Source organism: Litchfieldella rifensis, from assembly GCF_042646605.1.
Classification (GTDB): domain Bacteria; phylum Pseudomonadota; class Gammaproteobacteria; order Pseudomonadales; family Halomonadaceae; genus Litchfieldella; species Litchfieldella rifensis.
The window spans coordinates 339685-437695 of record NZ_JBHRUG010000048.1; the positions used below are offsets into that span (position 1 = coordinate 339685).

Sequence of the window (98011 nt, forward strand, 5' to 3'; positions counted from 1 at the left end):
ATCTCTCACATGATTTTCGCACTCCCCTGACCTCGCTGCGCGGTTATACCGAGCAATTACTGACCACGACCACTGCCATGGATGTTGACCGTCGGCGGATGCTGACGGCGATTCTCGACAATGCCGATCGGCTGACCCGTCTGGCACAGCAGCTTTCGACGCTGGCGCGGCTGGATGCCTACGACAAGCCGCTGCAGCGCGAACCGTTCTCGCTGGCCGAGTTGGCTCACGACATCGTCGGCAAGTTTCAACATCAGGCCCGTCAAGCAGGGATCTCGTTGACGGTGACCTGTGATCCCTCACTGCCTCGGGTCGAGGCCGATCTCGGCTTGATCGACCGGGTGCTGTCCAATCTGCTCGACAATGCCCTGCGTGCCACCGCCGCCGGGGGCTGGGTGCGCCTCGAGGCCGAAGCGCTGGATGAGGGGGTGCGGCTGGCGATCGTCGATAATGGTGTCGGCATCGCGGCGGAGGAACTGCCGGTGGTGACGCAACGCTTCTATCGCACGCGGACCAGTATCGCCAAGGGAGACGGCTCGGGGTTGGGGCTGTCGATCGTGCGCGAGATCTGCGAGCGCCACGAAGCGCCGCTGAAAATCGATAGCCGGGTCGGCGAGGGAACCCGAGTAAGTATGGTGTTGCCCTATGCTTGATTCATTAATGCGTCACACAAGATCGTTGAACTGTGCTGGCGACACAATGGTGTGGCGGTGAGTGCCATGCCGCATGTTGCAGCGCAATAAAAGCTTTGCTATGTTGCATTGCAACGCAAGGCAAAAGCCCTCGCCCCTTGAAAACCCACGGAGGTGTTCCAATGAGCAACGAGACTCTCGACCAAGCCACTCAGCAGTTCGAATCCCTGTTCTTTGCCCCGGCTCGTGCCTACGCGGCACTGACCCTGGACTATACCGAGAAACTGGTGGCTGCCCAGTTCGACGCCGCCAAGGCCTATTCCGACGCCAGCCTGAGCCAGGCCCGTGCCATCCTCGACGTCAAGGACGCCGAAGGTCTGCGCTCCTATGCCGAAGGGCAGCAGAAAACCGCCAAGGAACTGACCGAACGTCTCAAGGACGACGTCGAGAAGGTCGTCGCCATGAACCAGGAGTTCGTCCAGCAGAGCCAGAAGCTGGCCGAGGACAACCTCAAGGCAGCGTCCAAGAGCACGACCAAGGCGGCTAAATAAGCAGTACGCCCGCCTAACAGGCAATTAACACCGAGCCGTCGCCCATTGGGCGACGGCTCGTTTTTTATCCCGCTCTTTTTCATCCGATTCTATTCAGTGAAGGTAGCCAAAGGTGGCTCAGGCCGTCTCGTCCACCGGTTCCGTTGTGTCCACGGGCTCGGCGGAGGGCACGGGGGGCTGCCAATGCGAAGGACCAGAGGCGTCGTCGAGGCGCATGTGCTTCGCCACCATATCGACGAAGGTACGCACCTTGGGCGAGATGAGGCGTCCGCCGGGGAATACCGCGTTGAGCTCGACTTCCGGTCCCGACCATCCTTCCAGGACGCGGCGCAGCTTTCCTTCCTGCGGTCCCCAGCAGGCCACGATTTCGCTGGCCAGCATCAGGCCATGGCCTTCGACGAGCAGTCGTCTCAACACGAAGGGGTCATTGGCCACGGCGATGGGGTCGATCGCGACCTCTTCCCGGCGCGAGCCGTTCTGCAGTTGCCAGAAGTAGCGCTGGCTGCGCTGATCGGAGCTCTTGGCCAGCGTCGGATGGAAGGCCAGATCCGCCGGCTTGCGCGGCTCTCCATGGCGGGCGATGTAGCTATCGCTGGCATAGACGAACGAGCGGTAGCGTGCCAGGGGGCGGGCCACCAGGCTGGAGTCCGGCAGGGGACCGACCCGCAGCGCGACATCGATCTGGTTGGCGACCAGGTCGAGGCGTTCGTTCGACAGTACCATGTCGATTTTGACCTCGGGATACAGCTCCCGGAAATCCCGGATCAGGATCGAGGTGAACTCGGTGCACATCGTGAACGGCGCGGTGACCCGTAACCAGCCCCGTGGGCTGCCTTCGAGATGGTGGACGGCGCTCTCCGCCTCTCCCAGGTCCTGGGCGATGCGATTGCAATAGTCGAAGTAGACGGCGCCGGCCTCGGTCAGGCTCAGCTTGCGGGTCGTACGATTCAGCAATCGGGCGCCCAGGCGCTGTTCCAATTCCTGGACCTTGCGGCTCACCGTGGTCTTGGGGATACGCAGCAACTTCGATGCGGCGGTAAAACTTCCCTGTTCCACGACCTTGGCAAAGATCAAGACGTCGTTGAGATCCTGCTGCATGTTGTTGTCCCTTTCTCCGTGCATGCGTGTCCGGGGAGGAATATCACATTAAGGCGGGCTGCACGGTGACTATCCCGTCAATGAGATAGTATTTCCCTCAAAACCCGACTAATCAAGTCAGCTTAATCGCTTTATCTTCTTGCACTTCACCAGCGCCGATGATGTCGATTTCATGCTCTGCCCGACGACTAAAGGCATGAAGGCATTTATATACCCGCCACAAGCTGGTTGACGTTGGCGCCGATAAGCGACTGGTTAGAGGGACTCCCATGAACGTCCACAAGATGTTCCATTATTCGGACTCCAGGCGAACAGGCCTGGCTATTGCCGTATTCCTGGGGTTCGTTCTCCTGACGGGGTGCGATACCCAGGCGGACGGTGCGCAGCAACAGCCGCCCCCTCCCGAGGTCAGTGTGGCCGAGGTGGTGGTGAAGGATGTGCGTTTCTGGGACGAATACACCGGCCATATCGAGGCGGTGGAAACGGTGGAACTACGTCCGCGAGTGTCCGGCTACATCGAACGCATCAATTACACCGAGGGCCAGGTCGTCGACAAGGGCGATGTGCTGTTCGTGATCGATCAGCGTCCCTATCGTGCCGAGCTGGCTCGTGCCGAGGCCGATCTCCAGCGTGCCCAGGCGCGCGCCGAGCTGGCTCGTGCCGAGGCCGCCAGGGCGGAAACGTTGGCACAGACCCGCGCCATCTCTCGTGAGGAGCTGGATCAGCGCCGCGCGGCGGCGGCCGAGGCCGAAGCCGATGTGCTGGCGGCGCGCGCCGTGGTCGAGACGGCAAGCCTGAACATGGAGTACACCGAGGTGCGCGCACCGATCGCCGGCCGCACCGGGCGGGCTCTGGTCACTGCCGGCAACCTGGTCTCCGACACCACACCGCTGACCAGCATCGTCTCCCTCGATCAGGTTCATGTGCATTTCTTCGCCGACGAGCAAAGCTATCTGCGCTATGGCGCCATGGAGCGGTCCGGGGAGCGTCCCAGCTCACGGGAGGAACGCACGCCGGTACGGGTCGGCCTGGCTTCCGATATCGGCTATCCGTATGAAGGCGAGGTGGACTTCGTCGACAACCAGCTCGATTCTTCGGCGGGCACCATCCTGATGCGTGCCGTACTCGACAATCGCGATGGACGCTTTGCGCCGGGCATGTTCGCGCGCGTGCAACTGCGTGGCCAAGGGTCCGACGATGCCATGCTGGTCGATGACAAGGCGGTGTTGACCGACCAGGACCGCAAGTATGTCTATGTCGTCGATGATCAGGGCGTCGCGGTGCGCAAGGATATCGAGCTCGGGCGCATAACCGATGGCTTGCGAGTGATCGAATCGGGGCTCGAGCCTGGTGACCGCGTGGTGGTTCGCGGTGCCCAGCGCATCTTCTTCCCGGGGATGCCGGTGGCCGCGCAAAGCGTCGACATGAGTGTTCCCCAGCCGACGGTCGACCTCTCGGCCGCTCACTGACGGCTGTTGCCGTTGATGTGTTCTCCGGGGGCGAGCACCAAAGTGCTCGCCCCGATGATGGAGTCTTGCCATGAACTTCGCGAAATTTTTCGTCGATCGTCCGATCTTCGCTGCGGTGCTGTCGATTCTCCTCTTCGTCGGCGGTGCGATCACCATACCGTTGCTGCCGGTCAGCGAATACCCGGACGTGGTGCCGCCGTCGGTGGTGGTGCGCACGGTCTATCCCGGCGCCAATCCCAAGGTCATCGCCGAAACCGTCGCCACGCCGCTGGAGGAAGAGATCAACGGCGTCGAGGACATGATGTACCTCAAGTCGGTGGCCGGCTCCGATGGTGTGCTGCAGATGACCGTGACCTTCCGCCCCGGTACCGATCCGGACGATGCGGCGGTCAAGGTGCAGAATCGGGTCAACCAGGCGCTGGCGCGGCTGCCAGAGGACGTGCGCCGTCAGGGCGTGACGACGCAGAAGCAATCGCCGACGTTCCTGATGGTGGTGCACCTGACATCAGAGGACGGCCGTTACGACACCCTGTACCTGCGCAACTACGCCCGTCTGCATGTCAAGGACGCGTTGGCGCGCATTCAGGGTGTCGGTGACGCGCAGATCTTCGGCGGCGGCGATTACGCCATGCGTGCCTGGCTCGACCCGAACAAGATTGCGGCGCGGGGACTCACGGCCGGCGACGTGGTGCAGGCGATGCGCGAGCAGAACGTGCAGGTTTCGGCTGGCCAGCTCGGCGCCGAGCCCATGCCCAACAGCGACTTCCTGACCCTGATCAACGCTCAGGGCCGTCTGACCACCGAGCAGGAGTTCGGCGACATCGTGGTCAAGAGCGGCGCCGATGGAGAGCTCGTGCGTCTGGCCGACGTCGCCCGTCTGGAGCTGGGCGCTGGCGACTATACCCTGCGCTCGAAGCTGGACGGCAGTGACGCGGTCGCCATCGGCGTCTTCCAGGCGCCGGGGGCGAATGCGCTGGAGATTCAGGAAAATGTCATCGCCACCATGGACGAGCTGGCCCAGTGGTTCCCCGAGGGCGTCGAGTACGAGGCGGTTTACGATACCACCATCTTCGTGCGCGACTCGATCGAGGCAGTGGTCAAGACCCTGCTGGAGGCGGTGCTACTGGTGGTGCTGGTGGTCACGCTGTTCCTGCAGACCTGGCGCGCGTCGATCATTCCGCTGATCGCGGTGCCGGTGTCGGTAGTGGGTACCTTCGCCGCGCTCTATCTGCTGGGCTTCTCGATCAACACCCTGACCCTGTTCGGTCTGGTGCTGGCGATCGGTATCGTGGTCGACGACGCGATCGTGGTGGTGGAGAACGTCGAGCGCAACATCGAAGAGGGATTGACACCACTTGCCGCCGCGCACCAGGCAATGAAGGAAGTGAGCGGGCCGATCATCGCCATCGGCCTGGTGCTGTGTGCGGTGTTCGTGCCGATGGCGTTCCTGTCCGGTGTCACCGGGCAGTTCTACCGCCAGTTCGCGGCGACTATCGCCATCTCCACGGTGATCTCCACGATCAACTCGTTGACCTTGTCTCCGGCGTTGGCGGCGATGCTGCTCAAGCCCCACGATGCGCCGAAGGATCGTATGACACGCTTGATCGACCTGCTGTTCGGTTGGGTGTTCCGTCCCTTCAACCGCTTCTTCGGCAGCAGCTCGGCGAAGTATCAGGGGGCGATCTCGCGCATCCTGGGCCGGCGCGGGGCGGTATTCGTGGTGTATGCGCTGCTGCTGGCCGCGACCGGAGTGATGTTCAATGCGGTGCCGCCGGGCTTCATCCCGACCCAGGACAAACAGTACCTGATCGCCGGCGTCATGCTGCCGGAAGGGGCCTCGCTGTCGCGCACCGATGCGATGCTGAGCCAGGTTGGCGAGATCGCCATGGAGACGGAGGGTGTGACCCACTCGATTGCCTTTCCGGGACTCAATGCCCTGCAGTTCACCAATACACCCAACAACGGGGTGGTGTTCCTGACCTTGGCGCCCTTCGCCGAGCGCAGCCGCACGGCGGCCGAGATCAACGCCGAGATCAACCAGAAAATCGCTGGTCTGCAGGAGGGCCTCGCGTTCGCGTTCATGCCGCCGCCGATTCTTGGCCTCGGCAACGGCAACGGCTGGCAGATGTTCATCGAGGACCGGGCGGGGCTTGGCTACGGCGAGCTACAGAATGCGGTGCAGGCGTTCCAGGGGGCTATCGCGCAGACGCCAGGCATGGGCTTCCCGATAACCAGCTACCAGGCCAACGTGCCGCAGCTCGACGCCGAAGTCGACCGAATCAAGGCCAAGGCCCAAGGGGTCCCGCTGACGGAGCTGTTCGACACCCTGCAGACCTATCTCGGTTCGACCTACGTCAACGACTTCAACCAGTTCGGCCGCACCTGGCAAGTGATCGCCCAAGCCGATGCTTCCTACCGTGACAGCGTCGAGGATATCGCCAACCTGCGTACCCGCAACGAGCGCGGCGAGATGGTGCCGATCGGTTCGATGGTGCAGATCAGTCAGACCTTCGGGCCGGACCCGGTGCTGCGCTACAACGGCTATCCCGCCGCCGACCTGGCCGGCGAGGCGGATCCACGTGTGCTGTCCTCGGCGCAGGCGATGGACACGCTGAGCGAGCTCGCCGCCAGGGTTCTGCCCGGTGGCATGACCTTCGAGTGGACCGATCTGAGCTTTCAGCAGGCGACCCAGGGCAATGCCGCGCTGGTGGTGTTCCCGCTGTCGGTGTTGCTGGTGTTCCTGGCCCTGGCTGCTCTCTACGAGAGCTGGACCCTGCCGCTGGCGGTGATCCTGATCGTGCCGATGTGCATGCTCTCGGCGCTGCTCGGGGTACGGTTCATGGGGGGTGACAACAACATCTTCGTTCAGGTCGGGTTGGTGGTATTGATCGGCTTGGCGTGCAAGAACGCCATCCTGATCGTCGAGTTCGCCCGAGAGCTGGAGATGCAAGGGCGAGGCATCATCGAAGCGGCGTTGGAGGCCTGCCGTCTGCGTCTGCGGCCGATCATCATGACCTCGATCACCTTCACCGCGGCGGTGGTGCCGCTGATGCTGGGTAGTGGCGCCGGTTCGGAAGTGCGCCAGGCGCTCGGCGTGGCGGTGTTCGCCGGCATGCTTGGCGTCACGCTGTTCGGTCTGTTCCTGACGCCAGTGTTCTACGTGGCGTTGCGCAAGCTGGCCGAGCGCTTCCGTCGGGCGCCGCAGGAAACCCTGCCAGCGGAGGGCGAATACCGTGCGTAAGCTACTGCCGATTTCCTTGTCGTTGCTGCTCACGGCTTGTGCCGTGGGCCCCGACTACCAGTCGCCCGAGCTGCCGGAACCTCAATCGCTGGTACGCGCCGATACCTCGCTGTATGCCACCGAGCCGGTGGAAGCCGAGTTCTGGCAGCGTTTCGATGATCCATTGCTGACGCAGCTGGTGGACGACACTCTGGCCACCAATCATGATCTGCGTGTCGCCCTGGCCCGCTACGATCGCAGCCGTGCCTTGCTGCGTGAATCGCGGCAGAACCTGACACCCGACATCACGGCGGAGGCCGGGATCGAGAATCAGCGTCTGAGTGCCGACCAGATGCCGGGTGTCTCTCGTGGCGAGCGTGACGCCGATAGCTTCGACGCCGGGATCTCGGCCTTCTGGGAGCTGGACGTCTTCGGTCGCGTGCGACGTAGCGTCGAAGCCCAGCGCGCCGAGAGCGAAGCCACGGCGGCCGACCTGCGCGCGCTCCAGGTGGTGGTGGTAGCCGAGTTGGTCGATAGCTACTTCCAATTGCGCGGCTTGCAGGAGCAACTGCGGGTCGCACGGGCCAACGCCGACAACCAACGCGAGTCTCTGGAACTGGTGAATGCGCGCCTCGCGGCGGGGCGCGGCATCGAGTTCGACAGCGTTCGCGCCCGGGCGCAACTCGAGACCACGCTGTCACGGATCCCGGCGCTCGAAGGCGAGATCGCCGCGCTGACGCATCGTATCGCCGTGCTGTCCGGCAAGCAGCCGGGAGCGCTGGTCGCCGAGCTCGAAGCGCCGGCACCCTTGCCGGCGTTGCCCGACCGGGTCGCCACCGGCTTGCCCGGCGAGCTGCTGCGCCGGCGTCCCGATATCGCCGCCGCCGAGCGTCGTCTGGAGGTTGCCAGTGCGCGAATCGGGGTTACTACCGCGGATCTCTATCCGCGTTTCACCCTGAGCGGATTACTGGGGACCCAGGCGGCGAATACCGATGATCTGTTCAGCCGTGATAGCGAGACGCGACTGATCGCACTGGGCATCGACTGGTCGTTCCTCGACATCGGCCGTGTGCGGGCACGCATGGCGGCTGCCGATGCCGACGCCGAGGCCAACCTTGCTCGCTACGAGCAGGCGATCTTGTTGGCCCTGGAGGAAACCGAAACCGCCATGGCACGCTACGCCCAAGCGCGGCGTGAACGCGAGCACCTGCAGGATGCCGCCGAAGCCAGCGCTGAAGCAGCACGTCAGGCACGCCAACGCTTCGAGGTCGGCGTCGTCGATTTCCTGCAGGTCATCGATGCCGAGCGTTCACGGCTCGAGATCGAGGATAGCCTGGCGCGCAGCCACACCCGTACCGCCACGGCGTTGGTCGGGCTCTACAAGGCCCTGGCCGGTGGTTGGGCCGAGGAGGTGAGGGAGAGCTGAGCCGTCAAGGACTTCGACCCCGCGTCGCAACGAGGTTCGAGTCGGGGAACCAGAAAAAAAGAAGCCGAATCAGGGAACCTGATTCGGCTTCTGTCATGAGGTCACTTCATGCTGACGTCATGAGGGGAAGGAGAACTGGGCGCCCTCGCGTACCCCGGCCGACGGCCAGCGTTGGGTGACGGTCTTGCGCTTGGTGTAGAAGCGCACGGCATCCGGCCCGTAGGCGCTCAGGTCGCCGAACAGCGAGCGCTTCCAGCCGCCGAAGCTGTGGTAGGACACCGGCACCGGCAGCGGTACATTGATGCCGACCATGCCCACCTGGATGTGGTCGCTGAAGTAGCGGGCCGCCTCGCCATCGCGGGTGTAGATGCAGGTGCCGTTGCCGTACTCGTGAGCGTCGATCAGCCGCATGGCCTCTTCCATGGAGCCGGCGCGAACCACCAGCAGCACCGGGCCGAAGATCTCTTCGAGGTAACAGGTCATGTCGGGGGTCACGCGGTCGATCAGGGTGCCGCCGACATAGAAGCCGTTTTCAAAGCCCGGCACCTGGACGCCGCGGCCGTCGACCACGATCTCGGCGCCCTGTTGCTCGGCGCTGTCGATATAGCCGCAAACCTTCTCCTGGTGGGCCTTGGTGATTACCGGGCCGAAGTCGTTCTCGGCGTCGGAGAAGGGGCCGACCTTGAGGGTCTTCAGTTGCTCTTGCATCTTGCCGATCAGGGCGTCGGCGGCTTCGTCACCCACGGTCACCGCCACGGACAGTGCCATGCAGCGCTCACCGGAGGAACCGAAGGCGGCCCCGGTCAGGGAGTTGACCACGTTGTCCATGTCGGCGTCGGGCATCACGATGGCGTGGTTCTTGGCGCCGCCCAAGGCCTGGCAGCGCTTGCCGTTGGCGCTGGCGCGGCTATAGATATACTCCGCGATCGGTGTGGAGCCGACGAAGCTGACAGCCTGGACGCGGGGATCGTCGAGCAGGGTATCGACGGCTTCCTTGTCACCGTTGACGACGTTCAGCACGCCGGCCGGGAGGCCCGCTTCCAATGCCAGCTCGGCGATATAGAGCGTCGAGGTCGGGTCGCGCTCGGAGGGCTTGAGCACGAAGGTGTTGCCGCAGGCGATGGCCATCGGGTACATCCACAGCGGAACCATGGCCGGGAAGTTGAACGGGGTGATGCCGGCGACCACGCCCAGCGGCTGGAACTCGCTCCAGGAGTCGATGCCGGGGCCGGTGTTCTTGCTGTACTCGCCCTTGAGCAGTTCCGGCACGCCGCAGGCGTACTCCACGTTCTCGATGCCGCGCTGCAGCTCGCCCATTGCATCATGGCTAATCTTGCCGTGTTCCTGACCGATCAGCCGGGCGATCTCGTCGGCATGCTCTTCCAGCAACTGCTTGAAGCGGTACATGACACGGGCCCGCTTCGCGGGCGGGGTATTGCGCCAAGCCGGATAGGCGGCCTGGGCGGCGGCGATGGCGTCCTCGACGGTGGCCTTGCTCGCCAGGCTCACCTGGCCGCCGACCTCGCCGGTGGAGGGGTTGTAGATGTCCTGGGTGCGCCCTTCGCTGTCGACACGAGCGCCGTTGATCAGGTGGCCAAGAGTGGTCATGTACTACCTCGTAGTGAAATGTTGTAAGTTGAGGCCTTCAGGAAGCATTAAACAAATCGGCGAGCGGGCTAGGCGCCCCCGAATGAACCGCAGAGGCGCCCGCAGCGCAGCAACCAGAGCCTATGGGGTATAGGTGAGGATTGCGAGCAGCGCGTAACGCAGCGATTCACCCGCGCAGACATTTGTTCAGTCCAGTTCGCCAATGGCATCGCCAATAACATTGACAAGGCGGTCAATCTCGTCGCGCTCGACGATGAAAGGCAGACCGAGTTGGATGGTGTCGCCGCCGTAGCGTACGTAGAATCCCTTCTCCCAGCACTTCATGGCGATTTCAAAGGGGCGGCGGGCCGGTTCGCCGGGGTAGGGCTCGATCTGCAGGGCGCCGGCGAGTCCGTAGTTGCGGATGTCACTGATATAGCGAGTGCCCTTGAGGCCGTGCAGTGCTTCCTCGAAGACCGGACCCATCTCCCGCACGCGATCGATCAGGCGATCGTTCTCGAGCACATCCAGGGCGGCTAGCGCTGCGGCACAGGCCACTGGGTGCCCCGAGTAGGTGTAACCATGGGGCAGCTCCAGCATATAGTCGGCGCCACCTTGCTCCATGAAGGTGTGATAGATATCGCTCTGGACGATGACCCCGCCCATGGGCATCGCACCATTGGTCAGCTGCTTGGCGACGTTGAGGATGTCCGGCACCACGCCGAATTCCTCGGCGCCGGTCATGGAACCCATGCGCCCGAAACCGGTGATCACCTCGTCGAAGATCAGCAGGATCTCGTGCTGGTCGCAGATCTCGCGTAGCCGTTGCAGATAGCCCTTGGGCGGCGGGATCACCCCGGCCGATCCAGCCAGGGGCTCGACGATCACCGCGGCGATGTTGGAGGCGTCGTGCAGCGCGATCAGTTCCAGCAGCTCCTCGGCCCGCTCGGCGCCACGCTCGGGCATGCCCTTGGTGAAGGCGTTTTCCTTCAGCAGGGTATGGGGCAGGTGGTCGGCATCGACACCCTGGCCGAAGATGGTGCGGTTGGCCCCGATACCGCCCAGGCTGAAGCCACCGAAGTTGACGCCGTGATAGCCCTTGGAGCGGCCAATCAGCTTGGTCTTGGTTGGCTTGCCCTTCTTGCGCCAGTAGGCGCGGGCGATCTTCAGCGAGGTGTCGGCACTCTCTGAGCCGGAGCCGGTGAAGAACACGTAGTCCAGTCCCTGCGGCGTTAGCCCACGGATACGGTGAGCCAGCTCGAAGGCCTTAGGGTGGCCGTACTGGAACGCCGGTGCGTAGTCCAGCTCGGCGAGTTGACGGCTAACCGCCTCAGTGATTTCCGGGCGGCAATGACCTGCACCACAGGTCCACAGGCCGGAGAGGCCGTCGTAGATGCGGCGGCCATCGGCGTCGGTGAAGTAGCTACCCTCTGCGCCGACGATGATCCGTGGGTCGCGCTTGAACTGGCGGTTACCGGTATAGGGCATCCAGTAGGCATCGAGCTGCTCCGGGCTCAGACCAGCAGTCCGTGGGAATTCTTGATCTGACATGGCAGCACACCCTCTGTAGACATTGCTTTTACTATTGTTGGTGGTTCTGTAGAGGCATGCTAGACCCGGCTACCAGTAAGTTAAATCTAGAATTATTTAATCTCATGCAAGCCAGCGCTTAACTTACTTCATCTTCGAGGCTATCCTCGGAGCAGAGCTGCATCCAGGAGGAGGAAAGACCGATGCCACTCCGCAAGGAGGCTTTGACGGGCCAACTGGGCGATGCCGACCTACGTTTGCTGAGGATCTATAAAAAGGTGGTGGAGTGCGGTGGCTTCTCTGCCGCCGAGGTGGAGCTGAATATCAGCCGGGCCGCTATCAGTATGGCGATGAACGACCTGGAGACGCGGCTCGGTCTTCGGTTATGTCAGCGAGGGCGAAGTGGCTTTGCCTTGACCGATGAAGGCTCCGAGGTCTATGAGGCCACACAACAGCTGCTGGCCTCGGTGGAAGGTTTCCGCACCCGGGTCAACAGCCTACATGCCTGGCTCAAGGGCGAGCTCAATATCGGCATCACCGACAACCTGGTGACCATGCCCCAAATGCATATCACCAATGCGCTCAGCGCGCTCAAGGAGCGCGGTCCGGATGTGCGCATCAACATCCGCATGATACCGCCCAGTGACATCGAGCTGGCTGTGCTCGATGGGCGCCTGCATACCGGTGTGGTACCAGCCCTCAAGACCTTGTCCGGGCTGAATTACCTCTCGCTATACGAGGAAACGTCGCAGCTGTATTGCGCCTCCGGTCATCCCCTGTTCGACGCCGAGGGAGTGACGGAGGAACAGTTGGCGAACTGCGACGCCGTGATACCCGCCTATGCTCAGACGCCAGAGATCAAGGCACAGCATGAGTCCCTCAAGTCTGCCGCCACAGCCACCGATCGGGAAGGTATCGCCTTCCTGATCCTGTCCGACCGTTATATCGGTTACCTGCCGACTCACTATGCCGATAGGTGGGTGCGCGACGGCCGGATGCGCGCCCTGAACCCTGTCAGGTGGCACTATCTCACCCATTACAGCGCCATCACCCGCAAGGGAGCCCCGCCCAACCTGGTGCTGGAAAGCTATCTCGAGGAACTCGAGCGTCTAGTGAAGGGATAAGTTCTACCCACTGTTAGACGCCCCGCCCGGCAAGACTGAGCGGGGCGAAAATAGGCCGAACTGGGCATAGAGCAGGCCAATCACCGGGGATACCCAGCAGGCGATGGCCAGCGGGATGTACAGCAGTTTCTTGATATCCCCCTCGGCGACGCCGAGTGCCAGGGTGCTGACCACGAAGGCACCCCCCCGGCGTTCCACAGAATCAACGGTGCGATGAGAGTCCCTTCCGTCAGTGTGTGGGAATCCGCATACCCGACCCGCCGAAATGTGCAAGTATCCAGCCAATCCCGATCGCGACCATTGCGACTAAAGTTGCAGGGTTCTCGCATAAGTTATTGGTAATAAATAATATTTTTCATTTCGGCGCGGTGATTGCTGAATGCTGAGGGTCGATGCGTCCCACGAGACGCGCGACGTTCACCATCACAACCGCATTCAGGAGAACCACCATGCGAAACGTCACCTCAACGCCTGGGGCGTCGACGACAAGGCCGTGGCAGCCAATCGCCGCTGACCGTCCGTCTATCGTCAATGTCTCCTATATTGCCTAATAGGCTTATTGAGCCGAGTGCGGCGTAAAGGGAATTGTGGCTCGGCCAGTGAACCGGTCTGGCAGCAGTTCGAGAAGGCGATCGGTAAAGCGGTCATCGATGCCTCTGTCGCCGCGAGTGAAAGCGAGAAGAGGCAAAGCACATGGCTGACGATTTGCGCGACAGCGCCTTGCAGTACCATCGGTTCCCCCGCCCCGGCAAGCTGGCGATCCAGGCCATCAAGCCCATGGCCAGCCAGCGGGATCTGTCCCTGGCCTATTCGCCCGGCGTGGCCGCGGCCTGCGAAGAGATCGAACGCGACCCCCTGCAGGCGGCCGAGTACACCGCCCGCGGTAATCTGGTGGCTGTGGTCAGCAACGGCACGGCGGTGCTGGGGCTGGGTAGCATCGGCGCCCTGGCCTCCAAGCCGGTCATGGAAGGCAAGGCCGTGCTGTTCAAGAAGTTCGCCGACGTGGACGTGTTCGACATCGAGATCGAGGAGCGCGACCCGGATAAGCTGATCGAGATCGTCGCCGGTCTGGAGGCCACCTTCGGCGGCATCAATCTGGAAGACATCAAGGCACCGGAATGCTTCGAGATCGAGCGGCGCCTGCGCGAGCGGATGAAGATCCCGGTCTTCCACGACGACCAGCACGGCACCGCCATCGTCTCGGGGGCCGCCCTGCTCAACGGCCTGCGGGTGGTGGGCAAGGCGCTCGGCGACATCCGCCTGGTCTGCAACGGCGCGGGCGCGGCGGCCCTGGCCTGTCTGGACCTGGCGGTGGCCCTGGGGGTTCGCCAGGACAACATTCTGGTCTGCGACCGCAGTGGCGTGATCCACACCGACCGTATCGAGGACATGGATCCCTACAAGGCGCGCTACGCGGCCCGGACCGAGGCCCGCACCCTGGCCGATGCCGTCAACGGAGCCGACGTGTTCTTGGGTCTCTCGGCCGGGGGCGCCCTCAAGCCGGAGATGGTGGCGACCATGGCCGATCGCCCACTGATCCTGGCCATGGCCAACCCCACCCCGGAAATCATGCCGGAGGACGCCAAGGCGGTACGCCCGGATGCGGTGATCGCCACCGGACGCTCGGACTACCCCAACCAGGTCAACAACGTCCTGTGCTTTCCGTTCATCTTCCGGGGCGCCCTGGACTGCGGCGCCACCACCATCAACGAGGAGATGAAACTGGCCACGGTCAAGGCCATCGCCGACATGGCGACCACTACGGTGCCGGAAACGGTGGCGGTGGCCTATGGCGGACAGGCGCTGACCTTCGGCCCGGAGTACATTCTGCCCAAACCCTTCGACCCGCGCCTGATCGACACCATCCCGCCGGCGGTGGCCAAGGCCGCCATGGACAGCGGTGTGGCCGCTCGTCCCATCGCGGACCTGGACGCCTATACCCGCTCGCTGTCACGACTGGTATACCGCTCCGGCAATGTGATGGAACCGGTGTTCGAGCGGGCTGGACAGAATCCACTCCGCTTGCTGTACGCCGAAGGCGAGGACGAGCGCGTCCTCCGCGCCATGGAGGTCTGCGTCAGTCAGCACTATGCCAAACCCGTACTGATCGGCCGCCGTGCGATCATCGAGGCCCGTATCGAGGAATTGGGCCTGCCGGTGAGGCCCGGCGTCGATTTCGAGCTGATCGACTCGCAGGACTATCCCGGCTATGCCGAACTGGCCAGCGAGTACCACAAGCTGATGGGGCGGCGTGGTGTCCATCCGGAGGCTGCCGAGAAGCGAGTACGGAGCCGGACCACCATCCTGGCCTCGCTGCTGCTGCGCCGGGGCGAGGTTGACGCCATGATCGCCGGTCCGGTGGGCACCTACCACGAGCACCTGGACTCGGTGCTGGACGTCATCGGCCTGCGCGAGGGCGTCAGCACGCCTGCCGCCCTGCAACTGCTGATCCTCGAACGGGCCACCCTGTTCATTGCCGATCCCTTCGTCAATTACGATCCCGATGCCGGTCAGATCGCCGAGATCACCCTGCTGGCCGCGGAGCAGATTCGCCGCTTCGGCATCACTCCTCGCGCCGCCCTGGTCTCCCACTCCAATTTCGGCAGTTCCGACTTCGACAGTGCCGGGAAGATGCGCCAGGCATTGGCGCTGATCCGGGAACGCGCACCGGATCTGGTGGTGGATGGCGAAATGCAAGCCGACTCGGCGCTGTCCACGGGCGTGCGCGGGCGCATCCTGCCCGACTCGCTCCTCGACGGCGAGGCCAATCTGTTGATCATGCCCAATCTGGACGCGGCGAACATCGCCTTTACCGCCCTGAAGGTACTGGGCAACGGCGTGTCCGTGGGGCCCATTCTCCTGGGGGCCGCCAAGCCGGTTCATGTGCTCAACCGCACGGTCACCGCACGGGGTATCGCCAACATGAGCGCCTTCGCCGTGGTCGAGGCACAGACCGATCGATAACGAAAACAACTCCGACCCAACCAAGGGAGACGATCCATGGCCTTCGAAAACTACAACGACTTCGATCCACAGGAAACCCGGGAGTGGCAGGAAGCCGTCGACGTGGTGGTGGAGCGGGTGGGGCCCGAGCGAGCCACCTACCTGCTGCACAAGGCGGTGGAAGAAGCCTACGGGGCCGGCGCCGAGCCGCCGGACACGACCCGCACGCCGTATCTGAACACCATACCGCCCCACAAGGAGGCCAAGCTGCCCGGCGACGCGGCCTTGCTGCAGCGGCTGACCGCCTACCTGCGCTGGAACGCCATGGCCATGGTGGTGCGCGCCAACAAGAAACCCGCCGAACCCGGGGGGCATATCGCCAGCTACCAGTCCTCGGCAGTGATGTACGAGGTGGGCTTCAATTACTTCTGGCAAGCCCCCACCGACAATCATGGCGGAGACATCATCTACGTGCAGGGCCATTGCGCTCCGGGTATCTACGCACGGGCGTTTCTGGAGGGACGGCTCACCGAGGAGCAGATGGAGAACTTCCGTCTGGAAGTGGACGGCAAGGGGCTCTCCTCCTATCCCCACCCCTATCTGATGCCCGACTTCTGGCAGGTCTCCACCGTGTCCATGGGTCTGGCGCCGATCATGGCCATCTATCAGGCCCGGTTCATGAAGTACCTCCACCACCGGGGGCTGGCCGACACTGAAGGGCGCAAGGTCTGGGCGTTTCTGGGTGACGGCGAGATGGACGAGCCCCAGTCCCAGGGTGCCATCGCCCTGGCCAACCGGGAGAAGCTGGACAATCTGATCTTCGTGATCAACTGCAATCTGCAGCGTCTGGACGGTCCTGTGCGTGGCAACAGCAAGATCATCCAGGAACTGGAAGGCAACTTCCGGGGCGCGGGGTGGAACGTCATCAAGTGCCTGTGGGGGTCGGGCTGGGACGAGCTGCTGGCCAAGGACACCAAGGGGCTATTGCGCCAGCGCATGGAGGAATGCATCGACGGCGAGTACCAGAACTTCAAGGTCAAGGGCGGCGGCTACATCCGCGAGCACTTCTTCGGCAAGTATCCGGAACTCAAGGAAATGGTCGCGCACCTGTCGGACGACGACATCTACTACAAGCTGGTCCGCGGTGGCCACGACCCGCAGAAGGTCTACGCGGCCTATCACGCGGCGGTCAACACCAGCGACAAGCCCTCGGTGCTGCTGATGAAGACCGTCAAGGGCTACGGCATGGGCGAGGGCGGCGAGGGTCAGAACATCACCCACCAGAAGAAGAAACTGGGCGAGGATCATCTCAGGTACTTTCACAAGCGCTTCGACCTGCCCTTCAGTGACGAACAGGTCACCAAGGCGGCGTTCTTCAAGCCCCCCGAGGACAGCGCCGAGATGCAGTTCCTGCACGAGCAGCGCAAGGCGCTCGGGGGCTACCTGCCCCAGCGACGGCGCAACGGTGATGTGCTCGAGGCGCCCCCCCTGGACATGTTCAAGCAGGTGCTGGCGGATACCGGCGAGCGCACCATGTCCACCACCATGGCCATGGTGCGCATCATGGTCTCCCTGGCCCGGGACAAGACCCTGGGGCCGCGGCTGACCCCGATCGTCGCCGACGAGTCGCGCACCTTCGGCATGGAGGGCATGTTCCGGCAGATCGGGATCTACGCTCCCGAAGGGCAGAAGTACGTGCCCATGGACGCCGAGGAGATCATGCCCTACCGGGAGGACCAGAAAGGCCAGATCCTGCAGGAAGGCATCAACGAGGACGGGGCCATGTCGTCGTGGATCGCCGTGGCCACGTCGTACAGCAACCACGGGGTCACCATGATCCCGTTCTACGTCTACTACTCCATGTTCGGCTTCCAGCGCATCGGCGACCTGGCCTGGGCGGCCGGTGACATGCTGGCGCGGGGTTTCCTGATCGGTGGCACCTCGGGGCGCACCACCCTGAACGGCGAAGGGCTGCAACACCAGGACGGGCACAGCCAGCTATTCGCCCAGTTCATCCCCAACTGCATGGCCTATGACCCCACCTTCCACTACGAGGTGGCGGTGATCGTGCGCGACGGCCTCAAACGCATGTACGAGGACCAGGAGAACGTCTTCTACTACATCACCACCCTGAACGAGAACTACCACCACCCGGCACTGCCCGACGGGGTCGAAGAGGACATCATCAAGGGCATGTATCGGTTCAGCAAGGCCGAGGGCAAGGGCAAGGGGCCTCGGGTGCAGCTGCTGGGCTGTGGCAGCATCCTCAACGAGGTCATCGCCGCGGTGGACCTGCTGCGCGACGACTGGGGCGTGGCGGCCGACGTCTGGAGTTGCCCGAGCTTCAACGAACTGGCCCGCGACGGCCACGCTGTCAAGCGCTGGAACCGGCTGCATCCCGGGGAGAGTCCGCGCAAGAGCCATGTCGAAGAGTGCCTGGAAGGTACCGAAGGACCGGTCATCGCCTCCACCGACTACATCCGGCTGTTCGCCGAACAGATTCGGCCCTTCGTGCCGCGGCGTTACGAGGTGCTGGGCACCGACGGCTTCGGCCGCTCCGACAGCCGCCGGGCCCTGCGCCGCCACTTCGAGGTGGATCGTCATTACGTCACCCTGGCCGCGCTGCAGGCCCTGGTCGACGAGGGCAAGCTCAAGAGCGGCAAGGTGCGGGACGCCATCGCCAAATACGGCATCGACCCCGAAAAGCCCAACCCCCTGTACGCCTGAGCCGGAGGAGAAGAACAGTGGCCATCCAAGAAATCAAGGTACCGGACATCGGCGACTTCACCGATGTCCCGATCATCGAAATCCACGTCCAGGCCGGCGACAGCGTGCAGGTCGAGGACCCGCTGATCACCGTGGAGTCCGACAAGGCCTCGATGGACGTGCCCGCCCCCCAGGCCGGCACCATCCAGGAGGTCAAGGTCAAGGTCGGTGACACGGTCTCCGAGGGCAGCCCGATACTGCTGCTGGAGAGCGGAGAGGGAGAAAAGACCGCGGCTCCCGCCAGGGAAGAAGCGAAGACACCGCAACCGGCGGCTGCCCCCTCCAGCGCACCGTCGACCGGCCAGATTGCGGATTTCAGCCGGGTTCACGCCAGTCCCTCGGCTCGCCGCGTGGCCCGCGAACTGGAGGTGGATTTGACCCGAGTGCCGCCGACCGGCCTCAAGGGCCGGGTCACCAAGGAGGACATCCAGGCCTTCGCCAAGGGTGGCACCCCGACGGCGGCCACGGCCGGCGCTCCGACCGCCGGGGAGGGCATGGATCTGCTGCCCTGGCCCAAGGTCGACTTCAGCAAGTTCGGTCCGGTGGAGACCCAGCCGCTGTCGCGCATCAAGAAGATCTCCGGCGCCAACCTGCATCGCAACTGGGTGAGGATTCCCCACGTCACCAACCACGACGAGGCCGACATCACCGACCTGGAGGCCTTCCGGGTGCAGTTCAACAAGGCCAACGAGAAGGCGGGTATCAAGGTCAGCATGCTGGCGTTCATGATCAAGGCCGCGGTCGCCTCCTTGAAGCAGTTCCCCGAGTTCAACGCCTCGCTGGACGGCGACCAACTGATCCTCAAGCAGTACTACCACATCGGCTTCGCCGCCGACACGCCCAACGGCCTGGTGGTACCGGTGATCCGCGATGCGGACCAGAAAGGCGTGGTCGAGATCGCCCAGGAAATGGGGGCGCTGGCCAAGCTGGCCCGCGACGGCAAGCTCAAGCCCGACCAGATGCAGGGCGGCTGTTTCACCATCTCCTCGCTCGGCGGGATCGGCGGGCTGTATTTCACGCCCATCATCAATGCCCCCGAAGTGGCCATCATGGGCGTGTGTCGCTCCTTCTGGAAGCAGGTCTCGCCGGACGGCAAGCAGTCGGACTGGCGGTTCATGCTGCCCCTGTCGTTGTCCTGGGATCACCGGGTGATCGACGGCGCCGCCGCGGCCCGTTTCAACGTCCATTTCGCCAACCTGCTCGCCGACATGCGGCGCATCATCATGTGAGGAATCGACGACATGGCCAATGCAATCGAAGTCAAGGTGCCCGATATCGGCGATTTCAAGGACGTCGAGATCATCGAGGTGCTGGTCAAGCCGGGCCAAGCGATCGACATCGAAACCCCGCTGATCACCCTGGAGACCGACAAGGCCTCCATGGACGTGCCGTCCCCGGTGTCGGGCACGGTCGGAGAGCTCAAGGTCAAGGAAGGGGACAAGGTCTCCGAAGGCTCGACCATTCTGCTGCTGGAACCGGCCGAGACCGGCTCCCGGGTGGCCGGCCGCGACCCGCATCCCGCGGTGCATGAAAAAGGGGTTGGCTCAGCGGCGCCCGGTGATGCCGGCGGGGGTTATGGCGGTGGCAGCCTGGAAGAGGTTCGGGTGCCGGACATCGGCGATTTCAAGGACGTCCCGGTGATCGAAGTGCTGGTGCGACCCGGCGATACGATCCGTGCCGAGGACCCGCTGATCACCGTGGAGTCCGACAAGGCCTCCATGGACGTGCCCGCGCCCAAGGCGGGCAAGGTCGCCGAAGTGCTGCTGTCAGTTGGCGACAGGGTCTCGGAAGGCTCGGCGATTCTGGTGCTGGAAGCGGAAGGGGCGGCCCATGCAGCCCCACCCGCTCCCGCCCAGGGTGCGCAGGAGCGGGCAGCTGCCCCTGCGCCTACGGCGGCTAGCTATACCGGCGGCGCCGATCTCGAGTGCGAGATGCTGGTGCTCGGCGCCGGGCCGGGCGGCTACTCGGCCGCCTTCCGGGCCGCCGACCTGGGGATGAAGACCGTGCTGGTGGAGCGCTATGCCAGCCTCGGCGGGGTGTGCCTGAACGTCGGCTGCATCCCCTCCAAGGCGCTGCTGCATGTCGCGGCGGTCACCGACGCGGCCACTGCCATGGCCGATCACGGCATTGCCTTCGGCAAGCCGAAAATCGACCTCGACAAGCTGCGCGGCTGGAAGGAACAGGTCGTCGGCAAGCTCACCGGGGGGCTGGCCGGCATGGCCAAGGCACGCAAGGTCGACGTTGTCCGCGGGGTCGGGACCTTCCTCGACCCGCATCACCTGGAAGTTGCCCTGACCCGCGGCGACGGCCAGGAGCAGACCGGCGACAAGCAGGTGGTGAGGTTCGGCAAGTGCATCATCGCCGCCGGTTCGCAGTCGGTGACACTGCCCTTCATTCCCGACGATCCGCGGGTGGTCGACTCCACCGGCGCCCTGGAACTGACCTCCCTCCCCAAGCGCATGCTGGTCATCGGCGGCGGCATCATCGGCCTGGAGATGGCCACGGTCTACTCCACCCTGGGCACGCGCATCGACGTGGTCGAGATGCTCGACGGGCTGATGACCGGTGCCGACCGCGATCTGGTCAAGGTCTGGGAGAAGGTCAACACGCCGCGCTTCGACAGGGTGATGCTCAAGACCCGGACCACCGCCGTGAAAGCCCAGAAGAACGGCCTCAAGGTCAGCTTCGAGGGCGACAACGCCCCCGCCGAGCCGCAGCTGTATGACATGATCCTGCAATCGGTCGGGCGCAGCCCCAACGGCCACAAGATCGGTGCCGAGAACGCCGGCGTGGCGGTCGACGAACGCGGCTTCATCGCCACCGACAAGCAGATGCGCACCAACGTCGGGCACATCTTCGCCATCGGCGACATCATCGGCCAGCCGATGCTGGCCCACAAGGCGGTCCACGAGGCGCATGTCGCCGCCGAGGCCGCCGCCGGGCACAAGAGCTTCCTCGATGCCCGCCAGATCCCCTCGGTGGCCTACACCGATCCGGAAGTCGCCTGGGCCGGCAAGACCGAGACCGAATGCAAGGCCGAGGGCATCAACTACGGCAAGGCGGTATTCCCCTGGGCAGCCTCCGGTCGGGCCATCGCCAACGGCCGCGACGAAGGTTTCACCAAGTTGATCTTCGACGAGGAGACCCATCGCATCATCGGTGGCGCCATCGTTGGCACCCAGGCGGGGGATCTGATCAGCGAACTGTGCCTGGCCATCGAGATGGGTTGCGACCCGGTCGACATCGGCAAGACCATCCATCCTCACCCGACCCTGGGCGAATCGGTCGGCATGGCCGCCGAGCTGTTCGAAGGGGTGTGCACCGATCTGCCGCCGCAGAAGAAGCGATAGGGAGGATACCAGCGGGCTGCTGATGCCGCCGTGCTCAGGCTACTGCCCGACATCAGCCGTCAACCTGGAACTGCTGACCATCAATGAAGGCAAACAACGGGGGAGGACATAAAAATGGCCGAACAACCTCGCCAGCAAGAAGGGCACGATGATTCATCCGGCGGGCGATCCGCGAAAATGACGTGGGGCCTGCGCGCCTTCGGGTTGATCGTGGCGTTGGTGGTGTGGATCGCCATGGGGTTCTCCGAGGGACTGTCGTCGGACGCGCGCTGGGTCGCGACGATCGCCACCCTGATGGCAATCTGGTGGATGACCGAGGCGATCCCGCTTTCGGCTACGGCTCTTTTGCCGATCGTGTTGATCCCGATGTTGACGGCGCGCACCGTGGGTGAGGCCACGGCGCCCTACGCCAGCTCCATCGTGTTTCTTTTCCTCGGCGGCTTCTTGATTGCCATCGCGATGGAGAAGTGGAACCTTCACCGCCGGATCGCGCTGTTGACGCTCGCTCGGGTCGGGGTCGAGCCCAAGCGGATCGTGCTCGGCATGATGCTCGCCACGGGCTTCCTGTCGATGTGGGTCTCGAACACCGCGACGACGCTGATGATGCTGCCGATCGGGCTGTCCGTGCTCCGTCTGGTGGCGGAGCGTAGCGGCGAGTCCGCGGAAACGGTCGCCCCCGGCCACGACCCCGCAGGCCACGCGCACGACCACCACCGGGCCGGCCACGTGGACTTCATCTTCGACGACAACATCCAGCGGTTCGGTGTTTGCCTGCTCCTCGCGATCGCCTGGTCGGCGAGCATGGGCGGCCTCGGTACCCTACTCGGTAGCCCGCCGAATGCCATTGTCGCCGGCTACGCCGCTGATGAGCTGGGCCGTACCATCGGCTTCCTCGAGTGGATGCTGCTCGGCGTGCCGCTGGGCCTTACCTTCATTCTGGTGGGCTGGGTGCTGATGACCCGTGTGCTCTACCGGTTCAAGGTCGCGGAAATTCCCGGTGGCAAGGAGATGATCGACGGCGAGATCCACAAGCTCGGCCCGTTCAGTCAGGGCGAGAAGATGGTGACAATCGTCTTCTGCTCGGCGGCGTTCCTGTGGGTCGTGCCCGGGCTGCTGGCCAATATCCCGGGGGTGGGTGAGCGGCTGGGGCCGCTCGGTGAGCTCAACGACACCGCCATCGCCGTCGCCGCCGGCATCGCGATGTTCATCCTGCCCGGGAGAGGCCGGAACGAGGCGGTTCTGAACTGGCAGGATGCCGAGGACGGGCTGCCCTGGGGCGTATTGCTGCTGTTCGGCGGTGGTCTGAGCCTCGCCGGCGCGGTGGCAGCGACCGGCCTGGACGGCTGGTTCGGCGAGCAAATTACCGGGTTGCAGGTGTTGCCGATCGTGCTGCTGGTCGCCGCCGTGACCACGATCGTGCTTTTCCTCACGGAGGTGACCAGCAACACGGCGACGGCCGCGACCTTCATCCCCGTCCTAGGGGGCGTCGCGGTCGGCATCGGCGCCGACGCGATGACGCTGCTCATCCCGGCGGCCTTCGCCGCGACCTGCGCCTTCATGCTGCCGGTCGGCACGCCGCCGAACGCTATCGTCTTCGGCACCGGCGCGGTCACCATCGGCCAGATGGCGCGTGGTGGGGTCATTCTCAACGTCATCGGGATCGTCTTGATCACCGCCTTCTGCTATATGCTCGGCGGCTTCGCCCTCGGACTGCAATTCTGATCCCCCGGCGGTGGGCGGTGCCGCGCCGCCATGAACACCGCCTGGCAACGCTCGCACAGTCGCCGATCCACCGACTTTGCCCTAGCCGAAGTGAGGTGTGATAAGCCCTACTCCTCGGTATCCAGTGAAATGGATTGCATATAACGCCAAAGCTGCCGGGCCTGCGGGTTGTTGCTGTCGCACAGCCCAGCGGCAACGCCGGCCTGGTCTTCCTGCGATCGATGCTGGCCGAGTTTGGCCTTGCCGTGGATCTCGTGGATACGAATCCTGAAGCCGACGATGGCGGGAAGCAGTTTGTCCCGCAAGGCATCGCTCAACGTCTCGGGATCGTCGAGTAGTGCGGGTTCGTACTTGGCCAGCGTCTTATCGAGGATCTCGTGCGTGACAGACGAATCGAGCAGTTCGAGCGTGCCCTCGATGTGTACGACCGCGTAGTTCCAGGTCGGCACCGCCGGTTTCTGGGCATACCAGGTGGGAGAGATATAGGCATGGGGGCCGTTGAAGATCGTCAGCACTCTCTGACCGTCCAGGCCTCTCCAATGAGGATTGGCCCGGGCGAGGTGGCCGTACAGAGTGCCATGCTCCCCTTCATTGCGATTCAGCAGGAAGGGCAGATGGGTGGCCTGTAGTCCCTCACTGACGAGGACACCAAAGCTGAATTCTTCGATGAGAGCGAGAGCTTGTTCCTGGCGCATCGCCATGGAGGGTGGAATGTGCGTCATGTCAAAACCTCATGGGTCAAGGTGGAGAGCGCCGTGCGCTGGCGGCCGCGGTCATCGAAGTTGTCCGGTGACAGCCAGCGAGTGAAGGCGTTCTCCCGCGCGGGCCATTCGCGGTCGAGTATCGAGAACCAGGCGGTATCGCGATTGCGCCCAGCCACCACACGATGCTGGCGGAAGATCCCTTCGAAGCGGAAACCCAGTCGCTCGGCGGCGCGCCGCGAGGGAGCATTGAGCGCGTCGCACTTCCATTCGTAGCGCCGGTAGCCGAGCGCGAAGGCATGACGCATCATCAGCATCATCGCCTCGGTGGCGGCTGGGGTGCGCTTGAGGCGCGGCGTGAAGTGCAGGTGGCCGACCTCGATCGAGCCCTGTTCGGGGTCGATACGTAGGTAGGCGGCCACGCCCAGCGCCTGTCCGCTACCATTCTCGACGATGGCATAGAAGCTTGGATCGCGACTGGCCGCACGTCCGACCAGCCAGTCGCGGTATTGGGCGGTATTCTCGAAAGGGCGACCGCCCAGGTAGGTCCAACGTTCCTCCAGGCCCTCGCCGGGCGTAGCGCTCGGTTCGAGAAAGGCCGCATGCAGGTCGTTGGCGTGGCGGTCGACGTCGAGCGGCTCGACCCGTACCAGACGTCCCGACAGGGGCTCGGGTTCGGGGAAGACGGCGCCTCGCCAGTCCGCTACCTGCTTGCCAACGGGTTGGCCGTAGGCGTTCGTTTCCGTCATGGGGAACACTCCTCGAGGACCTTGCCGTCCACCGTCAGCGCATAGTGATGGAACACCGTATCTCGCCGCCAGCCCAGCGACTCGTACAACCGTTGGGCGGCATGATTCTCGATCTGGGTGGCCAGCTTCAGCTGCCTGACCCCGTTGTCCAGAGCCAGGTCGCGGGCGGCGGTCATCAGTGCCCGGCCAATGCCACGTTGGCGCGCGTGGGACGCAACGAAAAGGTCGTTGAGCAGCCATAACGGGGCCAGGCGTACGGTGGAGAAAAGCGGATAGAGCTGCACGAAACCCAGCAGATCACTCCCTTCGTCCTCGTAGACCAGCAGATGGGAGTCGCCCAACCCCAGGCGACGTGCCAGGAAATGGCGCGCGCCGGCGGGGTCCGAAGGTTGGCCGTAGAACACTCGGTAGCCGTCGAGCAGTTCACCGAGGGCTTCGATATCGCTCAGCTTGGCATGACGCACTGACATGGGAAGGTCCTCCTGGGGGGGGTGACACCCGCCCAGTTTGGCGGCATATTGGTTCCTGGATAAGAGCCAATTCCTGGAGAAATCATGGAACCGGTTATGAGCGTCGAGGTGGACTGGACGATCGAAGCGCTGGGGCTCGAGCTGGCCAAGCCGTCGTCGGCGCCACTTGCGCAACGTGTTTACCGAACCCTGCGCAACTGGATACAGGAGGGACGCCTGGTCAGTGGTCAGCGGCTGCCGTCCTCGCGCCGCCTGGCTCGCGAACTGGGCCTGGGTCGCAATACCGTGTTGGCCGCCGTCGACCAATTGATCGCTGAAGGGTTCCTGGAGAGCCGCCCCGGTGCCGGCACCTTCATCGCGGATGTGGCGTTCGAGGCCGTGGCGAGTCAGTGTCGCGAGACGAGTCCAGCAGCCGGCCAGGCTGAAGTGGGTGAGGCCGAGCTATCAACGCGCGGTATACAGCTGCTTGAATTCTGCGCCACCCTCGACGATCGCTTCGGCGCCTTCGCGCCCGGTGTGCCGGCGCTGGACCGCTTTCCCCACGAGCTCTGGCAACGCCTGTTGCGCCGCCATCTGCACACGGCTCCCACCCAATGGCTGGATTACCAGGCCCAGGGTGGGGTGCCGGCGCTGCGCGAGGCGCTGTGCGATTATCTGCGGCTATCGCGTTCGGTGCTTTGTCGGCCCGAGCAAGTCCTGATCGTTCAGGGTGCCCAGCATGGGTTCGAGCTGCTGGCGCGGATGCTCGGCGATGTCGGTGACCGGGTCTGGGTCGAGGAACCTGGCTACAGCGGTGCCCAGGCCTGTTTCAGTGCGGCAGGCTTCGAAGTGGAACCGGTTCCGGTGGATGCCGAGGGCATGAGCGTCGAGAGCGTCCCCGCCGGAGGGGCGTCGCCCAGGTTGATCCATGTCACGCCCTCTCACCAGTATCCCAGCGGTGTTACGATGAGTCTGGAACGGCGTCTGGCGTTGATAGAAGCTGCCGAGCGACACCGCGCCTGGATCGTCGAGGATGACTACGACAGTGAATTCCGCTATGGCCAACGCCCCATCGCCGCCTTGCAAGGGCTGGTCGACGGGGCTCGTGTCATCTATGTCGGCACCTTCAGCAAGGTGCTCTATCCGGGGCTGCGGTTAGGCTATCTGGTGCTGCCCGAGCCTTTGGTAGCGCCTTTCCGACGCGCCAATGCTCGCCTGCATCGCGAAGGGCAGTATCCGGTACAGGCGGCACTGGCCGAGTTCATCGCCCAAGGGCATTTCTCGCGCCATGTGCGGCGCATGCGGGATTGCTATCGCCAGCGACAGTCTCGATTGCGCGAGGCTCTGGCGCCGGCAGTAGCACGTGGCCTGACGCTTTCCGAGGGTCAGGCTGGCATGCATCTGGTAGCTTGGCTCGACGACCTGAAAACCGAGAGGACATTGGTGGCCCACGCCGCCGAGCAGGACGTCACGCTCTCACCGCTCTCGCGTTATTACCTGCGTCAACCGGGCCGCCCCGGCTTGGTACTGGGCTATGCCGGAGCGCGTGAAGACGAGATCGAGCGTGCCGGACGCTGGTTGGCGCGCGAATGGCTGGCACTGGAAGGGGAGCCCTGACTCGTTCAGCCGCGAATCAACACGGCATCGGGCGGGACTCGATACTCCTATTCCATGGAGGAGGTTAAGCCCGACCCATAAGGCCTCGCCGACAAGACGACGTCAATCGTTCCGAGGGGTGGGCCGCCGCGCCATCAGCGTGATCTCGACCCGGCTGTCGCCGAACAGCTTGGGGGATTCGGTGCAGGTGCGGGCGGGGTAGCGATCCTCCTCGAAGAATTCGACATAGGCTGCATTCATGATATCGATCTCGTCCAGGTCGGCCAGGTGCACGTCGACACGTACCACGTCATCGAGGCGGCAGTCCGCTGCCTCCAGTAGGCGTTGGAGTTGGCGCATTATCCAACGGGTTTCCTCGCCGACATCGCCGATCACGGTCTCGCCGCCCTGGATATCGGCTGCCGCCAGCCCGGAAGCGAACACATAGTCGTCATCCAGCACCAAGTGGCTACCGGGGAAGGCCGGGGCGGGCAGGGTGGGGTCGTTGCGATAATCTGGCATACAGACGTTCTCCTGCTTGTGCGATACCCGTTAGTGTAGTCGCTGCCGATCGCGCTCATTGCATGCCAGGAGCTTACGTGGAGAGCGGAAAGAGATATCGCGGTACCCACCATAGGAATACGGCCATGCCCAACAGCTCCACCAGCGATTGCATCACGATGACCACCGCGGTCAGTTCGAAGGCGGTGGGGAGGGCCAGGGCGATGGGCAGTACCACGAACGAGTTGCGGGTGCCGAAGCTGAAGGCCAGCACCCGTGCCTGTGTCGTCGGTAATCGAAACGCCCCCGCGAGCACACGGGCCAGCAGAGCGGCAAGCAGCAGGAAAGCGATGAACAGCGGCGCCACCCAGGCCAGCCAGTGAGCGGAGTCGACCACGGTATTGACCTGCGACACGGCAATCAGCAGGACTACCACGGCCAACAGCGGCACGGGAAACCAGCCAAGGGCATCCAGCAGGCGCATTGCCGGCGTGTGCCGTGCGCTCCAGGCCTGGGTCAGGCCGGCGGCCAGCAACGGCAACAGGATCAGGCTGACGAAGGCCAGCAGTAGCTCACGGCTGGCGAGGCCAATGGTCAGGTCGCGCTCGAAGAACAGCCACAGATAGAAGGGCAGCAGCAGGAGCTGCAACAGCAGGCTCAGCGGCGCAAAGGCGATGGCATGACGGCCATCGCCACCACCGAGTTGCGTGAAGGCGATGAACCAGTCGGTGCAGGGTACCAGCAACACCAGCAGGATACCCAGGCGGATAGCGGGATCCTGCGGGGCCAATTGCACCAGCCCCCACACCACGACGGGCAGGATCACGAAGTTGCCGAGCACCGCGGCGATGAGGAAGCGGCGATCGCCCAGCGCCTCGGGGAGCCTGGCCAAGGGGATCTGCGTGAAAGTGGCATACAGCAGCAGGCCCAGGATCGGCCACAGTAGCGGCTCGCTGAAGGGGCGTGCCTCGGGCAGCAGGGCGCCGCCGACGAGGCCGAAGAGTATCGCCAGCAGGTAGATCGCTACCTGGTAACGCTCCAGCGACTGGCGGGTCATGTGCCCCTGCCCTGCGGAAGGCTCAGGCGGTCGAGGCGCAACCGCTCGCGCTCGTCGAACATCCGTCGGCTGCCTGCGGCGACGGCGGCCAGGGTGCCGAAGCCGGTGCCCACGGTGATAGTGAACATCACCAGGATCTGGTATTTCACCGCCACGGAGGGTGGGCTACCGGCGAGGATCTGGCCGGTCATCATGCCCGGCAGGCTGACCACCCCGGCTGCCGCCATGGCGTTGATGGTCGGGATCATGCCGCTGCGCATGGCCTCGCGGCGGATGTCGCCGACCGCCTCGCGCCAGCTCTGCCCCAGCATCAGGCGGTTGTCGATCACTGCGCGTTGCTGCCAGACGGTGTCGGTGAGACGGTCCAGGGACAGCGCCACGCCGTTCATGGTGTTGCCGAGCATCATGCCCAGCAGCGGGATGGCATATTGCGGGGTGTACCAGGGGTCGGGACCGATGATCGCGGTCAGCGTCAGCACCGTGACGGTGAAGGACGACAGGAACATCGACAGGGTGCCGATGCCGAAGGCCCAGCCGCCGAGCAGGCGACGCTTCTGGCGGGCCATCACCTCGCGGCCGGCGATCAACAGCATGGCCAGTGCCATCAGCGCTACCCAGTGAAGGCGGGAGGCCGCAAACAGTGCCTCCAGTACCAGGCCGATCAACGCCAGTTGGAGCACGGTGCGGGTGGCGGCGATCAACAGGCTTCGGCCGACTTCCAGGCGGGCCAGATGAGTACAGCCGGCCAGCGCCACCACCATCAGTGCGGTGAGACCCAGTTGCCACCAGGCCAGATCGATCACTTTCATGTGATGGCCTCCAGATGCGTGTCACGGATACGGTAGTGGCGGTCGCCGACGCGGTCGATCTGTCGGGTATCGTGGGCGACCCACAGCACCGGCAAGTCATGGCGTTTGGCTTGCTTGCACAGCCAGGCCTCGCAGCGCTGGGTCGCGGCATCATCGAGATTGGCGGTGGGCTCGTCCAGCAGCAGCGCGTGGGGCGAGCGGGACAGCGCACGCAGCAAGGCAAGTCGTTGCTTCTCGCCTGACGATAGTCGTCCCACTTGCCAGTCGAGCGTCGTTTCCTCGAACCCCAGCGCGGCCAAGTCGTCGTATGCAGGCTCACCAAAGTGTTCACCGACGCGCTCCGACCACCACTGGCTCTCCGACGGCACCAGCATGACCAGGCCTCGCCACTGGTGGCCCTTGATCCGCGACTGCCGACGATCGCCCAGCCAGACTTCGCCGCCATGCGGCTCCAGGTCGGCGATGGCGCGCAGCAAGCGACTCTTGCCGGAACCGCTGGGGCCCGACAGGCACACGATCTCGCCCGGAGCGATGGTGAGGGAGACGCTATCGAGGGCGCCGATGGAAACCTGGTCGAGTCGCAGGGTGGTGTTCAAGTCGCCACCTCATGTGCGGGGCGTGGTTGGTCGTCCAGCATATATCGGATGATCATGATCTATAAACGCTCCACCTCCTGTGGCACCGGTCGGCAGACTCCTGGTGGTCTAGCATAAGGGAGAGCAGGAGGGAGGATGGATATGCCCCAGGCCGTTTTGCTCGATATCAGTGGCGTCCTTCACGAGGATGCCGTCCCGCTGCCCGGCGCCGTGGAGGCGGTGCAGCGATTGCAGGCTTCCGATATGGCCCTGCGTTTCGTGACCAATACGTCGCGCAAGACCGCAGCCACCGTCTATGCGGAATTGCTGGAGATGGGGTTTGCCGTGGAGCGTCAGCAGATTTTCACCGCACCGGGGGCTGTGAAGGGCTACCTTCAACAGCATCGCCTGCGGCCCTATCTGTTGATCCACGACAACCTCATCCCGGAATTCGAGGAGCTCGACCGGCACGATCCCAACGCGGTGGTAGTATGCGATGCCGAGCGGCGTTTCGACTATGCGCATCTGGATGACGCTTTCCAGTTGCTGCAGGACGGGGCCCCTCTGCTCGCCGTGGGGACCAACCGTTACTTCCGTCGCCAGGGTCGCCTGCATCTGGATGCCGGCCCCTTCGTCAAGGCTCTGGAGTACGCGGCCGATACCCGGGCGATTATCCTCGGCAAACCCGCGGGCGACTTCTTTCGCGCCGTACTGGAGGATGTGGGGGTAGAGGCGGCCGACGCCCTGATGGTCGGCGATGACGCCGAGGCGGATGTTGCCGCCGCCATGGCGGCAGGGCTGCAGGGCTGTCTGGTCAAGAGTGGCAAGTATCGGGAAGGGGATGAGAACCGGGCACCCGGAGCAAGAGCTGCCACCAGCCTGGCAGAACTGGTTGCGACTCTCTCCTAAGTCTCTCGTCAGGATCCCGGCGTCCCACGACCCGCCAGCTCGTCGAGAAGCCATTCGCGAAAAGCGGCCACTTTCTCACTCAGCGGCTGCATCTGTGAGTACCGTTGGACCAGGCCTGATGAGCGGCGCTCAAGTACTTTCTATTATCGTATACAGTTATGTCGACTATAAGTTGCAATAGTGTTGTGTTTATATCAGCCTGTTTTTGTATACACAAAAACAGCCAACACTAGGTCCTCATGCGCGAAACTCACAACACCCCATCCGTCTTCGACTTCCACGGCAAGCCGCCGCTAAGCAAGGCCGTGCCCCTCTCGCTACAGCACATCCTGGCCATGATCATGGGAACGGTGACCGTGCCGATCATCGTGGTTGGGGCAGTAGGCGCCTCCTCGGCCGAGATGATGACCCTGATCCAGATCTCGCTGATGGCCTCCGGGATCTCCACCCTGATCCAGCTCTATGGCCTGCGCCGCATCGGGGCGCGTCTGCCCACGATCTTCGGCGTCGGATTCGCCTATGTGCCGACGCTGACCGCCGTGGGGGCGCAGTATGGCCTTAGTGGCATCCTCGGGGCCCAATTGGTGGGAGGCATCACCATGATGCTGGTCGGGCTCTACATCCAGCGCATCCGTCACCTCTTTCCTCCGGTGGTGGCGGGCACCGTGGTGCTGGTGATCGGCCTGTCGCTATACGACATCGCCATCAATTACATGGCCGGTGGCGTCAGCAGTGCCGATTACGGTGAGCCGTCCCACTGGCTCGTGGCCCTGGTCACCCTGGGTGTGGTGCTGCTCATCTCCCAGTTCGCGCGTGGGTTCCTCAAGCTGGCGGCCATCATCTGCGGCATTGCGGTGGGCTATGGGCTGTCCTTGTCCCTTGGCATGGTGGACTTCGACCCCGTGCGCGAGGCCCCCTGGTTCACGGCGCCGCGTCTGATGCCCTTCGAATTGGAGTTTCACACCGCGGCGATCATTTCCATGGTGATCATCTGTGTGATCAACTCCGTGCAGACCATCGGCGATCTTTCGGCGACCTCGGTCGGTGGCATGAACCGGGAACTGAACACCCGGGAGTTGTCCGGCGGCTTGCTGGGCAATGGGGCCTGCACCGCCGTCGGGTCGTTGTTCGGGGCGCTACCGACGTCCTCCTATAGCCAGAATGTCGGCATCGTGGCCATGACCAAGGTGGTCAGTCGCTATGTGCTGGCACTGGCCGCGGTGTTCATGCTCGTCGCCGGTCTGATTCCCAAGTTCGGTGCGGTGATGACTACCATTCCCTATCCGGTGCTGGGGGGCGCCACGGTCATCGTGTTCGGCATGATCACCATGACCGGCATTCAACTGCTCACCAAGGACGAGATGTCGTCGCGCAACATGACCATTGCCAGCCTGTCATTGGCGTTGAGTCTCGGCATCTACGCCGCCCCCGAATCCATCTCACGGTTCCCCGAATGGGTCCAACTGGTGGTAGGCGGTTCGCCGATCGTCGTCGCTGCCTTTACCGCTTTCATTCTCAACCTGGTGCTGCCGCGTGTGACGCTGGCTGACGAAGCCACGGAGCGGGAATCGATGGCGGAAAAGATGAACGAAGACACATCGGCTCTGGAGTCTGAACGTCACCTGTCTTGAATGCCTGCCACCCAGCGTTCAAGGACGCCATCTCGCGGGGTGCTCCGCCTTGAGCACCCCGTGTTCGTCCCAGTCGTCCCAGCCGGTGAAGGGGATCGGCGTTTCGTCTTCCAGACTTTCCAGCCGCCGTGCCCAGTTGGCCTTGTCAGCCTCGAGTTGAGCCCGGAAGCTCTCTTCCTCTTGGTAGTTGAGCCCGCCGCCTTGCACACCATAAGTGATATGTGGCGCTATCACGTCCATGCCCAGGTAGTAGAGCGAGCAATGGATCGGCCACATCAGCGACACGATATGGCCGCTGCGCCCATGCAGTGAGAAGGTCGGCTCCGGTGCGCCGGTGGTCACCGAGCAGATTACCCGCTTGCCGGGGAAGCGGCCGCGATCGTAGCGCATGCTTCCGCTGTAGATTCCGCCATAGACGAAGATCCGGTCGAACCACCCCTTTAGCATGGCGGGCTGGGCATGCCACCACAGGGGAAACTGCAGGATCACCAGGTCCGCCCGCTCCAGGCGCGCGATTTCGCGCTGTACATCGGCGGGGAGGGTGCCGGAGTCGAAGGCGTGTCGTTGTTCCGTCAGCGGCGCGAAAGTGTCGGCGTTGGCTCTCTCGGAAAAATGCCTCGGGTGCTCCACCGGGTCGAAACCTTCGGCGTAGAGATCGGATATCTCCACCTGGTGGCCAAGCCGTTGCAGGGTTTCCACCGCCACGTCTTTCAGGGCGCCGTTGAAGGAGAGCGGCTCGGGGTGGCAATAGACGATCAGGATATCCATGTCGGGGCCTCGCGTGGTTTCTGTGATGGACACTCAGGCTAGACTTTGCAACAAAGAACCGACATTCCCCATCAGCAACAACGAGCTTTGCATGAATGAACAGAAGATCCAGTGGGAAGACCTCCGGGTAGTCCTGGCCATCGCCGAGACCGGCTCGCTGTCGGGAGCGGGGCGCAAGCTCGACCTGAGTCATGCCACGGTATTCCGCCGCCTGGGCGACATCGAGCGACGCCTGGGGGTCAGCCTGTTCGAGCGCTCGCGTCGCGGCTACGCGCCGACGCCGGCGGGGGAGGACCTGGCCGCTACCGCCGGGCGCATCGAGGTCGAAGTGCTGGGTGCCGAGCGTCGCGTGGTGGGGCGCGATCTCAAGCTATCGGGGACGGTACGGGTCACGACCACGGATACCCTGCTGATGGGGCTGTTGTCATCGATTTTCGCCGACTTCCGCCACGCCCATCCGGAGATCGTGCTGGAAGTCGCCGTGTCCAATCAGCTATTCAATCTCTCCAAGCGTGATGCCGACATCGCGGTCCGACCCTCGGCGGCGCCCCCCGAGATGCTGGTCGGCCGGCGAATCGGGCAAATCACCCAAGCGGTCTATGGCCATGCCGGCCGCCATGGCTCGCGGACTATGGTGCCCGATCTTGCCAGTGCCGACTGGGTGGGGCCGGATGCGCATCTTGGCTATGCGGCGCTGGAAACCTGGATGGCGGACGCCGGCGTGGACGCCCGCTGCCATTATCGGGTGGATAGCATGCTCGGCCTGTACCAGGCAGTGCGTGACGGCATGGGGCTGGCGGTGTTGCCCTGCTACCTCGCCGATGCCGACGAGGCGCTGGTGCGGGTCAACGCCCCCCTCCCGGAGCTTGCCACCGATCTGTGGCTACTGACCCATCCCGACCTGCGGCGGGTCGCCCGCATTCGCGCCTTCATGGATTTCGTCGCCGAGGGGGTCAGGGTACGGGATGACATTCGGTAACGTCAGGGGGTAGATTGGGAAAGCTGGATTTCAACACGCCATCCGGAGATGAGCCTTGGCTGTCTGTGTAAGTAATGACCACATCGTCTCGTTTGATGACGAGCAACTCGTGCTCGTCGACAGCGACGATCGCGAGATTGGCTTTTGCTCTAAATCCGAGGTGCACAAGGGTGAGGGCCAGCTACATCGGGCGTTTTCACTCTTCGTGTTCAATTCATCGGGGGAGCTCATTATCCAGAAGCGTGCGGCGAACAAGCAGCTATGGCCGGGTTACTGGTCAAACACTTGCTGCAGCCACCCTCGTCGTGGAGAAAGCATGGATGTGGCCATACAGCGGCGCTTGCGCGAGGAGATCGGCATTCACGCCTCGTTGACGTTCTTGTTCAAATTCCAGTACCAGGCAAGGTTCGGCGTTGTCGGGGCCGAGAATGAACTGTGCTGGGTATATGTCGGTTGCAGTGATGATGTACCCCATGCCAATGTCAGCGAAGTGTCCGGAATCCGGTATCTGGCACCGAGGAAGTTGGATAAGGAAATGAACGATGATCCGGACAAGTTTTCGCCCTGGTTCAAGTTGGAATGGATGCGAATAAGGCGCGATTACCCTGACCTGATGGCAGGCGGGAAATAAATCATGCTCTTACAAAGAAGTCGCTGAGAGCATTTCTCAGCGACCGGCTGTCAGAGGCATACCGTCCTATTCCTCGACTTCCCAGGCGGGATTCCAGGCCACTTCCCATAAGTGCCCGTCGGGGTCCTGGAAATAGCCGGCATAGCCGCCCCAGAAGGTCTCGTGAGCGGGCTTGGTGATCGTGGCACCGGCACTCTTCGCCTGTTCCATCACATCATCGACGTCTTCCCGGGAAGTGACGTTGTGCGCCAAGGTGAACTCGGTCGCGCTCGCTGCGCCCATTGGCAGATCCGCATCATTGGCGATACAACGGCGCGGCCATAGCCCCAGCTTCAGGCCTCCTTGCAGGTCGAAGAAGGCCACGGCGCCATCACCTTCCTCGAACTCCTCGCCGACGATACCTTGCGATTCCAGGCCGAGACCATCGCGATAGAAGCGCAGCGCGCGTTCCAGATCGTCGACCCCCAGCGTGATAAGCGTGAGACGTGGTTGCATGGGTACTCTTCTTCGCGGTTGGGGAGGTGGTATTTCAAGATAGATCAAATTGCCGCATGGCGTAGCGGCTGGAGCAAGCCGTCGACTCGCTTATCGGGTTACGAGAACCTACCGGTGTAGCGACAGGAGTTCTCCTTCGACATCATGTCCCTACCATGGTCGCGTGGAGAACAGCGGTTCACGTATCGTACTCATCGTGACGGCGGTTCCAGATGTATGGCGCCGTCTGGGGCCAGCCCTCGGGCGAGTCCTCCCAAGTCTCCTGGCGACCGTACGGGGTCAGGTCCAGATAGGTCCAGTGGCTGCCCAGGTATTCGACGCCGCGCTTCCCGGTGAAATACGTCCTGTAGATATCGTTACCGTTGCGCAGGAAAACGCTCACGCCATGCTTCTCTCCGCGGTCGGCGGCAGGGTCGTTCCTGTCGCCTATCGTGACGCCCATGTCGAGGTTGAAGTCGCTGCCGTTTGAGGAATACCAGGGTAGATGCCTCCATCCCATGCGTGCCTTGTAGCGTTCCAGCTTGGCCAGTGGGGCACGCGATACCATGACAAACGACGTATTGCGAGCATGCAGGTGGGCGGGGTGGGTCATGGCATCGGCGACCCAGGAGCAGCCGTCGCAACCGGCTTCCCAGTCGGGTCCGAACATGAAGTGATAAACGATCAATTGCCGGCGCCCTTCGAAAAGATCGAGTAGGGTCACCGCGCCTGATGGCCCTTCGAAGACGTACGCCTTCTCCACCTTCACCATCGGTAGCCGACGGCGTTCCGCGTTCAATCTGTCATGAGCGCGGGTCAGCGCCTTCTCCTTGGCGATCTGTTGATCTAGTGCGGCCTGCCACTCATCCATCGAGACGATAGGGGGCAGGGGATTGCGAGAATTGTTCACTGCGGATTTCTCCGGAATAAGCGAGTCGGTATTCAGCTTTGCGAAAGTCACGTTTCAGGCCAGATTGAGTTGCCACGAAACGCCAAAGCGGTCGTTGACCCAGCCGAACCTGGTGCTGAAGCCGTAGTCGTCGAGTGGCATCAACACTTCACCATCCGCCGACAATCGTTCGAAAGCCTCGTCCAGTTCGGACTCGCTCTCGCACTCGACGAACAGCGACATCGATGGGGTAAACGTGAAGTCGTGTCTCACCGGACTGTCGATGCACAGGAACTGCCGGCCGCTCAGGGTGAACTCGGCGAGCTTGACGCTGCCTTCCGCTCCTGGCTCGTCAGGGCCATAACGTTCCATTTGGATGATCTCGGAGTCGGCGAATAGGGAGACATAGAACGTCATGGCCTCCTCGGCGACCCCATCGAACATCAGGTGCGTCGTGACGTGATGTGCCATCGGTAGTCCTCCTCCATTCGTTCGAACAACGGCCAGAAGGGCGGTGGTGTGCGGCCCTCCAATACCTCGACCAGAATGGCGAGATGGGTGTGCCAACCTCCGGCCACGTCGACCAGGGTATCGATGTCGCCCAGCCGGCGATGGGTCAGTACCAGTCGCACAAGGTCGCCTTCCTTGCTGAGCTCGAAGGTCACCTCGGAAGGGGCTTCGTTGCCGCCACCCCAACTCAGGGCCAGTAGATGGGGTGGTTCGTAACGCAGGATTTCGTGCTGAGTGGTACAGCCGTCCTCGAACTCGCGAAAGCGCTCCGGTGCGGGGGCCTGGTGCGGTGACAGGCTGGCATGGTCGAAATGCAGGGCGAAGGTACTACCCGGTCGAGGCTCCATGTCGCCGGCAGCAAGCCATTGGGCTCGCTTGTCGGATTCGGTGAGATAGGCCCAGACCCGCTCGATGGGGCCGGGCAGCAGGCGCTCGAAACGGATTGAAGTCGAGTCGAGCAGTTGACCATGTTCATCGCTCTCCATGATTGCCCCCTTTATTTTTCATGGCTTTGACTGGCATCTTCAGCCCTTAGGGCATCCTCCAGGGCATCCAGGCGCTTGCTCCAGCAGCTTTCGTAGAAGCGTAGCCATTCATCTGCCGCGGCAAGCGGGTCTGGATTGAGTTGGCAAAAATGAGCTCGACCCTCCACACGGCGATGGATCAGGCCTGCCTGTTCCAGCACGCGCACATGCTTGGACACCGCCGCGAACGACATCGAGAAGGGCGAGGCCAACTCGCCGATCTTGCGCTCGCCTGAGGTGAGGCTCTTGAGCATTGCCCTTCGGGTCGGGTCGGCCAGGGCGTGGAAGATCCGGTCCAGGACCATCGTCTGTTGTTCAACCATATGGTTTAGATAGAAGAGGGAAGATAGTCTGTCAACCGTTCGGTTGAATATTGGTTTGGGGTCATTTCGACCCCGATAAGGGGTAGCATCGGTGTGAGGATACCGACCGGGACAACACGATGATCCGACTCCATCACAGTGTCAGCGCGCGTTCCTTTCGTCCCCTATGGATGTTCGAGGAGTTGGGGCTGCCCTACGAACTGGTGATGCACCCTTTCCCGCCCCGAGTGCACGACGAAGCCTTCCTGGAGATCAATCCACTGGGTACGGTGCCGGCCCTGTTCGATGGCGAGGTGCGCATGACCGAGTCCTCGGCCATCTGCCAGTACCTCGCCTCGCGCCATCCCGAGGCTGGCCTGGAGGTGGGCCCTGATGAGCCGGCCTACGCCGACTATCTCAACTTCCTGCACTTCGGCGAGGCCACCCTGACCGTCCCCCAGACCCTGGTACTGCGCTACGGACACTTCGAGCCGCCCGAGCGTCGACAGCCTCAGGTGGTGGAGGACTACGCCCGCTGGTTCCTCTCCCGGCTGCGTACCCTGGAACCGCGGCTGGCAAGCGAGCCCTTCATCTGCGCCGGCCGCTTCACCGCCGCCGACGTCTCGGTGGGCTATGCGCTGATGCTGGCGAGCCATATCGGCCTGAGTGAGCGCTTCAAGCCCGCCGCGGCCGACTACTGGCGGCGCCTGCAGGGGCGGGAGGCCTTCCAGCGCGCCCTGACCGCCCAGCATGACGCGGCCTTGGAACAAGGCGTCTCGCCGAAACCGGCGATGGAGATAGGGTAAAGCGTAGAGTGGCTTGGAGGGGGAGAAGCAGGCTATCCGGGGTGGCTTTACCGATTCCGGATCAGATCGCATGCCCAGGGCAGCGCTTCCGGGTATTCGTCGCCGTCCAGAATGAACTCCTGGCCCCGCGCCGCCGCAGTCAATTCCGTGTGATCGGTGTGCTGCCGCCAGCGCTGCCGGTTGGCGTGATAGGTCAGGGGCGTGCGGCCATCGACCGGATAGCACCAGCTGGGAAGCCGCCAGGTGGAAGTCTTGGTTGCGTGGGGCGCGGTCAGCTGCCGGCTCGGCGAGAAATGGGGGAAGACACCGGCGCCCGGCAGCGTTTCGTTCAGCCCGTCGATGCGTAGCTGGCGGCTCGCCAGGTAGAGCACGTTGTTGGGATCGCCCTGCCGCTGAAAGTGAGGGTGATAGGCTGCCCAGTCATGGTCGCCGGATTGAGCCTCGTCCACTGCCAACATCTCTGCCACCTGCATCCAGCCCCAGATGACGTGGCAGGGTCGGGCGTCAGGTGTCCAGCGCCAGCTGCCATGGTGATGTTCGACACGCCGGAAGCGCCCGAAGAACAGGAAGAGATCCCCCGGGCCGACCCGGTGGTTGCGCAGGTGCCCCTGGGCCTGTCCGATCTGGCCGAAGATCGGTCGCCAGCCCGGCTTCCGGAGTAGCATGTTGCCTGTCAGGTCGGGATCGAGGTGAGCGCGATCGTCGGGCGCCACCTTGCCCTTGGTGAGCTGGTTGACCAGATCGCCAAGCGAGCTCCCATCATAGGTGATATCGCGGTAGCGGATACCCGATTTCCCGTCTGGAATGGGCAGGGCAAGCATGCGGCCATCGGCAAAGATGGGGCTGGGCACGCCCCCGGCGGAGGAGTCGAAGCCCTTGCGGCTAAGGATCAGTTTCATCCCGTTTCCTGTGGCCGTACCTAACGAATATTAGAATCAGTTTAGTCGCCAGCCGCATCGAGCTGCTGGGCTCTCAACCAGGCAATCTCCTCCGCCCAGATCGCCGGCTCGATGGTCTCCAGCACCATGGGAATATCGTCGATGCGCGGGTCGCGCATGATGGTGGTAAAGGCGTCGAGGCCGATATTGCCTTGACCCAGGCTGTGGTGGCGGTCGACGCGGCTGGCGAACCCGCTCTTGGCGTCGTTGAGGTGCATCCCCTGCAGATAGCCGAAACCGACCACGTTATCGAATTCGTTCAGTGTGGCGATACAGGCCTCCGGCGTACGCAGATCGTAGCCAGCGGCAAAGGCGTGGCAGGTATCGATACACACCCCGACCCGTGACTTGTCGTCGACCTGCTCGATGATCTCGGCCAGGTGCTCGAAGCGCCAGCCCAGGTTACTGCCCTGGCCAGCGGTATTCTCGATCACCGCCGTGACGCCCTGGGTGCGCGAGAGGACTTCGTTGATGGAATCGGCGATGCGGGTCAGGCACTCGCTTTCGCTGATCTTGTTCAGGTGGCTGCCGGGGTGGAAGTTGAGCAGGGTGAGGCCCAACTGCTCGCAGCGTTGCATCTCGTCGAGAAAAGCCTCCCGTGATTTCTGCAGCCCCGCAGCATCCGGATGGCCGAGATTGATCAGGTAGCTGTCGTGGGGAAGGATTTGCCCCGGTGCGAAGCCATGCTTCTGGCAGGTGTTGCGGAAGGCCGCGATGATGTCATCCGTCAGCGGCTTGGCGCGCCACTGACGCTGATTCTTGGTGAACAGCGCGAGAGCGTCGGCCCCGAGTTCGACAGCGCGCAACACGGCCTGATCGGGGCCGCCGGCGGCACTGACATGGGCTCCGAGATATTTCATGGAGACGCTCCTCCAATCACGTTCACACACTGCCTTGAGGTCTGCCAGGCATTTTCGGCATCACGCTAGCCTAGCGTCATCACATGGCCGATGCACCAGTCTCGAGGCTAGATCTTCCAGGGCAACGGTGGTGGTAGCAGCCGCCCCGGTACTGGGGAATCAATTGTTCAGCGGTTCCCAAAGCGATAGAGCAGGAAACGGCCGAGCCTTCGGAAGGCGGGAACGGATTGGCACCAGAGGATCGTCAGGCGAGTGGGCCATGTCATTCTGGCGATCTGTGCTGGATCGTCTAGCCCGGAGAGTTCTTTGACGAGTTTGAGCTTGGGAACCTGGCGCTCGAGCTCGCGCGGATCGTCTATACCCCAGTGCAGGGAAGCCCCGGCTACTCTGATCGGTGGAGCGAGCCTGAGAAGACTGATGGCGAGCCGGCTGTAGCCGTCGAACGCCAGTTCTCCACTCGGGAAATAGGCGGTGAGCGTATCGAGCAGCCGGAGCACTTCGTGTTTGCGCAGATAAGGGAGGAGCCCTTCGGCGATCACCATCACGGGGTGCTCCGACGGCACATCGCTCAACCACCCCGAATCCATGACGGATGCTCCGATCAGGCGGCACCCATCGCGTTCCGGGTACAAGCGGCGGCGCAGAGCGATCACCTCCGGGAAATCGACATCGAACCAGCGTACGCTGATGGGTGGCTCGAGCCGGAACACCCGGCTGTCCAACCCACAGCCAAGGTGCAGTACCGTCGCGACGGGGGTGTGGTTGATGAATTCCCAAGTCCAGTCATCGAGGATCTTGGCCCTCAGTGCCAGGCCGATCATGGGGTCGTGCGGGACGTTCAGTTTCGCGAAATCGTAATCGATCCGACAAATCGCTTCGGCGGCGAACGCGTCCTTGAGCAGCGAGTCCGGCATGCGGCTCTCCATGGCCTTGGCATAGAGCGTGATGAGGAACGTCTCCTGCTTTCCGCTCAGAGCGATCTTCTCGGCTGGCATCCGCGTCTCCCGGCTCATGAACACAGTGTAAGTAAGTGCTTGCTGGGGCGACTAAGAAAAATTCACAAGGTGTGACAAGTCCGCAGTCGTTGGGGCATCGGGGCGAAGTGAGGACCAGCTCTATCTGGGGATGATGCAAGCGGTCCAGTCGCGGGTGATGGGGCTGGATATCGAGGAGGAAGGAGATGTCTGGTGTGCTGAAGGTGGTGGAGTGAGCCATGTTGCCGGAGCTCTTGCTGATGGTGTCGCTGAACCTGGGGGCCGATCCGGTGGCGACAGCGCTGGCGCGCTTCGAGCAAGTCAATGCCTACCAGTTGACGCTACATAGCCAGGGACCTAGCGGTGAGGAGGAGGTCATTCACTATGCCTACCGGCGGCCCGGCTTTGTACGCATGGACATGGTCAAGCCCTTCCGTGGCGCGGTGCTGATCTACGACCCCCATGCCCATGAAGTACGCCTCTGGCCGTTTGGATCCCCTGGGCGCCGTGCCGGCCTGACACTGAGTCCCAATAACCGCCTGGTGCGTAGTGCCCGCGGGCATCGGGTGGATGAATCGGATGTGGGCACGCTGCTGCGTAACGTGCAGCGCCTGCAGCAACAGGGAGAGCTCCGCCAACTGGGCGAGGACGCCATCGACGGTCACTCCGTCCATCATCTGGAAGTGGAGGGAGAGGCGGGCCATACCGTGGAAGAGGTGGCCCGCTTTGAGCTGTGGCTCGATAGCGAGACCCTGTTTCCCCGCAAGGCGGTTGGCTATGACCGACACGAGAGGATGTTGGAAACAGTGACGCTGAAGGATATCGTTGTCGACCCCGATCTGCCCGAGGACTTCTTCTCTCCCTGAACGGGAACGTGCACAAGGAGCACGCATGACAGAGTTCCGCGTCGTCACCACCTGGCGCGGGATGAACCTGCGCGCCCCTATCGCTCGGCCGCTGTTCTCATGGTGCCACCGTCACACATCTCCGATGATCGATAGCACGAAAGTCGTCTTGGCGCGGGTATAGGCTTCTCTATCGGTACGGTGCCTGGCCGCCAGTTCCCGCTTGAGCGAGGCGTAACGCCGCGCAAGCACTGGATCAGCGCGCAGGGCATCGCGAAACCGTAGACGCCGACACCAGTCGCTCTCGCCCAGTACCACGACGTGAAGATGATGAGTGCGGTGGCCGTTGGCCCAACGCATGAACCAGCGCCGGTCGGTGAGGGCGGCGTTGAATTCGGCCGATGTCGTGTAGTGCGAGTCGAGCAGTGGCTCGCAAAGCGAATCCGCGACGGCCATCGACTCGACACCGGCCAGGATGTCGATGATCGGCTTGGCGGGCATGCCGGGGATGGCGGTGCTGCCGATATGCTGTACATCAAGCAACTGAGCTGGAAACAGCCCGAGCAGGCGATCACGCTCTGCATTGAACAGCGCAGGCCACTGCGGGTCGTAGGGCACCAGTGCCACCGTTTCATGGATCGCCTGCTCGAGAGATTCGCTTTCCTTCATCTGGTGCCTTCATTGAACAGGGGAATCACCGCTCTTACCAGCGATTGAGACGTTGTTCCCGGAGCTGCCGTAAGATCCGGTGGGCATCCTCCTTCAGCGGCAAGTGGGCCGCCCACAGCAGATCCTGACGAGTATGGCCCATATCGTCGAGCATATGATCATCGTAGTCGAGCAACCGCAGGAGTCGCCGCCGGCGACGCCAGGCACGAATCCAGGCGCGACTCCAGTTCTCGATAGCGGTGATCAGCCCCAGGGGGGGCATGGCGGGCATATAGAAGTCCGGCATGGGCGGCTGCGCGGGCGTTTCCACTGTCTTTTCCGCTTCGAAACGCGGGTGGCGTGTATGGCCGAGGTCAGACATGACGACTCCTCCACTGGATGACCGCTCCTAGTGGCAGTCACCGGTTCGTGTTCTGAAATGGGTGAGGGTCGCGACCTCAAGGGGAAGCATGGTGGGTGGCGGTTGTTAAATCCAACGAAAAGATCTACATTTTGCTTTAAGTAAAATTGAAAGGTTTAGCCATGACACTCCCGACCTTGTCATCCCAGTCCGGCGCGCTGCCTCTGCTGGATACCGATGTCCTTCGGACCTTCGTGGCGATTGCCGAAAGCGGCAGTTTCACGCGCGCGGCGCGGCAAGTCTTCCGTACACCTTCGGCCTTGAGCATGCAGATCAAGCGACTGGAGGAAACCCTGGGGCAGCCCCTGTTCGTGCGCGAGGCACGCCAGGTGAGGTTAACCCCGGAAGGGGAGGTCCTGCTGGGCTACGGACGTCGCCTGCTCAAGCTCAACGAAGAAGCGGTCACCCAGTTTCTTGCCCCCTCCCTGGAAGGGACGGTGCGCTTCGGCACGCCCGACGATGTCGGCACCCGCATCCTGCCCGGTGTGCTGGCGCAATTCGCGCGTTCGCATCCTGCCGTGCAGGTCGATGTCATCATGGGGCGCAGCGCGGACATGCTGCAGCGGATGGACGCCGGCGAACTCGACCTGGTGCTGGTGACCGCCGGCAACCCGGGAATGGAAATGGAGGCGACCCGTGGCGACGTCGTGCATACGGAGCCGCTGGTCTGGGCCTGCCGAGAAGGCGGCGTCGCGCCCCGACGTTCTCCGCTTCCGGTGGCCTTGGCAAGCCATGGCTGTGTGTGGCGCAGTGCGGCGCTTGCCGCGCTGGATCGGGCCGGTTTGCCCTACCGTATTGCCTACACCAGCGAACACTGTGCCGGCCAGGAGGCCGCAATGCTGGCCGACCTTGCCGTGGCCCCCTTCCCGCTGAGCCTGGTGAAGCCGCCGTTACGCAAGCTGGAGCAGGATGCCGGATTACCGCCGCTGGGGGATTATCAGGTCGTATTGATTCGCCGGGAAGGCATAGGTTCGGCCAGTGAGGCGTTGGCCGGTCACGTAACGGATGCCTTTCGCGACCTACGCCGCTAACGATTGCCGATCAATCAGACGGACCGCGCCAGGCGATGGGGAATTCCCATGCCTGGCGCCAAGAGTGTCGGGTTCGATACGGCTCTCAGCTGGCTTCGAGCTGTGGCCGGCGTGCTTTCGGCAATGCCAGGTTCGGTGTCCAGGCGGGAGCACCGGGCGTGGTCTCGGCCAGAGTGAAGCCACCGACGATCTCGGCCAGGCGCAGCGATTGTGCCTTGAGCTGTTCGGCGGCAACACTGGACTCTTCCACCAGTGCCGCGTTCTGCTGGGTCATGCGGTCCATCTCGGCGACTGCCACATTGACCTGGCCGATACCGTCGCTCTGCTCGCCGGTGGCCGCGGTGATCTCGCTCAGCACATCGGCAACACGAGTGACGCTGGCGACGATCTCGTGCATGGTCTCGCCAGCTTGGCGCACCAGCTCGGTGCCACCGCGAACCTTGTTGCCGGAAGCGTCGATCAGCGCCTTGATCTCGCGGGCGGCATCGGCACTGCGACTGGCCAACTGGCGCACCTCGCCGGCGACCACCGCGAAACCACGACCCTGCTCGCCGGCACGCGCCGCCTCCACCGAGGCATTGAGTGCCAGCAGGTTGGTCTGGAAGGCGATGCCATCCATCACCGTGACGATCTCGGCGATCTGGCGCGAGGAGGCGGTAATCTCGTCCATGGTGGCGACGACCTGGGAGACCACCTCGCCACCGCGACCGGCGACTTCGGAGGCCGATTGGGACAGCCGATTGGCCTCACGTGCCGATTGGGCGGTGTGCTCCACGGTGCTGGTGATCTCCTCCATCGAGGCCGAGGTCTGCTGCAGGCTGGCGGCAGCGGTCTCGGTGCGTCGCGACAGGTCCTGACCGCCGCTGGCGATCTCGGTGGCGGCGATACTCACCGCTTCGCTGCTTTCGCGCACGTCGACCAGCACGTCATGGATCTTGTCGGCGAAGGCGTTGAACTGAATGGCCAACTCGGCGGTTTCGTCGCGCCCCTTGATCGGTAGACGCTGAGTCAGGTCGCCGTCGCCGGAGGCGATCTCACGCATGCGACCAGCCAGCTCGCGCAGTGGCCGAGCGATACCACTGCCTACCAGCCACACGGCGACCAGGCCCAGGCCGGCAACCAGCAGCCCCACCAGGCTCATGCCGATGATGCTTTGGTGGCGTTGATCGTTCAGGGTTTGCTGCAGCGCGCCGAGTTCGGCCAGCACCACATCCTGTGGCAAGCGGGTCAGCAGGATCCAGGGGGCCTGATTGTCGCCCACGGTAAAGGGCCAGTAGAGCTCGATCATGCCGTCGGCGTCGCTGACCTGCAGCATGTCACCGCTGCGCTGAGCCTCGAGTATCCGCTGGTGGACCCCGTCGCCGAGGAGTTCATCGGCCGAAGCGCCGAGCGAGGCCGGGTCGGCGGTATAGGCCGCGACGCTACCCTGTGAGGCGATCAGGGCCATCTCGCCGGCACCGGCGTAGAGCCCTTGGTTGGCTTGGGTCAGAAACTCCTGGGTGAAGTCCACCGACAGGTCGACGCCGGCGATGCCACGGAACTCGCCGTCGACGAGTACCGGCACATTGAAGGAGGTGACCATGCGCATGGTGCCCGCGTAATCGTAGGCTGCGGGATCGATGATGCAGGGGGCCAGGGTGTCACGCGGACACAGGTAGTATTCGCCCTGTCGCAGTCCGTTGCCCAGCGGTGCTTCGCTCTCCATGTTGTTCTCGTTGAGTGGCCCAAGCCGCATGCTGCCGTCCGCCTCGCGGACCCACCACGGGCGAAAGCGGCCGCTGCCGTCGGCGAAACCGGTGGTGCGATTGGCGAACAGGTCGTCGGCATCGAAGGCATTCGGTTCCCAGGCAATGTAGGCATCGAGCAATGCGGGGTTTTCGACCACGGTATTGCGTATCAGGTTGGAAAGTTCATGACGGCTCAAGCGCAACCGGGTGCGACCGTTTTCATCCTTGCTGCCCATCAGGGCGTTGGTATGGGCCAATTGGGATGCCAGTGTCAGAGCCCGGTCCAGTTCGTTGCGGATACGGCTGGCCTGCGCTTCCGCCAGAGAAGCAAGCCGTTCGTCGATGGTGTTTTCGAGTAGCGACCGGGTATGCGCGGCGACCACGTCCTGGGTGCGCGAGGTGGAGATCAATGAATAGATCACCAGTGCCGCTGCCACGGCCAGGATGCAGGCGCCGGCCAGGGTAACGACGAGCAGGCGCAGGGAACGGAATCGAAAGGACATGTCGTGGACTCGTTATTATTGACGAACGGGGGGAGCGCTGTGGTCACGGCATTCCGGCAGGAGAGAGGCGGCCGAGCCAAGACATTCGACCGTAGCGTATTCACTGCATGGATGAGATATCTACGACGACGCGGTATTAGTTATCTACGCCAAGGCGATTTCCCTCGTCGCATGGGTATGGGATCGATCAAGGTAACGCAGTGGCTTGTCGAACACAGCGCTCGACATCCCGTGAGGTAGGCACGAACTCTTCCCGCACCATCAGGATCAGGGCGCAGGCATTGAACCGATGGTCGTGGGCCGGATGGCAGATTACCTGCCCGTCCTCCTTTGCCACGTAAGCCATGAGAGTGCCCATGCCGGCCGCCATGAGACGACAGGTCACGTCGGCCCAGACGGCGTTCTCCAGCATTACTGGATAGCGCATGGCGTGATCGTCGCAGTGGGTGAACAGGTTTTCCAGAATCTTCTCCGCTCCTGGTGCCACCAGGGAGCGGACCAGCATTTCCGGATAGGCGCGAATCGGACGCAGGGTGGTGCTGGCCCCCGCCTGCTCGATCCGTCGGCGGCTGTCCTCGTGGACGCACTCGGCAACGGTGTAGGGCAGAGTGTCCTGGCACAGCCCTCGCAATTGCGTCAGCACATCCAGGGTGATGCTGTCGGACACCCGGCTATACTCATCCTGGGCCAGAACGACGATGGCCTTGGCCTGTGCCGGCGTAACGGCCTGCAGTGCCTGTGGGTCGGAGGGTTCGCCATGGTGATGAACCACGGCCATTTCGCGCAGATTTTCGGGTAGCCCATCCGGGAACGCCTCGGTGAGAATCTGCACGGGGGTATCTTCAAGCGGCTCGGTGGCTCGTAACTGCACCACCAGCCGCTCAAAGTAGACGGCGGCGTTGTTGTTGGGACTGTTGATGATCAACACATGGTCTTTCATCTGCCACCTCCAGCGGCCCTTGATCATGGATTCTTTGCGTTTGAGGCGGTAGTCGATGTAGTCGCTGGCCAACTGGGCCAGCAGGGTGATACCGGCGACGTAGAGCAACGCCACCGTGGCGGCGCGGCCAAGCGGTGTGGCGGCCGACAGATCGCCGTAGCCTACCGTGGTCATGGTGGTTAGCGTGAGCCATAGTGCATCCTCCCAGCCCATGGCTTCCAGGGCCACCATTGCGGCGGTGTGCAGGCCGGTGAGCGCCAGCAGCCAATAAAAGGCACGGCGCAGGCGCGGGCGCATATCGATATCAAGCCGCTGGGTGATCCGTTTGCAGGATTGGCGGCGGCGCAGTACGCGGAGAAGTCGCATCACGAACGCACCCGTACAGGGTGCCGAATCTCCCATCAGATGAACAAGGCAGTCAGGCGGCTCGGGCGACGTAGTATGCTACGCCACTCGATTACCGGACGCCAAACAGGGAGCCATTGTGCACCGCCGTTTGCCGGCCGTCATCGCTCTCGGAGCGGCTGCAATCGGCTAATGAAAGGATAATCAGGGGACCATGTTCAACTGTGGTACTTTCGAGGCGACGCATGAGGCCGTCGCGGAACTTTGCCAGGCCTATGAAGCGCCCCGCGTGCTGGACGTCGGCTGCGGTAGCGGTGCATTGCTGGCCGCTCTGGCGCCAGAGATCCGCTTCGGCGTCGGCATCGACAGGGACGAGCGCGCCGTTGCCCTGGCCCATCGTCGCGCGGCGGGCCTCGATAACCTGACCTTTCATGCCCTGCCCGTCGAGCAGCTCCCGGACCGCGACCTCGGCCACTTCGATGTCATCCTGTTCGTCGGTTCGCTGGAACACATGGCCGATCCACACATCGCCCTGAGGGCAGCCTGTGCGCGGGCGCACTGGGGAAGCCGGATTGCCGTCGTGGCGATTTCACCGGACGCTCCTCATGCGTGCCTCACGCGCAGCGCATTGCGGTGGAGCGCCGAGCCGGTGGTCGCACACCTGGGGGCCGACGGCCTGCGCTCCGTCGCTGGGCATGCGGGCCTGGAGGTGGACGACGTGCGGCCGCTTTACCGCGGGTCGCGCAGAACACGAGGCACCCGAGCCGTCGGACGGATGCTGAAAGGGTACGATAGCCTGGGCGGTCCAACCTGTATCGTCATCCTCAGGCCAGCCAGCCGATGACTGCTGTGCACGGGGGGTTGTAGAAGCTGGGCGCCAGGTGCTCGAAGGTCTCGAGAATGCCCCGGCAGATGCCACGCCAGTCATCGGATACCAGAACCATCATATTGCATTGAGATGACCGCGAGTGAGTCCGTGCTTTTGCCAAGTCTCTGTGGATAGACGACAATTTGCGCATGCAATTGCACTTTGACCGATTGGTCAATTTCTGTGCTAGTGTTTCTCTTTACTCTTCTCGATTGAGCGTGGTGTTGATGAAAAGAGCACTGCAGTGGCTGTTGCTGGTAGCGATGCTGGTTGGCCTCACCGGGATTGCCAAGGCCGAGGAGCCGACAATCGCGGTGGCTTCTTCGCTTCAATTTGCCTTGCCCGAAGTGGTCGAGCGCTTCCAGGCCGAGACGGGGCGCCAGGTACGTCTCAACTTCGGCTCCTCGGGCAACTTCCGCCGCCAGATCGCCCAGGGGGCCCCCTTCGAGCTGTTTCTCTCTGCCGATGAGCTCAATGCACTGGCCTTGCACGAGGAGGGCCTGACCGAGGGTGAGGGCAGTGTCTACGCACTCGGGCGACTGGTCTGGCTGCAGCGTGCCGGTCGCGACGATCTGCCCGAGGCGCCCCTGGCCGCTGTCGAACAGGCGCTTGAGGAATATCGCGAAACGGGGAGTCGGTCGCGGATCGCCCTGGCCAATCCGGAACACGCCCCCTATGGGATGGCGGCCCGCGAGGTGCTGGAACAGGCCGGGCTGTGGGAGGCAATTCAGCCGCTCAAGGTGTTGGGCGAGAATGTGTCTCAGGCGGCGCAGTTCGCCCTTTCCGCCGATACCCGAGGGGGGCTGGTGGCTTATTCCCTGGCGCTGGCGCCGCAACTTGCCGAGCGCAGCGAATATGTACTGATTCCCGAGGACTGGCACGCCCCCCTGCATCAGCGCATGGTGTTGATCGAGGGCGCGGGCGAAACCGCTCACGCTTTTTATGCCTATCTCCAGGGTGACGATGCCCGAGAAATACTGGCGCGTTACGGATTCGGCTTGCCGCCTACCGAACCACTGCACGAGGAGCCTTGATGGACTGGACGGCGCTGACGGTCTCGCTGCGTCTGGCGGTGCTGACCTGCCTGTTGCTATTGCCCATCGGGCTGTGGCTGGGGCGGGCCCTGGCAAGGGCCCGTTTTCGTGGCCGCGCCTTCTGCGAGGCGCTGGTAGCGCTGCCGCTGGTGATGCCTCCCACGGTACTGGGTTTCTACCTGATGCTGTCGTTCGGCGCCGATGCGCCTTTTGGTGCCTTCTGGCAGTCGCTGACCGGCAGCGGCCTCAACTTTACCTTCACCGGTATCCTGCTGGCCTCCCTGGTGGTCAATGTGCCCTTCGCCGTGCAGCCCATCCAGCGTGCCTTCGAGAGCGTGCCCAGTGACCTGCGTGAGGCGGCCTGGTGCAGTGGCCTGTCGCCCTGGCAGACCTTCGTGCGCATCGAGCTGCCATTGGTATGGCCGGGGCTGGTGTCGGCGCTGGCGCTGACCTTCGCTCATACCCTGGGCGAGTTCGGGGTGATCCTGATGGTCGGCGGCTCCATCGACGGCGAGACTCGGACCTTGGCGATCGCCATTTACGATCGTGTGCAGGCATTCGATGAAAGCGGTGCGAGTCAGATGTCGGCAATGTTGCTGCTGGTGTCGTTCGTCTCCATCGGGGTGGTCTATGGCCTGACCCGTCGTGGAAGGGGGCTGCGTGTCTGAACCGACCGTGTCCGAACCGATCCTGTCCGCCCAGGCCGTGTCCGCACTGCGGGTGCAACTGCACCAGGCCGATCCCATACCGCTGGCGGCCGAGTTCCACTGTGAACCCGGTGAGCTGCTGGCGCTGGTGGGGCCTTCGGGCAGCGGCAAGACGACGCTGCTGCGTGCCATCGCCGGCCTCTATCGCCCGGCTCGAGGACAGATTCACTGTGGCAAGCGGCCGTGGTTCGATACCGCCACGGGAGTTTGTCTGAGCGCCCAGCAACGGCGGATTGGCTTCGTCTTTCAGGATTATGCGCTGTTTCCTCATCTTTCGGCGCGTGGCAACGTCATGACCGCCATGGGCCATGTGCCCAAGGGAGAACGGCGCGCCAAGGCCGACAAGTGGCTGGCGCGGGTGCGCCTGCACGGACTGGAGGATCGTTATCCGTCACAGCTCTCCGGTGGGCAGCGTCAGCGGGTGGCGGTAGCGCGTGCCCTGGCCCGCGAGCCGAGCGTGTTGCTGCTGGACGAACCCTTCTCGGCGGTGGATCAGGTCACCCGTCGCCGCCTGCAGCGCGAATTGGCGCTGTTGCGACGGGAAATCCGAATTCCCATGCTGCTGGTCACTCATGACCTGGAAGAAGCCAGTGCCCTGGCCGACCGGCTGTGCGTGCTGCATGGTGGCCGGACTCTGCAGGATGGCTCTCCTTCAGCGCTGTTCCGCCAGCCGGCGTCGCCCGAGGTGGCGCGGTTGCTCGACAAGCACAATGTCTTCCAGGGGCAGGTGGTGGAAGCGGGCAGCCGCCGCTTGCTGGAATGGGGACCGTGGCGGCTCGAGGTCGAGTCCGGTCTCGACGACGTGGGCCATGGCGATAGCGTGTCGTGGTATGTGCCACCTTCCGACGTGATTCTGCACCGGCGTGGCCGGCCGTCGCATGGCGAGCGGGAAAACCCGGTGACGGGGCGGGTCAGCGAGATGATCGTACTGGGAGGCATGACGCTGGTTACCCTGGCCTTTGCGCATACCGAGGATACGCTGCGCTTCGAGATCTCGACGCATGCCGCCCGCCGCAACGCTCTGGACCATGGTGAAGAGGTTCGCGTCTCGCTGCTGGCGCAGGGCATTCATGTCATGTCCCCCGAGGCGGGCTGAACGATATCAGGCGGTAGGCGTGGCCGTATCAGGGTGGCCGAAGTACTCGCAACAATCGCGGCCATTGGTCTTGGCGCGATAGAGCGCGTCATCGGCCTGCATCAGGAGTTGTTTGAGCGTGGCCCCCGCGTGGTGGGTCGCGATGCCAACACTGATCGTGACGACGAGGGTATCGCCGTGTTCGGTGCGAGTCCGAATGGCCTTGACGGCATTGCGTAGCGTTTCCGCGATCTGCCAGGCATCGTCCGCGCTGACATCGGGCAGTAGAGCGGCGAATTCTTCGCCGCCCAGCCGCCCCACGATACCGAGGTCGCTCAAATGTCGGTCGAGCTGCTGGGCCACCTTCCGCAGTATGTCGTCACCCACCTGGTGACCGTATTCATCATTGATGCGCTTGAACAGGTCGATATCGATGGCCAGGGCGGCGCAGAGGCGGCCATCGCGATCAGCTCGCTGCAGTTGCTTGAGACTACGCAGCAGGAAGGTGCGACGGTTGGGCAGACCGGTCAGCGTGTCGGTGGAGGCCAACTGTTTGAGTTCACGCTCCATGTGTTTGCGCTCGCTGATGTCGAGGCTCCAGATCAGCCAGACAGGCTGGGACTCGAGTTGCAGATGGCGCACCGAGAGCAATGCCCAGTAAGGGGCTCGGGGGGCGAGTTGTGCTTCCCAGTTGTCCAGCGCCTTCTGGGTCATCAGGCGCTGCTGGAATAGCTCATACTGGCGAGAGTCGACGAAGAGGTGGCGCAACTGGAAGGCCGAGGGATTGGGGCTATGTTGGCGCAGGGTCTCGCTGACGTAAAAGACGCGTTGATCGTTGGCTCCGATCAAGGCCACATCGCTGGGGCTGGATTCGAGAATGGTACTCAACAGCGCCTTGCGTTCATTGAGGCTGCGAGTGCGCTCCGCCACGCGTTGCTCCAGTGCCTGGTTGAAGGCACCGAGCTCTTGCGTCAGGCGCTTCGCGCTGTGGTGGTCGCGAATCAGTTTCAACATCAAGGGAATGCAGCCGGCTCCCAGTACCAGCAGCGTCCAGGCAAGCAACCGGAAGGTGCGTTTCAGGTCCTGGCGTTCGCTGTCTACTTGGTTGGCGACGGCGATATTGGCGGCAACGATGACATGGTGAGTGTCCTCAAGCACGGCAGGCAAGCGTTGGACGATATCGCCGGCGACTCGCTCCGCCGCCGTGGTGTCTTGCCAGGAAAGTTGCGATGACCACTCATCCGCCAGATGTTGCAGGGTATCGAGGGTCGCTTCGACCTCGGGTCGTGGTTCGCTCAGGGAAGAGAAGACATCTGTCCGCTGCAGGGGAAGCAGCAGGCTTTTCATGACTCCCAGGCGTTGGATGAGGTGCCTCGGGCCAGTTTCCCCGGCCAGGGTGCGTTCCGCCGTTTCGATCAGATGGTGGGTTTCCGAATGCAGTTGATAGCTCTGCCAGACTTCGGTATGCAGGCCGGGGGCCGAGAATTGCGCGTGTTTTTCATTGACGACGTACAGGCCTACCAGGGTGGCGACGATCATGGCAACGAGGATGCCCAGCAGCGAGAGCATCACGAAGGGGCGGCCAGTCCCCCTGATAAGCGCCATGGTCGGTTTCATTCTGCACGGATCTCGCTGAGCTGCCATACCGTGCGGCTGTAGTAGGTGCGCTTCATCAGGGCAGGATATTGGGCATAGGGATACATGATGACCAGCGGACCGTGTTCGCTGAAGGGCAGGTATTCACCATTGCGACGATAGGCAATGATGGGGTCGAAGTGCTCGATATCGTGGCGTGGGATGATCTCATGGTAGTTGTCCAGAGCGCTGGCCGTAAGGCGCTGGGGCAAGGGCTCGCCCAAGGCTTCCAGCAGGACGCTCAGTGATACCCCGAACCACTCGGCGCTTTCGTCACCGATATCCGGGATGAAGCCACCGACGGTGCGCGCCGGTAATGCTTCGAGGTCGTCCAGCGTCAGGGTGTAGGCCTCGCCACCGCCGGTCGGGTAGAGGGTCAGGATCGGCATGTCGCGAGGATAGGGAGGGTTGGCGAAGGCTTGGCCGGTGAGTGTCAGGGCGGCCAACAGGATCATGAATACACCTGACATGACGGGAATCTTGTGCGGAAGCGAGAGAAAACGCATGGCGAGGGACCCCAGGGTTATTGTTTACTGTGTCATCGGTGCCGGGTGCGAAAACCGCAGTACAGCGCACTGGCATGATGCTGTCATTGATATCGTTATGGAACCCTAATATGACCGTTTCGCGTCGCAAGGTGCTAATCGCCTTTTCCGCGCTTGTCGCAGCGGGATGTCTTTCCCCGGCAGGGCTGCTGGCATCACCGACATCTCAGGCACCCGGCCTGGGACGTGACACGCTTTCCATTCATAGCGACCAGGGGCCTCATAAGTTGCAGGTGGAGATCGCCAGCACCTTGGCCCAGCGCGGCCGTGGGCTGATGGATCGTGACAGTCTTGCCGCCGATGCCGGCATGTTGTTCGTCTATGACCGTCCTCAGCCGCAGCGCAGCGGGTTCTGGATGTATCGTACCCGGATCCCGCTGGATATTGCCTTTATCGGCGGCGATGGCCGTATCTTGCACATCGCCAGCATGACACCCTGCGAGTCTTCGGATCCCGGGGAGTGTCCGGTGACCCGTCCTAGTGCCACCTATGTGGCGGCGCTGGAAGTGAATGCCGGCTATTTTGCCGAGCGCGGCATCGAGGTCGGCGATTGTGTCACCCTGCCGGGATACCTGGCCCTGGCCGGAGAGTGTCAGGGCTAACCCTGGGATTCCTGGCCGCTTTCCTGCGGCTTGCGGCGTGGCCCGAACCTGAGAATGATCAGGGCGATGCCGACGATCACCAGGGCCCCGCCGGCGAGCTTGTGCAGTCCCAGGCTGTCGCCCAGCAGCAGTACCCCAAGCAGTACCGCCAGCACCGGTACCAGCAGGGTCAGCGGCACCACCCGGTTGACCGCATGGCGGCGCAGCAGGCCGTACCACAGGCCATAGGCAACGATCGACGACATCACCGCGGTGTAGAGTACCGCTCCCCAGCCGGCCCAACCGGCGTTGGCCAGGGCGTCGAGATGGTCGCTCTCGAACAGCAGGGAGCCCAGCGCCACCTGTGGCACCGCGAACAGCGCCACCCAACCGGCCAGTGCCAGCGGTGCGATATTCGGTCCACGTTTGATCAGCAGTTGTGACACCGCCCAGCCCAGGGCGCTGAGCAGCAACAGGGCTAGTGGCAGCGGCGAGGGCAGGGTCGGCCCACCGGCCAGCACCACCACCCCGGCGAACGACAGGATCAAGCCCACCAGGCGCTTCGGCCCCAGCCGTTCCTTGAGGAAGATCACCGCCAGGATCGTGGCGAAGGGCGTGCCCATCTGCACCAGCAGCGCACCGGTCCCAGCCTCGGCCTGGCCCAGGCCAATGAACAGCAGGGCGAAGTGCAGGGTGCCGAAGGTGACCGACAGCAGTAGCAGGAAGGGCAACTGGTGGCGATATACCGGGTTGAAAGGCACCAGCAGCATGGCCACCAGCAGAAAGCGCAGCGTCATCAAAAGGAGCGGCGGCATATCGGCCACCCCTATCTTGATGACGATGATGTTCAAGGCCCAGATGACGATGACGGCCAGGCCCAGCAGCAGGTCGCGTAACGGCACGGTTCGTCCTTGAAAGCAGTCGAAAGCAAGACGCTAGCATACTAGCATGTCGGACCGATCCGCGTGCCGTATGGGATATCGCTCAAACCTGAGTCGGCTCCACCGACACCTCGGCCTGTGGCTTGTCCTTGAAGGTCATAAAGAACAGCAGCAACACCCCCAGCGCGAACACGGCCGGGAACAGCCAGATGCCCTGCCAGGCATGGCTACCGTCATCGTTCGCGAAGAGGTCGGTGATATGCCCCGCGACCCAGAAGCCGACCAGCATGCCCACCCCATAGGTGGCCAGGGTGATCATGCCCTGTGCCGCGCTCTTGAAGCGCTCGCCGGCGCGTGCGTCGGTGTAGATCTGGCCGGTGACAAAGAAGAAGTCGTAGCAGATGCCATGCAAGGCGATGCCCAGGATCAACATGAATACCAGATCGCCACTATTGCCGTAGGCGAACAGCGCATAGCGCAGGGCCCAGGCGAGCATGCCGATCAGCAGCGTCTTCTTGATGCCGAAGCGGTGGATGAAGACCGGCAACAGCAGCATGAACAACACTTCCGAGATTTGCCCCAGGGTCATCTTGCCGGTGGGGTTGGCCACGCCGATCTCGGCCAGGAAGGGGTTGGCGTTCTGGTAGTAGAAGGCCAACGGGATGCAGATCAGGATCGAGGCGATGAAGAAGGTCGCGTAGTTCCTGTCCTGGAGCAGTTTCAGGGCATCGAGGCCCAGGAGCTCCTTGATGCCGACGGACTCTCCCGTGCCGGCCTTGGGAGGTGTGGCGGGCAGCGTGAAGCTATAGATACCCAGCGCCAGGGAGGCGATCGCGCACATCAGGAAGGTGTTGCGCAACAATCCGGCCTCGATGGCCTGCGCCGAATCCCAGGCGAAGGCATAGCTGATGGCAAGGCCCGCCACAATCCAGCCGATGGTGCCCCATACGCGAATCCTGGCGAACTCCCGCGAGGGGTCGGTCATCTGGCGGAACGAGACCGAATTGACCAGGGCTAGTGTGGGCATGTAAAGGATCATGTAGAGCAGCACCAGTGGATAGAAGGTTGCGAAATCGTCCGCCAGGTACAGGCCATACATCAGCGCCGCACCGGCCAGATGCAACAGGCCAAGGATTCGCTCGGCATTGAAATAGCGGTCGGCGATCAAGCCGATGATGAAGGGCGCGATGATGGCGCCCCACGATTGGGTGGAGAACGCCATGCCGATCTGGCCACCCGTGGCGTCGAGGTTGCGCGCCAGGAAGGTGCCGAGGGTGACGAACCAGCCGCCCCAGATGAAGAATTGCAGAAACATCATGATGCTGAGACGCGTGCGTAGCATGTTCATGGCGTTACCCTTGTTGTCGTTGTGATGTCGAGTGGCCGGTGTGGTCAGTTCTCGTCAGCCAGCCCCAGGATCTTGCGATTGCGCGCTTGGCTGGCGGCGACAGCGGCGAAATCGTCGAAGGCGCGCTGCGGACGCTGAATCAGGTGCTCGGCGATGAAGCGTGCCCCCTCGGCGGCGCCCTGGCTGGCATCCTTCAGACAGCATTCCCATTCGAGCACGGCCCAGCCGTCGTAGCCGTACTGCGTCAACTTGCTGAAGATGCCCTTGAAGTCGACCTGGCCGTCGCCCAGCGAACGAAAGCGCCCGGGGCGTTCGAGCCAGTCCTGATAGCCGCCGTAAACACCGCTACGGCCGTTGGGCGAGAACTCGGCATCCTTGACGTGGAACATGCGGATGCGCTCGTGGTAGCGGTCGATGAAGTCCAGGTAATCGAGCTGCTGCAGCAGCAGATGGCTGGGGTCGTAAAGGATGTGTGCCCGGCGATGATGACCCACCGCTTCCAGGAAGCGTTCGAAGGAGGCGCCGTCGTGCAGGTCCTCGCCGGGGTGGATCTCGAAGCACAGATCGACGCCGGCGTCATCGAAGGCGTCGAGAATGGGGCGCCAGCGCCGCGCGAGTTCTGCGAAGCCTTCCTCGACCAGGCCGGCCGGGCGCTGCGGCCAGGGATACATGAAGGGCCACAGCAGCGCGCCGGAGAAGGTGGCGTGGGCCTTCAGCCCCAGGCGCTGGCTCGCCTTGGCGGCCAAGTGCAACTGGTCGATGGCCCAGGCCGTGCGCTCGCGTGGTTTGCCGCGCAGCTCGGGTGGGGCGAAATCATCGAACAGTTCGTCGCAGGCAGGGTGAACCGCGACCAACTGCCCCTGCAGGTGGGTGGAGAGTTCGCTGATCGTCACCCCGGCCTCCGCACAGCGACCCTTGAGCTCGTCGCAATAGGCCTGGCTTTCGGCGGCTGTTCGAAGATCGATGCAACGGGGATCCACGGTAGGGATCTGTACGCCTCGATATCCCAGCGACGCGGCCCAGCGGCTGATGGCATCGAGGCTGTCGAAGGGCGGTTCGTCGCCCAGGAATTGGGCCAGAAAGATGGCGGGGCCAAGGATCTGGCTTGACGGTCCTGCACTCATCGGTCGTTCCCTCCGCTCAATCGATGGCCGGCAGTGGCGTCCACTTGCACTCACTGGGCTGACTGGCGATCACGGCCTCGATGAAGGCCATGCCGCGCAGGCCCTCGGTCATACCGGGCACGCCTTCGGCCTGGCCACTGTCGCCACGGCGGATACCCGCGGCAAAGTCGCGATAGAGGTTGGCCAAGGCCTCCAGGTAGCCTTCGGGATGTCCGCCGGGAAGGCGCAGCCGCTGCCGTGCTGCCTCGCTCAGTTCAGGTTGATCGATCCCGGCACGCAGAATACGCAGCGGTGCATGCAGCGCGCGATGGATCAAGCTGTTGGGCTCCATCTGCTGCCACTCCAGGCCACCTCGGTCGCCGTAGAGCCGGATCTTCAAGGCGTTTTCCTCTCCCGTGCAGACCTGACTGGCCATGAGTGTGCCGCTGGCACCTTGGGCGGTGCGAAACAGTACGTCGCCGTCGTCGTCCAGGCGCCGGCCTTCGGCGTGGGTGCCCAAGGCAGCGCATAGCTCGCTGATGGTGTGCCCCGAGATGAACTCCGCCAGGCCGAAGGCATGGGTACCGATATCGGCCATGCAACCGCTGGCGCCGGCAAGCGTCGGGTCGGTGCGCCACGCCGCCTGTTTATTGTCCAGGGTCTCGGGGGCATCGCCAAGCCAGCCTTGCGGATATTCCACGTGGATCTTGCGCAGCATTCCGAGTTGGCCGTCACGCACCATCTCGCGTGCCTGCCAGACCATCGGATAGCCCAGATAGGTATGAGCCAGGCCATACAGACGATCGCTGGCGTCGAGTGTATGCGACAGTCGCTGGGCTTCCTCCAACGACAGGGCGGCGGGCTTCTCGGACATGACATGGAAGCCTGCCTGCAAGGCTGCTTCCGCAATGGGCACATGCAGATGGTTGGGGGTGGCGATCACCAACATCTCCATGCGCTGCTCGGCAGGGAGGCTATGCTCACCTTCGAGCAGGGCTTGCCAATCGGGATAGATACGTGCCGGCGAGAGTCCACACAGGGCGCCGGTGCGCTGGTTGTTGTCTGCATCGCGGCTGAAGGCGCCACAGACGAGCTCGATTTCGCCGTCCAAGGCGGCGGCCAGGCGATGTACCTTGCCGATGAAGGCGCCTTCGCCGCCGCCGACCATGCCCATGCGAACCCGGGATGTGGGAAGTGGCGTCATGTCTTGAGCTCCAATCAAGTGAGGTAATGTCAGGAAACGTCAGGTTTTGCCATAATGTAACCGGTTACATTGCGAGTAAAAATAGGCAGGGGACGGGAAGGCGTCAATCATACGAAGGTCCATGACGGCAAATGGGCTTGGCACTGAGTTCGACTACTGGATGGGGTAATCTAGCGTGCCGATGCCTCGTTGCCATCATGGGGTGAGGCGAGCATGTGGCGGCACAAGCACTAAAGAAGAGAGTCCATGACCAACATTCGCAAGGTCGCCGAGCTGGCAGGCGTTTCCGTGGCTACGGTATCGCGTACGTTGAAATCGCCTGACATCGTATCGCCTGGGACGCGGAACAAGGTACTCAAGGCGGTCAGGGAGGCGGGCTATAAGCCCAACCTCATGGCGGTGCAATTTCGTTCGCGGCGCACGCGCAACCTGGTGGTACTGGTGCCGACCATCGCCAACACCTTCTTCGCTCGGGTCATCAGTGGGATCCAGGAAGCGGCGCAGCAGCAGGGTTACAGCGTGTTGCTGTGCAATACGCTCGGTCGAGAAGACATGGAGGAGATGTATGCCGGGATGGTGACGACCCGGCAGGCCGATGGTGTCATTCAGCTACGCGCCTACAACCCGTTTCCTGCCGATGCGTACGCACCGGGCACGCCGTTGCCCATGGTCAATGCTTGCGAGGTGCTCGATGAGGCGCCTTGCCCAACCGTGAAACTGGACAACCGGACGGCGGCCCGCGTCCTCACCGAACATCTGATCGAGCTCGGCCATCGCCGCATCGGCATGATCAAGGGGCCAAGGCGCAGTCCCCTGACCCGGGATCGTGTGGCCGGGTATTGCGATGCCCTGGAGGCTGCCGGCATCGCTCTCGACGAGAGCCTGCTGTGTCCCGGAGATTTCACTCCGCACTCGGGATATGAAGCCGCCGGCATGCTGGTCGCCCGCGAGGATCCGCCCTCCGCCGTTTTCTGTGAGAGCGACGAAATGGCAATCGGTGCCATCCAGCGGATCAAGCAGGCCGGTTTCTCGGTGCCTGGCGATATCTCGGTGGCCGGATTCGATGATATCGCTTTCGCCTCCTTCAGTGACCCGCCCTTGACCACCATCGCCCAGCCGGCCGAAGCGTTTGGAAGGCAAGCCGTTGCCATGCTGATTGAGGTGCTGGAGGGGGGGATGCCACCGCATACCACCCTTCCCTACGAGTTGGTGATCCGCGGTAGCACGGCCACCAAGCGCTGACTTCCTTTCAATGCTCATCGCTTTACAATGTGATATGAATTTAGCGTTCCACTTATTGATACCAATAACCGATCCGGATCGAGAATCCGGGCTAATGCCAGCAAGGACACGCCATGAAGTCGATACGATATCCGACCAAGCTTACTGCCGCCCTGGCCGGTGCCGTACTGCTGTGCAGTGCCGCCAGTGCCCAGGCGCGTGAATTTTCCGTTTCCACCGTGCTTTCCGATGCCTTCCCCTGGGGGCAGGCGGCCGAGAAGTGGGCCGAGTTGGTGGAGGAGCGCTCCGAGGGACGTATCACGCTGCGCGTCTATCCCAATTCGCAGCTGGTCGCCGGCGATCAGACCCGAGAGTTCTCGGCCATGCGCCAGGGGCTGATCGACATGGCGATCGGATCGACCATCAACTGGTCGCCTCAGGTACCGGAACTCAACCTGTTCTCGCTGCCGTTCTTCATGCCCGATGAGGCGGCGGTGGATGCCATTACCGGCGGCGAGGCCGGCGAGATGATCTTCGACGCCATCGAATCGCGCGGCGTGGTGCCGCTGGCCTGGGGCGAAAACGGCTTCCGCCAGCTCTCCAACTCCCAGGGTCCGATCGATGAACCGGCCGATCTGGAGGGCTTGAAGATCCGCGTGGTGGGATCGCCGCTGTTCCAGGATACCTTCACCGCCCTGGGGGCCAACCCGACCCAGATGAGTTGGGCCGATGCCAAGCCGGCGCTGACCACCGGCGCGGTGGATGGCCAGGAGAACCCGCTGTCGGTATTCGATGTGGCCCGTATCGACCAGGTTGGCCAGGAGCACCTGACGCTGTGGAACTACATGAACGATCCATTGATCTTCGCCGTCAATCAGCAGATCTGGGGATCGCTGCCTGCAGAGGATCAGGAACTGCTGCGCCAGGCGGCGATCGATGCCGGCGAGTGGGAAATTGCCATGACCCGCGAAGAGGAGAGCGGTCGTCTGGCGGCGATCCAGGAGCGTGGTGTCCAGGTCGTCGAGCTGACCGACGAACAGCATCAGGCGTTCGTCGAGGCGACCCGGAGCGTCTACGAGCAGTGGGAGCCGCGGATCGGCGAGGAGCTGGTGCAGACCGCCCGCGAGGCCATCGAGACGCGTTGATCGGCGACAACCTTGACGCGATATCGCGCGTCTGACATCCGAATGTGCCGGCCCCGCCCAGCGGGGTCGGCATCGTTGTGAGAGGTTTCCATGCCATCCCGACCCGACGCCCGGCTGGAGCGGGTGCTGGCCACGCTGGCGCTGGTGATCATTGCCTTGATCAGCCTGGCCAATGTTGTGGTGCGCTATGTCACCCATGCCTCTTTCGCCTTCACCGAGGAGTTCTCGGTGTTCCTGCTGGTGGTGTTGACCTTCGCCGGCGCGTCGGTGGCGCTGCGGCGCAACGGTCACATTCGGATCGGGATGCTGGAGCGCGCCTTGCCCAAGGGGCCGCGTCGGGCGCTGATCGTCCTGCAGTGGCTATGCGGCGCCATCGTGCTGGTGCTGATCGTGTGGTTCGGCGCCAAGTTGGCCTGGCAGGAATATCAGTGGCAGTCGCTGTCACCCGGGCTGGGGTTGCCGCAATGGTGGTACATCGCCTGGTTGCCGCTGCTTGCGGCGTTGATGCTGCTGCGCCTGACGCAACAGACCCGGGACCGCCTGCGCGGGAGGCTCGACGATGAGTCCTGATCTATGGATGATCCTGAGCTTCCTGGGACTGCTCGTCGCCGGGGTGCCAGTGGCCTTCTCGTTGGCGCTGGCCGGCGCAGCGGGAATCGTCACCGGCTTGCCTCCGAATATGCTGGCCACATTGGGGACCAACACCTACAACAGCGTCGCCAAGTACCCGCTGATCGCCATTCCGCTGTTCATCCTCACCGGCCTGATTTTCGAACGCGCCGGGGTCGCCGCGCGGCTGGTGCGTTTCGCCCAGGCATTGACGGGCCCGCGCCATGGGGGCCTGGCTCTGGTGGCGGTACTGGTGTGCATGATCATGGGGGGCATGAGCGGCTCGGGGCCCGCCGATGCCGCGGCGGTGGCCATGGTGATGCTGCCGAGCATGACCAAGGCCGGCTATCCCAAGCCGTTCTCGGCGACCCTGATCGCCGCGTCGGCCTCCACGGCCATTCTAATTCCGCCGTCGGTGGCACTGATCCTGTATTCCATCGTGGTGCCGGGCGTCGACCTGCGGGCACTGTTCGCTGCCGGTCTGTTCCCCGGTATCCTGGCCGGCTTGGCACTGCTGGTGCCGGCGTTCTGGTTGTCGCGTCGCCACCGTTGGGAGGCGCCGGAAAGCGTCGAACGTCCTCCATTGGGTGAAAGCTTCAAGCAGGCGCTGCCGGCATTGTTCGCCCCGGTGTTGATCCTGGGTGGCCTGCGCAGCGGGTTATTCACCCCCACCGAAGCGGCGGTTGCGGCGGTGGCCTACGGCGTGGTGGTGGGGCTTTTTATCACTCGCGAACTGAGCCTGCGCGACCTGTGGAAGCTGTTCGGCGAGGCGTCGGTGATCTCCGGCGTGGTCATGCTGATCATCGCACTGGCCGGGATCTTCGCCTGGGCCGGTACCATGCTCGGTACCTTCCGCGAGCTGGCGGAGTGGATCATCGGGTTGTCCGACAACGGGGCGCTGTTACTGGTGCTGATCATGCTGGCGGTTCTCGCCGCCGGGATGCTGCTGGATGCCATCTCCATCTACCTGATCATGATGCCGATCCTGATCCCGGTGATGCAGCATTTCGGCTGGAATCCGGTATGGTTCGGCATCCTGCTGGCGATGAACATCGCCATCGGCCAGTTCACGCCACCGGTGGCGGTCAACCTGATGGTGACCACCGAAGTGGCCAGAATTCGCCTGGAACAGACCATCGGCTGGGCGTTGGTGTTCGTGATCGCCATGGGCGGGGCACTAGCGCTGGTGGCGATCTTTCCGGAAATCGCACTGTGGTTGCCTGGAGTCCTCGGTTATAACGTCTAGGCTGTACAGCGTACCGTCCCACGCAAGGACAGGAACGACCCAGGGAAGGGGAGGCCACCAATGAACCGATATCTGAAGAGGACCAGCGCGTTAGCGCTGGTGTGTGGCCTGGCTAGTGTGGCTTGGGCGCAGGCACCGCTCTACTCCTGGCACGATGCCGAAGGCAAGCGACACTTCTCGGACCAGCCACCACCCCCCGAAGCCGTCATCGAGCTCGAAATCGACCTCGACGACCTTCCTGCCCTCACCCCCATGCAACCCCCGGGGGAGTCGCCGTATCGGCCGCTGACTCCCCCCGTGCCCGCCGAGCCAGCGAGCCCGGACATCGTTCAGGCACCGGACTGTGTGTCCATCGAACGCCGCCTGACCTATATCCAGCAGCGACTGCGCGCCGGCTATCGGGAACCCGAAGGCAATCGGCTGCGTGCCGAACGCCGCCGGTTGCAGGAATACCATCGACGTGAATGTGATTGAGCGTGCCGCCACTCAACTTTCGTGCTGCAGCGTCTCCAGCGTCCGACGGTGCAACTCGGCGGCGCGATCGTTGAACAGCACGAAACGCACCAGCTGCAGATGCTGGCAATTCTGGCTGACGTTCATTACCGTCATCAAGGCGATTCGCGCCGCCTCTCCCATCGGATAGCCGAAAGCGCCGGTGGACAGTGACGGAAACGCCACGGACGTCAGTTCGTGATCGTCGGCCAGGCCCAGAGCGTTGCGGTAGCAGGCGGCGAGCAATTCGTCCGAGGGCTCGTCGACACCGTAAACCGGCCCCAGGCAATGAATTACGTAGCGATTGGGCAGGTTGTGGGCGCCGGTGATCACCGCTTGTCCGGGCTTGATCGGTGCCAGTGGCCGACACTCTTCCCCCAGTCCCGGTCCTGCGGCGCGGTGTAGGGCCCCGGCCACGCCACCGCCGATCTGCAGTTCGGCATTGGCGGCATTGACCACGGCGTCGATGTCCGGCTGGTTGGCGATATCGCCCTTGATGCATTCGATCGAAACCTGTTGTGTCGCAGCCATGACAACCTCCTAGCCTTGAATCGACATTCATAAGCCTAACGCATCCGGTTGCTGTTGGCAGTGGTATCGGGTGCGGTAAGGCAGTGCCAATTGGCAGATTTGTCTCGCTTTGCCTGCTTTTTCGCGACATTCGTTACCATTGGGCGCAAGACTTGCAACTGCCTGGCCGAGGCTGTACCAATGGCCGTCCCCGAATGACCACCATGTAGCGCCGCGTCCCTGCCAAGATGCGTCGTGCCCGCTTGCGCGCTGCATGATGACCAAGAGGAGATGGCATGACTCAGCGTGTGAATTTCGATGCCGAGGCCTTCGAGGCTCGCCAGTTCAAGGTGTATACCCACCGCCAATTGGACAAGATCGAGGCGATACAGAACCTGCCCGAAGCGCTGCGTTTCGACATGCGAGTGGTCAGCCAGGTGCTGCCGTTCCGGGTCAACGAGTATGTGATCGACGAATTGATCGACTGGAGCAATATTCCCGGCGATCCGGTGTTCCAGCTCACCTTCCCGCAGCGCGGCATGCTCAAGCCCGAGCACTTCGACGAGGTCGCCGAGCTGATCCGGCGCGACGCTCCCACCGAGGTGCTCAAGCCGGTGATCGAGCGGGTTCGCAGTGAGCTCAATCCGCATCCGGCGGGGCAGATGGATCTCAATCTGCCGCTGCTGGACGGTGAGCCGCTACGGGGCATGCAGCACAAGTATCGGGAAACAGTGCTGTTCTTCCCCAGCCAGGGGCAGGTCTGTCACAGCTATTGCACCTTCTGCTTCCGCTGGGCGCAGTTCGTCGGCGACAAGACACTCAAGTTCGCCTCCAGCGAGGCCGATGCACTGCATCGTTACCTCGCTGAACACACCGAGGTCACCGATCTGCTGATGACCGGTGGCGATCCCATGGTGATGAAGGCCAAGCACTTGCGCCTGTACCTGGAAGGTCTGATGCGTCGCGAACTGGACCATGTGCAGGACATTCGCCTCGGCTCCAAGAGCCTGACCTTCTGGCCATATCGTTTCGTCACCGATCCGGATGCCGAGGATATCCTGACGCTGTTCCGCGAGTTGACCGACGCCGGCAAGCATGTGGCCTTCATGGCCCACTTCAACCACTGGCGCGAAATGGAAACGCCGATCTGTCGCGAGGCGATTCGACGCATTCGGGCCAGCGGAGCCGAGATCCGCACGCAGGCGCCGCTGCTCAATCACATCAATGCCAATGCCGACGACTGGGCACGCATGTGGACCACTCAGGTGCGTCTGGGCATGATCCCTTACTACATGTTCGTCGAGCGGGACACCGGGGCACGCCACTATTTCGAGGTGCCACTGGTGCGTGCTTTCGAGATATATCGCGAGACGATGCAACAAGTGCCGGGGCTGGCGCGTACCGCCCGTGGGCCGTCGATGTCCGCCGACCCGGGCAAGGTCGAGATTCAGGGAATGACCGAAATCCACGGCGAAAAGGTATTCGTGCTGCGCTTTATCCAGGGGCGAAATGCCGACTGGGTGCAACGGCCGTTCTTCGCCAAATATGACGCAACCGCTACCTGGCTCAATCACCTCGAGCCAGCACTGGGTGAGTCACGATTCTTCTATGAGAATGATTTCGACGCCATGAAGTTGCAAAAGCAGGCGCTCATCCACAAGGCCACCTGACACCCCTCACGATTGCCTTCATGAGCAAATGCGCCTCGTGGATGTCAGGCGGCTATCCTTCCCCAAGGAAAATTAACGATCTCTAAACGGTTTTTGGTGACTAGGATGAGCGTTAGTTAAAAAGCATTCACAATATGCTGCGTTTTTCGCTAAAGTAGTGTTTTGTAAGATCTGCCGTCGTCATGACAAACCGGCCCGCTGGCCCCTAGAGGGGTTTGTAGCTATAACTCACTCAGGCCATCCGGCGAGTAATGCGGTGTCTTTGATGGCATCGCCTATGAGGCGGGGAGGCGAGGCCGGGTTGCCCGGACAGGACCCGGTTCGCCACAAGCGGCCGCGAGATGCTGCTCAGACAGGATTGCGACAAGCAAGACAAAAGGGCGGCGAGTCCGTCGGCATTGGTGCCAAATAACGTCAAGAGGTGTCTTAATGAAACGCCACGCTTTCACCGCTGCAGCCTTCTCGGGTGCGCTTCTCGGTGCTGCCATGTTTTCCTCCCCAGTGGTGGCGCAGGAACGCTTCATCACGATCGGAACCGGTGGTCAGACCGGGGTCTACTATGTGGTCGGTCAGTCGGTCTGTCGCCTGGTCAACCGTGGCTCCGATGAGCACAATATTCGCTGCAACGCGCCCTCCACCGGTGGTTCCGTGGCCAACGTCAACGGCATTCGTTCCGGCGAGCTGGACATGGGCGTCGTCCAGTCCGACGTGCAGTATCAGGCCTACAATGGCACCGGCAACTTCGAGGGTAACGCCTACGAGGATCTGCGCGCCGTGTTCAAGATCCATGGTGAGCCGCTTACCGTGGTGGCTCGCGCCGACTCTGGCATCGAGACATTCGATGATCTCGAAGGCAAGCGCGTCAATATCGGCAACCCGGGGTCCGGCCAGCGCAACACCATGGAGGTGGTGATGGATGCCAAGGGTTGGACCGAGGAGACCTTCTCTCTCGCATCACAGCTCGATGCCGCCGAGCAGGCCGCTGCCCTGGCCGACAACAACGTCGATGCCATGGTGTATGTGGTCGGCCATCCCAACGGTTCCATCCAGGAGGCCACCACTACTGTCGATGCCCAGTTGGTACCGGTAACGGGTCCCCAGATCGACGCCTTGGTCGAGGAGTATCCCTATTACACCAAGTCGGTGATTCCGGGCGGCCTGTACCGTGGCAACGCGGAGGATGTCGAAACCTTCGGTGTGGCAGCCACCTTCGTGACTGCGGCCGATACCGATCCCGATATCATCTATGAGACCGTCAAGGCGGTGTTCGAGAACTTCGATCGCTTCAAGCGCCTGCATCCGGCCTTCGAAAACCTCAGCGAGGAAGAGATGGTTTCCCAGGGGCTCTCCGCGCCGCTGCATGAGGGTGCCAAGCGTTATTATGTAGAGCGTGGCTGGATCGAGGAATGATCTAGTCTGCAAGGAGTACTAGGCTCCACTAACGATGCGCGGTCGTCCAGTCGGAGGCCGCGCATCGTGGTTTCTGCATTCCGTTCTTCCATGGCGACTGATGATGAGCAGGGCAAGCTTATGAGCAATGACAAGAAGACATCCTCGAGCACGGATGTGGACCTGGAGGACCTGGTTGCCTCCAGTGATTCCGGGGCGCGCAAGCCCTTGGGGGCTCCCGGCAAACTACTGGTCGGCATCGCGGCGGCCTGGTCGTTGTTCCAGTTATGGATCGCTTCCCCGCTACCGTTCATGCTCGGCTTCGGGGTATTCAATGCCACCGAATCGCGTTCGATACACCTGGCCTTCGCTCTCTTTCTGGCCTTCATGGCCTACCCTGCGCTGAAGCGCTCGCCGCGTGACAGGATTCCGCTGCAGGATTGGGTCATGGCCGCCGCCGCAGCCTTTTGTGGCGCCTACATGTTCATCTTCTACGAGGACCTTGCCCAACGGCCCGGTGCGCCCATCCTGCAGGACGTGATCGTCGGGGTGGCGGGGATCCTGCTGCTGCTCGAGGCCACGCGCCGCGCGCTGGGCCCACCGCTGATGATCGTGGCCTCGGTTTTCATCGTCTACTCACTGGCCGGGCCCTACATGCCGGGTATCCTGGCCCATCGTGGCGTCAGCCTCTATGGCTTGATCAATCACCAGTGGCTGACGACGCAAGGGGTCTTCGGTATCGCCCTGGGGGTCTCGACCAGCTTCGTGTTCCTGTTCGTGCTGTTCGGTGCGTTACTCGACAAGGCCGGGGCCGGCAATTATTTCATCAAGGTCGCTTTCTCGTTGCTCGGCCACTACAAGGGCGGTCCGGCCAAGGCGGCGGTCGTCGCTTCGGGCATGACCGGCCTGATCTCGGGCTCGTCGATCGCCAATGTGGTGACCACCGGGACCTTCACCGTGCCGATGATGAAGCGGGTCGGCTTTTCCGCGGAAAAGGCCGGGGCCGTGGAAGTGGCTTCCTCGGTCAATGGCCAGATCATGCCTCCAGTGATGGGGGCCGCCGCCTTCCTGATGGTCGAATATGTGGGCATTCCCTATATCGAGGTCATCAAGCATGCCTTCCTGCCGGCGCTGATCTCGTATATCGCATTGGTCTATATCGTTCACCTCGAAGCCCTCAAGGCCAATCTCAAGGGCCTGCCATCGAGCAATCCGGTTCGCCCGCTGCTCCACAAGGTGGTCGGTTTTCTAGGCGGCCTGCTGCTGTTGATGGGATTGTCGTTCGCCGTCTATTACGGCCTGGGCTGGTTGAAGCCGCTACTCGGCGATGCCACGCCCTGGGTGGTGGCCGTGGTGCTGGCGGTGGTTTATGTCGCCCTGCTCAAGCTGGGGGCCGGTTATCCCGAGTTGGAACTCGACGATCCCGACTCGGCGATCGTCACCCTGCCACAGACCCGGCCAACGGTGCTGGTGGGGCTGCACTATATCCTGCCGGTGATCGTGCTGGTGTGGTGCCTGATGATCGAACGGCTGTCACCGGGACTGTCGGCCTTCTGGGCCACGATGTTCATGATCTTCATCATCGTCACCCAGCGGCCGATCACGGCGTTTTTCCGTCACCGCAGCAACCTGAGTGATGACATCAAGGAAGGTTTCTTCGATCTGTGGGAAGGCCTGGTCACCGGGGCGCGCAACATGATCGGCATCGGCATCGCCACCGCCACCGCGGGCATCATCGTGGGGGCGGTGTCGCAGACCGGCGTTGGCCTGGTACTGGCCGACGTGGTCGAGATCCTGTCCATGGGGAACCTTCTGCTGATCCTGTTGCTCACCGCGGTGCTTAGCCTGATCCTGGGCATGGGCCTGCCGACGACCGCCAACTATATTGTGGTCTCGGCGTTGCTGGCGCCGGTGATCGTCCAACTCGGGGAGCAGAACGGTCTGCTCGTGCCGCTGATCGCGGTACACCTGTTCGTGTTCTATTTCGGCATCATGGCCGATGTCACGCCACCGGTAGGGTTGGCGTCTTTCGCTGCGGCAGCGGTGTCGGGTGGCGATCCGATTCGTACCGGCTTCCAGGCGTTCTATTACAGCCTGCGCACCGCCGCCTTGCCGTTTTTGTTCATCTTCAATACCGACCTACTGCTGATCGACGTATCCTTCTTGCAGGGCATCGTGATCTTTGCGGTGGCAACCGTTGCCATGCTGATCTTCGCTGCAGCGACTCAGGGCTTCATGTTGGCCCGCAGCCGCTGGTATGAAAGCGTCCTGCTGTTGCTGGTGGCCTTCACCCTGTTCCGGCCGGGCTTCTGGATGGACATGATCCATGATCCCTATCGGTCGGTACCCCCTAGCCAGTTCGTTCAGGCATTGGGCAATGTCGACGAGGACAGCACGCTGCGGCTGCAAGTGCGCGGCGAGGATGCCTTCGGTGATCCGTTGACCACTTACATGACCTTGCCGGTACCAGAGGGAGATAGCGGTGAGGAGCGCCTGGAAAAGCTGGGCCTGGAAGTGTTGATCGAGGACAATCGCGCCATCGTCGACATGGTGACCTTCGGCAGCCAGGCTGAGCAACTGGGCTTCGATTTCGATCAGGAAATCATCGAAGTCCAGGCACCGGTGGATCGTTGGGCGAAGGAGTGGATGTGGGTACCGGCATTCCTGGTCTTTGCGCTGATCGTGCTGCTGCAGCGGCGTCGGCGAGATGACCAAGCGTTGGCGGCAACCGCCTGAGGAGGGGAACCATGTACACCAAGATATTGTTGCCAGTGGATCTCAACGAAGAGGCATCCTGGTCCAAGGCCTTGCCTACGGCGTTGACCCTGTGCCAAACCTTCGGGGCGTCGCTGCATGTGGTCACGGTGTTACCGGACTACCGCATGCCGCTGGTCGGTTCCTACTTCCCCGAGGGGTTCTCCGAGAAGGTTCACCAGAGCGTGTCGGAGGCGCAGCATGAATTCGTCACGCAGCATGTGCCCGACGATATCCCGGTGCAGTGCGTGATCGTCGACGGCTCGCCTTGGGAAGCGATCATCAAGACTGCCAAGCAACTCGAGGTCGACCTGATCGTGATGGCATCGCATAGCAATCGCAAGTTCGCCGACTACGTGCTGGGCCCCAATGCCGAGCACGTGGTGCACCATACCAAGATGTCGGTGATGATCGTGCGCTGAACCCCCATACGGTGATTCCCTACGATGTCATGTCATACCCCCGGCCGGTGCCATCGGTCGGGGGCATGTTTTATCGAGGCACACTGACGTGGCTGGGGCAGCGTGCCGAGCAGCACAAGGTACAGGCGTTGAAGGACAGTCCCTGCGTGGCCGAGGGCAGTCGTCTACATTAAAAGCGTACGAAGGCATCTTGCCTTGTGTCGGCCACTGCGCTTTCGGTGCCGATGGAAGCGAGCCGGAAGCGTCTGCTCACCGCGTGCGGGATAAGGGGTTACGCCATGAATGCTGCTGAAACGAACAAGCACAAGCACAAGCAGTCGGATGCCAACAAGATGGTCACGATCGTGATCAACAAGGTGGGGATGGATAGGCCACGTGCCTGGCTGGTGGCCGGTTTTCAGGATTTCCGTCAGGCGACCGCGGTCAGCCTGGCCTATGGGATGTTCTGGGTCGGGTTGAGCATCGCCGTGACGGCGGGGGCCTTTACCCTGGGGTTGTGGCACTGGTTGTTACCGCTGGTGGCCGGGTTCATGTTCCTGGGGCCGCTGGTGGCGGTGGGCTCCTATGGCATCAGTCGCAAGCTCGAGGCCGGCAAGGCACCGAACCTGGGAGATGCCTTCGGCGCCTGGACGGCGCACACCGGCCAGCTTGCGATGATGGGCGTGATGATGATGATCTTCTTCCTCGCCTGGATTCGCTTTGCCACACTGTTGTTTGCCCTGTTCTTCGGCCTCGAGGCTCCCGATCCTGCCACGCTCTACGCCTCGTTGCTGACGACACCGGAAGGGCTCGGGATGCTGGCCGTGGGCACGGCCATCGGCGCCGCTCTGGCCTTCGGTGCTTTCTCTATCAGCGTGGTGGCCATTCCGACCCTGATGGATCAGGACTTGACCTTCATGGAAGGCATCGAGGCGAGCATTCGTTCCGTGGCGAATAACTTCCGTCCCATGCTGCTGTGGGCGGCTATCCTGACTGGCTGCGTGCTGGTGGGGATAATGACCTTCTATATCGGCCTGGCCTTGATCCTGCCGGTGCTGGGGCACGCGAGCTGGCATGCCTATGAGGACCTGGTACGCATCGAGGGCGGTTCCTCGTCAGCGAGCTGAACCGACTGGCAATTCGTTGTACAAACCGGCTAGTCTGGGGGCGATCATCGCCCCCTTTTTCATGACCAGCAAGGAAAGCGTCTCATGTCCGCTGACTCACCGATCCTGTCGGGTCTCTTCCGTTACCCCGTCAAATCCACCGCCGGCGAACCTCTGTCTTGTGCCATGGCTACCGAGGAGGGGCTCGTGGGCGATCGTCGTTACATGGTGGTCAAGCCGGACGGCACTTTCATCACCGCGCGTTCGCACCCACAGTTGCAGCGGGTCAGTACCACGCTGCACGACGATGGCCTGGTGTTGCATCATCCCGAACTGGCCGACCTGCCCCTCGCGCATGAGGCGTTCGAGGCCATCACCTTCGCTACCCAGGTGTGGGGTGACAGTTTCGCCGGTCTGACTACCACGGCAAGCGCCGATGAGTGGATCGGACAGGCAGTGGGAGAGCCGGCGAAGTTGCTGTGGCTAGGAGAGCGCTCGCCGCGTTACCGTCAAGCCATCGGCAAGCGGGTCAGTTTCGCCGACGGTTACCCGCTGTTGATGATCGGCCAGGCGTCGTTGGACGACCTCAATACACGATTGTCATCGCCGCATCGAATGGCACAATTCCGCCCCAATCTGGTAGTGACGGGCAGCTTGCCCTATGCCGAAGACGAATGGCGGGTACTGCGCATCGGCGAGGTGGAACTGGCCGTGGACAAGCCCTGTTCACGTTGTGCGATGATCACCGTGGACCCGGCGACAGGGCGCTTTCTTCCCCAGCGCGAGCCGCTGCGCACCCTGGCGGGCTATCGCCGTGGTCCCGATGGCAAGGTCTATTTCGGCCAAAATCTGATCGTGCTCAAGGGAGGAGCTCTCGAGGTCGGGATGCCGATCGAGTGGATTGGCTGATACGGCCGGAGGATGAGGAGCAAGTCCATGAAGGTATTATCGTATGGGGGCTGGCGAGTGGTGACGGTCGGTATTCTGGCCGGCTGGGCAAGCATCGGCGTGGCACAGGAACAGGACGAGGAGACCTCACCACCGGCCAGCCATCCCATCGAACTCAAGGCCGACAGCTGCATGGAGGAGGGAAACTGGACGACTCAGGCAATGCGCGAATGTGCCGCCCAGGCGCACAAGGACTGGGAGGACGAGATCGAGCGCTTGACGACCACGCTGGAACGCGTGTTGGGCAGTGAGGCACGTGAGGCCCTGGTGGCGGCCCAGGAAGCCTGGCAGGTCAGCCGCGATGCCGATTATGACTTTATCGCCGCCTACTATGCCGAACTCTCGCAAGCTGAGCTGGGTAGCGGGACTCTGTGGCCCCTGGCCGAGCAGATGCATCGCAATGCCGTGCTCCAGGATCGGGCGAATCAATTGCAACGCTACCTGGATGCACTCGAGGAACTGGAGGCACCGGCCGAGCCATCACCCGAGTTGCCACCCGAATAGCCGCTGGGTCATTCGATCGTGCTCAGCACGGTATCGGGGATAGCGTCCTTGACCGGCGTGAATCTGGACCGGGTCATGGCTTTATCGTTTAAGGCCCTTTACCCAAGGGGCCTGACCTGAGGACATGGATCGCGTAATCTAGGCGAAACTCCTCGGTCGTGAATGTCTGCCATGTCGAAGTGTGCCTGTTTTGCCTACCTCCTGAGTCTGGTCGTGCTCGTGACGGCACCAGCCATGGCCGAACACCTCCCCGTTCCTCAGGGCGACGTGATCCTGAAGGTGTCCGGCAATATCGAGCACCCCAATGTCGGTGATGAAGCGCATTTCGATTACGACATGTTGATGGCCCTCTCACCACATACGCTGGTTACCGATACCCCCTGGACCGAAGGCGCGGGCCATTATGAAGGGCCTTTGGCCAGAGCCGTGTTGGAAGCGGTCGGTGCCCGAGGTGACACGCTGCGCATCACGGCACTGAACGACTTCGCCGCCGATGCCCCGGTGTCGGATTTCTACGACTATGATGTGATTCTGGCCCTTGAGCGCGACGGTGAGCCGATGGAGATCCGTGATTTTGGGCCGATCTTCGTGCTTTATCCCTTCGATGATTACCCACAGCAACTGCTCACGGAAACCATCCGCTTTCGCTCGGTGTGGCAGGTGGCGAATATCCATGTCTACGAGTAATACCGCTTCGTCCACAGCGAGGAGATCGTTAGCGACATGCTTCGCTACCCGTTGCGCCTGAAGCTTGGTGCCTTTGCCGCCTTGTTCTTCTTCGCAGCCGCCATGGTCGTGGTGGGGCTGGTGCTATGGCGCCAGGAGAGCGTGGCCCAGAGCGTGGGGGGCGATGCCGCCTGGTTCGCCTACAAGCTGGATCGCGAGGCGGTACAGTTGCGCATGATGACGGGATCGGGGGAGCCTCTGGAGGCACTGCGTCTGCGCTTCGAACTGCTGTATAGCCGTGTCAACCTTCTGCAACGCGGCAACATCGTCGAGCTGTTCCGTACGATTCCGGCGACCGCCGAACTGATGCCCGAAATCGTCAATAGGGTCGAGAAACTCGACGCTACCTTGAAGGAAATCGAGCGGCTCGATGCCGGCATTCGTGCCGATCTCAGCCGCCAGCTCGATGAACTGTCGGCTTATACCGAGCAGTTGATCATTGCCATCAATGCCCACCTTGCCGATTCCTCCACGCAGGAACGGGAAACCCTGCAGTCGCTGTACCGCCTGTTACTGGCGCTGATTCTGTCGATGACGCTGGCAACCTTGCTGGTGGTGGGTTTCCTGTTTCGCGAGTCCCGAGACAATGCCAGTGCACGTCACGCCATGGAAACCTTGAGTCGTGAACTGGAGGTCACGGCGCGCGAAGCCGAGTCGGCGAGCCAGGCCAAGTCCGAATTCCTGGCGATGGTCAGTCACGAGATTCGTACGCCCTTGAATGGCGTCATCGGTATGAGCGATTTGCTGCTGGAGCGGCCGCTGGATGGCCAGTCGCTGCGTTATGCCCGCACCATCCATGACAGTGCCGGTCAGTTGTTGGGATTGATCAACGACATCCTGGACTTTTCCAAGATCGAAGCCGGACGCCTGGAACTCGAGCGCACCACGTTCTCACTACGCGAGCTGCTGGAGGCCGCTGTTACCCTGTTCGCGCCACGTGCTGCCGACAAGCGACTCGCATTGACGTTGGAGATCGATCCGGATCTGACCGACCGGCGCCTGGGAGATCCGGGGCGTCTGCGCCAAGTCATCCTCAATCTGCTGTCCAATGCCATCAAGTTCACTGCCCAGGGTGAGGTGCGCCTGGTAGCGCTTTGGTCGTTGCGTGCCCAGCGCTTGCGGATCGAGGTCATCGACAGCGGCTGCGGGATCCCTACCGCACATCAAGGGCATCTCTTCGAACCCTTTCGACAGGGCGATGCTTCCACGGCGCGGCAATTTGGCGGAACCGGGCTGGGTCTGGCCATCTGCAAACGGCTGGTGGAAGCCATGAAGGGAACCATCGGTGTCGACAGCCGCCATGGGCGGGGCAGCCGTTTCTGGTTGGAAGTACCACTGCCTGCTCAGTCGGCGAAAGCGTTGCCATCCCCAACGCAGGTTCGACCGGACACGAGTCGTTTTGCGGCGCGCTTGCTGTTGGTCGAGGACAACCCAGTCAACCAGCAAGTGGCCGTGGCGATGCTCGAACGTCTAGGCTGCCGACTCGAGATCGCCGCTAGCGGAGTCGAGGCCTTACGGCTGGCACCGACCGGCGATTATGCGTTGATCTTCATGGATGTGCAGATGCCGGACATGGATGGCTTGGAGGTCACGCGGCGTCTACGTGCCATGGGCGGTCGGCTGGCCGAGCTTCCCATCGTCGCCATGACGGCCGGCGCCACGGGAGGGGAGCGCAATCGTTGCCTGGCTGCCGGCATGGACGACTACCTGACCAAGCCGCTGTTTCTCGGTGCCCTGGCCTGCGTGTTGTCTCGTTATCTGGAAGGTGACTCGGCGCCGGTGGATGACGTGGTTTCCTGGCCATCATCGTCACCCGAGGGGGGAATGCCGCTGCTGGATGGCCAGGCTCTGGACGATCTGCAGGGGGCCCTGGGCGATCAAGGGCTCGCGTCCTTGGCATCGTTGTTCCGTCAGCAGTGGCCGGCACGGCTTGAAGCGCTGGATGCCGCTATCGCCCAGGAGCAGGCCGACGAGGTCCTGCGGGTGTCGCATTTGATCAAGGGCGAGGCCTCGAGTCTGGGGCTCGTGGGCATCGCCTCGCGGGCACAGGCTCTGGACGAGGCGGCCCGGTGCCGAGCCAGCGAGAATTGGCCAGCGCTGCGCGATGCCCTGCGCGAAAGTCTCGAACCTTCTCTGGAAGCCTTCGAAGCTTGGACGCAGCGCTACCGGTCCGATATCACCTGACGTCCTTTCGACGAAGGCGACGGCCGGCGCCGCTTGAGGGCGCGTTCGACCACTGCCTGACCGGGGCGATAATCGCCTCGCGAGGCTGCCAGTGCCCGGTCGAGGGTCAATTCGGCGATGCGTCGGTGGTCCTGAGGCAGTGAGTTGACCGTCAGTGGCAGGAAGTCGAGCAGCCGGTCGTCGCCGAATGTCGCCAGATGCAAAGTTTCCGGCAGGCCGCCGTTGTCCAGCAGCACATCGAAGACGCCATCGAGCAGGGTATAGGAAGCTGTGACCAGCGCATCGGGCATGCCATGCTCGGTGAGCAACTCATGCATCAGGCGCGCTCCCTCGGTGCGGTCGTAACGGGCCGCGCTCTTCATGATCGCCTGCGCCGAACTGCCTTCCAGGGCCTTGCGGAAGCCGGCACGGCGCTCGACACTGATCGAAAGTTCCGGAACGGCATCGAACCAGGCGATGCTCGAGATTTGGGGCGATAGCACCGAGCGAGTCAGCGCCTCGGCGGCTACCTGGTTATTACTGACTATGCTGATGAAATGACGGGATTCGAGGGCACGGTCGACGGCGATCACCGGCAAGCCGGAGGCCATCAGCTCGCCATAGAAGGGGTCATCCATGGCCAGGCAGCTGGCGACGATCAACACCTCACAACGCTGGGCGCGAAGGGCTCGGGCCAACTCGCGCTCGCTGTCGGGGTCGTCGTCGGAGCCAACGATCAGCAACTGGTAGCCACGCTCGCGGGCGCCACGCTCGAGCAGCTTGGCCAGGCGGGCATAACTGGCATTTTCCAGGTCGGGAATGATCAGGCCCAGGGTGCGGCTGGCGCCGCGGCGCAGGGCGGCCGCCTGGGCATCTACCCGATAGTGGTGCCGTTCCACCACCGCCATTACCTTGTCGACGGTGTCCTGGCTGATGCGGCGCTCTCGGGCCTTGCCGTTGATGACATAACTGGCGGTGGTGCGCGAGACCCCAGCCAGTTGGGCAATTTCGGCGAGTGTCATGGGAAAATCCTTGTGTTGGCTCATCCGCCGTGACAGCCGGTCGGCATGAGTCTCCGTGCATTCTACGCCAGCAGGCCGGCATCCCACCCCCTGCTAAGGTCGTAGGCAATGTGACTTGATAAAAATGCTGTCACGATCCAGCATTGAGTTTATCTGTAGGTGACACGATTCAGCCAGCTGATTGTCAGCGGAGTCGGCAAGCAAAGTCGGTAAGCGATCGAGCACAATCAGTTTTCGTACACGGCCCGGTGTAAGCCGGCACAGGAGATTCCGATGCTCAGTCTCGGACACAACGATATCATGCTCGGCTGTCACGCCAGCGACTGGCAAGGCGCGCTGGACCAGGCCGCCACCGCCCTCGGTGACGCCGGCCTGGTGACGTCCGGGTATCGCGATGGGCTATACGCTCGCGAGGCCCAGTCTTCCACTTTCCTGGGCAATGCCATCGCCATTCCGCATGGCACCCCGGAGAGCCGCGAACACGTCAAGCAGACCGGTGTGCGGGTGCTGCAGTTTCCGGCCGGTATCGAATGGCACGATGGCAACCGCGTTCACGTGCTGGTGACCATCGCCGCCCAGAGCGACGAACACCTCGATATCCTGCGTCAGTTGACCCACGTCCTGGATCGTGAGGGGGTGGCCGAGAAGCTGGCGGCGGCCGACTCGCAGGCCGCAGTGGCGTCGCTGTTGTCCAAGGTGCCCGTGGAGGCGCGCCTGGATGCCGACACACTGTGCCTGAAGTTTCCCGCTCGTGACCCTCTGGAACTGGCGCTGGCCGGGGCCGCGCGTCTGCGCCAGGCGGGCTGTGTGGACGCCGCTTTCGTTGCCGCGATTGCCGATCAGACCCCGGTAGGGCTAGGAAAGGGCTTGTGGTTCACCAGCAGCGCAACCGGCGTGGTCACGCCCTCATTGTCACTGGCCACGCCGGAAGCGCCGATCGCTCACTCCCAAGGGCCGGTGCAGGGCGTGTTCTGCCTGGCCGCCCAGGGCGATGCACATCGCAACCTGCTGGAGCGACTGTCGGCGCTGCTCGACAGCGGCGGTGGCGAGGCGTTGTTCGAGGCCGATGTGGCCACCGTGCTGGCGCGGCTTGCCGGTGAGTCGGCCAGCGCCCGGACGGTTCGGGCCCGTGTGCTCAATGCCCACGGCCTGCACGCGCGCCCGGCCAAGCTACTGGTGCAGGCCGCACGCCAGCAGGCGCTGCCGATCAAGGTCCGTCTGCTGGAGGGCGGCGGAGAGGCCGTCTCGGCCGCCAGTCTGACCAAGGTCATCGGGCTGGGCGCACGCCGCGGCCAGGTACTGGTGTTCTCCGCCGAGGGCGACGCTGCCGACGAGGCACTGGCAGCCGTCGCTACTGCCGTGAGCGAAGGGCTCGGCGAAAAGGTGCTGCCCTTCGAGGAAGGGCGCGATCATACCGCAAGCATTGCCCCGCAAGCGGTGCTCGAGCCCTTGCCCGCGGATACTCCGCACGCGGCAGTGGCCGCGTCGCCAGGGCTGGCTATCGGTCCGGCCTTCGTGCTACGTACCCCGCGTTTCGACTATCCCGAGCGTGCCGATGACGGCGTGCATGAGAAGCGGCGCCTGGAGCAGGCAATCCGCGAAGGCATCGCGCAGCTCGAATCGCTGGTGCACAGCGCCCCGGGCGGCGAAGTCTCGGAAATCCTGTCGATGCACGAAGAGATGCTCGATGATCCGGAGCTGCACCAGGCCGCACGCGAGGGAATTGGCGAGGGCATGAGCGCCGAGGCGGCCTGGTGGCAGGCCATCGACACCGCGGCGCGCGCCCAGGAAATGCTGGCCGATCGCCTGCTGGCCGAGCGCGCCGCCGACCTGCGCGACGTGGGGCGCCGCGTACTGGGACTCCTATGCGGCATCGAGCTGCCGACCCCGCCGGATCACCCCTATATCCTGGTCATGGACGATGTGGGTCCCTCCGACGTCGCGCGTCTGGACACCCAGAAGGTGCGTGGCCTGTTGACCGCCCGCGGCGGCGCCACCGCGCACAGCGCGATCCTGGCCCGCGCCCTGGGCATTCCCGCCGTGGTGGGTGCCGGCGAGCGCGTGCTGGGCCTGGACAACGGCATCGAGCTGATCCTCGATGGCGAGCGTGGTCGAGTCGTACCGGCACCGTCCAGGGAGCGCCGCCAGCGCGCCGAGCTGCGGCTCAAGGAGCGTGAACGACTCGAACGCGATGCCTTCGCGGCACGCTTCGAGGAAGGCCGCACCCGCGACGGCCATCGCGTCGAAGTGGCCGCCAACCTGGGCAATACCGCGCACACCGCGGATGCCGTGGAACGCGGTGCCGAGGGTGTCGGCCTGCTGCGCACCGAGTTCATCTTCATGGCCCATGCCGAAGCGCCGGATCTCGACACCCAGGTGGCCGAGTATCGCCAGGCCATCGAGGCGTTGGACGGCCGCCCCCTGGTGGCACGCACCCTCGATGTCGGCGGCGACAAGCCGTTGCCATACTGGCCGGTGCCCCAGGAGGACAATCCCTTCCTCGGCCTGCGCGGCATCCGCCTGGCCCTGACCCAACCCGACGTATTGGAAACCCAGTTGCGGGCGCTGCTCACCGCTGCCACCGGCAAGCCGCTGCGCATCATGCTGCCGATGGTCAAGGACATCGCCGAGTTCCGTCAGGCCAAGGCCATCCATGACCGCCTGCTGGAAGAGATCCCCGAAACCGAGCGCGCCACCGACGTACAGCTCGGGGTGATGATCGAGGTGCCGTCCTGTGCGCTGCTGGCGCCGAGTCTGGCCGAGGAGGTCGACTTCTTCTCCATCGGCACCAACGACCTGACCCAGTACACCCTGGCCATCGACCGCGGCCACCCCGAACTCTCGGCCCAGGCCGACGGCCTGCACCCGGCGGTGTTGCGCTTGATCCAGATGACCGTCGATGCCGCCCATGCGCGGGGCAAATGGGTCGGGGTGTGTGGCGAGCTGGCCTCGGATGCCCAGGCGGTGCCGGTACTGGTGGGCCTTGGCGTCGACGAGCTGTCCGTGAGTGCCCGCCAGGTGCCGATGGTCAAGGCGAGGCTACGCGAGTTCGATTTGGCCGAGGCCCAGCATCAGGCCCGACTGGCCCTGGCCCAGGCGACCAGCGAGGCGGTACGTGACGCCCTGGAGGCGCTCTGATGGCGCATGTCCTGACCCTCAGCCTCAATCCTGCGCTGGACCTGGCGATTCGCTTGCCGCGCCTGGCTCTGGGAGAGGTCAATCGTACCGACGTCACTCATCTCGAGGCGGCCGGCAAGGGCGTCAATGTGGCCCGGGTGCTGATGGCACTCGGTCATCGGGTCACGGTGTCGGGGTTCCTGGGCGCGGATAACGATGGTCCCTTCCTGCGTGCCTTCGAGGCCATGGGCGTGACCGATGCCTTCCTGCGCGTGCCCGGCGAGACGCGGATCAATGCCAAGGTCGCCGAGCATGACGGGCGCGTCACCGATATCAACGGCCCCGGTGTGGCCATCGAGCCCGACGCCTGGACGCATCTGAGCGAGTGGCTAACCGCCCTGGCGGCCGATCCACTGCGGCGTCCGGATGCAGTGGTGATCGGTGGCAGTCTGCCACCGGGAATCTCACCCGACGACCTGGCGGCGCTGGTCGCCTGCTTACGTGAGCGGGAACTGCCGGTGTGGGTCGATACCAGTGGTCAGGCGCTCAGCGCCGCCATCGGGGCGCGGCCGACGGCGGTCAAGCCCAACGAGCATGAATTGGCCGACTGGGCCGGCGGAGAGCTGGATAACGATGCCGATCGGCTGGCTGCGGCCCTGCGACTGCACAGTGCCGGTGTTCAGGAAGCGCTGGTATCGGCCGGGCCGCACGGTGTGCTGTGGGTCAGCCGCCGCGGTGCCTGGCTGGCCACCCCGCCCATCATGGACGTGGAAAGCACCGTCGGAGCCGGCGACACCCTGGTCGCCGGGATGCTGCACGGCGTGCTCGAAGGCCAGCCTGCCGCGCAGACGCTGGGCTTCGCTACCGCATTGTCGGCCGAGTCCGTCCGCCATATCGGTGTGGGCGACCCCCATGCCGCCGACTTCACTCAACTCCAACAACAGACCCGCGTACGCCGCCTCGATGACGTCGACGCAGGGGGAGCGCTCGCATGAACATCATCCTGATCACCGCCTGCCCGAGTGGCATGGCCACCACCTTTCTGGCCGCCCGCCGTCTGGAACAGGCCGCCCGTCGTCGCGACTGGCAGGTCACGGTCGAGATGCATAGCGAACTCGAACCGTTGACTCCGGCTTCCTTGGAAGCCATTGAGGCCGCCGACTTGGTGGTAGTTGCCGCCGACCATATTCCTGCGCCGCAGCGGTTCAATGGCAAGCGTCTGTTCCAGGCGCCGATCGATCAGGCCCTGCCCGATCCGGACGCCTTTCTCGAGCGTGCCAGCCGCGAAGCCGAGGCCTTCACCGCGCCTGTCGAAGCTCCCTCCGCCGCGCCGGCCGCTGCCGGCGGCCAGCGTATCGTGGCGGTAACCGCCTGTCCCACCGGGGTAGCGCATACCTTCATGGCTGCGGAAGCCCTGGCGGAAGCGGGCAAGGCACTGGGTCATCAGGTGCGCGTCGAGACCCAAGGCTCGGTGGGTGCCCAGGACAAGCTTACCGAGGGGGAAATTCGTGACGCCGACCTGGTGATCTTGGCCTGCGATATCGAGGTCGATCCGACCCGCTTCGCCGGTAAACGAGTCTTCCGCACTTCCACCGGCAATGCGCTGAAGAAGCCGCGGCCGACCATCGAGCAAGCGCTGACCGAGGCCGAAGTGGAAACGCAGGCATCCGCCCAGGCGGGTGGCGAGCGCAAGAAGAGCGTCAAGGAGAAGGGCGTCTACAAGCACCTGTTGACCGGCGTGTCGTTCATGCTGCCGATGGTGGTGGCGGGGGGCCTGCTGATCGCGCTGTCGTTCGTGTTCGGCATCGAGGCTTTCAAGGAAGAAGGCACCCTGGCGGCGGCGCTGATGCAGATCGGTGGTGGCACCGCCTTCACCCTGATGATCCCGGTACTGGCCGGTTATATCGCCTACTCGATCGCCGACCGGCCGGGGATTGCTCCGGGCATGATCGGCGGGATGCTGGCGGCCGAAATCGGCGCCGGCTTCATCGGCGGTATCCTCGCCGGCTTCCTGGCCGGTTATGTGGCCAAGGCCGTGGCCCAGCGCGTCAAGCTGCCGTCGAGCGTCGAATCGCTCAAGCCGATCCTGATCATTCCGCTGGTCGCCAGCTTGATCACCGGTCTGGTGATGATCTATGTGATCGGTGAACCGGTGGCGGGCATCCTCGCCGCACTGACCGCCTTCCTCGAGAACATGGGCTCCGCCAACGCCGTGCTGCTCGGCATCCTGCTGGGCTCGATGATGTGCTTCGACCTGGGTGGGCCGGTCAACAAGGCCGCCTATACCTTCGGCGTGGGCCTGCTGGCATCCGAAACCTATGCACCGATGGCGGCGATCATGGCCGCCGGCATGGTCCCGGCGATCGGCATGGGGATCGCCAGTTTCGTCGCCAAGTCGAAGTTTTCCGAACCCGAGCGCGAGGCCGGCAAGGCATCCTTCGTACTGGGCCTGTGCTTCATCAGCGAAGGGGCGATTCCCTTCGCCGCCAAGGACCCGCTGCGCGTGATTCCCGCCTGCATCGCCGGCGGGGCGATCACCGGCGCGCTGTCGATGCTGGTCGGCGCCAAGCTGATGGCACCCCATGGCGGCATCTTCGTGCTACTGATCCCCAACGCCATCACCCCCGTGTTGCTCTACCTGGCCGCCATCGTCATCGGCTCGCTGGTTACCGGTCTGGGCTACGCGATGATCAAGAGCGGTGGTCAGGAAGTGGCGGTCGAAGCCAGCGCCTGAACCCTGCGCATCGCAACGAGACGCCACCGGGTCATTGCCGACCCGGTGACGTCTGTCGTCGGGGAGGGGATCGATCGTTGTCGATTTCGCCCCTTGCCAGACGACCAGGGAATAGCGGCCCAGGATCATCTCTTGGGCCGCCTAGCCCGAAAGCTCGATAGATCAAGGAGTCAAAGATGGCCATGAAGCTTTATGCCCACCCGTTTTCCTCATACTGCCAGAAGGTGTTGATCGCACTGTACGAGAACGACATCCTGTTCGAGTACCGCATGCTGGCGCCAGACGACGCACAGGTGACGGCGGAGCTCGAAGCGCTATGGCCGCTCAAGCGCTTTCCCGTGCTGGTGGACGACGGTCGTACGGTGGTGGAGTCGAGCATCATCATCGAGCATTTGGGGATACATCATCCCGGCCAGGTACGGTTGATCCCCGAGGAGGCGCGCGTCGCGCTCGATGTGCGGATGATGGATCGTTTTTTCGACAACTACGTGATGACACCGATGCAGAAGATCGTATTCGACAGCATCCGCTTGGCCGAGAATCGCGACCGCCAAGGAGTCGCCGAGGCACAGGGAATGCTCGATACCGCCTACCGCTGGCTCGACGAGGCAATGGCGGGGCGCGAGTGGGCAGCGGGCGACGCCTTCAGCCTCGCCGATTGCGCTGCCGCGCCTGCGCTGTTCTACGCCGACTGGACCCACCCGATCGGCGAGACATTCACGAACGTTCATGCCTATCGGCGGCGGCTGCTCGCGCGCCTCTCCTTCGCACGGGCGGTGGACGAGGCGCGACCCTACCGTCCACTCTTCCCACTCGGTGCCCCCGACCGCGACTGACCGCGGTACGATGATCAGGAGCGGCGGCCGGCAAGTGGCGGTCAGTTATGCTCCATGATGGCCTTCATTCTCTCGATGTTCTGTTCGATCGCTTCCTTGCGCACCTGGCCAAGGGCGCGAATGTCGCGCTTGTGCATCGCATCGAGCGAGTCGTCGATCTCACGGATGAGCGCGTCGATTTCCTCTTCCCAGTTCATCCTGGGCACCATCGACAACCAGATGCGGGCGATCTGGAAATAGAGCTGCATGACGATTTCGCGGGCGCGGATGTTGACGATGATGTCGGCGTGCGCTTCCTGAAGCCTGAGATGCAGTTCACCGAGTCTTGCCACGTCATGGTGCTCGCGAAGCCCCCGGCACCGCTCGCGAATGTCGCGAAGCTGCTCGGCCCGTTCCCACCAGTGTTCCGCTGGCGATAGGCTGGCGAGATTGGCCTCCAGAATCATGCGGATGGCATAGACATCCCTCACCGACTCGAAGTCGAAGCTGGTGACGACCGTCTGCAGCCCCTGACGGCGCTCGGCCAGGTGCTCCAGTTCCAGTCGGAGCAAAGCCCTCCTGATCGGGGTGCGACTCACCTCGAACTCCTTGGCTAGCTGCGACTCGCTGAGCTTGGTCCCCGGCGGATAATGGAGCAGGCAGATTCGATCGCGCAGGCAGATATAGATCTCCTCGGTGCGGCGCTGGGCGGCACCGAGCTTGGCGAATTGTTCGTTCGGATCTCGGCGCATGCTCTATCGATACTCCTCTACTGGGGGCTTGTGTGACCGACATCTTGCTTCCTTGATGTTCACTTCGTCGCGATAGACCTTCGTATACCAATGCGATCATGAATTCTTCAAAATCAATATAACCCATTGTTTTGTTTGAAATTATAAACATCTTTCAGAGGCTTTTCCTGGAAGACGTTTCCTGTGTTGACCTGTTTTCCTGACGATGCCATGCTTGGATCCAAGTGGAAGTCGCTTGGATTCAAGTGAAAAATCGATCCCTGTCAACAATAATAATGAGATAGCGATATGGACCATCATCCCCTGTTCCCTCGCGAGGAGTTCCAAGGCCGCGTGGTTCGCGTGCGCTCACTGATGGCTGAGCATGGTCTCCAGTGCCTTCTGGTGTCGAAGCCGGAGAACATCTACTACCTGACGGGCCTGGATCATCAAGGGTATTTCGCCTTCCATCTGCTGGTGGTGCCAATGGACGGAAGGCCTATCCTGATCACTCGCGCCATGGAGTGGGCCACCATCGGGGACCAGCTCACCGAGGCGGACTTCGTCGGTCATTCGGACAGTACGCCGCCGGAAATCACTGTGGCCGAGGTGCTCGGAGGGTTGGGCTTGACCCAAGCCCAAGCCGGGGTCGAGAAGTATAGCAACAGCTTCCCGCTGGCCATCTACGAAGGCCTGTGCGCGACCCTGCCCGAGCTGAAGTGCACGGATGCCTCGTGGCTGGTTGAATCGCTACGGCAAGTCAAGTCAGTGCTGGAAATCGAGTATGCCCGCTGTGCCGCGCATGTTACCGACACGATGATCGAGGCGGCACTCGAGGTGGCCCGTCCTGGCGCCAATGAGCAGGAAGTGGCGGCCGAGATCCATCGCCGGATGATCCTGGCCGGTGGAGAACCGCCGGGCTTCACGCCTTTCATTCGTCCCACGCCCCGCATAAAGCAGGAACACACCAGCTGGCGTAATCGCGAGCTGCGCGCCGGCGAGGCGCTGTTCCTCGAAATGGCGGGCTGTGTCGGTCGCTACCATGCACCGGCCGGGCGCTTCCTCTACTTGGGCGATGCGCCGGCCAACACCGAGCGGGCCCAGCGCGCCTGCCTGGATGCCTTCGACGCGGTGGTCGACGCCATCCAGCCCGGTGTCACCGCCGCCGAGGTATATGCCTGCTGGCAGAACTCAGTCGAGCGTTCCGGCGTGCGGGACTACCGTCGCCACCACTGCGGCTACATGGTCGGCCTTGGCTATCCTCCTAGTTGGACCGGTGGAAGTCAGGTGGTCGGTCTGCGTCACGACAGCGACATGCTGCTAAAGCCGGGCATGACCTTCCATGTGTTGTCCTGGCTGCTCGGCTCCAACCTGGGTGACTACTTCCTTTCCAACACGGTCGTCCTGACCGATAGGGGCTGCGAGGTACTGACACGCAGTCCTTGCCGGTTGGAGGCGAACTGAGGCTTCGCCCCATTCCCGCGAACTGGTCGTCACTTCAGAGCAACAACAACCACAACGTATGACCTGGAGGCATGACATGAATATCTTCCGTACCGCAATCACCGCCAACGTCCTGGCCGTAGCCATCGTCGCCAGCACCCCCGCTCTGGCCGTCACCTTGGACGAGTTGCGCGAGCGTGGAGCCGTACGCGCCGCCTTCGCCAACGAATCCCCCTATGGCTACGTGAATGAAGAGGGTGTCCTCACCGGCGAGTCACCCGAGGTGGCCAGGGTCATCTTCAATCGCCTTGGCGTGGAAAACCTGGATGGCATATTGACCGAATGGGCTTCGCTGCTGCCAGGCCTCAACGCCGGCCGCTGGGACATGGTCGCCGCCGGCATGTTCATTACCCCCGGGCGCTGCAAGGAGGTGGCCTTCTCCAATCCCAGCTACATGATGGGACAGTCGTTCCTGGTCCAGGCCGGCAACCCTCATGACCTGCACAGCTATGAGGATGTCGCCAACAACGACGAGGTCACCCTAGGCGTACTGGCCGGCGCCGTCGAGCGTGGCTATGCCCGCGACGCCGGCATTCCGGACTCGCAGGTCCAGGAGCTGCCGGACCAGACCAGCATGCTGGCGGCGGTGCGCACCGGGCGTATCGATGCCGCGGCACTGACCTCCGTCTCCATCGAGCGCATGGCGCAACTGGGCGGCGACCGGGTCGAACGTGCCGAGCCATTCGACACTCCGCCCGAAGCCATCGGTTACGGCGGCTTCGCCTTCCGCAAGGCGGACGAAGCGCTGATCGAGGAATTCAACGCCCATCTCGCCGACTTCATCGGCAGCGAGGAGCACCTGGAACTGGTCCGGCCGTTCGGTTTCACCGAGGCCAACCTGCCGGGCGACACCACCGCGGAAGAACTCTGTCAGGGTTCTTGAGACCATATCGATGGACCTATTACGTTTTCTGCCACTGATGCTCGAGGGGGCCTGGGTCACCGCCCAGATCACGGCGCTGGCCCTGCTCCTCGCCCTGGTAATGGGGTTCACGGCCGCCCTGATGCGGCTGTCCCGTTACCGCCTCTTGCGTGGCGTGGCAACCGTCTACGTGGAGGTGTTTCGCGGCACATCGGCGCTCGTCCAACTGTTCTGGATGTTCTACGTGCTGCCGCATTTCGGCGTCAATATCAATCCCTTCATGGTCGGCTGGATCGCCCTCGGCCTGAACATCGGAGCCTATGGGGCCGAAGTCATCCGGGGAGCGATCCAGGCGGTGCCGAAAGGCCAGTACGAGGCGACCATTGCGGTCAACATGACCCGCTGGCAAGCCATGTATCGGGTGATCATTCCCCAAGCCATTCCCGACATGATCCCGCCCTGGGGCAACCTCTCCATCGAACTGCTGAAGGCCACCTCGCTGGTGTCGCTGATCACCATCGCCGACCTCACCTTCCGGGCCAGGCAGCTCAATGACCGGACCTTCGAAACGGTGGAGATCTTCACGCTGGTGCTGCTGATGTATCTGGCCATGGCACTGGTAATCACTGCGGGAATGCGTCTGCTGGAGCGTTACACCAGCCGTGGTCTTGGCCGAGGAGGTATCTGATGAATATCTGGGACTGGGAATTCGCCTGGCGCATCATGCCGCTGCTGCTGGACGCGGTAGTGATCACCGTCTACGCCACCGTGCTGGGCTTCGTGTTCGCCGCCGTGTTCGCCGCCGTGTTCGGCCTGGTGCTGGCATTGATGCGCCGCAGCCATCGGCCCTGGATCTCGCTGCCGACCGCGGCCTTCGTGGAGTTCGTTCGCAGCACGCCGCTGCTGGTACAGATCTACTTCCTGTATTTCGTGCTACCCGAATTCGGCGTGCTGATGCCGGCGATCGTGGCCGGGATTCTGGGGCTCGGCCTGCACTTCTCCACCTATTGCTCCGAAGTCTATCGTGCCGGCCTCGACGGCGTGCCACGCGGACAGTGGGAAGCGGCGGTATCGCTCAACATGAGCCGCTACCGCACCTACCGGGACATCGTCATTCCACAGGCCATCCCGCCGGTGGTTCCCGCCCTAGGCAACTATCTCGTCGGCATGATCAAGGAAACACCGCTACTGTCGTCGATCGCCGTTGTCGAAGTCATGCAGCAGGCCAAGATCATCGGCTCGGAAACCTTCCGCTACATCGAACCCATCACCCTGGTCGGCGCCTTCTTCCTGGTCGTCAGCCTGATCGCCATGATGGGGATCCGCCGCACCGAGGCTTGGTTGCGTCAAAAAGTACTGGGGAGTAACTAACCATGCTGAAAACGATCGAAAATTCGGCAGCGGTCACCCAAGCCGCCGACCACAACCAGTCGACGACCCCGATGGTGCGTTTCGACAAGGTCACCAAGCGCTTCGGCGACCTGGTGGTTCTCAACGCCCTGGACCTGGATATCGCGCCCAATGAGCGCGTGGCCATCATCGGCCCGTCCGGCTCAGGGAAGTCCACGCTGCTGCGCCTGCTGATGACGCTGGAAACGCCCAACGAGGGAGTCATCTACGTCGAAGGCGAGCCGCTCAACATGATGCCGCGCAACGGCAAGCTGGTCCCCGCCGACGAGCGCCACATCCGCCGGGTGCGGCAGCGGATCGGCATGGTGTTCCAGCATTTCCACCTGTTTCCACACATGTCCGCGCTCGGCAACGTGATCGAGGCGCCGATCCACGTGCTGGGATTGAGCCGTCAGGAGGCGGTGGCCCGCGGCGAAGAGCTGCTGGAAATGGTCGGCCTGGTCGACAAGCGCGACCAACGCCCCAGCCAGCTCTCCGGCGGCCAGCAACAACGCGTGGCCATCGCCCGCTCGCTGGCCATGCGCCCCGACATCATGCTGTTCGACGAGGTGACCTCGGCGCTCGACCCGGAACTCGTCGGCGAAGTGTTGAGTACCATTCGTCGGATCGGCGAGGAGCACAACATCACCATGTTGATCGTCACCCATGAGATGGGCTTCGCGAAGGAATTCGCCGACCGCGTGTGCTTTTTCGACGAAGGCAAGATCTGTGAACAAGGACCGGCCAAGGAACTGCTGACCAATCCACAGAACCCGCGTACCCAACGCTTCCTGCAGGCAGTGCTCGGATAACCTCATGACGCGCTATTCCGCTTTTTCCCTGGTTCGTCACGCCCTGAGCGGACATCGGCACTGGCCCCAGGCGCTGCCCGACGTCTCCCCCAGCGAGCGTTACGACGTGGTGATCGTCGGGGCCGGCGGGCATGGCCTGGCGGCCGCCTACTACCTGGCACGCAAGCACGGCATCACCAACGTGGCGGTGATCGACAAGGGCTGGCTGGGCGGGGGCAACGTCGCTCGCAACACCACCATCGTGCGCTCCAACTACTTCCATCCCGCGCGCCGGGCGATCACCGAGCATGCCCTGAAACTGTGGGAAGGGCTGAGCCAGGAGCTCAACTACAACGTCATGTTCAGCCAGCGCGGCATCATCAACCTGGCCCATAGCAGCGGCCAGATCGACGATATGGCGCGCCGCGGCAACGCGATGAGCGTCAGCGGGGTGGCAACCGAACTGCTGAGCGTGGAGCAGATTCGCGAGCGGGTTCCGCTGTTGGATACCTCGCCCGATGCGCGCTTCCCGATCAAGGGCGGCATGATCCAGCACCGCGCGGGCACCGCCCGCCACGATGCGGTCGCCTGGGGTTACGCCAGGGCGGCGGCCCAGTTGGGAGTGCACATCATCCAGAACTGCGAGGTGACCGGTATCGCTCGCAGCAACGGCAAGGTAGTGGGCGTGGAGACCTCGCGCGGGAAGATCGGTGCCGCGCGAGTGGCGCTGGCCGCCGCCGGTGGCTCGTCACGGCTGGCCGAGATGGTTGACCTGCGGCTGCCGCTGGAGAACCACCTGCTGCAGGCCTGCGTGACCGAGCCGGTCAAGCCGGTGCTCGATAGCGTGGTCACCCACGGGGTGCATAACTTCTATATCAGCCAGACCGACAAGGGCGAGCTGGTGCTGGGCGGCGACCTGGACGGCTACAACAACTCGACCAGCGTTGGCGACCTGCCGCCCCTCGAGGCGATGGTACGTACCTGCCTGACGCTGTTCCCCAGCCTGGGGCAGCTGCGGCTGATGCGCTCCTGGGGCGGGGTGGTCGACATGTCCATGGACGGCAGCCCGATCCTATCGAAGACACCGGTGGACGGCCTCTACATCAATGCGGGCTGGTGCTATGGCGGCTTCAAGGCCACGCCGGCGGCGGGTGACGTGCTGGCCGAGCTGATCGCCACCGATCGCACGCCGGCGCTGGCCGAGACCTTTGCGCTGGACCGCTTCGCCACCGGGCGGGTGATTGCCGAAGAAGGCCATGGCCCGCGTCCGTGGATGTACCACTGACCCTGTCAACCAATCAACCATTGTTGCTCTGCCCGGCCGCTTTCGCTGGCCAGTAGTTTGATCGAGCAGTGCTCCTGAAGGAATGCACACATGCTGCGTATACCCTGCCCCTACTGCGGTGAGCGGGATTACACCGAGTTCACCTATGGTGGCGATGCCAACCAGGCGCGCCCCGCCGATCCCGAGCGCGTTTCCGACGCCGAGTGGGAAACCTTTCTGTACCGGCGTGGAAACCCGGCTGGCGAGCATATCGAGTACTGGCAGCACAGCTTCGGCTGCCGCCAGTGGCTGAAGGTCGTCCGCGACACCGTGACCCACGACATCATCACAGTGACAGGCCCCACAGCGCAACGGGAGGAAAAGGCGTGACACAGCCGCATCGCATTGCACGGGACGGCCTGCTGATCGATCGGGGTCGACCGCTGTCTTTCCGCTTCAATGGCAAGACCTACCAAGGCTACGAGGGCGACACCCTGGCCTCGGCGCTGCTCGCCAACGGCGTGCACCTGGTCGGCCGCAGCTTCAAGTATCACCGGCCACGGGGCATCCTCAGTGCCGGTGTCGAAGAGCCCAACGCGCTGGTCGAGCTCGGCCGCGAGGGCGCCCACCAGCCCAACCTGCGCGCGACCGAGATCCCGCTGTTCGAGGGACTCGAGGCACGCAGCCAGAACTGTTGGCCCTCGCTGGAGTGGGATTTGAGCGCAGCGGCCCAGTTGGCCGCCCCCCTGCTGACCGCGGGCTTCTACTACAAGACCTTCATGCAGCCGTCCTGGGCGTGGCGGCACTATGAAAAGGTGATTCGCAAGGCCGCCGGGCTGGGCAAGGCCCCGATCGTTCGCGACGAGGCACGCTACGACAAGCGTCGCCAGTATTGCGATCTGCTGGTGGTGGGCGCCGGCCCCGCCGGGCTGATGGCCGCCATCGCGGCGGCCCGTCGTGGCGCAAGGGTGATCCTGGTCGATGAGCGCCGCGAGCTGGGCGGCATGCTGCTGGAAGAGTTCGTGCACATTGCCGAGCAGACCGTCAGGCAATGGGTGCAACAAACCCTGGCCGAGCTGGAAGCGCTGGAAACCGTGACCGTTCTGCCTCGCACCACGGTGTTCGGCCGCTACCGTCACGGCAAGTTCGGCCTGGTACAGCACACCGAGCAGGGGCAGATCCTGCACGCCGTGCACGCCCGTCGGGCGGTGATGGCCAGCGGCGCCATCGAGCGGCCGCTGGTGTTCTCCGACAACGATCGTCCCGGCGTGATGCTGGCCGGTGCCGTACGGCGCTATGTGCGCTGCTACGGCGTGGTACCGGGGCGCCGGGCAGTGATCTTCACCAACAACGACAGCGCCTACGAGACCGCCCGCTGCCTGAAGGAGGCCGGTGCCGAGGTGGCGGCGATCGTCGACCTGCGTGGCCAGGCACCGAGCGTGGCCGGGCTCGAGGATGTGGAGATCCTGACCCGGGCCGAGGTGGTCGGCGTACGGGGCAGCCGGCACATCAAGGCCGTGGATATCGAAGGCAGCGGCAAGCGTCGGCGGATCGAATGCGACCTGCTCTGCGTCTCGGGCGGCTGGACGCCCACCATTCACCTGCTGGCCCACGGCGGCAAGAACACACTGACATACAACACGGCCTGGGGGGCCTTTACCCCCACTTCCGACGAGCCACTATTGGGCATCCATGCCGCCGGTGCCTGCAACGGTGCCCAGTCGCTGGTAACTATCCTCGCCCAGGGGATCGCGGCCGGCGAGGCGGCCGCCGAGGCGCTGGGCTGCGAGGTGGCAACGCCGATGGCGCTGCCGGTCGTCCAGTACGCAGGCAACGAGCTGTCCCTGAACGCCGCGCCGGTGTGCGAGGTGCGCGGCGGTCGTGGCAAGAAGTTCGTCGATCTGCAGGACGATGTCACGGTGCGCGACCTGGAGTTGGCCCTGCGCGAGGGCTATCGCTCCATCGAGCACGTCAAGCGTTACACCACCCTGGGCATGGGCACCGATCAGGGCCGCACCAGCAACATCAACGGCATGCGCATCGTCGCCGAGCGCCTGGGCAAGCGGATCGACGAGGTCGGTATCACCACCTTCCGCCCACCGTTCACCCCGGTCTCGCTGGGCGCCCTGGCCGGCCGCGAGAGCGACCGCCGCCTCGACGTCTTGCGCCGCTCGCCGATGCATGACTGGCACGTGCGCAACGGCGCCGTGTTCATGCCTTCCGGGCTGTGGCTGCGGCCGCAGTACTATCGCCGCCCGGGCCATGGCGAGACCCTGACCGAGACCGCCCGCAAGGAAGCCGCCAACGTGCGCGACAAGGTGGGTATCGCCGATGTCTCGACCCTCGGCAAGATCGAGGTTCAGGGGCGCGATGCCGCGGAGTTCCTCAACCGCCTCTACGTCAGCCGCTGCGGCAACGTGGGCCTGCACAAGGCGCGCTACGGCGTGATGCTGCGCGAGGACGGCTTCGTCTTCGACGACGGCACTGTGGTGAAGCTGGCCGACAACCGCTACCTGATCTCGACCACGACGGCCAATGCCGGCGCCGTGCTCTCGCACATGGAATTCCATCAGCAGATGGTGTGGCCGGACCTGTCCGTCTATATCGAGCCGGTTACCGAGCAGTGGGCGGTGGTGGCGCTGGCCGGTCCCGCCAGCCGCGAGGTACTGGCCCGATTGATGCCGGAGGAGGATGTCGGCAACGAGGCGCTGCCCTTCCTGGGCTACCGTGAGGCCCGCTTCCAGGGCGTTGTCGCGCGTCTGTTCCGCATCAGCTTCTCCGGCGAGCGCGCCTACGAGATCGCCGTGCCCGCCGACCATGGCCTGGCGCTGTGGGAGGCGTTGCTCGAAGCGGGAGAGCCGTTCGGCATCATACCCTACGGGCTGGAGGCGATGGACTACCTGCGCATCGAGAAGGGCCACCTGATCATCGGTGCCGACATCGATGGCCGGGTCACGCCCCATGACATCGGACTGGGCGGTATGATCCGCGGCGACGACGACTTCATCGGCCGTCGCTCGCTGCAGCGCCCGGCCTTGACCGAGGAGGGCCGTCCCCGCCTGGTCGGATTCGTTTCCGCCGATGGCGAAACCCCGATCCCCGCCGGTGCCCAACTCGTCGCCAAGCGCTGGACCGGCACTCCACAGGACAGTCTTGGCCGCATCACCTCGCCGGGCTTCAGTCCAGTCCTCGACTGCCCCATCGCCCTGGGCCTGGCCGAAGTAACGGCCGAAGGCGACAGCCTCTATGCCGTATCGCCGCTGACCGGCGAGCAGGCTGAAGTCACCGTGACACGGCCGGTGTTCCATGACCCCAAAGGAGAACGTCTACGTGGCTGAAGGCATCACGACACAAGCACGAGCCATCCAGGTTCAGGCGTGCCAGCAACGCCAGTCGGCGCTGGCCGGCATCGAGACGCGTACCCATCCGCGGGTGCGTATCAGCGCCTCGCAGCCGAGCGCCATGCTGTCCGTGCAGGGCGTGGATGACGCCGCCGCCCTGGCCTCGCTGGGCAACCATCGTGCCCTGCTATGGACCGGGCCTGCGCGCCGGATGGTGGTGGCAGAACATGAATCGCCGCAGGCGCTGGCCGCGGCTCTCGCTGACTTGCCGGAAGACGTTATGGTCACCGACGTGAGCCATGCCTGGTGCCGTCTCATCCTTGAGGGCAGCGGTGCCCACGAGTTGCTGCAAAGCGGCATCGGGCTGGATCTGTCGCCCGCTGTATGGCCGGTAGGCCATAGCACCTCCACCGCTTTCCGCGAGGTCCAGGTGTTGCTGCATGCCACCGGCCCGGATCGCTTCGATCTCTACACCTTCCGCAGTGTTGCGCTGTGCCTCTGGCAGTGGCTCGACGACGGTGCCGCGGGCCTGTGAGGGCAGGGTAACGATGGTGACAACCATGAACGTCAACCCGCTCGCGCCGGGGCGGATCTTCGCCAGCGACAATGCCTCCGGCGTGCATCCGCGGGTAATGGAGGCGCTTCAGGCAGCCAACCTCGGCCACCAGCTCGGCTACGGCAACGACCCTTACACCGAGCGGGTCAGGGGGTTGTTCAAGGAGGTCTTCGGCCCCGGCGCCGAGACTTTCCTGCTGCTCAACGGCACCGGCTCCAACGTGCTCGCCCTCAAGGGCATGCTGCGTTCCCACGAGGCGGTCTGCTGCTCGCATGAGGCCCACCTGCTGGTCGATGAGTGCGGCGCGCCCGAGAACGTCATCGGTTGCAAGCTGGTGGCACTGCCGGTGCATCAAGGCAAGCTCGACCTCCCGGCGCTGGAAGCGCATATCAGGCGGGTCGCCGGCATTCAGCACCATAGCCAGCCCCGAGTGGTGAGCATCGCCCAGGCCACCGAACGGGGCACCGTCTATCACCTGGACGAGCTACAGGCGATCGTCGCTGTCGCACGCCGCCACGGTCTACTGGTGCACATGGACGGTGCCCGGATCGCCAACGCCGCCGTGGCGCTGGGGATATCGTTCAAGGAAATGACCGCCGACGTCGGCATCGACGTGGTCTCCTTCGGCGGCACCAAGAACGGACTGATGATGGCCGAGGCACTGGTGGTGCTGAATCCGGCGCTGGTCGAGGCCTATCCCTTCATCCGCAAGCAGGGCATGCAACTGGCCTCCAAGCACCGCTTCCTGGCGGCCCAGTACCTGGCCTACTTCGAAGGCGATCTGTGGCGAGAGAACGCCGCCCACGCCAATGCCATGGCACGCTACCTGGCCGATGGCCTGAGCCACTTCGACGAGATCGCGCTGACCGCGCCAGTCGAGGCCAACCTGGTCTTCGCCACCCTGCCTCGGGAGTGGATCCAGCCGCTGCAGCAGGCTTGCAATTTCAACGTGTGGGATGCGGCTCGCGCCGAGGTGCGCCTGATCGCTTCCTTCGACACGACCCGCGAGGACATCGACGCCTTCCTCGCGGAAATCCACAAGCTGAATCAATGCTAGCGAATCGTACAGGAAGAGAGACATGAGCCAGATCGAACTCCGCAATCCCTTCACTGGGGACGTCGTCTTCTCCCACCCTTCGGAAAGCTTCGAGGAGGTGAACGCCCGGATCGATGCCGCCCAGGCGGCCTCCCATGCCTGGCGCAAGCTCAGCCCAGCACGCCGGGCCGAGGTGCTGATGGCGGCACTGGACTATTTCCGCACCCATCGCGACGAGATCGGGACCGGCATCTCCCGGGAGATGGGTAAGCCGCGGCAGGCGGCCGCCGACGAGATCGACTTCATGCTCGAACGGGCCGAGTATCTGTGCCGCTTCGCCAGCGACGGGGCCTTGGCCCCGCACCGGCTGGACGCCTATCAGGACGAGAGTTTCCAGGGGCGCATCGAGTCGCGCGCCAAAGGCGTGGTCTATGTCATCACGCCTTGGAACTACCCCCTGTTCTGCGCCATCAACGGCACCATGTGCGCGCTGCTCAGTGGCAGCGCCGTAATCCTCAAGCACACGACGACGCCGTCGGTGGGCGCTCACTTCGAGAAGGCCTTCGGCAGTCTAGCCGGCATCGACGACCTGCTGGTCAACGTGACCGTGGACTTCGATGTCTCGGCGCGCCTCATCGAGGAGAGCGACATCAACCATGTGGTGTTCACCGGCTCCGTGCGGGGCGGCCAGATCATCCAGCAGAGCGTCGCCCAACGGGCCTTCAACGACGTGCCATCACCCTTCATCGAGTGCTCGCTGGAGTTGGGCAGTTCCGATGCCGCCTACATCGCCGAGGATGCCGACCTGGACGATGCCGCGATGTGGACGGTCAAGATCGGTCGCCTGCACAACTCCGGGCAGTCATGCTGTGCGGTGAAACGCGTGTATGTCCACGAAGCCCTCCATGATGCCTTCGTGGAGAAGGCCAAGGCGATCATGGAAGCCGAGGTCAACGGCGACCCGATGGCGGAGACCACCACCCTGGGGCCGCTGTTCGGCGGCAGTCGGGAGGTGGAGCGCCTGATGGAAATGATCAAGGACGCCGAGAAGAAGGGCGCCCGGGTGGTCTGCGGCGGCACGACCGAAACCATCGGCGCGGCACTGTTCCTCAAGCCGACCCTGCTGGCTGATGCCGATGGCGAGATGCGCGTGCTCAACGAGGAAACCTTCGGTCCGGTGCTGCCAGTGGTCAAGGTAGCGAACGACGAGGAGGGCATGGCCCAGGTCTCGCGCAGCCGCTACGGCCTGACCGCCTCCATCTTCACCACTTCACGCGAGCGCGCCGAGCGCTTCGTCGAGGCAATCGAAAGCGGCACCGTCTACGTCAATCGCTGCAACTTCGTCGATGCGCGGCTCGGCTGGATCGGCCACAAGCACTCGGGCAATGGCTCGTTGGCGTTGTCGCCTCTTGGCCTCTCGGCCTACAGCTATGCCAAGTCGGTCAATGTCGATCCGAGCAAGCTCTCCTGATCCCGGTACCACACCATCAAGGACCACCACGATGACAATGTTTCGACGTGCGAAACAAGGGAGCTTGTTCTTATTTCCGATTCTGCGTGGGGAATCAGGTATTTTAGTGTGAATATAAAGCTACTCATGTAGTTTAAAAGATGAGTAATGGCTCCTGCTGTCAGAATAAAAAGGTTGAATCATCTCGGATTATATTGAGGTGCGAGGTAGTAAGGCAAAACGGAAAGCTACCAAATATGTCAGTCGTGTAGTTTGTGTTGTTCGATAAAATAAATATAAATCAGTTGGTTGGAATTGGCTCATGGATTCTGCAAATAATCATTATGGATCAATTATGTCAGATACCGCCTAATATACAGTTAGGCGGTTTGCGTCGGTGTGTCTTAATAGAAGGTGCAAGGTCATGAAACACTGTAATCTGACACAGGATTTGACGAAAGCTATTATCCTGGTGGCATGTTTTGGAGCAACCGTCTCCGCAGCGGTTGCCGAGCCGATCAAAGTCGAAGCCGTGGTGATGCCAAAAGAGGAGATACGTCACGACTTTGCCGATGACAGCGGTCGATTTGTCCAGATGGTCATGCGCGAGGGTGAGGCGACCGGGAGCGGCCCTCTCGATGGAACAGCCGTCACGGAATACGGTCTGCACGACGTCGTGCCCGGCAAGCATGGTGACGCGAGCGGCTATCTGGTGTTCACTGCCTCAGGCGATGACATCGCGTATGTGAAGTGGCTATTGCGTGCCGTATTCGTTCCTGGCCAGGATGGCAAGCCGATGCTGCTCGACAACGGGGTGTGGGAAGTGGTCGGTGGAACCGGAAAGTTCGAGGGGCTTGAGGGGGCCGGTACACTTCATCTCGAATTTCCCTCACAGACCGACCGTGGTTTCATTCTGGAAGGCGACATGGTATCGGTTGTGGAATAGGCCCAAATAGCCAGTGCCGCATCGTGGGCGTCTCGCATCTCCCGACCAATTCAAAGGAAGGTGAGCGTTCTCGATGTTGGCGCATCTTTTGCTTGGATTTATGTACCTATCTCGCTGGTTCACGTGATGGCTAGCGGTTCGGTTGTTAAAGCAAGGAGGGTTACGTCATGGCTAAGATCATTCGATTTCCGGTCGAACGAGTTCGGCGTGACGTCATGATGGAGCGTCAAGTGGCCTCCATGCCACTTGTCTGGTTGCCGTTCGCTATGGGTACCTACCTCTGGCTCTACTGGACAGGAGCCTGGCTGGGCGGCATGGGCTCCGCCAGCGGCAGCCTCGGCCGCAAGGGCAAGTTGGCGAGGCGAGGTGATACATTCAGACGCAGGACCTGAGGCGGGGCGAGCGCGCGCTTGATGGCCTTCAGAGGTCGCTTTCCCTCCGACTCTCCCACAAGCGTCACATGGCGCATGTGTCATTTTGCACCATGTGGACCCGCTAGGGTGCCTCCATTTTGCGACACTTGGCCGGCGCATCGTCGCCGTGCGGCATGCCGAAGTCATCGGCGGTGCGATTACCCATGGCCGATATAGAGCGATGCAGACGTTCGAGAGGTTCCACGTCCCAGGGAACGTCGGGCTCCCAATTGACGAGCCGAACTCCTTCCAAAGTATTGAATCGCCTGTGCGGAGCGGATGCTTAACTGTGATTGGCAATTGCCGATCCATCTTCGCACGTACAGGAGAATCATCATGTGGACCAAACCGACCTATAACGACCTGCGCCTTGGCTTCGAGGTGACCCTCTATATCGCCAACCGTTGAGTGCAACGACTGGGTCTGGCGCCGTGTTGCTCCACGGCGCCAGGCCCAGAAGTGGCCTTCGACGGCATGCGCCTGACGCTGTGAATCGGCATGACCGGGAGCCTGCCATGAATGCGACCGCCACCGACCCGTCCGAATCCGCTCCGCTGACGCCCGACGCCTTTCGCGCCGCGCTGATGGCCAAGGGCGACTACTACCATATCCATCACCCCTATCAGGTCGACATGGCCGAGGGGCGCGCCACCCCCGAGCAGATCC

90 protein-coding genes (1 of these 90 cut by a window edge) are annotated in these 98011 nt (G+C 63.2%); 57 read left to right on the plus strand and 33 right to left on the minus strand.

Going from position 1 to position 98011, the window contains the following annotated elements:
- Together ACFOEV_RS21255 and ACFOEV_RS21260 are read left to right on the plus strand one after the other, a co-directional pair.
- Nucleotides 1-653, plus strand: the end of a protein-coding gene (locus ACFOEV_RS21255; RefSeq protein ID WP_386776900.1) for a sensor histidine kinase. Its footprint begins 826 nt before the window's first position; the window shows 653 of its 1479 coding nt (coding positions 827-1479); its start codon lies off the left edge, out of view; the stop codon is at nucleotides 651-653.
- Between the two features lie 161 nt (nucleotides 654-814).
- Complete coding sequence (locus ACFOEV_RS21260; protein ID WP_386776901.1) at nucleotides 815-1183, plus strand: phasin family protein; 369 nt, start codon at nucleotides 815-817, stop codon at nucleotides 1181-1183.
- 117 nt (nucleotides 1184-1300) lie between these two features.
- On the opposite strand, the gene ACFOEV_RS21265 is transcribed toward ACFOEV_RS21260, so the two are convergent.
- Nucleotides 1301-2281 (minus strand): LysR family transcriptional regulator, encoded by a 981-nt coding sequence (locus ACFOEV_RS21265; protein WP_386776902.1) that lies wholly within the window; start codon nucleotides 2279-2281, stop codon nucleotides 1301-1303.
- Nucleotides 2282-2565: 284 nt separating this feature from the next.
- Here ACFOEV_RS21265 and ACFOEV_RS21270 point away from each other — a divergent pair, with 284 nt between their 5' ends.
- The 3 genes from ACFOEV_RS21270 to ACFOEV_RS21280 all read left to right on the plus strand — a co-directional run bounded on the left by ACFOEV_RS21270 (nucleotide 2566) and on the right by ACFOEV_RS21280 (nucleotide 8396).
- Entirely contained in the window at nucleotides 2566-3750 is a 1185-nt protein-coding gene (locus tag ACFOEV_RS21270) for an efflux RND transporter periplasmic adaptor subunit (protein WP_386777073.1), read from the plus strand.
- A 70-nt stretch (nucleotides 3751-3820) separates the two neighbouring features.
- Complete coding sequence (locus tag ACFOEV_RS21275; protein ID WP_386776903.1) at nucleotides 3821-6991, plus strand: efflux RND transporter permease subunit; 3171 nt, start codon at nucleotides 3821-3823, stop codon at nucleotides 6989-6991.
- Complete coding sequence (locus tag ACFOEV_RS21280) at nucleotides 6984-8396, plus strand: efflux transporter outer membrane subunit (protein ID WP_386776904.1); 1413 nt, start codon at nucleotides 6984-6986, stop codon at nucleotides 8394-8396. The genes ACFOEV_RS21275 and ACFOEV_RS21280 overlap by 8 nt, the downstream gene beginning before the upstream one ends.
- Nucleotides 8397-8513: 117 nt before the next feature.
- Here the strand turns inward: ACFOEV_RS21280 and ACFOEV_RS21285 are convergent, their stop codons facing one another.
- Nucleotides 8514-10004: a CoA-acylating methylmalonate-semialdehyde dehydrogenase gene (locus ACFOEV_RS21285; protein WP_386776906.1), complete on the minus strand. Its 1491-nt coding sequence runs from the start codon at nucleotides 10002-10004 to the stop codon at nucleotides 8514-8516.
- 186 nt (nucleotides 10005-10190) lie between these two features.
- Nucleotides 10191-11534 (minus strand): aspartate aminotransferase family protein, encoded by a 1344-nt coding sequence (locus tag ACFOEV_RS21290; protein ID WP_386776908.1) that lies wholly within the window; start codon nucleotides 11532-11534, stop codon nucleotides 10191-10193.
- A 182-nt stretch (nucleotides 11535-11716) separates the two neighbouring features.
- Here ACFOEV_RS21290 and ACFOEV_RS21295 point away from each other — a divergent pair, with 182 nt between their 5' ends.
- Nucleotides 11717-12637, plus strand: coding sequence for a LysR family transcriptional regulator (locus ACFOEV_RS21295; protein WP_386776910.1), 921 nt, complete (start codon nucleotides 11717-11719; stop codon nucleotides 12635-12637).
- A 3-nt stretch (nucleotides 12638-12640) separates the two neighbouring features.
- Here ACFOEV_RS21295 and ACFOEV_RS21300 read toward each other — a convergent pair whose 3' ends face one another.
- On the minus strand, nucleotides 12641-12835 hold the full coding sequence (locus ACFOEV_RS21300; protein WP_386776912.1) for a hypothetical protein: 195 nt from the start codon (nucleotides 12833-12835) through the stop codon (nucleotides 12641-12643).
- 181 nt (nucleotides 12836-13016) lie between these two features.
- Between ACFOEV_RS21300 and ACFOEV_RS21305 the strand changes: the two genes are divergently transcribed.
- From ACFOEV_RS21305 to ACFOEV_RS21330, 6 genes are all read left to right on the plus strand, one after another.
- A complete protein-coding gene (locus ACFOEV_RS21305) occupies nucleotides 13017-13151 on the plus strand; it encodes a hypothetical protein (protein ID WP_386776914.1) in 135 nt (44 codons plus the stop codon).
- Nucleotides 13152-13330: 179 nt separating this feature from the next.
- Entirely contained in the window at nucleotides 13331-15601 is a 2271-nt protein-coding gene (locus ACFOEV_RS21310; protein ID WP_386776916.1) for an NADP-dependent malic enzyme, read from the plus strand.
- A 36-nt stretch (nucleotides 15602-15637) separates the two neighbouring features.
- Nucleotides 15638-18307 (plus strand): pyruvate dehydrogenase (acetyl-transferring), homodimeric type, encoded by a 2670-nt coding sequence (gene aceE / locus ACFOEV_RS21315; protein ID WP_386776918.1) that lies wholly within the window; start codon nucleotides 15638-15640, stop codon nucleotides 18305-18307.
- A gap of 17 nt (nucleotides 18308-18324) precedes the next feature.
- On the plus strand, nucleotides 18325-19575 hold the full coding sequence (aceF, locus tag ACFOEV_RS21320) for a dihydrolipoyllysine-residue acetyltransferase (protein ID WP_386776920.1): 1251 nt from the start codon (nucleotides 18325-18327) through the stop codon (nucleotides 19573-19575).
- Between the two features lie 12 nt (nucleotides 19576-19587).
- Nucleotides 19588-21696, plus strand: coding sequence for a dihydrolipoyl dehydrogenase (gene lpdA / locus ACFOEV_RS21325; RefSeq protein ID WP_386776922.1), 2109 nt, complete (start codon nucleotides 19588-19590; stop codon nucleotides 21694-21696).
- A gap of 114 nt (nucleotides 21697-21810) precedes the next feature.
- Nucleotides 21811-23418: an SLC13 family permease gene (locus ACFOEV_RS21330; protein WP_386776924.1), complete on the plus strand. Its 1608-nt coding sequence runs from the start codon at nucleotides 21811-21813 to the stop codon at nucleotides 23416-23418.
- 107 nt (nucleotides 23419-23525) lie between these two features.
- Here ACFOEV_RS21330 and ACFOEV_RS21335 read toward each other — a convergent pair whose 3' ends face one another.
- From ACFOEV_RS21335 to ACFOEV_RS21345, 3 genes are read right to left on the minus strand one after another with little or no spacing between them, the layout of a single operon-like run.
- Complete coding sequence (locus ACFOEV_RS21335) at nucleotides 23526-24140, minus strand: FMN-binding negative transcriptional regulator (protein WP_386776926.1); 615 nt, start codon at nucleotides 24138-24140, stop codon at nucleotides 23526-23528.
- The gene (locus tag ACFOEV_RS21340) at nucleotides 24137-24868 is read right to left on the minus strand and encodes a GNAT family N-acetyltransferase (protein ID WP_386776928.1); all 732 of its coding nucleotides are present in this window, start codon (nucleotides 24866-24868) and stop codon (nucleotides 24137-24139) included. Before ACFOEV_RS21340 ends, ACFOEV_RS21335 begins: the two co-directional genes overlap by 4 nt.
- Entirely contained in the window at nucleotides 24865-25338 is a 474-nt protein-coding gene (locus ACFOEV_RS21345) for a GNAT family N-acetyltransferase (protein WP_386776930.1), read from the minus strand. Before ACFOEV_RS21345 ends, ACFOEV_RS21340 begins: the two co-directional genes overlap by 4 nt.
- A gap of 84 nt (nucleotides 25339-25422) precedes the next feature.
- On the opposite strand from ACFOEV_RS21345, the gene pdxR reads away from it, so the two are divergent.
- Nucleotides 25423-26934: a MocR-like pyridoxine biosynthesis transcription factor PdxR gene (gene pdxR / locus ACFOEV_RS21350; protein WP_386776932.1), complete on the plus strand. Its 1512-nt coding sequence runs from the start codon at nucleotides 25423-25425 to the stop codon at nucleotides 26932-26934.
- 102 nt (nucleotides 26935-27036) lie between these two features.
- Here the strand turns inward: pdxR and ACFOEV_RS21355 are convergent, their stop codons facing one another.
- The 4 genes from ACFOEV_RS21355 to ACFOEV_RS21370 form a co-directional block, all read right to left on the minus strand.
- Entirely contained in the window at nucleotides 27037-27435 is a 399-nt protein-coding gene (locus ACFOEV_RS21355; RefSeq protein ID WP_386776934.1) for a RidA family protein, read from the minus strand.
- A 73-nt stretch (nucleotides 27436-27508) separates the two neighbouring features.
- Nucleotides 27509-28471 carry an arsenic resistance protein gene (locus ACFOEV_RS21360; RefSeq protein ID WP_386776936.1) on the minus strand — a complete coding sequence of 321 codons (963 nt, stop codon included), beginning with the start codon at nucleotides 28469-28471 and terminating at the stop codon, nucleotides 27509-27511.
- Complete coding sequence (locus ACFOEV_RS21365) at nucleotides 28468-29280, minus strand: ABC transporter permease (RefSeq protein ID WP_386776938.1); 813 nt, start codon at nucleotides 29278-29280, stop codon at nucleotides 28468-28470. Before ACFOEV_RS21365 ends, ACFOEV_RS21360 begins: the two co-directional genes overlap by 4 nt.
- Nucleotides 29277-29876, minus strand: coding sequence for an ABC transporter ATP-binding protein (locus ACFOEV_RS21370; protein ID WP_386776941.1), 600 nt, complete (start codon nucleotides 29874-29876; stop codon nucleotides 29277-29279). The genes ACFOEV_RS21365 and ACFOEV_RS21370 overlap by 4 nt, the downstream gene beginning before the upstream one ends.
- 141 nt (nucleotides 29877-30017) lie before the next feature.
- Between ACFOEV_RS21370 and ACFOEV_RS21375 the strand changes: the two genes are divergently transcribed.
- Entirely contained in the window at nucleotides 30018-30764 is a 747-nt protein-coding gene (locus tag ACFOEV_RS21375) for a TIGR01458 family HAD-type hydrolase (protein WP_386776943.1), read from the plus strand.
- 239 nt (nucleotides 30765-31003) lie between these two features.
- Nucleotides 31004-32395, plus strand: coding sequence for a uracil-xanthine permease family protein (locus ACFOEV_RS21380; protein ID WP_386776945.1), 1392 nt, complete (start codon nucleotides 31004-31006; stop codon nucleotides 32393-32395).
- Nucleotides 32396-32413: 18 nt separating this feature from the next.
- Here the strand turns inward: ACFOEV_RS21380 and ACFOEV_RS21385 are convergent, their stop codons facing one another.
- Nucleotides 32414-33163, minus strand: a complete 750-nt coding sequence (locus ACFOEV_RS21385; RefSeq protein ID WP_386776947.1) for an NAD(P)H-dependent oxidoreductase — start codon at nucleotides 33161-33163, stop codon at nucleotides 32414-32416.
- A 91-nt stretch (nucleotides 33164-33254) separates the two neighbouring features.
- Here ACFOEV_RS21385 and ACFOEV_RS21390 point away from each other — a divergent pair, with 91 nt between their 5' ends.
- Both ACFOEV_RS21390 and idi read left to right on the plus strand, forming a co-directional pair.
- Nucleotides 33255-34142 carry a LysR family transcriptional regulator gene (locus tag ACFOEV_RS21390; protein WP_386776948.1) on the plus strand — a complete coding sequence of 296 codons (888 nt, stop codon included), beginning with the start codon at nucleotides 33255-33257 and terminating at the stop codon, nucleotides 34140-34142.
- Nucleotides 34143-34197: 55 nt separating this feature from the next.
- Nucleotides 34198-34773 carry an isopentenyl-diphosphate Delta-isomerase gene (idi, locus tag ACFOEV_RS21395; protein ID WP_386776950.1) on the plus strand — a complete coding sequence of 192 codons (576 nt, stop codon included), beginning with the start codon at nucleotides 34198-34200 and terminating at the stop codon, nucleotides 34771-34773.
- Between the two features lie 66 nt (nucleotides 34774-34839).
- Here idi and ACFOEV_RS21400 read toward each other — a convergent pair whose 3' ends face one another.
- The 5 genes from ACFOEV_RS21400 to ACFOEV_RS21420 form a co-directional block, all read right to left on the minus strand.
- Entirely contained in the window at nucleotides 34840-35268 is a 429-nt protein-coding gene (locus ACFOEV_RS21400; RefSeq protein ID WP_386776952.1) for a VOC family protein, read from the minus strand.
- Nucleotides 35269-35446: 178 nt separating this feature from the next.
- Nucleotides 35447-36157: a DUF899 domain-containing protein gene (locus ACFOEV_RS21405; protein WP_386776954.1), complete on the minus strand. Its 711-nt coding sequence runs from the start codon at nucleotides 36155-36157 to the stop codon at nucleotides 35447-35449.
- Nucleotides 36158-36211: 54 nt separating this feature from the next.
- On the minus strand, nucleotides 36212-36607 hold the full coding sequence (locus ACFOEV_RS21410; RefSeq protein WP_386776956.1) for a VOC family protein: 396 nt from the start codon (nucleotides 36605-36607) through the stop codon (nucleotides 36212-36214).
- Nucleotides 36580-37131 carry an SRPBCC family protein gene (locus ACFOEV_RS21415; protein WP_386776958.1) on the minus strand — a complete coding sequence of 184 codons (552 nt, stop codon included), beginning with the start codon at nucleotides 37129-37131 and terminating at the stop codon, nucleotides 36580-36582. Before ACFOEV_RS21415 ends, ACFOEV_RS21410 begins: the two co-directional genes overlap by 28 nt.
- Nucleotides 37132-37142: 11 nt before the next feature.
- Nucleotides 37143-37475: an ArsR/SmtB family transcription factor gene (locus ACFOEV_RS21420; protein WP_386776960.1), complete on the minus strand. Its 333-nt coding sequence runs from the start codon at nucleotides 37473-37475 to the stop codon at nucleotides 37143-37145.
- A 137-nt stretch (nucleotides 37476-37612) separates the two neighbouring features.
- Between ACFOEV_RS21420 and ACFOEV_RS21425 the strand changes: the two genes are divergently transcribed.
- Entirely contained in the window at nucleotides 37613-38278 is a 666-nt protein-coding gene (locus tag ACFOEV_RS21425) for a glutathione S-transferase family protein (RefSeq protein ID WP_386776962.1), read from the plus strand.
- Between the two features lie 47 nt (nucleotides 38279-38325).
- Here the strand turns inward: ACFOEV_RS21425 and ACFOEV_RS21430 are convergent, their stop codons facing one another.
- The 3 genes from ACFOEV_RS21430 to ACFOEV_RS21440 all read right to left on the minus strand — a co-directional run bounded on the left by ACFOEV_RS21430 (nucleotide 38326) and on the right by ACFOEV_RS21440 (nucleotide 41071).
- Nucleotides 38326-39177 carry an Nmad3 family putative nucleotide modification protein gene (locus ACFOEV_RS21430; protein WP_386776964.1) on the minus strand — a complete coding sequence of 284 codons (852 nt, stop codon included), beginning with the start codon at nucleotides 39175-39177 and terminating at the stop codon, nucleotides 38326-38328.
- 41 nt (nucleotides 39178-39218) lie between these two features.
- On the minus strand, nucleotides 39219-40076 hold the full coding sequence (gene nfo / locus ACFOEV_RS21435) for a deoxyribonuclease IV (protein ID WP_386776966.1): 858 nt from the start codon (nucleotides 40074-40076) through the stop codon (nucleotides 39219-39221).
- Nucleotides 40077-40243: 167 nt separating this feature from the next.
- Nucleotides 40244-41071, minus strand: coding sequence for a class I SAM-dependent methyltransferase (locus ACFOEV_RS21440; protein ID WP_386776968.1), 828 nt, complete (start codon nucleotides 41069-41071; stop codon nucleotides 40244-40246).
- Nucleotides 41072-41289: 218 nt separating this feature from the next.
- On the opposite strand from ACFOEV_RS21440, the gene ACFOEV_RS21445 reads away from it, so the two are divergent.
- The gene (locus tag ACFOEV_RS21445; protein ID WP_386776970.1) at nucleotides 41290-41916 is read left to right on the plus strand and encodes a LolA family protein; all 627 of its coding nucleotides are present in this window, start codon (nucleotides 41290-41292) and stop codon (nucleotides 41914-41916) included.
- Nucleotides 41917-42027: 111 nt separating this feature from the next.
- Here ACFOEV_RS21445 and ACFOEV_RS21450 read toward each other — a convergent pair whose 3' ends face one another.
- Entirely contained in the window at nucleotides 42028-42564 is a 537-nt protein-coding gene (locus ACFOEV_RS21450; RefSeq protein WP_386776972.1) for a GrpB family protein, read from the minus strand.
- A gap of 34 nt (nucleotides 42565-42598) precedes the next feature.
- Nucleotides 42599-42925, minus strand: coding sequence for a hypothetical protein (locus ACFOEV_RS21455; RefSeq protein ID WP_386776974.1), 327 nt, complete (start codon nucleotides 42923-42925; stop codon nucleotides 42599-42601).
- A 161-nt stretch (nucleotides 42926-43086) separates the two neighbouring features.
- Here ACFOEV_RS21455 and ACFOEV_RS21460 point away from each other — a divergent pair, with 161 nt between their 5' ends.
- On the plus strand, nucleotides 43087-43995 hold the full coding sequence (locus ACFOEV_RS21460) for a LysR family transcriptional regulator (RefSeq protein WP_386776976.1): 909 nt from the start codon (nucleotides 43087-43089) through the stop codon (nucleotides 43993-43995).
- Between the two features lie 85 nt (nucleotides 43996-44080).
- Here the strand turns inward: ACFOEV_RS21460 and ACFOEV_RS21465 are convergent, their stop codons facing one another.
- Together ACFOEV_RS21465 and ACFOEV_RS21470 are read right to left on the minus strand one after the other, a co-directional pair.
- Nucleotides 44081-46225: a methyl-accepting chemotaxis protein gene (locus ACFOEV_RS21465; RefSeq protein ID WP_386776978.1), complete on the minus strand. Its 2145-nt coding sequence runs from the start codon at nucleotides 46223-46225 to the stop codon at nucleotides 44081-44083.
- Between the two features lie 187 nt (nucleotides 46226-46412).
- Entirely contained in the window at nucleotides 46413-47531 is a 1119-nt protein-coding gene (locus ACFOEV_RS21470) for an ion channel (protein ID WP_386777075.1), read from the minus strand.
- Between the two features lie 193 nt (nucleotides 47532-47724).
- On the opposite strand from ACFOEV_RS21470, the gene ACFOEV_RS21475 reads away from it, so the two are divergent.
- The 4 genes from ACFOEV_RS21475 to ACFOEV_RS21490 all read left to right on the plus strand — a co-directional run bounded on the left by ACFOEV_RS21475 (nucleotide 47725) and on the right by ACFOEV_RS21490 (nucleotide 51215).
- Complete coding sequence (locus ACFOEV_RS21475; protein ID WP_386776980.1) at nucleotides 47725-48354, plus strand: class I SAM-dependent methyltransferase; 630 nt, start codon at nucleotides 47725-47727, stop codon at nucleotides 48352-48354.
- A gap of 251 nt (nucleotides 48355-48605) precedes the next feature.
- Entirely contained in the window at nucleotides 48606-49412 is an 807-nt protein-coding gene (modA, locus tag ACFOEV_RS21480; protein ID WP_386776982.1) for a molybdate ABC transporter substrate-binding protein, read from the plus strand.
- A complete protein-coding gene (gene modB, locus ACFOEV_RS21485) occupies nucleotides 49412-50080 on the plus strand; it encodes a molybdate ABC transporter permease subunit (RefSeq protein WP_386776984.1) in 669 nt (222 codons plus the stop codon). The genes modA and modB overlap by 1 nt, the downstream gene beginning before the upstream one ends.
- Nucleotides 50073-51215 (plus strand): ABC transporter ATP-binding protein, encoded by a 1143-nt coding sequence (locus ACFOEV_RS21490; protein WP_386776986.1) that lies wholly within the window; start codon nucleotides 50073-50075, stop codon nucleotides 51213-51215. The genes modB and ACFOEV_RS21490 overlap by 8 nt, the downstream gene beginning before the upstream one ends.
- 6 nt (nucleotides 51216-51221) lie before the next feature.
- Here ACFOEV_RS21490 and ACFOEV_RS21495 read toward each other — a convergent pair whose 3' ends face one another.
- Both ACFOEV_RS21495 and ACFOEV_RS21500 read right to left on the minus strand, forming a co-directional pair.
- Nucleotides 51222-52799 (minus strand): GGDEF domain-containing protein, encoded by a 1578-nt coding sequence (locus tag ACFOEV_RS21495; protein WP_386776988.1) that lies wholly within the window; start codon nucleotides 52797-52799, stop codon nucleotides 51222-51224.
- A gap of 8 nt (nucleotides 52800-52807) precedes the next feature.
- Nucleotides 52808-53299: a molybdopterin-dependent oxidoreductase gene (locus ACFOEV_RS21500; protein ID WP_386776990.1), complete on the minus strand. Its 492-nt coding sequence runs from the start codon at nucleotides 53297-53299 to the stop codon at nucleotides 52808-52810.
- Between the two features lie 146 nt (nucleotides 53300-53445).
- Between ACFOEV_RS21500 and ACFOEV_RS21505 the strand changes: the two genes are divergently transcribed.
- Entirely contained in the window at nucleotides 53446-53976 is a 531-nt protein-coding gene (locus tag ACFOEV_RS21505) for a DUF192 domain-containing protein (protein ID WP_386776992.1), read from the plus strand.
- Here the strand turns inward: ACFOEV_RS21505 and ACFOEV_RS21510 are convergent.
- The 4 genes from ACFOEV_RS21510 to ACFOEV_RS21525 form a co-directional block, all read right to left on the minus strand.
- Nucleotides 53973-54857 carry a DMT family transporter gene (locus ACFOEV_RS21510; protein ID WP_386776993.1) on the minus strand — a complete coding sequence of 295 codons (885 nt, stop codon included), beginning with the start codon at nucleotides 54855-54857 and terminating at the stop codon, nucleotides 53973-53975. The two genes, ACFOEV_RS21505 and ACFOEV_RS21510, sit on opposite strands and share 4 nt — an antisense overlap.
- An 82-nt stretch (nucleotides 54858-54939) precedes the next feature.
- The gene (locus tag ACFOEV_RS21515) at nucleotides 54940-56184 is read right to left on the minus strand and encodes a nucleoside permease (protein WP_386776995.1); all 1245 of its coding nucleotides are present in this window, start codon (nucleotides 56182-56184) and stop codon (nucleotides 54940-54942) included.
- Between the two features lie 44 nt (nucleotides 56185-56228).
- Nucleotides 56229-57308, minus strand: a complete 1080-nt coding sequence (locus ACFOEV_RS21520) for a sugar phosphate isomerase/epimerase family protein (RefSeq protein ID WP_386776997.1) — start codon at nucleotides 57306-57308, stop codon at nucleotides 56229-56231.
- A 16-nt stretch (nucleotides 57309-57324) separates the two neighbouring features.
- A complete protein-coding gene (locus tag ACFOEV_RS21525) occupies nucleotides 57325-58491 on the minus strand; it encodes a Gfo/Idh/MocA family protein (RefSeq protein WP_386776999.1) in 1167 nt (388 codons plus the stop codon).
- A 246-nt stretch (nucleotides 58492-58737) separates the two neighbouring features.
- On the opposite strand from ACFOEV_RS21525, the gene ACFOEV_RS21530 reads away from it, so the two are divergent.
- The 5 genes from ACFOEV_RS21530 (at nucleotide 58738) to ACFOEV_RS21550 (ending at nucleotide 63186) form a co-directional block, all read left to right on the plus strand.
- Nucleotides 58738-59733: a LacI family DNA-binding transcriptional regulator gene (locus ACFOEV_RS21530; protein ID WP_386777001.1), complete on the plus strand. Its 996-nt coding sequence runs from the start codon at nucleotides 58738-58740 to the stop codon at nucleotides 59731-59733.
- Between the two features lie 113 nt (nucleotides 59734-59846).
- The gene (locus ACFOEV_RS21535; protein ID WP_386777003.1) at nucleotides 59847-60857 is read left to right on the plus strand and encodes a DctP family TRAP transporter solute-binding subunit; all 1011 of its coding nucleotides are present in this window, start codon (nucleotides 59847-59849) and stop codon (nucleotides 60855-60857) included.
- Between the two features lie 90 nt (nucleotides 60858-60947).
- A complete protein-coding gene (locus tag ACFOEV_RS21540; RefSeq protein WP_386777005.1) occupies nucleotides 60948-61427 on the plus strand; it encodes a TRAP transporter small permease in 480 nt (159 codons plus the stop codon).
- Nucleotides 61417-62712, plus strand: coding sequence for a TRAP transporter large permease (locus ACFOEV_RS21545; protein ID WP_386777007.1), 1296 nt, complete (start codon nucleotides 61417-61419; stop codon nucleotides 62710-62712). The genes ACFOEV_RS21540 and ACFOEV_RS21545 overlap by 11 nt, the downstream gene beginning before the upstream one ends.
- Before the next feature lie 60 nt (nucleotides 62713-62772).
- Complete coding sequence (locus ACFOEV_RS21550) at nucleotides 62773-63186, plus strand: DUF4124 domain-containing protein (RefSeq protein ID WP_386777009.1); 414 nt, start codon at nucleotides 62773-62775, stop codon at nucleotides 63184-63186.
- A 12-nt stretch (nucleotides 63187-63198) separates the two neighbouring features.
- Here ACFOEV_RS21550 and ACFOEV_RS21555 read toward each other — a convergent pair whose 3' ends face one another.
- Entirely contained in the window at nucleotides 63199-63735 is a 537-nt protein-coding gene (locus ACFOEV_RS21555; RefSeq protein WP_386777011.1) for a macro domain-containing protein, read from the minus strand.
- A gap of 275 nt (nucleotides 63736-64010) precedes the next feature.
- Here ACFOEV_RS21555 and ACFOEV_RS21560 point away from each other — a divergent pair, with 275 nt between their 5' ends.
- From ACFOEV_RS21560 to ACFOEV_RS21600, 9 genes are all read left to right on the plus strand, one after another.
- Nucleotides 64011-65384 carry a KamA family radical SAM protein gene (locus ACFOEV_RS21560; RefSeq protein ID WP_386777013.1) on the plus strand — a complete coding sequence of 458 codons (1374 nt, stop codon included), beginning with the start codon at nucleotides 64011-64013 and terminating at the stop codon, nucleotides 65382-65384.
- Nucleotides 65385-65813: 429 nt separating this feature from the next.
- Complete coding sequence (locus tag ACFOEV_RS21565) at nucleotides 65814-66794, plus strand: TAXI family TRAP transporter solute-binding subunit (protein ID WP_386777015.1); 981 nt, start codon at nucleotides 65814-65816, stop codon at nucleotides 66792-66794.
- A gap of 120 nt (nucleotides 66795-66914) precedes the next feature.
- The gene (locus ACFOEV_RS21570) at nucleotides 66915-69509 is read left to right on the plus strand and encodes a TRAP transporter permease (RefSeq protein WP_386777017.1); all 2595 of its coding nucleotides are present in this window, start codon (nucleotides 66915-66917) and stop codon (nucleotides 69507-69509) included.
- A gap of 11 nt (nucleotides 69510-69520) precedes the next feature.
- Nucleotides 69521-69949 (plus strand): universal stress protein, encoded by a 429-nt coding sequence (locus tag ACFOEV_RS21575; RefSeq protein ID WP_386777019.1) that lies wholly within the window; start codon nucleotides 69521-69523, stop codon nucleotides 69947-69949.
- A 278-nt stretch (nucleotides 69950-70227) separates the two neighbouring features.
- Entirely contained in the window at nucleotides 70228-71055 is an 828-nt protein-coding gene (locus tag ACFOEV_RS21580; protein ID WP_386777021.1) for a DUF2189 domain-containing protein, read from the plus strand.
- An 84-nt stretch (nucleotides 71056-71139) separates the two neighbouring features.
- The gene (locus ACFOEV_RS21585) at nucleotides 71140-71943 is read left to right on the plus strand and encodes an MOSC domain-containing protein (protein ID WP_386777023.1); all 804 of its coding nucleotides are present in this window, start codon (nucleotides 71140-71142) and stop codon (nucleotides 71941-71943) included.
- A gap of 27 nt (nucleotides 71944-71970) precedes the next feature.
- Nucleotides 71971-72486 (plus strand): lysozyme inhibitor LprI family protein, encoded by a 516-nt coding sequence (locus tag ACFOEV_RS21590; RefSeq protein ID WP_386777024.1) that lies wholly within the window; start codon nucleotides 71971-71973, stop codon nucleotides 72484-72486.
- Nucleotides 72487-72657: 171 nt separating this feature from the next.
- A complete protein-coding gene (locus ACFOEV_RS21595; RefSeq protein WP_386777025.1) occupies nucleotides 72658-73173 on the plus strand; it encodes an oxidoreductase in 516 nt (171 codons plus the stop codon).
- A gap of 36 nt (nucleotides 73174-73209) precedes the next feature.
- On the plus strand, nucleotides 73210-75396 hold the full coding sequence (locus ACFOEV_RS21600; protein WP_386777026.1) for an ATP-binding protein: 2187 nt from the start codon (nucleotides 73210-73212) through the stop codon (nucleotides 75394-75396).
- Here ACFOEV_RS21600 and cra read toward each other — a convergent pair.
- A complete protein-coding gene (cra, locus tag ACFOEV_RS21605) occupies nucleotides 75375-76397 on the minus strand; it encodes a catabolite repressor/activator (protein WP_386777028.1) in 1023 nt (340 codons plus the stop codon). The two genes, ACFOEV_RS21600 and cra, sit on opposite strands and share 22 nt — an antisense overlap.
- A 273-nt stretch (nucleotides 76398-76670) precedes the next feature.
- On the opposite strand from cra, the gene ptsP reads away from it, so the two are divergent.
- The 4 genes from ptsP to ACFOEV_RS21625 all read left to right on the plus strand — a co-directional run bounded on the left by ptsP (nucleotide 76671) and on the right by ACFOEV_RS21625 (nucleotide 83084).
- Nucleotides 76671-79535 (plus strand): phosphoenolpyruvate--protein phosphotransferase, encoded by a 2865-nt coding sequence (gene ptsP, locus ACFOEV_RS21610; RefSeq protein ID WP_386777029.1) that lies wholly within the window; start codon nucleotides 76671-76673, stop codon nucleotides 79533-79535.
- Nucleotides 79535-80509 (plus strand): 1-phosphofructokinase, encoded by a 975-nt coding sequence (pfkB, locus tag ACFOEV_RS21615; RefSeq protein WP_386777031.1) that lies wholly within the window; start codon nucleotides 79535-79537, stop codon nucleotides 80507-80509. Before ptsP ends, pfkB begins: the two co-directional genes overlap by 1 nt.
- Complete coding sequence (gene fruA, locus ACFOEV_RS21620; protein WP_386777033.1) at nucleotides 80506-82248, plus strand: PTS fructose transporter subunit IIBC; 1743 nt, start codon at nucleotides 80506-80508, stop codon at nucleotides 82246-82248. The genes pfkB and fruA overlap by 4 nt, the downstream gene beginning before the upstream one ends.
- Before the next feature lie 176 nt (nucleotides 82249-82424).
- Nucleotides 82425-83084, plus strand: coding sequence for a glutathione S-transferase family protein (locus ACFOEV_RS21625; protein WP_386777034.1), 660 nt, complete (start codon nucleotides 82425-82427; stop codon nucleotides 83082-83084).
- Between the two features lie 41 nt (nucleotides 83085-83125).
- Here ACFOEV_RS21625 and ACFOEV_RS21630 read toward each other — a convergent pair whose 3' ends face one another.
- Nucleotides 83126-83815: a GntR family transcriptional regulator gene (locus tag ACFOEV_RS21630; RefSeq protein WP_386777036.1), complete on the minus strand. Its 690-nt coding sequence runs from the start codon at nucleotides 83813-83815 to the stop codon at nucleotides 83126-83128.
- A 288-nt stretch (nucleotides 83816-84103) separates the two neighbouring features.
- Between ACFOEV_RS21630 and ACFOEV_RS21635 the strand changes: the two genes are divergently transcribed.
- The 14 genes from ACFOEV_RS21635 (at nucleotide 84104) to pqqA (ending at nucleotide 97753) form a co-directional block, all read left to right on the plus strand.
- On the plus strand, nucleotides 84104-85258 hold the full coding sequence (locus ACFOEV_RS21635) for a M24 family metallopeptidase (RefSeq protein ID WP_386777038.1): 1155 nt from the start codon (nucleotides 84104-84106) through the stop codon (nucleotides 85256-85258).
- A 76-nt stretch (nucleotides 85259-85334) separates the two neighbouring features.
- Entirely contained in the window at nucleotides 85335-86180 is an 846-nt protein-coding gene (gene ehuB / locus ACFOEV_RS21640; protein WP_386777040.1) for an ectoine/hydroxyectoine ABC transporter substrate-binding protein EhuB, read from the plus strand.
- A gap of 10 nt (nucleotides 86181-86190) precedes the next feature.
- The gene (gene ehuC, locus ACFOEV_RS21645) at nucleotides 86191-86847 is read left to right on the plus strand and encodes an ectoine/hydroxyectoine ABC transporter permease subunit EhuC (protein ID WP_386777042.1); all 657 of its coding nucleotides are present in this window, start codon (nucleotides 86191-86193) and stop codon (nucleotides 86845-86847) included.
- Nucleotides 86847-87530: an ectoine/hydroxyectoine ABC transporter permease subunit EhuD gene (ehuD, locus tag ACFOEV_RS21650; protein WP_386777044.1), complete on the plus strand. Its 684-nt coding sequence runs from the start codon at nucleotides 86847-86849 to the stop codon at nucleotides 87528-87530. Before ehuC ends, ehuD begins: the two co-directional genes overlap by 1 nt.
- A gap of 2 nt (nucleotides 87531-87532) precedes the next feature.
- Complete coding sequence (gene ehuA, locus ACFOEV_RS21655) at nucleotides 87533-88360, plus strand: ectoine/hydroxyectoine ABC transporter ATP-binding protein EhuA (RefSeq protein WP_449280249.1); 828 nt, start codon at nucleotides 87533-87535, stop codon at nucleotides 88358-88360.
- 4 nt (nucleotides 88361-88364) lie between these two features.
- Nucleotides 88365-89624, plus strand: coding sequence for a sarcosine oxidase subunit beta family protein (locus ACFOEV_RS21660; protein WP_386777045.1), 1260 nt, complete (start codon nucleotides 88365-88367; stop codon nucleotides 89622-89624).
- A 90-nt stretch (nucleotides 89625-89714) separates the two neighbouring features.
- The gene (locus ACFOEV_RS21665; protein WP_386777047.1) at nucleotides 89715-89993 is read left to right on the plus strand and encodes a sarcosine oxidase subunit delta; all 279 of its coding nucleotides are present in this window, start codon (nucleotides 89715-89717) and stop codon (nucleotides 89991-89993) included.
- Nucleotides 89990-92941: a sarcosine oxidase subunit alpha family protein gene (locus ACFOEV_RS21670; RefSeq protein WP_386777049.1), complete on the plus strand. Its 2952-nt coding sequence runs from the start codon at nucleotides 89990-89992 to the stop codon at nucleotides 92939-92941. Before ACFOEV_RS21665 ends, ACFOEV_RS21670 begins: the two co-directional genes overlap by 4 nt.
- Nucleotides 92934-93479, plus strand: a complete 546-nt coding sequence (locus tag ACFOEV_RS21675; RefSeq protein WP_386777051.1) for a sarcosine oxidase subunit gamma — start codon at nucleotides 92934-92936, stop codon at nucleotides 93477-93479. Before ACFOEV_RS21670 ends, ACFOEV_RS21675 begins: the two co-directional genes overlap by 8 nt.
- A 25-nt stretch (nucleotides 93480-93504) precedes the next feature.
- Nucleotides 93505-94557, plus strand: coding sequence for a threonine aldolase family protein (locus ACFOEV_RS21680; RefSeq protein ID WP_386777053.1), 1053 nt, complete (start codon nucleotides 93505-93507; stop codon nucleotides 94555-94557).
- Nucleotides 94558-94579: 22 nt separating this feature from the next.
- Nucleotides 94580-96007 (plus strand): aldehyde dehydrogenase family protein, encoded by a 1428-nt coding sequence (locus ACFOEV_RS21685; protein ID WP_386777055.1) that lies wholly within the window; start codon nucleotides 94580-94582, stop codon nucleotides 96005-96007.
- 403 nt (nucleotides 96008-96410) lie between these two features.
- Complete coding sequence (locus ACFOEV_RS21690; protein ID WP_386777057.1) at nucleotides 96411-96932, plus strand: hypothetical protein; 522 nt, start codon at nucleotides 96411-96413, stop codon at nucleotides 96930-96932.
- 167 nt (nucleotides 96933-97099) lie between these two features.
- Complete coding sequence (locus ACFOEV_RS21695) at nucleotides 97100-97324, plus strand: hypothetical protein (RefSeq protein ID WP_386777059.1); 225 nt, start codon at nucleotides 97100-97102, stop codon at nucleotides 97322-97324.
- A 357-nt stretch (nucleotides 97325-97681) separates the two neighbouring features.
- Nucleotides 97682-97753, plus strand: coding sequence for a pyrroloquinoline quinone precursor peptide PqqA (pqqA, locus tag ACFOEV_RS21700; RefSeq protein WP_189471662.1), 72 nt, complete (start codon nucleotides 97682-97684; stop codon nucleotides 97751-97753).
- Nucleotides 97754-98011 lie beyond the last annotated feature (258 nt).

Coding starts and splice junctions, on each gene's coding strand:
- ACFOEV_RS21495 (WP_386776988.1), bottom strand. CDS start 52,799: ATGGCGCTTATCAGGGGGACTGGCCGCCCCTTCGTGATGCTCTCGCTG.
- ACFOEV_RS21440 (WP_386776968.1), bottom strand. CDS start 41,071: ATGCCAGCCGAGAAGATCGCTCTGAGCGGAAAGCAGGAGACGTTCCTC.
- ACFOEV_RS21275 (WP_386776903.1), top strand. CDS start 3,821: ATGAACTTCGCGAAATTTTTCGTCGATCGTCCGATCTTCGCTGCGGTG.
- ACFOEV_RS21595 (WP_386777025.1), top strand. CDS start 72,658: ATGTCGAAGTGTGCCTGTTTTGCCTACCTCCTGAGTCTGGTCGTGCTC.
- ACFOEV_RS21380 (WP_386776945.1), top strand. CDS start 31,004: ATGCGCGAAACTCACAACACCCCATCCGTCTTCGACTTCCACGGCAAG.
- ehuA (WP_449280249.1), top strand. CDS start 87,533: ATGCTGAAAACGATCGAAAATTCGGCAGCGGTCACCCAAGCCGCCGAC.
- ACFOEV_RS21555 (WP_386777011.1), bottom strand. CDS start 63,735: ATGGCTGCGACACAACAGGTTTCGATCGAATGCATCAAGGGCGATATC.
- ehuC (WP_386777042.1), top strand. CDS start 86,191: ATGGACCTATTACGTTTTCTGCCACTGATGCTCGAGGGGGCCTGGGTC.
- ACFOEV_RS21525 (WP_386776999.1), bottom strand. CDS start 58,491: ATGACGCCACTTCCCACATCCCGGGTTCGCATGGGCATGGTCGGCGGC.
- ACFOEV_RS21545 (WP_386777007.1), top strand. CDS start 61,417: ATGAGTCCTGATCTATGGATGATCCTGAGCTTCCTGGGACTGCTCGTC.
- ACFOEV_RS21270 (WP_386777073.1), top strand. CDS start 2,566: ATGTTCCATTATTCGGACTCCAGGCGAACAGGCCTGGCTATTGCCGTA.
- ACFOEV_RS21425 (WP_386776962.1), top strand. CDS start 37,613: ATGATCCGACTCCATCACAGTGTCAGCGCGCGTTCCTTTCGTCCCCTA.
- ACFOEV_RS21570 (WP_386777017.1), top strand. CDS start 66,915: ATGAGCAATGACAAGAAGACATCCTCGAGCACGGATGTGGACCTGGAG.
- ACFOEV_RS21685 (WP_386777055.1), top strand. CDS start 94,580: ATGAGCCAGATCGAACTCCGCAATCCCTTCACTGGGGACGTCGTCTTC.
- ACFOEV_RS21660 (WP_386777045.1), top strand. CDS start 88,365: ATGACGCGCTATTCCGCTTTTTCCCTGGTTCGTCACGCCCTGAGCGGA.
- ACFOEV_RS21455 (WP_386776974.1), bottom strand. CDS start 42,925: ATGTCTGACCTCGGCCATACACGCCACCCGCGTTTCGAAGCGGAAAAG.
- lpdA (WP_386776922.1), top strand. CDS start 19,588: ATGGCCAATGCAATCGAAGTCAAGGTGCCCGATATCGGCGATTTCAAG.
- ACFOEV_RS21305 (WP_386776914.1), top strand. CDS start 13,017: ATGCTGAGGGTCGATGCGTCCCACGAGACGCGCGACGTTCACCATCAC.
- ACFOEV_RS21420 (WP_386776960.1), bottom strand. CDS start 37,475: ATGGTCCTGGACCGGATCTTCCACGCCCTGGCCGACCCGACCCGAAGG.
- ACFOEV_RS21625 (WP_386777034.1), top strand. CDS start 82,425: ATGGCCATGAAGCTTTATGCCCACCCGTTTTCCTCATACTGCCAGAAG.
- ACFOEV_RS21665 (WP_386777047.1), top strand. CDS start 89,715: ATGCTGCGTATACCCTGCCCCTACTGCGGTGAGCGGGATTACACCGAG.
- ACFOEV_RS21265 (WP_386776902.1), bottom strand. CDS start 2,281: ATGCAGCAGGATCTCAACGACGTCTTGATCTTTGCCAAGGTCGTGGAA.
- ACFOEV_RS21565 (WP_386777015.1), top strand. CDS start 65,814: ATGAAACGCCACGCTTTCACCGCTGCAGCCTTCTCGGGTGCGCTTCTC.
- ACFOEV_RS21345 (WP_386776930.1), bottom strand. CDS start 25,338: ATGTCAGTGCGTCATGCCAAGCTGAGCGATATCGAAGCCCTCGGTGAA.
- ACFOEV_RS21375 (WP_386776943.1), top strand. CDS start 30,018: ATGCCCCAGGCCGTTTTGCTCGATATCAGTGGCGTCCTTCACGAGGAT.
- ACFOEV_RS21535 (WP_386777003.1), top strand. CDS start 59,847: ATGAAGTCGATACGATATCCGACCAAGCTTACTGCCGCCCTGGCCGGT.
- ACFOEV_RS21415 (WP_386776958.1), bottom strand. CDS start 37,131: ATGGAGAGCGATGAACATGGTCAACTGCTCGACTCGACTTCAATCCGT.
- ACFOEV_RS21575 (WP_386777019.1), top strand. CDS start 69,521: ATGTACACCAAGATATTGTTGCCAGTGGATCTCAACGAAGAGGCATCC.
- ACFOEV_RS21530 (WP_386777001.1), top strand. CDS start 58,738: ATGACCAACATTCGCAAGGTCGCCGAGCTGGCAGGCGTTTCCGTGGCT.
- ACFOEV_RS21460 (WP_386776976.1), top strand. CDS start 43,087: ATGACACTCCCGACCTTGTCATCCCAGTCCGGCGCGCTGCCTCTGCTG.
- ACFOEV_RS21365 (WP_386776938.1), bottom strand. CDS start 29,280: ATGAAAGTGATCGATCTGGCCTGGTGGCAACTGGGTCTCACCGCACTG.
- ACFOEV_RS21340 (WP_386776928.1), bottom strand. CDS start 24,868: ATGACGGAAACGAACGCCTACGGCCAACCCGTTGGCAAGCAGGTAGCG.
- ACFOEV_RS21450 (WP_386776972.1), bottom strand. CDS start 42,564: ATGAAGGAAAGCGAATCTCTCGAGCAGGCGATCCATGAAACGGTGGCA.
- ehuD (WP_386777044.1), top strand. CDS start 86,847: ATGAATATCTGGGACTGGGAATTCGCCTGGCGCATCATGCCGCTGCTG.
- modA (WP_386776982.1), top strand. CDS start 48,606: ATGAAAAGAGCACTGCAGTGGCTGTTGCTGGTAGCGATGCTGGTTGGC.
- ACFOEV_RS21680 (WP_386777053.1), top strand. CDS start 93,505: ATGAACGTCAACCCGCTCGCGCCGGGGCGGATCTTCGCCAGCGACAAT.
- ACFOEV_RS21585 (WP_386777023.1), top strand. CDS start 71,140: ATGTCCGCTGACTCACCGATCCTGTCGGGTCTCTTCCGTTACCCCGTC.
- ACFOEV_RS21590 (WP_386777024.1), top strand. CDS start 71,971: ATGAAGGTATTATCGTATGGGGGCTGGCGAGTGGTGACGGTCGGTATT.
- cra (WP_386777028.1), bottom strand. CDS start 76,397: ATGACACTCGCCGAAATTGCCCAACTGGCTGGGGTCTCGCGCACCACC.
- ACFOEV_RS21695 (WP_386777059.1), top strand. CDS start 97,100: ATGGCTAAGATCATTCGATTTCCGGTCGAACGAGTTCGGCGTGACGTC.
- ACFOEV_RS21630 (WP_386777036.1), bottom strand. CDS start 83,815: ATGCGCCGAGATCCGAACGAACAATTCGCCAAGCTCGGTGCCGCCCAG.
- ACFOEV_RS21635 (WP_386777038.1), top strand. CDS start 84,104: ATGGACCATCATCCCCTGTTCCCTCGCGAGGAGTTCCAAGGCCGCGTG.
- ACFOEV_RS21330 (WP_386776924.1), top strand. CDS start 21,811: ATGGCCGAACAACCTCGCCAGCAAGAAGGGCACGATGATTCATCCGGC.
- pfkB (WP_386777031.1), top strand. CDS start 79,535: ATGGCGCATGTCCTGACCCTCAGCCTCAATCCTGCGCTGGACCTGGCG.
- ACFOEV_RS21290 (WP_386776908.1), bottom strand. CDS start 11,534: ATGTCAGATCAAGAATTCCCACGGACTGCTGGTCTGAGCCCGGAGCAG.
- ACFOEV_RS21360 (WP_386776936.1), bottom strand. CDS start 28,471: ATGACCCGCCAGTCGCTGGAGCGTTACCAGGTAGCGATCTACCTGCTG.
- nfo (WP_386776966.1), bottom strand. CDS start 40,076: ATGAAATATCTCGGAGCCCATGTCAGTGCCGCCGGCGGCCCCGATCAG.
- ACFOEV_RS21295 (WP_386776910.1), top strand. CDS start 11,717: ATGCCACTCCGCAAGGAGGCTTTGACGGGCCAACTGGGCGATGCCGAC.
- ACFOEV_RS21410 (WP_386776956.1), bottom strand. CDS start 36,607: ATGGCACATCACGTCACGACGCACCTGATGTTCGATGGGGTCGCCGAG.
- ACFOEV_RS21520 (WP_386776997.1), bottom strand. CDS start 57,308: ATGAGTGCAGGACCGTCAAGCCAGATCCTTGGCCCCGCCATCTTTCTG.
- ACFOEV_RS21285 (WP_386776906.1), bottom strand. CDS start 10,004: ATGACCACTCTTGGCCACCTGATCAACGGCGCTCGTGTCGACAGCGAA.
- ACFOEV_RS21390 (WP_386776948.1), top strand. CDS start 33,255: ATGAATGAACAGAAGATCCAGTGGGAAGACCTCCGGGTAGTCCTGGCC.
- modB (WP_386776984.1), top strand. CDS start 49,412: ATGGACTGGACGGCGCTGACGGTCTCGCTGCGTCTGGCGGTGCTGACC.
- ACFOEV_RS21580 (WP_386777021.1), top strand. CDS start 70,228: ATGAATGCTGCTGAAACGAACAAGCACAAGCACAAGCAGTCGGATGCC.
- ACFOEV_RS21260 (WP_386776901.1), top strand. CDS start 815: ATGAGCAACGAGACTCTCGACCAAGCCACTCAGCAGTTCGAATCCCTG.
- ehuB (WP_386777040.1), top strand. CDS start 85,335: ATGAATATCTTCCGTACCGCAATCACCGCCAACGTCCTGGCCGTAGCC.
- ACFOEV_RS21430 (WP_386776964.1), bottom strand. CDS start 39,177: ATGAAACTGATCCTTAGCCGCAAGGGCTTCGACTCCTCCGCCGGGGGC.
- ACFOEV_RS21540 (WP_386777005.1), top strand. CDS start 60,948: ATGCCATCCCGACCCGACGCCCGGCTGGAGCGGGTGCTGGCCACGCTG.
- ACFOEV_RS21550 (WP_386777009.1), top strand. CDS start 62,773: ATGAACCGATATCTGAAGAGGACCAGCGCGTTAGCGCTGGTGTGTGGC.
- ACFOEV_RS21475 (WP_386776980.1), top strand. CDS start 47,725: ATGTTCAACTGTGGTACTTTCGAGGCGACGCATGAGGCCGTCGCGGAA.
- ACFOEV_RS21385 (WP_386776947.1), bottom strand. CDS start 33,163: ATGGATATCCTGATCGTCTATTGCCACCCCGAGCCGCTCTCCTTCAAC.
- ACFOEV_RS21500 (WP_386776990.1), bottom strand. CDS start 53,299: ATGTCAGGTGTATTCATGATCCTGTTGGCCGCCCTGACACTCACCGGC.
- ACFOEV_RS21515 (WP_386776995.1), bottom strand. CDS start 56,184: ATGAACATGCTACGCACGCGTCTCAGCATCATGATGTTTCTGCAATTC.
- ACFOEV_RS21470 (WP_386777075.1), bottom strand. CDS start 47,531: ATGCGACTTCTCCGCGTACTGCGCCGCCGCCAATCCTGCAAACGGATC.
- ACFOEV_RS21400 (WP_386776952.1), bottom strand. CDS start 35,268: ATGCAACCACGTCTCACGCTTATCACGCTGGGGGTCGACGATCTGGAA.
- ACFOEV_RS21310 (WP_386776916.1), top strand. CDS start 13,331: ATGGCTGACGATTTGCGCGACAGCGCCTTGCAGTACCATCGGTTCCCC.
- fruA (WP_386777033.1), top strand. CDS start 80,506: ATGAACATCATCCTGATCACCGCCTGCCCGAGTGGCATGGCCACCACC.
- ACFOEV_RS21560 (WP_386777013.1), top strand. CDS start 64,011: ATGACTCAGCGTGTGAATTTCGATGCCGAGGCCTTCGAGGCTCGCCAG.
- ACFOEV_RS21600 (WP_386777026.1), top strand. CDS start 73,210: ATGCTTCGCTACCCGTTGCGCCTGAAGCTTGGTGCCTTTGCCGCCTTG.
- pdxR (WP_386776932.1), top strand. CDS start 25,423: ATGGAACCGGTTATGAGCGTCGAGGTGGACTGGACGATCGAAGCGCTG.
- ACFOEV_RS21445 (WP_386776970.1), top strand. CDS start 41,290: ATGTTGCCGGAGCTCTTGCTGATGGTGTCGCTGAACCTGGGGGCCGAT.
- aceE (WP_386776918.1), top strand. CDS start 15,638: ATGGCCTTCGAAAACTACAACGACTTCGATCCACAGGAAACCCGGGAG.
- ACFOEV_RS21690 (WP_386777057.1), top strand. CDS start 96,411: ATGAAACACTGTAATCTGACACAGGATTTGACGAAAGCTATTATCCTG.
- ACFOEV_RS21505 (WP_386776992.1), top strand. CDS start 53,446: ATGACCGTTTCGCGTCGCAAGGTGCTAATCGCCTTTTCCGCGCTTGTC.
- ACFOEV_RS21335 (WP_386776926.1), bottom strand. CDS start 24,140: ATGACGCACATTCCACCCTCCATGGCGATGCGCCAGGAACAAGCTCTC.
- ptsP (WP_386777029.1), top strand. CDS start 76,671: ATGCTCAGTCTCGGACACAACGATATCATGCTCGGCTGTCACGCCAGC.
- ACFOEV_RS21465 (WP_386776978.1), bottom strand. CDS start 46,225: ATGTCCTTTCGATTCCGTTCCCTGCGCCTGCTCGTCGTTACCCTGGCC.
- ACFOEV_RS21355 (WP_386776934.1), bottom strand. CDS start 27,435: ATGCCAGATTATCGCAACGACCCCACCCTGCCCGCCCCGGCCTTCCCC.